The organism is Curtobacterium sp. MCSS17_015, assembly GCF_003234265.2.
Lineage (GTDB): Bacteria > Actinomycetota > Actinomycetes > Actinomycetales > Microbacteriaceae > Curtobacterium.
Genome location: NZ_CP126256.1, coordinates 115,344 through 225,758, shown reverse-complemented (window position 1 = coordinate 225,758; position 110,415 = coordinate 115,344). Strand labels below are relative to the sequence as shown.

Annotated in this window: 109 protein-coding genes, 4 tRNA genes and 1 riboswitch (2 of these 114 running past the window's edge); of the genes, 51 read left to right on the top strand and 62 right to left on the bottom strand. The window is 70.6% G+C overall.

What is annotated here, in order from left to right; translation table 11 throughout:
* Positions 1 to 13: the final stretch of a hypothetical protein gene (locus DEJ18_RS01045; protein ID WP_146241625.1), read on the top strand. The gene continues 710 nt to the left of window position 1, outside the view; 13 of the gene's 723 nt are visible here — the last part of the coding sequence; the start codon falls outside the window, past its left edge; its stop codon occupies positions 11 to 13.
* Between the two features lie 75 nt (positions 14 to 88).
* Here the strand turns inward: DEJ18_RS01045 and DEJ18_RS01040 are convergent, their stop codons facing one another.
* Positions 89 to 871, bottom strand: a complete 783-nt coding sequence (locus DEJ18_RS01040; RefSeq protein WP_111211378.1) for an endonuclease/exonuclease/phosphatase family protein — start codon at positions 869 to 871, stop codon at positions 89 to 91.
* Positions 872 to 931: 60 nt separating this feature from the next.
* Positions 932 to 2,440, bottom strand: coding sequence for an LCP family protein (locus DEJ18_RS01035; protein ID WP_258377003.1), 1,509 nt, complete (start codon positions 2,438 to 2,440; stop codon positions 932 to 934).
* A 124-nt stretch (positions 2,441 to 2,564) separates the two neighbouring features.
* Here DEJ18_RS01035 and DEJ18_RS01030 point away from each other — a divergent pair, with 124 nt between their 5' ends.
* Positions 2,565 to 3,425, top strand: coding sequence for a YdcF family protein (locus tag DEJ18_RS01030; protein WP_181434266.1), 861 nt, complete (start codon positions 2,565 to 2,567; stop codon positions 3,423 to 3,425).
* 16 nt (positions 3,426 to 3,441) lie between these two features.
* On the opposite strand, the gene DEJ18_RS01025 is transcribed toward DEJ18_RS01030, so the two are convergent.
* Both DEJ18_RS01025 and DEJ18_RS01020 read right to left on the bottom strand, forming a co-directional pair.
* Positions 3,442 to 4,092, bottom strand: a complete 651-nt coding sequence (locus tag DEJ18_RS01025) for a GntR family transcriptional regulator (protein WP_111082248.1) — start codon at positions 4,090 to 4,092, stop codon at positions 3,442 to 3,444.
* A 12-nt stretch (positions 4,093 to 4,104) separates the two neighbouring features.
* Positions 4,105 to 6,240 (bottom strand): MMPL family transporter, encoded by a 2,136-nt coding sequence (locus DEJ18_RS01020; RefSeq protein ID WP_111211375.1) that lies wholly within the window; start codon positions 6,238 to 6,240, stop codon positions 4,105 to 4,107.
* Positions 6,241 to 6,323: 83 nt separating this feature from the next.
* On the opposite strand from DEJ18_RS01020, the gene DEJ18_RS01015 reads away from it, so the two are divergent.
* Entirely contained in the window at positions 6,324 to 6,743 is a 420-nt protein-coding gene (locus DEJ18_RS01015; RefSeq protein WP_111211374.1) for a MarR family winged helix-turn-helix transcriptional regulator, read from the top strand.
* 162 nt (positions 6,744 to 6,905) lie between these two features.
* On the top strand, positions 6,906 to 7,871 hold the full coding sequence (locus DEJ18_RS01010) for an LCP family protein (protein ID WP_284178038.1): 966 nt from the start codon (positions 6,906 to 6,908) through the stop codon (positions 7,869 to 7,871).
* An 87-nt stretch (positions 7,872 to 7,958) separates the two neighbouring features.
* Here the strand turns inward: DEJ18_RS01010 and DEJ18_RS01005 are convergent, their stop codons facing one another.
* The 4 genes from DEJ18_RS01005 to DEJ18_RS00990 form a co-directional block, all read right to left on the bottom strand.
* Positions 7,959 to 8,642: a LysM peptidoglycan-binding domain-containing protein gene (locus DEJ18_RS01005; RefSeq protein ID WP_111211372.1), complete on the bottom strand. Its 684-nt coding sequence runs from the start codon at positions 8,640 to 8,642 to the stop codon at positions 7,959 to 7,961.
* A 337-nt stretch (positions 8,643 to 8,979) separates the two neighbouring features.
* The gene (gene rlmC, locus DEJ18_RS01000) at positions 8,980 to 10,131 is read right to left on the bottom strand and encodes a 23S rRNA (uracil(747)-C(5))-methyltransferase RlmC (RefSeq protein ID WP_111082243.1); all 1,152 of its coding nucleotides are present in this window, start codon (positions 10,129 to 10,131) and stop codon (positions 8,980 to 8,982) included.
* Between the two features lie 17 nt (positions 10,132 to 10,148).
* Positions 10,149 to 11,057: an SMP-30/gluconolactonase/LRE family protein gene (locus tag DEJ18_RS00995; protein ID WP_111211371.1), complete on the bottom strand. Its 909-nt coding sequence runs from the start codon at positions 11,055 to 11,057 to the stop codon at positions 10,149 to 10,151.
* 120 nt (positions 11,058 to 11,177) lie between these two features.
* Complete coding sequence (locus tag DEJ18_RS00990; protein WP_146241624.1) at positions 11,178 to 11,798, bottom strand: DedA family protein; 621 nt, start codon at positions 11,796 to 11,798, stop codon at positions 11,178 to 11,180.
* A gap of 204 nt (positions 11,799 to 12,002) precedes the next feature.
* On the opposite strand from DEJ18_RS00990, the gene DEJ18_RS00985 reads away from it, so the two are divergent.
* From DEJ18_RS00985 to mnhG, 6 genes are read left to right on the top strand one after another with little or no spacing between them, the layout of a single operon-like run.
* Positions 12,003 to 14,900, top strand: coding sequence for a Na+/H+ antiporter subunit A (locus DEJ18_RS00985; protein ID WP_349775052.1), 2,898 nt, complete (start codon positions 12,003 to 12,005; stop codon positions 14,898 to 14,900).
* On the top strand, positions 14,897 to 15,385 hold the full coding sequence (locus tag DEJ18_RS00980; RefSeq protein WP_111082239.1) for a Na(+)/H(+) antiporter subunit C: 489 nt from the start codon (positions 14,897 to 14,899) through the stop codon (positions 15,383 to 15,385). Before DEJ18_RS00985 ends, DEJ18_RS00980 begins: the two co-directional genes overlap by 4 nt.
* The gene (locus DEJ18_RS00975; RefSeq protein ID WP_111082238.1) at positions 15,382 to 17,109 is read left to right on the top strand and encodes a Na+/H+ antiporter subunit D; all 1,728 of its coding nucleotides are present in this window, start codon (positions 15,382 to 15,384) and stop codon (positions 17,107 to 17,109) included. Before DEJ18_RS00980 ends, DEJ18_RS00975 begins: the two co-directional genes overlap by 4 nt.
* Positions 17,106 to 17,687 (top strand): Na+/H+ antiporter subunit E, encoded by a 582-nt coding sequence (locus tag DEJ18_RS00970; protein WP_111211369.1) that lies wholly within the window; start codon positions 17,106 to 17,108, stop codon positions 17,685 to 17,687. Before DEJ18_RS00975 ends, DEJ18_RS00970 begins: the two co-directional genes overlap by 4 nt.
* On the top strand, positions 17,684 to 18,097 hold the full coding sequence (locus tag DEJ18_RS00965; protein WP_181431209.1) for an MrpF/PhaF family protein: 414 nt from the start codon (positions 17,684 to 17,686) through the stop codon (positions 18,095 to 18,097). Before DEJ18_RS00970 ends, DEJ18_RS00965 begins: the two co-directional genes overlap by 4 nt.
* The gene (gene mnhG, locus DEJ18_RS00960; RefSeq protein WP_111211368.1) at positions 18,094 to 18,456 is read left to right on the top strand and encodes a monovalent cation/H(+) antiporter subunit G; all 363 of its coding nucleotides are present in this window, start codon (positions 18,094 to 18,096) and stop codon (positions 18,454 to 18,456) included. Before DEJ18_RS00965 ends, mnhG begins: the two co-directional genes overlap by 4 nt.
* Before the next feature lie 142 nt (positions 18,457 to 18,598).
* On the opposite strand, the gene DEJ18_RS00955 is transcribed toward mnhG, so the two are convergent.
* Together DEJ18_RS00955 and mgrA are read right to left on the bottom strand one after the other, a co-directional pair.
* On the bottom strand, positions 18,599 to 19,822 hold the full coding sequence (locus DEJ18_RS00955) for an MFS transporter (protein WP_111211367.1): 1,224 nt from the start codon (positions 19,820 to 19,822) through the stop codon (positions 18,599 to 18,601).
* A gap of 285 nt (positions 19,823 to 20,107) precedes the next feature.
* On the bottom strand, positions 20,108 to 21,151 hold the full coding sequence (mgrA, locus tag DEJ18_RS00950; protein WP_111082229.1) for an L-glyceraldehyde 3-phosphate reductase: 1,044 nt from the start codon (positions 21,149 to 21,151) through the stop codon (positions 20,108 to 20,110).
* Between the two features lie 54 nt (positions 21,152 to 21,205).
* Here mgrA and DEJ18_RS00945 point away from each other — a divergent pair, with 54 nt between their 5' ends.
* Complete coding sequence (locus DEJ18_RS00945; RefSeq protein ID WP_111211366.1) at positions 21,206 to 21,664, top strand: iron chaperone; 459 nt, start codon at positions 21,206 to 21,208, stop codon at positions 21,662 to 21,664.
* On the opposite strand, the gene DEJ18_RS00940 is transcribed toward DEJ18_RS00945, so the two are convergent.
* From DEJ18_RS00940 to DEJ18_RS00915, 6 genes are all read right to left on the bottom strand, one after another.
* Positions 21,642 to 22,100, bottom strand: a complete 459-nt coding sequence (locus DEJ18_RS00940; RefSeq protein ID WP_111082227.1) for a MarR family winged helix-turn-helix transcriptional regulator — start codon at positions 22,098 to 22,100, stop codon at positions 21,642 to 21,644. The genes DEJ18_RS00945 and DEJ18_RS00940 overlap by 23 nt on opposite strands.
* Positions 22,101 to 22,226: 126 nt before the next feature.
* A complete protein-coding gene (locus DEJ18_RS00935) occupies positions 22,227 to 23,129 on the bottom strand; it encodes an ROK family protein (RefSeq protein WP_258377002.1) in 903 nt (300 codons plus the stop codon).
* Positions 23,130 to 23,161: 32 nt separating this feature from the next.
* Positions 23,162 to 24,871 (bottom strand): dipeptide ABC transporter ATP-binding protein, encoded by a 1,710-nt coding sequence (locus DEJ18_RS00930; protein ID WP_111211365.1) that lies wholly within the window; start codon positions 24,869 to 24,871, stop codon positions 23,162 to 23,164.
* Entirely contained in the window at positions 24,868 to 25,758 is an 891-nt protein-coding gene (locus DEJ18_RS00925) for an ABC transporter permease (protein ID WP_111211364.1), read from the bottom strand. Before DEJ18_RS00925 ends, DEJ18_RS00930 begins: the two co-directional genes overlap by 4 nt.
* Positions 25,755 to 26,714 carry an ABC transporter permease gene (locus DEJ18_RS00920; protein WP_111211363.1) on the bottom strand — a complete coding sequence of 320 codons (960 nt, stop codon included), beginning with the start codon at positions 26,712 to 26,714 and terminating at the stop codon, positions 25,755 to 25,757. Before DEJ18_RS00920 ends, DEJ18_RS00925 begins: the two co-directional genes overlap by 4 nt.
* A 90-nt stretch (positions 26,715 to 26,804) precedes the next feature.
* Positions 26,805 to 28,601 carry a peptide ABC transporter substrate-binding protein gene (locus DEJ18_RS00915; protein ID WP_111211362.1) on the bottom strand — a complete coding sequence of 599 codons (1,797 nt, stop codon included), beginning with the start codon at positions 28,599 to 28,601 and terminating at the stop codon, positions 26,805 to 26,807.
* A gap of 240 nt (positions 28,602 to 28,841) precedes the next feature.
* On the opposite strand from DEJ18_RS00915, the gene DEJ18_RS00910 reads away from it, so the two are divergent.
* The 3 genes from DEJ18_RS00910 to DEJ18_RS00900 are packed head-to-tail and all read left to right on the top strand — an operon-like array spanning position 28,842 to position 32,297.
* On the top strand, positions 28,842 to 30,026 hold the full coding sequence (locus DEJ18_RS00910) for an ROK family transcriptional regulator (protein ID WP_111082222.1): 1,185 nt from the start codon (positions 28,842 to 28,844) through the stop codon (positions 30,024 to 30,026).
* Complete coding sequence (locus DEJ18_RS00905; protein ID WP_111211361.1) at positions 30,019 to 31,560, top strand: M81 family metallopeptidase; 1,542 nt, start codon at positions 30,019 to 30,021, stop codon at positions 31,558 to 31,560. Before DEJ18_RS00910 ends, DEJ18_RS00905 begins: the two co-directional genes overlap by 8 nt.
* Positions 31,557 to 32,297, top strand: a complete 741-nt coding sequence (locus DEJ18_RS00900; RefSeq protein WP_111211360.1) for a copper homeostasis protein CutC — start codon at positions 31,557 to 31,559, stop codon at positions 32,295 to 32,297. Before DEJ18_RS00905 ends, DEJ18_RS00900 begins: the two co-directional genes overlap by 4 nt.
* A 70-nt stretch (positions 32,298 to 32,367) precedes the next feature.
* Here DEJ18_RS00900 and DEJ18_RS00895 read toward each other — a convergent pair whose 3' ends face one another.
* The gene (locus tag DEJ18_RS00895; protein ID WP_146241623.1) at positions 32,368 to 33,360 is read right to left on the bottom strand and encodes an AraC family transcriptional regulator; all 993 of its coding nucleotides are present in this window, start codon (positions 33,358 to 33,360) and stop codon (positions 32,368 to 32,370) included.
* A gap of 137 nt (positions 33,361 to 33,497) precedes the next feature.
* On the opposite strand from DEJ18_RS00895, the gene glgX reads away from it, so the two are divergent.
* From glgX to DEJ18_RS00880, 3 genes are read left to right on the top strand one after another with little or no spacing between them, the layout of a single operon-like run.
* Positions 33,498 to 35,516, top strand: coding sequence for a glycogen debranching protein GlgX (glgX, locus tag DEJ18_RS00890; RefSeq protein ID WP_111082219.1), 2,019 nt, complete (start codon positions 33,498 to 33,500; stop codon positions 35,514 to 35,516).
* A 20-nt stretch (positions 35,517 to 35,536) separates the two neighbouring features.
* Positions 35,537 to 36,424: an SDR family oxidoreductase gene (locus DEJ18_RS00885; protein WP_111211358.1), complete on the top strand. Its 888-nt coding sequence runs from the start codon at positions 35,537 to 35,539 to the stop codon at positions 36,422 to 36,424.
* Positions 36,425 to 36,465: 41 nt separating this feature from the next.
* Positions 36,466 to 36,639: a hypothetical protein gene (locus DEJ18_RS00880; RefSeq protein ID WP_181434281.1), complete on the top strand. Its 174-nt coding sequence runs from the start codon at positions 36,466 to 36,468 to the stop codon at positions 36,637 to 36,639.
* 86 nt (positions 36,640 to 36,725) lie between these two features.
* Here DEJ18_RS00880 and DEJ18_RS00875 read toward each other — a convergent pair whose 3' ends face one another.
* The 4 genes from DEJ18_RS00875 to DEJ18_RS00860 all read right to left on the bottom strand — a co-directional run bounded on the left by DEJ18_RS00875 (position 36,726) and on the right by DEJ18_RS00860 (position 41,607).
* On the bottom strand, positions 36,726 to 38,627 hold the full coding sequence (locus DEJ18_RS00875; RefSeq protein WP_258377000.1) for a BCCT family transporter: 1,902 nt from the start codon (positions 38,625 to 38,627) through the stop codon (positions 36,726 to 36,728).
* Positions 38,628 to 38,705: 78 nt separating this feature from the next.
* Positions 38,706 to 39,155: a DUF4396 domain-containing protein gene (locus tag DEJ18_RS00870; protein WP_111211357.1), complete on the bottom strand. Its 450-nt coding sequence runs from the start codon at positions 39,153 to 39,155 to the stop codon at positions 38,706 to 38,708.
* Positions 39,152 to 41,374 (bottom strand): heavy metal translocating P-type ATPase, encoded by a 2,223-nt coding sequence (locus DEJ18_RS00865; RefSeq protein ID WP_111211356.1) that lies wholly within the window; start codon positions 41,372 to 41,374, stop codon positions 39,152 to 39,154. The genes DEJ18_RS00870 and DEJ18_RS00865 overlap by 4 nt, the downstream gene beginning before the upstream one ends.
* Before the next feature lie 5 nt (positions 41,375 to 41,379).
* Positions 41,380 to 41,607 carry a heavy-metal-associated domain-containing protein gene (locus tag DEJ18_RS00860; protein ID WP_111211355.1) on the bottom strand — a complete coding sequence of 76 codons (228 nt, stop codon included), beginning with the start codon at positions 41,605 to 41,607 and terminating at the stop codon, positions 41,380 to 41,382.
* Positions 41,608 to 41,692: 85 nt separating this feature from the next.
* Here DEJ18_RS00860 and DEJ18_RS00855 point away from each other — a divergent pair, with 85 nt between their 5' ends.
* The gene (locus DEJ18_RS00855; RefSeq protein ID WP_111211354.1) at positions 41,693 to 41,995 is read left to right on the top strand and encodes a metal-sensitive transcriptional regulator; all 303 of its coding nucleotides are present in this window, start codon (positions 41,693 to 41,695) and stop codon (positions 41,993 to 41,995) included.
* 116 nt (positions 41,996 to 42,111) lie between these two features.
* Positions 42,112 to 42,576 carry a DUF4383 domain-containing protein gene (locus DEJ18_RS00850; RefSeq protein WP_111211447.1) on the top strand — a complete coding sequence of 155 codons (465 nt, stop codon included), beginning with the start codon at positions 42,112 to 42,114 and terminating at the stop codon, positions 42,574 to 42,576.
* Positions 42,577 to 42,666: 90 nt separating this feature from the next.
* On the opposite strand, the gene DEJ18_RS00845 is transcribed toward DEJ18_RS00850, so the two are convergent.
* The gene (locus DEJ18_RS00845; RefSeq protein WP_111211353.1) at positions 42,667 to 43,023 is read right to left on the bottom strand and encodes a VOC family protein; all 357 of its coding nucleotides are present in this window, start codon (positions 43,021 to 43,023) and stop codon (positions 42,667 to 42,669) included.
* A 157-nt stretch (positions 43,024 to 43,180) separates the two neighbouring features.
* On the opposite strand from DEJ18_RS00845, the gene DEJ18_RS00840 reads away from it, so the two are divergent.
* Positions 43,181 to 43,480, top strand: coding sequence for a Dabb family protein (locus tag DEJ18_RS00840; RefSeq protein ID WP_111211446.1), 300 nt, complete (start codon positions 43,181 to 43,183; stop codon positions 43,478 to 43,480).
* Between the two features lie 85 nt (positions 43,481 to 43,565).
* Here the strand turns inward: DEJ18_RS00840 and DEJ18_RS00835 are convergent, their stop codons facing one another.
* The 3 genes from DEJ18_RS00835 to DEJ18_RS00825 form a co-directional block, all read right to left on the bottom strand.
* The gene (locus DEJ18_RS00835) at positions 43,566 to 44,297 is read right to left on the bottom strand and encodes an OBAP family protein (protein WP_111211352.1); all 732 of its coding nucleotides are present in this window, start codon (positions 44,295 to 44,297) and stop codon (positions 43,566 to 43,568) included.
* Positions 44,298 to 44,300: 3 nt separating this feature from the next.
* Positions 44,301 to 44,468, bottom strand: a complete 168-nt coding sequence (locus DEJ18_RS00830; RefSeq protein ID WP_181431207.1) for a hypothetical protein — start codon at positions 44,466 to 44,468, stop codon at positions 44,301 to 44,303.
* Between the two features lie 114 nt (positions 44,469 to 44,582).
* Positions 44,583 to 46,310 carry an AMP-binding protein gene (locus DEJ18_RS00825; RefSeq protein WP_111211351.1) on the bottom strand — a complete coding sequence of 576 codons (1,728 nt, stop codon included), beginning with the start codon at positions 46,308 to 46,310 and terminating at the stop codon, positions 44,583 to 44,585.
* Between the two features lie 208 nt (positions 46,311 to 46,518).
* Between DEJ18_RS00825 and DEJ18_RS00820 the strand changes: the two genes are divergently transcribed.
* Positions 46,519 to 47,514: a helix-turn-helix transcriptional regulator gene (locus DEJ18_RS00820; protein WP_111211350.1), complete on the top strand. Its 996-nt coding sequence runs from the start codon at positions 46,519 to 46,521 to the stop codon at positions 47,512 to 47,514.
* A gap of 36 nt (positions 47,515 to 47,550) precedes the next feature.
* On the opposite strand, the gene DEJ18_RS00815 is transcribed toward DEJ18_RS00820, so the two are convergent.
* Positions 47,551 to 47,886, bottom strand: a complete 336-nt coding sequence (locus DEJ18_RS00815) for a hypothetical protein (protein WP_111211349.1) — start codon at positions 47,884 to 47,886, stop codon at positions 47,551 to 47,553.
* 155 nt (positions 47,887 to 48,041) lie between these two features.
* On the opposite strand from DEJ18_RS00815, the gene msrA reads away from it, so the two are divergent.
* The 4 genes from msrA to DEJ18_RS00795 all read left to right on the top strand — a co-directional run bounded on the left by msrA (position 48,042) and on the right by DEJ18_RS00795 (position 52,245).
* Positions 48,042 to 48,563, top strand: coding sequence for a peptide-methionine (S)-S-oxide reductase MsrA (msrA, locus tag DEJ18_RS00810; protein ID WP_111211348.1), 522 nt, complete (start codon positions 48,042 to 48,044; stop codon positions 48,561 to 48,563).
* Positions 48,564 to 48,751: 188 nt separating this feature from the next.
* A complete protein-coding gene (gene mtnN / locus DEJ18_RS00805; RefSeq protein WP_111211347.1) occupies positions 48,752 to 49,465 on the top strand; it encodes a 5'-methylthioadenosine/S-adenosylhomocysteine nucleosidase in 714 nt (237 codons plus the stop codon).
* Between the two features lie 384 nt (positions 49,466 to 49,849).
* A complete protein-coding gene (locus DEJ18_RS00800; RefSeq protein WP_111211346.1) occupies positions 49,850 to 51,760 on the top strand; it encodes an alpha/beta hydrolase in 1,911 nt (636 codons plus the stop codon).
* Positions 51,761 to 51,846: 86 nt separating this feature from the next.
* On the top strand, positions 51,847 to 52,245 hold the full coding sequence (locus DEJ18_RS00795; RefSeq protein ID WP_111082202.1) for a hypothetical protein: 399 nt from the start codon (positions 51,847 to 51,849) through the stop codon (positions 52,243 to 52,245).
* Between the two features lie 504 nt (positions 52,246 to 52,749).
* Here the strand turns inward: DEJ18_RS00795 and DEJ18_RS00790 are convergent.
* Both DEJ18_RS00790 and DEJ18_RS00785 read right to left on the bottom strand, forming a co-directional pair.
* A complete protein-coding gene (locus tag DEJ18_RS00790) occupies positions 52,750 to 52,959 on the bottom strand; it encodes a hypothetical protein (protein WP_111082201.1) in 210 nt (69 codons plus the stop codon).
* A 128-nt stretch (positions 52,960 to 53,087) separates the two neighbouring features.
* Complete coding sequence (locus tag DEJ18_RS00785; RefSeq protein WP_146241622.1) at positions 53,088 to 53,558, bottom strand: hypothetical protein; 471 nt, start codon at positions 53,556 to 53,558, stop codon at positions 53,088 to 53,090.
* A 200-nt stretch (positions 53,559 to 53,758) separates the two neighbouring features.
* A riboswitch (cyclic di-GMP riboswitch) is annotated at positions 53,759 to 53,833 on the bottom strand.
* Positions 53,834 to 53,960: 127 nt separating this feature from the next.
* Here DEJ18_RS00785 and DEJ18_RS00780 point away from each other — a divergent pair.
* Positions 53,961 to 56,141: a bifunctional diguanylate cyclase/phosphodiesterase gene (locus DEJ18_RS00780; RefSeq protein WP_181434264.1), complete on the top strand. Its 2,181-nt coding sequence runs from the start codon at positions 53,961 to 53,963 to the stop codon at positions 56,139 to 56,141.
* Between the two features lie 257 nt (positions 56,142 to 56,398).
* On the opposite strand, the gene DEJ18_RS00775 is transcribed toward DEJ18_RS00780, so the two are convergent.
* A tRNA-Ser gene (locus DEJ18_RS00775) sits at positions 56,399 to 56,488 on the bottom strand.
* Positions 56,489 to 56,629: 141 nt separating this feature from the next.
* Between DEJ18_RS00775 and DEJ18_RS00770 the strand changes: the two genes are divergently transcribed.
* Both DEJ18_RS00770 and radA read left to right on the top strand, forming a co-directional pair.
* A complete protein-coding gene (locus tag DEJ18_RS00770; protein ID WP_181434263.1) occupies positions 56,630 to 57,664 on the top strand; it encodes an SGNH/GDSL hydrolase family protein in 1,035 nt (344 codons plus the stop codon).
* Between the two features lie 9 nt (positions 57,665 to 57,673).
* Positions 57,674 to 59,035, top strand: a complete 1,362-nt coding sequence (gene radA / locus DEJ18_RS00765; protein WP_111082177.1) for a DNA repair protein RadA — start codon at positions 57,674 to 57,676, stop codon at positions 59,033 to 59,035.
* Positions 59,036 to 59,153: 118 nt separating this feature from the next.
* Here the strand turns inward: radA and DEJ18_RS00760 are convergent, their stop codons facing one another.
* Together DEJ18_RS00760 and DEJ18_RS00755 are read right to left on the bottom strand one after the other, a co-directional pair.
* The gene (locus tag DEJ18_RS00760) at positions 59,154 to 59,537 is read right to left on the bottom strand and encodes an SseB family protein (protein WP_111082176.1); all 384 of its coding nucleotides are present in this window, start codon (positions 59,535 to 59,537) and stop codon (positions 59,154 to 59,156) included.
* Positions 59,538 to 59,578: 41 nt separating this feature from the next.
* A complete protein-coding gene (locus DEJ18_RS00755; RefSeq protein ID WP_111082175.1) occupies positions 59,579 to 59,866 on the bottom strand; it encodes a hypothetical protein in 288 nt (95 codons plus the stop codon).
* 194 nt (positions 59,867 to 60,060) lie between these two features.
* Here DEJ18_RS00755 and DEJ18_RS00750 point away from each other — a divergent pair, with 194 nt between their 5' ends.
* Positions 60,061 to 61,167 (top strand): fatty acid desaturase family protein, encoded by a 1,107-nt coding sequence (locus tag DEJ18_RS00750; protein ID WP_284178018.1) that lies wholly within the window; start codon positions 60,061 to 60,063, stop codon positions 61,165 to 61,167.
* A 122-nt stretch (positions 61,168 to 61,289) separates the two neighbouring features.
* Complete coding sequence (gene cspE, locus DEJ18_RS00745) at positions 61,290 to 61,496, top strand: transcription antiterminator/RNA stability regulator CspE (protein ID WP_065963953.1); 207 nt, start codon at positions 61,290 to 61,292, stop codon at positions 61,494 to 61,496.
* A 99-nt stretch (positions 61,497 to 61,595) separates the two neighbouring features.
* Here the strand turns inward: cspE and DEJ18_RS00740 are convergent, their stop codons facing one another.
* Positions 61,596 to 62,270, bottom strand: coding sequence for a hypothetical protein (locus DEJ18_RS00740; RefSeq protein WP_111209745.1), 675 nt, complete (start codon positions 62,268 to 62,270; stop codon positions 61,596 to 61,598).
* Between the two features lie 64 nt (positions 62,271 to 62,334).
* Entirely contained in the window at positions 62,335 to 62,877 is a 543-nt protein-coding gene (locus DEJ18_RS00735; RefSeq protein ID WP_181434127.1) for an amino-acid N-acetyltransferase, read from the bottom strand.
* Positions 62,878 to 63,000: 123 nt separating this feature from the next.
* Between DEJ18_RS00735 and DEJ18_RS00730 the strand changes: the two genes are divergently transcribed.
* Positions 63,001 to 63,453 carry an SRPBCC family protein gene (locus DEJ18_RS00730; protein ID WP_110900856.1) on the top strand — a complete coding sequence of 151 codons (453 nt, stop codon included), beginning with the start codon at positions 63,001 to 63,003 and terminating at the stop codon, positions 63,451 to 63,453.
* Positions 63,454 to 63,587: 134 nt separating this feature from the next.
* Here the strand turns inward: DEJ18_RS00730 and DEJ18_RS00725 are convergent, their stop codons facing one another.
* Positions 63,588 to 66,107: an ATP-dependent Clp protease ATP-binding subunit gene (locus DEJ18_RS00725; RefSeq protein WP_111209746.1), complete on the bottom strand. Its 2,520-nt coding sequence runs from the start codon at positions 66,105 to 66,107 to the stop codon at positions 63,588 to 63,590.
* Positions 66,108 to 66,332: 225 nt separating this feature from the next.
* On the opposite strand from DEJ18_RS00725, the gene DEJ18_RS00720 reads away from it, so the two are divergent.
* Positions 66,333 to 67,265, top strand: a complete 933-nt coding sequence (locus tag DEJ18_RS00720; protein WP_111082641.1) for an NAD(+)/NADH kinase — start codon at positions 66,333 to 66,335, stop codon at positions 67,263 to 67,265.
* A 193-nt stretch (positions 67,266 to 67,458) separates the two neighbouring features.
* On the opposite strand, the gene DEJ18_RS00715 is transcribed toward DEJ18_RS00720, so the two are convergent.
* The 14 genes from DEJ18_RS00715 to tilS form a co-directional block, all read right to left on the bottom strand.
* Positions 67,459 to 68,511: a sigma-70 family RNA polymerase sigma factor gene (locus DEJ18_RS00715; protein ID WP_111082642.1), complete on the bottom strand. Its 1,053-nt coding sequence runs from the start codon at positions 68,509 to 68,511 to the stop codon at positions 67,459 to 67,461.
* 345 nt (positions 68,512 to 68,856) lie between these two features.
* Positions 68,857 to 68,988 carry a hypothetical protein gene (locus tag DEJ18_RS00710; protein ID WP_258371237.1) on the bottom strand — a complete coding sequence of 44 codons (132 nt, stop codon included), beginning with the start codon at positions 68,986 to 68,988 and terminating at the stop codon, positions 68,857 to 68,859.
* Between the two features lie 91 nt (positions 68,989 to 69,079).
* Positions 69,080 to 69,283: a hypothetical protein gene (locus DEJ18_RS00705; RefSeq protein ID WP_111082643.1), complete on the bottom strand. Its 204-nt coding sequence runs from the start codon at positions 69,281 to 69,283 to the stop codon at positions 69,080 to 69,082.
* 76 nt (positions 69,284 to 69,359) lie between these two features.
* Entirely contained in the window at positions 69,360 to 70,904 is a 1,545-nt protein-coding gene (gene lysS, locus DEJ18_RS00700; RefSeq protein WP_181434128.1) for a lysine--tRNA ligase, read from the bottom strand.
* 73 nt (positions 70,905 to 70,977) lie between these two features.
* Positions 70,978 to 71,670 carry a Rossmann-like and DUF2520 domain-containing protein gene (locus DEJ18_RS00695; protein WP_111082669.1) on the bottom strand — a complete coding sequence of 231 codons (693 nt, stop codon included), beginning with the start codon at positions 71,668 to 71,670 and terminating at the stop codon, positions 70,978 to 70,980.
* Positions 71,667 to 73,421 (bottom strand): PH domain-containing protein, encoded by a 1,755-nt coding sequence (locus DEJ18_RS00690; RefSeq protein ID WP_146241484.1) that lies wholly within the window; start codon positions 73,419 to 73,421, stop codon positions 71,667 to 71,669. The genes DEJ18_RS00695 and DEJ18_RS00690 overlap by 4 nt, the downstream gene beginning before the upstream one ends.
* A gap of 31 nt (positions 73,422 to 73,452) precedes the next feature.
* Positions 73,453 to 73,974 carry a PH domain-containing protein gene (locus DEJ18_RS00685; RefSeq protein WP_111082645.1) on the bottom strand — a complete coding sequence of 174 codons (522 nt, stop codon included), beginning with the start codon at positions 73,972 to 73,974 and terminating at the stop codon, positions 73,453 to 73,455.
* 51 nt (positions 73,975 to 74,025) lie between these two features.
* Positions 74,026 to 74,502 (bottom strand): DUF3180 domain-containing protein, encoded by a 477-nt coding sequence (locus tag DEJ18_RS00680; protein WP_111082646.1) that lies wholly within the window; start codon positions 74,500 to 74,502, stop codon positions 74,026 to 74,028.
* A complete protein-coding gene (gene folK, locus DEJ18_RS00675; RefSeq protein ID WP_111209748.1) occupies positions 74,499 to 75,050 on the bottom strand; it encodes a 2-amino-4-hydroxy-6-hydroxymethyldihydropteridine diphosphokinase in 552 nt (183 codons plus the stop codon). The genes DEJ18_RS00680 and folK overlap by 4 nt, the downstream gene beginning before the upstream one ends.
* Positions 75,047 to 75,439 (bottom strand): dihydroneopterin aldolase, encoded by a 393-nt coding sequence (folB, locus tag DEJ18_RS00670; RefSeq protein WP_111082648.1) that lies wholly within the window; start codon positions 75,437 to 75,439, stop codon positions 75,047 to 75,049. Before folB ends, folK begins: the two co-directional genes overlap by 4 nt.
* The gene (gene folP / locus DEJ18_RS00665; protein WP_111209749.1) at positions 75,436 to 76,398 is read right to left on the bottom strand and encodes a dihydropteroate synthase; all 963 of its coding nucleotides are present in this window, start codon (positions 76,396 to 76,398) and stop codon (positions 75,436 to 75,438) included. Before folP ends, folB begins: the two co-directional genes overlap by 4 nt.
* 6 nt (positions 76,399 to 76,404) lie before the next feature.
* Complete coding sequence (gene ftsH / locus DEJ18_RS00660; protein WP_111082650.1) at positions 76,405 to 78,393, bottom strand: ATP-dependent zinc metalloprotease FtsH; 1,989 nt, start codon at positions 78,391 to 78,393, stop codon at positions 76,405 to 76,407.
* A gap of 118 nt (positions 78,394 to 78,511) precedes the next feature.
* Positions 78,512 to 79,063: a hypoxanthine phosphoribosyltransferase gene (gene hpt / locus DEJ18_RS00655; protein WP_110889508.1), complete on the bottom strand. Its 552-nt coding sequence runs from the start codon at positions 79,061 to 79,063 to the stop codon at positions 78,512 to 78,514.
* A 9-nt stretch (positions 79,064 to 79,072) separates the two neighbouring features.
* Positions 79,073 to 80,110, bottom strand: coding sequence for a tRNA lysidine(34) synthetase TilS (tilS, locus tag DEJ18_RS00650; protein WP_111209750.1), 1,038 nt, complete (start codon positions 80,108 to 80,110; stop codon positions 79,073 to 79,075).
* 66 nt (positions 80,111 to 80,176) lie between these two features.
* Here tilS and DEJ18_RS00645 point away from each other — a divergent pair, with 66 nt between their 5' ends.
* Positions 80,177 to 80,668: an inorganic diphosphatase gene (locus DEJ18_RS00645; RefSeq protein ID WP_111209751.1), complete on the top strand. Its 492-nt coding sequence runs from the start codon at positions 80,177 to 80,179 to the stop codon at positions 80,666 to 80,668.
* Between the two features lie 102 nt (positions 80,669 to 80,770).
* Here DEJ18_RS00645 and DEJ18_RS00640 read toward each other — a convergent pair whose 3' ends face one another.
* Together DEJ18_RS00640 and DEJ18_RS00635 are read right to left on the bottom strand one after the other, a co-directional pair.
* Positions 80,771 to 82,258 (bottom strand): C40 family peptidase, encoded by a 1,488-nt coding sequence (locus tag DEJ18_RS00640; protein ID WP_111209752.1) that lies wholly within the window; start codon positions 82,256 to 82,258, stop codon positions 80,771 to 80,773.
* A 30-nt stretch (positions 82,259 to 82,288) separates the two neighbouring features.
* Positions 82,289 to 83,590, bottom strand: coding sequence for a M23 family metallopeptidase (locus DEJ18_RS00635; protein ID WP_111209753.1), 1,302 nt, complete (start codon positions 83,588 to 83,590; stop codon positions 82,289 to 82,291).
* A gap of 306 nt (positions 83,591 to 83,896) precedes the next feature.
* On the opposite strand from DEJ18_RS00635, the gene DEJ18_RS00630 reads away from it, so the two are divergent.
* From DEJ18_RS00630 to DEJ18_RS00615, 4 genes are all read left to right on the top strand, one after another.
* Positions 83,897 to 83,969, top strand: a tRNA-Glu gene (locus tag DEJ18_RS00630).
* Positions 83,970 to 84,032: 63 nt separating this feature from the next.
* Positions 84,033 to 84,109: transfer RNA gene (locus DEJ18_RS00625), tRNA-Asp, on the top strand.
* A gap of 1 nt (position 84,110) precedes the next feature.
* Positions 84,111 to 84,183 (top strand) — tRNA-Phe (locus tag DEJ18_RS00620).
* Between the two features lie 146 nt (positions 84,184 to 84,329).
* The gene (locus tag DEJ18_RS00615) at positions 84,330 to 84,971 is read left to right on the top strand and encodes a metallophosphoesterase (RefSeq protein ID WP_111209754.1); all 642 of its coding nucleotides are present in this window, start codon (positions 84,330 to 84,332) and stop codon (positions 84,969 to 84,971) included.
* A 13-nt stretch (positions 84,972 to 84,984) separates the two neighbouring features.
* Here the strand turns inward: DEJ18_RS00615 and DEJ18_RS00610 are convergent, their stop codons facing one another.
* The 3 genes from DEJ18_RS00610 to DEJ18_RS15940 all read right to left on the bottom strand — a co-directional run bounded on the left by DEJ18_RS00610 (position 84,985) and on the right by DEJ18_RS15940 (position 87,631).
* Complete coding sequence (locus tag DEJ18_RS00610) at positions 84,985 to 86,589, bottom strand: hypothetical protein (protein WP_146241485.1); 1,605 nt, start codon at positions 86,587 to 86,589, stop codon at positions 84,985 to 84,987.
* 68 nt (positions 86,590 to 86,657) lie between these two features.
* The gene (locus tag DEJ18_RS00605) at positions 86,658 to 87,392 is read right to left on the bottom strand and encodes a DUF7662 domain-containing protein (RefSeq protein WP_111209756.1); all 735 of its coding nucleotides are present in this window, start codon (positions 87,390 to 87,392) and stop codon (positions 86,658 to 86,660) included.
* Positions 87,389 to 87,631 (bottom strand): tyrosine-type recombinase/integrase, encoded by a 243-nt coding sequence (locus DEJ18_RS15940; protein ID WP_181434129.1) that lies wholly within the window; start codon positions 87,629 to 87,631, stop codon positions 87,389 to 87,391. Before DEJ18_RS15940 ends, DEJ18_RS00605 begins: the two co-directional genes overlap by 4 nt.
* A gap of 57 nt (positions 87,632 to 87,688) precedes the next feature.
* On the opposite strand from DEJ18_RS15940, the gene DEJ18_RS00600 reads away from it, so the two are divergent.
* Positions 87,689 to 88,881, top strand: a protein-coding gene (locus DEJ18_RS00600) for an IS3 family transposase (RefSeq protein ID WP_111209757.1) whose coding sequence is annotated in 2 segments (ribosomal slippage) — positions 87,689 to 87,973 and positions 87,976 to 88,881 — 1,191 coding nt in all. Because the reading frame shifts where the segments join, the coding sequence is not laid out codon by codon here.
* Between the two features lie 9 nt (positions 88,882 to 88,890).
* On the opposite strand, the gene DEJ18_RS15935 is transcribed toward DEJ18_RS00600, so the two are convergent.
* From DEJ18_RS15935 to DEJ18_RS00585, 4 genes are all read right to left on the bottom strand, one after another.
* Positions 88,891 to 89,352 (bottom strand): replication initiator, encoded by a 462-nt coding sequence (locus DEJ18_RS15935; protein WP_502866250.1) that lies wholly within the window; start codon positions 89,350 to 89,352, stop codon positions 88,891 to 88,893.
* A gap of 43 nt (positions 89,353 to 89,395) precedes the next feature.
* The gene (locus DEJ18_RS00595; RefSeq protein WP_111209758.1) at positions 89,396 to 89,797 is read right to left on the bottom strand and encodes a hypothetical protein; all 402 of its coding nucleotides are present in this window, start codon (positions 89,795 to 89,797) and stop codon (positions 89,396 to 89,398) included.
* Entirely contained in the window at positions 89,794 to 90,627 is an 834-nt protein-coding gene (locus DEJ18_RS00590; protein WP_284178003.1) for an FtsK/SpoIIIE domain-containing protein, read from the bottom strand. Before DEJ18_RS00590 ends, DEJ18_RS00595 begins: the two co-directional genes overlap by 4 nt.
* A 488-nt stretch (positions 90,628 to 91,115) precedes the next feature.
* Positions 91,116 to 91,448, bottom strand: coding sequence for a hypothetical protein (locus DEJ18_RS00585; RefSeq protein ID WP_220034292.1), 333 nt, complete (start codon positions 91,446 to 91,448; stop codon positions 91,116 to 91,118).
* Between the two features lie 295 nt (positions 91,449 to 91,743).
* On the opposite strand from DEJ18_RS00585, the gene DEJ18_RS00580 reads away from it, so the two are divergent.
* From DEJ18_RS00580 to DEJ18_RS00565, 4 genes are all read left to right on the top strand, one after another.
* Positions 91,744 to 92,223, top strand: coding sequence for a hypothetical protein (locus tag DEJ18_RS00580; protein WP_146241487.1), 480 nt, complete (start codon positions 91,744 to 91,746; stop codon positions 92,221 to 92,223).
* Between the two features lie 198 nt (positions 92,224 to 92,421).
* Entirely contained in the window at positions 92,422 to 93,648 is a 1,227-nt protein-coding gene (locus DEJ18_RS15930) for a DNA cytosine methyltransferase (RefSeq protein WP_111209761.1), read from the top strand.
* A gap of 22 nt (positions 93,649 to 93,670) precedes the next feature.
* On the top strand, positions 93,671 to 94,747 hold the full coding sequence (locus DEJ18_RS00570; protein ID WP_220034293.1) for a hypothetical protein: 1,077 nt from the start codon (positions 93,671 to 93,673) through the stop codon (positions 94,745 to 94,747).
* On the top strand, positions 94,744 to 95,682 hold the full coding sequence (locus tag DEJ18_RS00565; RefSeq protein ID WP_146241489.1) for a hypothetical protein: 939 nt from the start codon (positions 94,744 to 94,746) through the stop codon (positions 95,680 to 95,682). The genes DEJ18_RS00570 and DEJ18_RS00565 overlap by 4 nt, the downstream gene beginning before the upstream one ends.
* A gap of 608 nt (positions 95,683 to 96,290) precedes the next feature.
* Here DEJ18_RS00565 and DEJ18_RS00560 read toward each other — a convergent pair.
* Entirely contained in the window at positions 96,291 to 97,301 is a 1,011-nt protein-coding gene (locus tag DEJ18_RS00560) for an aldo/keto reductase family protein (RefSeq protein WP_111209764.1), read from the bottom strand.
* Positions 97,302 to 97,424: 123 nt separating this feature from the next.
* Here DEJ18_RS00560 and DEJ18_RS00555 point away from each other — a divergent pair, with 123 nt between their 5' ends.
* Entirely contained in the window at positions 97,425 to 98,426 is a 1,002-nt protein-coding gene (locus DEJ18_RS00555) for an SDR family oxidoreductase (protein ID WP_111209765.1), read from the top strand.
* Between the two features lie 71 nt (positions 98,427 to 98,497).
* Here the strand turns inward: DEJ18_RS00555 and rocD are convergent, their stop codons facing one another.
* The gene (rocD, locus tag DEJ18_RS00550) at positions 98,498 to 99,733 is read right to left on the bottom strand and encodes an ornithine--oxo-acid transaminase (RefSeq protein ID WP_111209766.1); all 1,236 of its coding nucleotides are present in this window, start codon (positions 99,731 to 99,733) and stop codon (positions 98,498 to 98,500) included.
* Positions 99,733 to 100,623, bottom strand: coding sequence for a dimethylargininase (ddaH, locus tag DEJ18_RS00545; protein WP_220034294.1), 891 nt, complete (start codon positions 100,621 to 100,623; stop codon positions 99,733 to 99,735). The genes rocD and ddaH overlap by 1 nt, the downstream gene beginning before the upstream one ends.
* 206 nt (positions 100,624 to 100,829) lie before the next feature.
* Between ddaH and DEJ18_RS00540 the strand changes: the two genes are divergently transcribed.
* From DEJ18_RS00540 to DEJ18_RS00515, 6 genes are all read left to right on the top strand, one after another.
* The gene (locus DEJ18_RS00540) at positions 100,830 to 101,267 is read left to right on the top strand and encodes an Lrp/AsnC family transcriptional regulator (protein WP_111082657.1); all 438 of its coding nucleotides are present in this window, start codon (positions 100,830 to 100,832) and stop codon (positions 101,265 to 101,267) included.
* A 40-nt stretch (positions 101,268 to 101,307) separates the two neighbouring features.
* Positions 101,308 to 101,676 carry a hypothetical protein gene (locus tag DEJ18_RS00535; RefSeq protein ID WP_146241490.1) on the top strand — a complete coding sequence of 123 codons (369 nt, stop codon included), beginning with the start codon at positions 101,308 to 101,310 and terminating at the stop codon, positions 101,674 to 101,676.
* Positions 101,677 to 101,704: 28 nt separating this feature from the next.
* On the top strand, positions 101,705 to 102,547 hold the full coding sequence (locus tag DEJ18_RS00530; protein ID WP_111209767.1) for a nitroreductase family protein: 843 nt from the start codon (positions 101,705 to 101,707) through the stop codon (positions 102,545 to 102,547).
* Entirely contained in the window at positions 102,544 to 103,344 is an 801-nt protein-coding gene (locus tag DEJ18_RS00525; protein ID WP_258376853.1) for a YqjF family protein, read from the top strand. Before DEJ18_RS00530 ends, DEJ18_RS00525 begins: the two co-directional genes overlap by 4 nt.
* A gap of 120 nt (positions 103,345 to 103,464) precedes the next feature.
* Positions 103,465 to 104,463, top strand: a complete 999-nt coding sequence (locus DEJ18_RS00520; RefSeq protein ID WP_111209768.1) for an SDR family oxidoreductase — start codon at positions 103,465 to 103,467, stop codon at positions 104,461 to 104,463.
* Entirely contained in the window at positions 104,460 to 104,801 is a 342-nt protein-coding gene (locus DEJ18_RS00515; RefSeq protein ID WP_111209769.1) for a hypothetical protein, read from the top strand. The genes DEJ18_RS00520 and DEJ18_RS00515 overlap by 4 nt, the downstream gene beginning before the upstream one ends.
* A 65-nt stretch (positions 104,802 to 104,866) precedes the next feature.
* Here the strand turns inward: DEJ18_RS00515 and DEJ18_RS00510 are convergent, their stop codons facing one another.
* Entirely contained in the window at positions 104,867 to 105,079 is a 213-nt protein-coding gene (locus tag DEJ18_RS00510) for a hypothetical protein (RefSeq protein ID WP_111082662.1), read from the bottom strand.
* A 171-nt stretch (positions 105,080 to 105,250) separates the two neighbouring features.
* The gene (locus DEJ18_RS00505; RefSeq protein ID WP_111209770.1) at positions 105,251 to 108,787 is read right to left on the bottom strand and encodes a proline dehydrogenase family protein; all 3,537 of its coding nucleotides are present in this window, start codon (positions 108,785 to 108,787) and stop codon (positions 105,251 to 105,253) included.
* Positions 108,788 to 108,905: 118 nt separating this feature from the next.
* Between DEJ18_RS00505 and DEJ18_RS00500 the strand changes: the two genes are divergently transcribed.
* Together DEJ18_RS00500 and DEJ18_RS00495 are read left to right on the top strand one after the other, a co-directional pair.
* On the top strand, positions 108,906 to 109,418 hold the full coding sequence (locus tag DEJ18_RS00500; protein ID WP_181434131.1) for a MarR family winged helix-turn-helix transcriptional regulator: 513 nt from the start codon (positions 108,906 to 108,908) through the stop codon (positions 109,416 to 109,418).
* 57 nt (positions 109,419 to 109,475) lie between these two features.
* Positions 109,476 to 110,415, top strand: the 5' portion of a protein-coding gene (locus DEJ18_RS00495; protein ID WP_181434132.1) for a PP2C family protein-serine/threonine phosphatase. It continues 224 nt past the right edge of the window; 940 of the gene's 1,164 nt are visible here — the first part of the coding sequence; the start codon lies at positions 109,476 to 109,478; the stop codon falls past the right edge of the window.

Genomic DNA, 110,415 nt, shown 5'->3' with positions numbered 1-110,415 from the left:
ACGGACCTGCTGAGCGGACCTGCCGAGGGCCGACCCGATCCCGTCCGTCCGGGCCGGGGCGGACCGGTGGGGCTCAGACCGGTGGGGCTCAGACCCGGATCGTCGCCACCACCGGGAAGTGGTCGCTCGCGAACCAGGTCTCGGGCCCGTCGTGGTCGATCACCACGCGGTCGACGCCGGCGACCCCGCGGGTGAGCACCCAGTCGATGCGCTCTCCGCTCGCCACCGGCGGCTGCCACTCGTTGTACGACGCCGTCCGGTCGTCGGGGTCCCCGGCCACGGCCCACGCGTCCGTGTAACCGGCGTCGGTGAAGACCTGCGCGGCAGCACCCGCCCCGAACGGCTCGTTGCAGTCCCCCGCGAAGAGCACCGGCCCGTCGACGACCGACAGCCGCTGCACGATGAGCGCCGCACTGCGCCCGCGGACCTCGTCGCCGTGCGGGCCCCGCTCGTGGTCCATGTGGGTGGTCAGCAGCGTGAAGGTCGGACCCTCCGCGTCGAGGAACTGCACGTGGTTCGCGATGCGGGGGTACAGGCTGCCCCACGTGTTCGAGACCGGCTCGTCGGGGGTGTCCGAGAGCCAGAACGAGCCGGAGTCGGCGGGACGGAAGCGGTCGCGGCGGTAGAAGACGGCGGGGTGCTCGCCCGCGGTGCCGCCCTCGCGCCCCTGGCCGATGTCGGCGTGGTCGGGCAACCCGGCCCGGAGGTCGTCCATCTGGTGGTCGAAGGCCTCCTGCACGCACACCAGGTCGGGGTCGTGCCGAAGGATGAGGTCGAGCACGACGGGCCGACGGGCGGGCCAGTCGTGCGCCGGGTCCGGGTTCTTGATGTTGTAGGTCATGAGGGTGATCGGGCGCGCGGTGCTGGTCACCCCTCGAACCTACCCGCGCGCACCCGGGCACTGCCGCCCGCCGTCCGTCGCACGCGAGCGCTAGTTGATGCAGACGCCTTCCTGGCCGTACTCGTGCACGGCCGTGGACGAGGGGCTCGGCTCCGCTGCCTCCGACGACTGCGGCGCCTCGGCCTCCTCGGATGCCTGCTCGGACGGCTGCGCCGGGGCCTCGGGCTGCGCCGCCGCCGGAGCGGTGGGCGTCTTCCCGTCCGTGCCGAGGACCAGCGTGACGCCCTGCACCGTGGTGCTCTGGACCGGCACCGCGCCGGGGACGACGGCCGCGACGGCCTTGGCCTGGGCCTCCTGGCCGACCGGGTACTGCACCATCGTCGTCGCCGTCGTGTCCGAGGACCCGGGTGTGGCGACCTGGAACCCGCGCGCGGTCAGGACCTCGCTCGCAGCGGCCGCCGCACCGGTGACACCGCTGCCGTTCGACACCGTGACGGACACCGACGCGGGGTCGGCGGCCTTCGCCTCCGTGTACGCCGGCGCCTCGCCGACCAGGCCCTGCACGAACGCGGGCATGCCGACGGTGTCGACCTCGACCACCGACAGCGCGTACCCGTTCGGGTAGACCGTCGGGGTGCCGAGGATCGGGATGGTGGCGGACTTGATGTTCGACGGACGGAGGTTGCTCATCTGCCGCGCGAGCGAGAGCAGGTCGAGGCCCTGGTCGGTCTCGACGGAGTCACCGATCGCGTCGATGATCTTGGTGGTCTTCACCGGGTTGAGGAGCGTGCCGGCCGACAGGATCTTCCGCGCCTCCTGCGACAGGAAGTACTGCTGGCGGACCTGGCGGTCGAGGTCGCCGTTCGGCAGGCCGTGACGCTGGCGGACGAAAGACAGGGCCTGCTTGGCGTCGAGCTCCGACACCCCGGCGGGCAGGTCGACGCCCGAGTACGAGTCCTTCGCGGCCTGGTTGAGGCAGACGTTCACCGGCCCGAGCTGCTTGACGATCTCGTAGAACCCGAGCAGCGACACCCGGACGTAGTGGTCGATCGTCAGACCGCTGAGGTCCTGGATCGTCGCGATGAGCTTCTTCGCGCCGCCGCTGTCACCGCCACCGTCGAGGGTGCCGTAGTGGAACGCGCTGTTGAGCTTGCCCTTGCCGACGCCGGGGATGTCGACGTAGGAGTCCCGCGGGAACGAGATCATCGTCGCGCTGCGGCCGTCGGCGGCGATGTGCAGGACGATCATGGTGTCGGTGTTGGTCGCACCGCCGTCCGACTCGGTGCTCAGTTCGGCGAGCTGTTCGGGGGTGGCGTTGTCCGGTCGGTGGTCGTCCCCGACGAGCAGGATGTTCATCGCCCTGCCGTCGACGTCGTCCTCCGCGGCGGGCGCGCTGCCGATCGCGTCCACCTTCGTGACGCTGCTCGCGAGACGGTTGTACGCGTACGCCGCGTACCCGCCGCTCAGCAGCACGGCCATCGTGAGGACGCCTGCCACCGCGGGGAGCACGATCCCCCAGTGGCGCTTCCGGCGCCCGTGGCGGGGCGGCACGGCGCGGTCGGCACGGCGCGGCCTGGTCTCCTCGGGTGCGTTCGTCACGGGGAGAACCATAACGGTGGGGCACGCGGATGACATGGATTCCGGCTGGACGCAGCTGGACGGACCTGTACGGATCCCTCCGGGAGGCCCGGCCCACCTCCGCCGCAGCGTGGCCCGTCCGCACATGGTCGCCCAGTACGGTCGCATGGTGCTCCTGTCCGTCCTCGCTGTGTGCTGCGCCCTGGTCGCAGCCCTCCTGGTCGGGAACGGTGTCCGCGCCCTGCGCCGCGGCGCCCGCAGCCTCACCCGGCTCCTCGCCCTGGTGGTGGGGGTCGCGCTCCTGGCGCTCGACGCCCTGGTCGTCGTGCTCGCAGGCCTCGGCACCCCGGTCAGTTCCGCGGCCCTCGTGCTCGTCGTGGCGGTCGCCGGGTACGTCGCCGCCGCCTTCCTCGTGTTCCTCGGGGCGGCCGTCGCCTACGGACACGTCCGCGTGACGGAGCAGGCCGAAGCGGTCGTCGTCCTCGGGTGCGGGCTCGTGCACGGGCAGGTGTCGCCGATGCTGCGGTCCCGGCTCGACCGTGCGATCGAGGTGTTCCGCCGGTCGGACGCCGCCGGCCGCACGCCCGTGGTGGTCGTCTCGGGCGGGCAGGGGGACGACGAGGACCGGACCGAGGCGGACGCGATGGCGGAGTACCTCGTCGACCAGGGCCTCCCGTCCGGGCTCGTGCACCGCGAGCCGCGCTCCCGGAACACCCGCGAGAACCTCCGGTTCTCCCGCAGGGTCCTGCACGACGCCGGGATCGGCGGGCGGACGCTCGTCGTGACGAACGACTACCACGTCATGCGCACCGCGATCACGGCTCGGCCCGCGGGGCTCGATGCCCGCGTGCTCGGGGCGCCCACCGCGCGGCAGTCGGTCCCGAGCGCGTTCCTGCGGGAGTTCGCCGCCGTGCTCGTCATGCACGCGTGGTGGCACGCGGGCGCCGTCGCGGCGATCGTCGCGCTGTGGGCCGCCGCACTCGTGACCGGCGCGCTGCCCCGCTAGTCCGGCTGCGGCACGGTCAGTCCCGGCTCGGCAGCAGGTGCGCGGCCTCCATCGCGAGCTCAGCGGCGATCGGGTCCTGGGCGACGACGGCGTCCCGGAGTTCCCGGATGCGGGGCGCGACCACCTCGGGCGGGACGACCTCGGCGATCTCCGGGACGCGCAGCTTGTAGGCGAGGCCGTCGGTGGTCGACCGGCAGAGCTGTTCGAGCGACGCGTTGCCGCAGGCGTCCGCCCACATCGAGTAGATGCCGGCGCCGTCGTGGGCGATCTCGGCCTGCTGCCCCTTGCCGAGTCGGGTGAGCACGTCGTCGAGCGTGCCCACGACCCTGCGGCGCTCGGCGTCGGTGAAGCGCGGCACGGCGAGCCGGACGACACCGCCGTAGATCACACCGAGGGTCTGGTAGGCGTCGAGCAGCTCCGCTGCCGACGGCGATGCGACCCGGGTGTACCGGTTCGGGGCCATCTCGATGAGTCCGGCGCGGGCGAGTTCGGCCAGCGCCTCACGGATGGGGGTGCGGGAGACGCCGAGCCAGGCGATGAGGTCGTCGTCGTTGAGTCGTTCGCCGGGCTCGAGCGTGCCGTCCATGATCGCGGTCCGGATCTTGTCCTGCACGGTGTCGCGGAGGAGCTTGCGCTCGGCGGCGGGCTGGGTCGAGGGGACTGGCATGCGATCAGCGTGTCACATGTCACGGGGTCGGCGCGAGAGGCGCGAGGGCCACCAGGCCCGGCGGTCCAGGTCGAGCACGAGCGCCGGGACCAGCAGCGATCGGACCACGACGGTGTCGAGCAGGACGCCGAACGCGACGACGAAGGCGATCTGGACGAGGAACAGGATCGGGATGACCCCGAGTGCTGCGAAGGTCGCGGCGAGCACCACCCCGGCCGAGGTGATCACCCCGCCGGTCGCCCCGAGTCCGCGGAGCACACCCTCCCGCGGGCCGTGGCGGAGGGTCTCCTCACGCACCCGTGTCATGAGGAAGATGTTGTAGTCCACGCCGAGCGCCACGAGGAAGACGAACGAGTAGAGCGGCACGGCGGGGTCCGCGCCGGGGAACCCGAGCACGTGGTCGAACACGAGCGCCCCCACGCCGAGCGCGGCCGCGAAGGACACGATGACGCTGCCGATGAGCACGAGCGGCGCGACGACGCTCCGGAGCAGCAGCATGAGGATGAGCAGGATCACGGCGAGGACGACGGGGATGATGACGGTCCGGTCGCGGATGCCGGTGTCGTTCGTGTCGATCGCCGTGGCCGTCACGCCACCGACGAGGGCGCCGGGGTCGACGCGCTCCACGGCGGTGCGGAGCTCGCGGACGGTCTGCTCGGCCGCCGTGGAGTCCGCCGGGTCGGCGAGGGTCGCTTCGAGGAGCACCTGACCGCGGGACACGGTCGGCCCTGGAGCGGACACACCGGAGGGGGCGCCGGCCGCGCTGCCGGCCGCGACCGGGACGGAGCCGGACGGCGAGTCCTGCGCAGCAGCGCTCACGCCGTCGACGCCGTCGACGTCGGCGACCGCGTCGGCGAGTTCGTCGATGCGGTCGGCGTCACCGAGGACGAGCGCGGGGCTGCCCGAGCCGCCGGGGAAGTGGTCGGCGAGCACGGTCTGGCCGTCGCGCGCCGGTGACTGCCCGATCACGAGGTCGCTCTGCGGCACCCCGTCGGCGCGCAGGCCGATCAGTCCCGTGCCCATCACGAGGAGTCCGACCGTGCAGACGACCCAGACCGTCCGGGAGCGCCCGCCGACCAGCCGACCCACGCGCGCCCAGAGCCCGCGTGCGTCCGGTCCGGTGAGCACCGGGTGGGCGCTGCCGAACGCGGGACGGAGCGGCCAGAACGCGGCACGGCGGAAGCAGAGCAGCAGCGCGGGCAGGAGGGTCAGGGCGGCGAGCACACTGGACACGATGCCGATCGCCGCCACCGGCCCGAGCGCCTTGTTCGAGTCGAGGTCGGACAGCAGGAGGCACAGCACACCGACGACGACCGTGCCGCCCGAGGCGATGACCGGCTCGAGGGAGACCCGGAGCGCGGCCTTGGTCGCGTCCCACCCCGTGCGGTGGTCACGGAGGGCCTCGCGGTACCGGGACGTGTAGAGGAGCGCGTAGTCGGTCGCGGCACCGATCACGAGGATCGAGAGGATGCCCTGCACCTGCCCGTTCACCGTGACGACACCGGCCTTCGCGAGCGCCCACACGACGAGGATCGACGCGGTGAGGGCGAACACGGCCGTGGCGAGCACGAGGAACGGCAGCAGTGGCGACCGGTAGACGACCACCAGGATGACGAGCACCGCGGCGAGCGCGACACCGAGCAGCAGCCCGTCGATGCCCGCGAACGCCGCGGTCAGGTCGGCGGTGAAGCCCGCCGGTCCGGTGACGTGCCCGCTGAGTCCGTCCGGCAGTGCGGCGTCGAGGTCCGTGCGGATCGCGTCGACCGCGTTCCCCGGCTCGGCGGCGGCGGTGAGCGTCGCGACGATCTCGACCGCGTCGCCGTCCGCGCTCGGGATGGCGGGGCTGACCTGGTCCACGTCGTCGCGCTCCCCGAGTGCGTCGGCGACCCGTTCCGCCGCGGCGCCGTCGCCGGGGCGGAGCCCCCCGTCGCGCTCGAGCACGATGATCGCCGGCGCACCGGTGGCGTCGCGGAAGTCGCTGCTGCGGTCCTGCACCGCGGTCGCGTCGGCCGACGCCGGCAGGAACGAGGTCTGGTCGTTCGTCGAGACCTCGGAGATGCGGCCGGCGAAGGGGCCGCCGATCGCGGCGACGACCAGCCACGCGAGGACGACGAGGGCGGGGATCGCGATGCGGAGGAGGCGGGACACGACGGCGAGCGTACACGAGTAGTCAGCATGCTGAACACTCTGGCGCACCAGGTCGTCCGATGCCCCCACCGTAGACTCGCCGCATGGAGGACGAGCCCGCGCAGTGGCCGATCGGACGACTGCTGGCCGCAGCGGCACGGGCCGTCGAACGCGAGTGGGACGAACGACTCCGGGCCATCGGACTGCCCCATGCGGCGCTCATCGCACTCGACATCGCGCTCCGCAACGGCCCGACGGGCGCCGACGTCATCGCCAGGACGGCCCGCGTGCAGCCGCAGACGATGTCACGGACCCTCGAGCGACTCGAGCGTGACGGGATGATCGAGCGCGGTCCACACCCCGCCGACGGACGGCGGCGCGTCGTGACGGTGACCGAGCACGGCCGCACGATGTGGGACACCGCGAAGCACATCGAGCGCGAGGTCCTGCCGGACGACCCCGACCTCCGGCGGCACCTCAGCGCGATCCTCGCAGGCGCCGGGCCGTCGCGACCGGACGACTGACACCTGGCGCTGGTATCCGATATGTGAGACGCTGGATGGGTCGGCATCAGGGCCGACCTGTCTCCAGGGAGTCCCATGTCCGGTCGCCGGGTCGCGGCGCCGCCCGCTCACCGAACCGCGCCGTCCGCTCGACGCCGACCAGCGTGGCTGACGGCGGTCCTCGTGGCCGCCGGGTCGCTCACCGCCGTCGCGGTGGTCCTCGCCGTGGTCGTGAGCACCTTCATCGGCGGACTCGCGCAGCGGTACGACGCCGGGCACACCGTGCTGGACGACACCTTCCCGACCGGCGACCGACCGGCGGACGCCGACGACGCGGTCGACGTCCTGCTCATCGGGTCGGACTCGCGCGCACACCTCGACCCCGAGCACGACGGGACGATCGGCGGCCGCTCGGACACGCTGATGCTCGCGCACATCGCGGGCGACCGGCGGCACGTCTCCCTCATGTCGATCCTGCGCGACTCGTGGGTCGACGTCCCGGGCCACGGCAGGGCGAAGATCAACGCGGCGTACTCGTGGGGAGGTGTGCCGTTGACCGTACAGACCGTGGAGCAGCTGCTCGACGTCCGGATCGACCACGTGGCCGAGATCGACTTCGCCGGGTTCGCCGGCATGACCGACGCCCTCGGTGGTGTCACCGTCCGGTCCCCGGAGGCCTTCGACGCTCGCGGACACCACTTCGCGGCGGGGCCGAACGAGCTCGACGGAGCGGAAGCGCTCACCTTCGTGCGCGAGCGGTACGCCTTCGCCGACGCCGACCACACGCGGGTCCGGAACCAGCAGGCCTTCATCCGCGGACTCCTCGAGAAGGTGCTCTCGCAGGGCACCCTGACCGACCCGGGGGCCCTGCAGCAGTTCGTGACCTCGACGAGCGAGTACCTCTCCGTCGATCCCGGTCTCACCTTCGGGGCCGTCGTCGACCTCGGTTGGTCGCTCCGCTCCGTCCGACCGCAGGACCTCGAGACGTTCACGCTGCCGACCGCCGGCGGTGGCACCAGCCCCGACGGGCAGGACTACGTCGAGGTGGACCGAGGGGAACTCACCGCGCTGACGATCGCCCTGCGCTCTGATGACGTCGACGGCTGGCTGGCCCACCACCGGACGGGCGCGGTCAGCGCTCGGGGCTGAGCACCGCCGGCGACCGGAGCGCCACGACGAAGCGCCCCACGACCGAGGTCGTGGGGCGCTTCCGATCGGCTGCGCGACGCTCGGGCGTCAGGCCGGGAGCTGCAGGGTCTGCCCCGCGTAGATGAGGTTGGCGTCGTCGATGGTCGACGTGTTCGCCGCCCACAGCTGCTTCCAGCCCCCCTCGATGCCGAGCTTCGTCGCGATGGTGTCGAGCGTGTCGCCGGACACCACCTTGACGGTCTTGCCACTCGTGGCCACGGCGGCCGGCTTGCTCGAGGTCGCCGACGGAGCCGGCGTGCTCGGAGCCGCCTGCTGCGCGGGCGCGGCCTGCTCGGCGGGAGCCGCCTGCTGGGCGGGGGCCGCCGGTGCCGCCGGGGCGGGTGCCGGAGCGGCCGGCTGCTGGACCGGTGCCGGAGCCGCACCGCTGGTGCCGCTCAGGCCCAGCTTCGCGGAGCAGGCCGGCCACGCGCCCCAGCCCTGCGTGGCCAGGACGTTCTCGGCCACCGCGATCTGCGTCTCACGGCTGGCGCCCGCCGGGCTGCCGGTGCCGCCGTTGGCGGCCCAGGTGCTCTGCGTGAACTGCAGGCCACCGTAGTAACCATTGCCGGTGTTCGTGGCCCAGTTGCCGCTGGACTCGCAGGCCGCCAGGGCGTCCCAGGTCGAGCCGTCGGCCGCGCTGGCCGGTGCAGCCGCGAGACCGACGCCCGTCGCGGCGATGCCGGCGAAGGCGAGTCCGCCGACGAGGGCGCGGGTTCGGGTGTGGTTCTTCATGTCGTTGCTCCACCGGGGTCGCGTCGTCGTTCCCGACGCGGCTGCCCACCCCGACCGATCGCGGTCAGTCTGATGGTGTCGCCGGGGGCAGCCTCCGCGCCGGCGTCACGGTCGGCCACCATAGGAAACTCTGGCTCGTTATCAAACTGAGACAAATGGTTCTGCCCGTCAGTGGTATGTACCCCTCGCCTCTCGATGGAGGCCCCGATCGGCACGCCTGCGGCGATCGGCACGTACCCGGGTACACGACCTTCCGAGTTCCCTGGCAATCCGGCTGCGGGCGGTACCGGACCCCGACGGGAGGGCCGTGACCGGCCCGCACCGCGCCTCCCGGCCGTCAGTCCCGCGAGAGCAGCGTGACGGCCTCGAGGTGCCCCGTCTGCGGGAACATGTCGAGGACGCGGGCCCGCCGCAGCCGGAACGACGGCATCGCCGCGAGGTCGCGCGCGAGGGTCACCGGGTTGCAGCTCGAGTAGACGACGTGACGGACGTCCGACGTCTCGAACCACCCCGACAGCTCGGCCCCGATGCCGCGCCGGGGTGGGTTCACCACGACGAGTTCCGGCGTCGAACCGGGCCGCGTGCGCAGGGCGTGCGCCGTCGCGTCGTCGGCGGCGAACCGGACGTCGGACAGACCCGCCTCGCGCGCGGACTGCTTGGCGGACACGATTGCCTCACGGCTCGTCTCGATCCCGGTGACCGCGCGGCCCGGACGAGCGGCGTGCAGGGCGAAGCCACCGACACCGCAGTACAGGTCCCACATCGACACCGGGTCGACCTCGTCGATCCACGACGACGCCTGGGCGTACAGCTGCGTCGCGACGGCGGTGTTCGTCTGGAAGAAGCTCTGCGGGCGCAGGTGCATCGTCACCGGACCCAGGCGCATCGGGAGGGTCTGCTGCTCGGTGAGGACGACCTCCCGGTCCCCCTCGGTGACGGCCTTGTGCTCGGGCAGCAGGTTCGCCGTCACGACGACCGCCTGCGGCAGGACCCGTCGGAGCGCGTCGAGGTGCTCGCGCAGTCGCGGGAGCTGCCCCTCGGAGCGGAGGACGAACCGCACCATGAGCTCGGCGTCCGGCGACTCGGTGACGAGCACGTACTTCAGCTCGCCCCGGCGCTGCCGGACGTCGTAGGGGATGAGCCCTGCCGACGACACGAAGTCGGCGAGCACGGGGAGCGCGCGCTGGATGCCCGGGGTGCAGATGCCGCAGTGCCGCAGGTCGACCCCGCGCTGCCGCTCGTCCAGGATGCCGACCGTCGGGTGCTGCACCGAACCGCCGACGACCATCTTCGCCTTGTTGCGGTAGCCGGACTCGGGGCTCGTGACCGCCGGCAGCCATTCGACCGCCCCGGGGCCGCCGGCCGCCTCGACCGCGTCGTGGAGGAGCTCACGGGTGCGGAGCTCCTTGTCGAGCACCTGGTCGCCGTAGGGCTGGCCCATCAGGGTGCACGACCGGCACACCCCGCGGTCGAAGTAGTCGCACTGCATGGCCGAGCCAGGATACGTCAGCGGCGGGCGGCGTCCCGGGTCGTGGTCCGGATGCGGTGCACCGAGGTCGTCGCGGTGACGAAGAGGGTGCGGCCGTCGTCGCCGCCGAAACAGAGGTTCGCGACGACCTCGGGCACGGGGACCGTGCCGATGCGCGTGCCGTCCGCGGTGTGCACGAACACCCCGACGGCGGAGGACGACCACAGCCGGCCCCCCTCGTCGACGCGGATGCCGTCCGGCACACCCTCACCCGGCGCGAAGCGCACGAGGTCGCGGCCGTTCTTGACCCGGACGCCGGGCAGGCCGGGAGCGGCGTCGCCGTCCGTCACCACGTCGTAGGCCCGGATCACCGGCCGGGCTCGGTCGGAACTGGCGACGTAGAGCACCCGCTCGTCGGGCGAAAAGGCCAGTCCGTTCGGTTCGTCGACGTCGAGCACGACCGGCCGGAGGTCCTCGCCGTCCGGCCCGCAGCGGAACACCCAGTGGTCGCCGTACTCCCGCGCGCCCGGGTGTCCCTCGCGCGGCTGCGTGATGCCGTACGCCGGGTCGGTGAACCAGACGCTGCCGTCCCGCGTGACGACGACGTCGTTCGGGGAGTTGAAGCGGACCGCACCCCAGCTCGTGGTCACCGGCGTGACGGTGCCGTCCCGGTCGCGCTCGACGCGCCGGAGCCCGTGCGAGCACTGCACCACCGAGCCGTCGCGGTCGAGCGTCCGGCCGTTGGTGAACTCGACCCCCGTGGCGTACTCCGTGACGGCGCCGTCCGCCGCCGACCACTGCAGGACACGGTCCCCGGGGATGTCGGACCAGCGGAGCGTGCGGGTGGCGGGGATCCAGCAGGGCCCCTCCGCCCACGTGCTGCCGGTGTCGAGCGTCTCGAGCGCGGTCGGGTCGGGGACGAGGTCGGTGAGGCTCGGCGCGGGCACGGTTCTCCTTCGGACACGGACGGTACGGCCACGCTACGGGCCCGACTCGTCGGCCCCCCGGCGGGATGGGCGGTCCGAGCCGCGCGGGACGGGCGGCTCGATCAGCTCGGTGCGGGCGGCTCAGGCCGCAGCCGCCGCCTCACCGCGTCGGCGCAGGGCCTTCTCGACCGCCGAGATGCCGAGCCCGAGGAGGATCGAGGCCACGACCGCCAGCACGGTCACGAGGAACGGCCGGTCGCGGCTCCACCCGCCGGTGGCCGCCGCGATGCCGACGCAGTAGGCCGCCCAGACGACGTCGGCGAGCAGGCAGCTGAGCAGGAAGCGCCGGACGTCGAGACCGCTGTCGGCGCCGACGAGGTTCGTCGTGAGCCGTCCCATCGGGATGAACCGACCGAGGACGGCGATGCGACCTGGGGCGGCGCGGTACCGCTCGTCGATCGCCTCCCGTGCCTTGCTGACCTTCGGTCGGGTGAACCACGACCTCGAGCCGAGGTCCGCGGATCGCGCCAGGTGGTAGAGCCCGAGGTCCCCGAGCACCATGCCGATCGTCGCCGCGACGACGAGGAACACCACCGGCAGGAGACCGCCGTCCCCGCCGACCAGGAGCGTGCCGATCGCGACGACCATCGCCTGACTGGGGAGGAACACCGCGACGCTGCCCACCGCGAGCACGAGTCCGACGGCGAGGAACGCCCACGGGGTGCCGACGAGCTGCAGCACCATCTGTTCTGCTGCGTCCACCGGTCACCTCCACGGCACGCCGAGCGCGCACCGCTGACGATCATCCCAGGTCCCGGCGCTCGACGGGTCGGCCGACCGCCGACCTGGATGCGGAGCATGCACCCGTGCGGGCGAACCTGACGGACTCCACAGGGTCTGCCCATCCACCTCTCCGTAGGCTGTGAGGAACCAAGAGAGCCGGACTGCAGCCCGACCCCCGAGGAGGTGCCCCGCTTGTCCACCGTCCTCATCGCGTTCGGCGTCATCGCACTCGTCGTCCCCGCACTCACCCCCCTGCTGGGGCGCCGCGTCTTCTTCGTCGCCGCCCTCGCCCCCGTGGCCGCCGCGGTCCTCACCCTGACGCAGACCCGGTCCGCCCTCGAGACCGGCGTCACCGAGCGGGTGCGCTGGATCCCCCAACTCGCCCTCGACCTGGCGTTCCGGGTCGACGCGCTGTCGTGGGTGCTCGCGCTCGTGGTCACCGCGGTCGGAGCCCTCGTGCTCGTCTACTGCGCGTCGTACTTCCCCGACGACGAGCCCGGACTCGGTCGGTTCGCCGGCGTGCTGACCGCCTTCGCCGGGTCGATGTACGGCCTCGTGATCGCCGACGACGTCATCGTGCTGTTCGTCCTGTGGGAGGCCACGACGGTCTTCTCGTACCTGCTCATCGGGCACGACGCCGTCAAGCGTGCCAGTCGCGCTGCGGCCATGCAGGCGCTCGTGGTCACCACGGCCGGCGGGCTCGCGATGCTGGCCGGCCTGGTCGTCGTGTCCGTCGCCGCCGGCACCACCTCGCTGTCGGGGATCATCGCCGCACCGCCGACCGGCACCGCCGTGTCGGTGTCCGTGGTGCTCGTGCTCGTCGGCGCACTGACGAAGTCCGCGATCGTCCCCTTCCACTTCTGGCTGCCCGCAGCGATGGCCGCGCCGACCCCGGTCAGCGCCTACCTGCACGCCGCCGCGATGGTCAAGGCCGGCATCTACCTGGTCGCCCGGCTCGCTCCGGCGTTCGCGCTGCTCGACGGGTGGCGCGAGACGATCACCGTCCTCGGGGTGCTGGGCATGCTCGTCGGCGGGTACCGGGCCCTCCGCCAGACCGACCTCAAGCTCCTGCTCGCCTACGGGACGGTCGCCCAGCTCGGGTTCCTCGTGCTCGCGAGCGGGTGGGGCGTGCCGGAACTCGCCCTCGGCGGGGTCGTGCTCCTCGTCGCCCACGCCACGTTCAAGTCGACCCTGTTCCTGGTCGTCGGCACGGTCGACCACGTCGCCGGCACCCGTGACCTCTGGAAGCTCAGCGGTGTGGGGCGTCGGCTGCCGTGGCTCGCGGCCGTCGCGGTGCTCGCGCTCGCCTCGATGTCGGGCATCCCACCGCTCATCGGTTTCGTCGCGAAGGAGGCCGTGCTCACCGGGTTCGTCGAGGAGCTGCACAGTGCCGACGCCGGGTGGGCCTGGGTCGCACTGGTCGGGGTCACGCTCGGCTCCGTCCTGACGGTGGCGTACTCCTGCCGGTTCTTCTGGGGCACCTTCGCGCGGAAGTCCGGCGTCCCGCAGACCGAGCCGCACGCACTGCACGGCCTGGGCGTCGTCCCGTCGGTGCTCGGCGTCACGGGCCTCGTGCTCGGGCTCGCGACCCCGTTCGTCGCGCACGGCTTCGAGTCCGCCGCGGCCGCAGCACGGCACGGCTCCGGCGAGGTCCCGCACCTGGCGCTCTGGCACGGTCTCGAACCGGCTCTCGGCATCTCGGCGCTGACCCTCGTCGGCGGCGCCGTCCTCTTCCTGCTCCGCACCCGCGTCGAGGCCGTGCAGCACCGCCTGGCGGGCTCCCCGTCGGCGTCCGCGAACTACCGCCGGATGATGCGCGGCCTGGACCGTTTCGCGACCTGGCTCACCGCCGGTCTCCAGCGCGGCTCGCTCCCCTACTACCTCACCGTCATCCTGTCGGTCTTCGTCGCCGGCGCCATCGCGAACCTCGTGGTCGGCGGTCCGTGGTCGTTCCACGTCCGCTTCGCCGACACCTGGGGGCAGATCCCCGTGGTCCTCGTGATGTCGGCCGCCGCGGTCGCCGTCCTCGCCGCGAAGACCCGGTTCGCCGCGGCCGTCCTGGTCGGCGTGACGGGCTACGGCACCGCGATGCTCTTCCTGCTGCACGGCGCCGTCGACCTCGCGCTCACGCAGCTCGTCGTCGAGACCGTGACGCTGATCGCCTTCGTGCTCGTGCTCCGTCGGCTGCCCCCGCGCATCGGAACCGCCAACCCCTCGCGCTTCCGCGTGCTCCGGGCCCTCTTCGCCGCCCTGGCCGGCATCACCCTCGCGATCGTGGTCATCGTCGCCGCCTCCGCCCGTACCGCCGAACCGCTCTGGCCGGACCTGCCCGCGCTGACGAGCTCCTTCGGGCACGGACTCAACGTGGTCAACGTCGCCCTGGTCGACCTGCGTGGCTGGGACACGCTCGGCGAGCTCACCGTCGTGGTCGCCGCGGCGACGGGCGTCGCGAGCCTCATCTTCGTGAACTCCCGCGAGGACACCCTGCCCCGCCTCCGGGACATGCCCTCGTCGGTCGCGAGCGGCGACGACCGGGCCGACGGCGAACCCCGCGCGTGGCTCCCGACGAGCGCCGCGATCCCGACCGGACGCTCCGCGCTGCTCGACATCGTCGTCCGCCTGCTGTTCCACGGGCTCATCGTGCTGTCGCTGTACCTGCTGTTCGCCGGCCACAACTCGGCCGGTGGTGGTTTCGCCGGTGGTCTGGTCGCCGGCATCGCCCTCGCCGCCCGGTACCTGGCGGGCGGTCCGGCCGAACTCGGTGCGGCCGCCCCCATCCGGGCCGGCCGTCTCCTCGGGCTCGGGGTCGCCACCGCGGCCGTCACCGCGATCGTGCCGATGGTCGCCGGCAAGGAGGCGCTCTACTCCGAGTTCTTCGAGGCGACCGTCCCGGTGCTCGGGCACGTCGAGTTCGTCACCGCGACGTTCTTCGACATCGGCGTCTACCTCGTCGTGGTCGGGCTCGTGCTCGACGTCCTCCGCTCGCTCGGGGCCGAGGTCGACCGCCAGCGCATCGCGGACCGTCGCACCACCGGCACCGACACCGCCACCGCTGACACCATGGAGGGAACCAACGCATGACCGTCACCCTCGTCCTCGTCATCGCGATGGCCGTGCTGTTCTCGTGCGGCGTCTACCTGCTCCTCGAACGCTCCCTGACCCGGATGCTGCTCGGCTTCCTCCTGCTCGGCAACGCGCTCAACCTGCTGCTGCTGACCATGTCCGGCGCCGCGGGCGACCCGCCGATCGGGAAGACCGCGGACGGCATCACCGACCCGCTCCCCCAGGCCTTCGCCCTCACCGCGATCGTCATCACCTTCGCCGTCAGCGCGTTCCTCCTCGCGCTCATCCACCGCTCCTGGCGGTTGTCCCGCGCCGACGAGGTCGAGGTGGACGAGGCCGACGTCGCGATCCGCCACGACCGGGACGACCCGGCCGACGACGACCCCGAGCTGGCGGAAGAGGACGACCCGCGTGCACGGCGCGACCCGAAGGCCCCGGAGGACGCGGACGACCCGCACGTCACCACCCCGCACGACACCGACCGAGAGCAGGCCCGCCCGTGACCTCCCTCGTCCCGCTCCTGGTCCTCGTCCCCCTGCTCGGCGCCGCCGTCGCCCTCGGCCTGCTCCGCCACCAGCAGCTGCAGCGTGCGATCACGGTCGCGGTGCTCGTCATCGCGGTCGCCGTGGCCGTGGCCCTCATGGTCCTCGTCGACCGGCACGGCACGATCGTCGTGCAGGTCGGCGGCTGGCAGGCGCCGTACGGCATCTCGCTCGTGGTCGACCGGCTGAGCGCCCTGCTCCTCACCGTGTCGGCGTCGGTGCTGCTCGTCGTCCTGCTGTTCTCGATCGGCCAGGGCCTGGCCGACGACGACGAGGACGCCCCGGTCACGATCTTCTACCCGACGTACCTCGTCCTCGCCGCGGGCGTCCTCGACTCGTTCATCGCGGGCGACCTGTTCAACCTGTACGTCGCGTTCGAGATGCTCCTGGTGGCGAGCTACGTGCTCATCACCGTCGGTGGCAGCGTGCAGCGCGTGCGGGCCGGGACGACGTACATCATCACGAGCCTCATCTCGTCGTCGATCTTCCTCGCCGCCATCGGCCTGGTCTACGGCGCGACCGGCACCGTGAACATCGCGCAGATCAGCGAACGGGTGGCCGACCTGCCCGAGCACGTCCAGCTGCTGCTCCACACGATGTTGCTCATCGGCTTCGGCATCAAGGCGGCGGTGTTCCCGCTGGCGTTCTGGCTGCCGGACTCCTACCCGACCGCCCCCGCACCGGTCACCGCGGTGTTCGCCGGCCTGCTCACGAAGGTCGGCATCTACGCGATCATCCGGCTCGAGACGATCATCTTCCCCCGGCCGCAGCTCAACACGGTCCTGCTCGTGGTCGCGGCGCTGACGATGATCGTCGGGGTGCTCGGCGCGGTGTCGCAGACCGACGTGAAACGGTTGCTGTCCTTCACCCTGATCAGCCACATCGGCTTCATGGTGATGGGCATCGGCCTCGGGTCGGTGGTCGGCACGGCGGCGGCGGTCTTCTACACGGTGCACCACATCGTCGTGCAGACCACGCTGTTCCTGGTCTCCGGGCTCATGGAGCGGGTCGGCGGCACCACCTCCACCCGTTCGCTGGGCGGCCTCCTCACGGCGGCACCCCTGCTCGCGGCCCTGTACCTGGTCCCGGCGTTCAACCTGGGCGGGATCCCGCCGTTCTCCGGCTTCATCGGCAAGCTCGGTCTGTTCCGCGCAGCGGCGGAGGACGGCTCGCCGTTGGCCTACCTGACGATCGGCGCCGGAGTCGTGACGAGCCTCCTGACCCTGTACGCGCTGATGCGCGTCTGGGACGCCGCCTTCTGGCGGCCGAAGCCCGCCGCCGAGGCCGCGGCGCCGCACGCCAGCGTCGCCGAACCGCACGAGCACCTGCGCGCGCCGGAACCCGCCCCCGTCACCGTGCCGGAGGGCGACGACCGGCCGGGAGGCTCCGCCAGCGATGGTGCGCGGGCCGCGGTCGTGCGCGCCCCGGCCGGGGACGGCTCGATCGGTACGCTCGACGACCCGACGAAGTCGGACACGCACGAGCACGGCGAGGCGCCGTCGTCCGAGCACGCCCGGACGAAACTGCCCCCGATGCTCGTCGCCGTGACGACCGTGGCGGTGCTCGGGTCCGTCGCCCTGACGGTCGTCGCCGGACCGCTCTACGGCTACGCGACCCGCGCCGCCGAGTCGCTCGAGTCCCCGGACCGCTACGTGCAGGCCGTGCTCGGGGGTGCGGCACGATGACGGACGTCCGCCGGTTCACGAACGCCCGCCGGATGGCACTGGCGTGGCGCTACGACGTGCCCCTCGTCGCCGGGCTGACCGTGCTCTGGGCACTGCTCTGGGGCAACTGGACACCGCTCACCCTGCTGTGTGGGCTCGTCGTCGCGCTGCTCGTCACGCAGCTGCTGCCGTTGCCGCCGGTGCCGTTGTCCGCTCGGTTCTCCGTGCTCCAGGTGCTGCGGTTCCTCGTCGTCTGGGCCGGGTACGTCGTCGTCGCGTCGTTCCGGATCGCGTGGGTGGCGGTCCGACCCCGGGGCGTCCGGAGGAGCTCGATCGTCCTCGTCCAGCTGCACACCACGTCGGAGATGACCTTCACCCTGTCCACCATCGCGATCTCGCTCGTCCCCGGCTCGTACGTGATCGACCAGGACCTGCGCCGACGACGCCTGCTCCTGCACGTGCTCGACACCGAGCGTGTCGAGCAGGTCGACCACGCCCGCCGCGAGGCGCTGACGATCGAGGCGCTCGTGATCCGCGCGATCGGCTCGAAGCAGGACGTGTCGGAACTGTCCGAGCCGCTGCCGGAGGTGACCCGGTGAGCGCCGCCCTCGCCGTCATGGCCGTCGGGGTCGCCCTCGTGCTGGTGCTCCTCGGAGTCACCCTGGCGCTCGCGGTCGGGCGCATCGTGCGCGGGCCGACGATCCTCGACCGGATGATCGGGTCGGACATGGTGCTCACCACCGTGCTGCTCGTCATCGCCGCCGCGGTGGTGATCCGGCAGGACCTCAGCGCCGTTCCCGTGCTGGTCGTCATCGCCGCGACGAGCGTCTTCGCGACCGTCGCCGTCGCGCGCGCGGTCACCCCGTCGACCGACCCGGAGGACGAGGGCATGGACGCCACCACCCCCGAGCACGCCGTGGAGGCAGCCGACGAGGCCACCGTCGCCGGTCAGGCCGACGACGCCGCAGCCGAGGACGAGCACGGCCACACCGCGGGAGGCCGGCGATGACCGAGATGACGGACATGCTGCAGGCGTTCCTCGACGACGCCGGCATCCGCGCGTGGATCGCCCTCGCACTGCTCCTCGTGGGGGCCTCGCTGTCCCTCGCCGCGGCGATCGGCATCGTGCGCTTCCCGGACCCGCTGGTCCGGCTGCACGCGATGGCGAAGCCCCAGGTGCTCGGGCTGGCCTGCTGCCTGGCGGCGGTCGTCGTCGCCGTCTGGACGTGGACGGTGCTCTGGGTGGTGCTGCCGGCGCTGGTGTTCCAGCTGGCGCTCGTGCCGGTGTCGACGCACATGATCGCCCGCGCCGGGTTGCGTTCGGGCGACTACCGGCACGAGGACCTGCTGGTGGACGACACCGAGTGACATGGGATCGCTGTTCACGCCAGAGCACGGGTACGCGGCCTTCACCGTGCCCGATCTCGACCAGTTCACGCTCCGCGCGGTCCCCGGATCGGTCGTTCCCGAGGTTCGTCGCCGCGCTCGGCCGAGGTGAACGGCCTCGTCGTCAGCGCGCTGCGTCGCGGCGGGACAGCACCAGGTTGCCGACGCCGGCCAGGACGACGACGGCGGCGGCCAGCGCCGGGAACGCCATCGCCGCCGGCGTACCGGCACGCTCCGCGACCTCGCCGACCACGGCCGAGGCGATCGACTGCCCGACGATGACGGCCGAGCCGAGGATCGTCATGGTCGTCGCCGAGCGGCCCACCGGTGAACGGTCAGACCCGAGGCTGTACTGCGTGACGAGGGTCGGACCGATGCCGATGCCCATCACCGCGAGGACGATCCCGACCGCGAGCACGGAGTCCGCGGTGGCGAAGACGATCGCCGAGCCCAGGAGCACGGCGCCGAACACCAGCCACCGCCAGCCGAGCCGGAAGGCCCGCGGGAACGCCGCCGATCCGAGCGCGAGCCCGGCCGAGCCGATGCCCATCAGGCCGTAGAGCAGACCGGCGCGCGACGATCCCCCGTGGTCGGCCATGAACGCCGTCAGCGAAGTCAGGGTCGACCCGAAGAAGAACCCGATGCCGAGGATGCCGACGACCACGACGACCAGGCGGGGCCGGAGGAGCTCCCGGGCCGGCGCCGGCCGGGGGTCGGACGCGTGCCCGAGCGTGAGCCGACCGGTGGGGTGCAGTGCGAACGCCGTCACGAAGACGAAGGTCAGCACGGAGGCCCCGGCCACGGCGACCCAGGGCGCGATCGCACTCGCGAGGACGCCGACCAGGAACGGCCCGACGATGAAGACGGTCTCGTCGGCCGCGGACTCGTACGCCATCGTGCCGCTGAGGACCCGCTCGTGCCGCTTCGGGTCCATCCGGTTCCGGATGATCGCGACCAGCCGGGTGCGGGACATCGGCGCGACCTGCGGCGCGCTCGCGCCGATGAGGAAGGACATCGCAAGGACGGCGAGGTCCGGCGCGGCGCTCTGCACGACGAAGGGGAGCGCGCCGAGCAGCACCGCGTTGGCGAGCCCGACGGGGACGAGCACCGCCCGCTGCCCGTACTTGTCGGCCGCGGCACCGACGAGCGGACCGAACAGCGCCGACCCGATGCCGACGGACGCGGAGTTGATACCGCCGAGGGCGACTGAGTCACGCGCGGCGACGACGAGGGTCAGGACGCCGACGACCATCATCGCGAACGGGAGCCGCGCGATGAAGGCGATGGGGAAGTAGGACCGCCCGGCGAGGGTGATCAGGGACGCGCTGGTGGAACGCGGTTGGAGCATGGTGGGGGTGTGCCTTCTCGGCCCGCCCCTGTCGGACGGACCCATCGGGTGCCGCCGCTGTCCGCCGGGGTGCCGGCGTCCGGTAGATACACGGTTGTTGCTGGATTGCCTGTCCAGGGTACCCGCCGGACGGGAGGCGCGTTCCGAAGCTGGTGCCCAGCCTCCCGTCCGGCGGTCCCTGCGGTCGGCCGCGACGGCCGGCGTCGTTGACACTTGGCCTGGCAAGTGTCGAACTGGAGGTGCGCTGGTGACACTTCGGGGCCGAGCGGGACGGCTCGCGCCGGATCAGGAGACCTCGCCGGCGCGGGCTCCCGCCCACAGGTCGACGTCGGCGATGCCGACGGTGTGCTCGTCGATGGTGCGGAGCTCCTCGTCCGAGAACGTGGTGTTCGCGAGCGCCGCGACGTTGTCCTCGAGCTGCTCGACGCGCGACGCGCCGATCACGAGCGACGTCACCCGCTCGTCACGGAGGGCCCATGCCAGGGCGAGCTGCGCCATCGTCTGTCCGCGGGACTCCGCGACGGCGTTCAGGGCGTTCAGGTGCTCGACGACCTCGGGGGTGATCGTCGACGGGTCGAGGGACTTGCCGGCAGCGGCGCGGGAACCCTCCGGGACGCCGTCGAGGTACTTGCCGGTCAGGAGCCCCTGCGCGAGCGCCGTGAACCCGATCACGCCGAAGCCGAGATCCCCGGCTGCGTCGAGCAGCCCCTCGGTCTCGATCCAACGGTTGAGCATCGAGTACGAGGGCTGGTGGATGAGCAGCGGCGTGCCGAGGTCGCGGAGGATCGCGGCGGCCTGGCGGGTGCGGTCGGCGTCGTAGGACGAGATGCCGACGTAGAGCGCCTTGCCCTGCTGGACGGCCGTGTGCAGGGCGCCCATCGTCTCCTCGAGCGGCGTGGACGCGTCGAGGCGGTGCGAGTAGAAGACGTCGACGTAGTCGAGGCCGGTGCGGCGCAGCGACTGGTCGAGCGAGGCGAGCACGTACTTGCGCGAGCCGCCACCCTGCCCGTACGGGCCGGGCCACATGTCCCAGCCGGCCTTCGTCGAGACGACCATCTCGTCGCGGTACGGAGCGAAGTCCTCACGCATGAGCCGGCCGAAGTTGACCTCGGCGGCGCCGTAGGGCGGGCCGTAGTTGTTCGCGAGGTCGTGGTGGGTGATGCCGAGGTCGAACGCCCGGCGGCTCACCGCGCGCTGGGTCTCGAAGGGCACGTCGTCACCGAAGTTGTGCCAGTAGCCGAGGCTCAGCAGCGGCAGGTCGAGGCCGGAGTGGCCGGTGCGGCGGTACGTCATCGAGTCGTAGCGGTCGTCGGCAGCGATGTAGGTCATGGACCCGAGCCTGCCACGGCGCTACCGTGATGCTCACCGACGAAGGGACCTCCCATGGCAGCACGTGACGAGACCTCCGAGAGCACCTTCACCGAGGAGGAGCGCGCCGCGATGCGCGAGCACGCGGCCGAGGTGAAGGCCAGTCGCAAGCGCGGCACGTCGAAGGCCGAGAAGGCCGCCCTCGATGCGCAGGCCGTGGGCGACAAGATCGCCGCGATGCCCGAGCCGGACCGCGGCCTGGCGGAACGGATCCACCGCATCGCGCTCGAGGTCGCTCCCGACCTCGCGCCGAAGCTCTGGTACGGGATGCCGGCCTACGCGAAGGACGGCTCGGTGGTCTTCTTCTTCCAGGACGCCGCCAAGTTCACGGCGCGCTACGCGACCCTCGGGTTCCAGGACCCCGCGGCGCTCGACGACGGCTCGTTCTGGCCGACCTCGTTCGCGGTGACGCCGGAGTTCTCGGCAGCCGACGAGCAGGCGGTCGCCGAGCTCATCCGCCGCGCGGTGGCCTGAGCCCGTCCTCGATCCGCTGGAGCAGGCCGACGGCGGACGTGACGGCGGCAGCGTCGACACCCCGCACGTCGAGGGCCGCACGCAGGGCCTCCGTCCACCGCGCCCGCAGCAGGCCGATGCTCTCGGCCGCGAGCGCCGTCGGGTACAGCTGCGCGAGTCGGGCGTCGTCGGGGTGCGTCCGACGTTCGACCATGCCCTTCGCGACGAGCGACCCGAGCGCGACGCTGAGGTTGCTCCGACGCAGCGCCGTCGCCTCCGCCGTCGCGCTCGGGGTGGTGCCCGGGTTCGTGTCGACCCAGCGCATCACCAGCACCTCGGTGCCGGTCAACGGGACGACGTCGACGGACCGCGGGCCCGTCGGGTCGAGCTCCCGGGCCACGCGGAGGACGGCGTCCGCCAGTTCGGCGAGTGCGTCGTCCGAGGCCGGTGAGGTCATCCCCGCACCGTAACCCGCGCGGATGGGCAGCCGGTCCGCCGGAGCCCGACGTCAGTCGCCGACCCCGCGCGGGTCAGCGGTGCGTCTGGTCGGCCGCTCCTGCGGAGCAGCTCCCCCAGCCGGGGTTCACCGCCGAGCCACGAGCCGCCGCACCTGCGCCGCCGCCCCGAGCGCCACGGCGTCCGACCCGAGCGTGGACGGCTCCACGCGGATCGTCGCCCCGCTCACCGGGGGTTCGTCCGCCAGGGCCGCGCTGATCACCGGCGCGAGCAGGTCCCACGACCGTGCGACCCCGCCGCCGATCACGACGGTCGTCACGTCGAGGATGCCCGCCGTGAGCAGGACGGCACGGGCGACACCCCACCCGGCGGTCGCGAACACGGCGTGCGCGTCCGGGTCCCCCGCCCGTGCGGCCTCGGCGACCTGGTGCGTGCCGAGCCGTCGCCCGGTGCTCGCGGCGTAGCGGTCCGCCATGCCCCGGGCGCCGGCGACGGTCTCGAGGTGTCCGCGCCCGCCGCAGGTGCAGACGGTGTCACCGAAGCCGGGGACGTGGCCGATCTCCCCGGCCGCTCCGTGCGGGCCGCCGAAGAGCGTGCCGTCGAGGACGAGCGCCCCGCCCACGCCGGTGCCGAGGGTCATCCCGAGCACGTCCCGCTCCCCCGCGACGGCACCGGCGGCGACCTCGCCGAGCAGGAACGCGTTCACGTCGTTGTCGAGCGTCGCCGGCACCCCGAGCCGTGCGGCGACGGCGTCGGTGACGCCGTACCCGGCCCACCCGGTGAACGAGTTCGCGGTGACGAGCACCGTGCCCGTGGTCGGGTCGACGACGCCGGCAGCGCCCACCCCGACACCCGCCAGGGAGGCCCGGTGCCGGTCGAGCAGGGACCGCACCGCCGCCTCGGCCGCGTCCAGGATCGCGTCCCCGCCGTCGTGCGCGGGGGTCGGCAGGTCGACCCGGTCCAGGACCTCGAGGTCGGTGGTGGCGAGGAGGACCTTGGTGTTCGTGCCACCGACGTCGATGCCGGCCACGACCTCGCGCCTGCCCGGGGCACGGCCGTCGATCACCGGGTCACCGCGGCGAGGGAGGCCAGCCGCTCGGTCCGGCGCTGCCGTTGCACCACCGGGTCGGGCACCGGCACCGCGGCGAGCAGCCGCCGGGTGTAGTCGGTGGTGGGGTGCAGGAGGGTCTCGCCGGTCGGCCCCTGCTCCTCGACCGCCCCGGCGCGCATCACGACGACCCGCTCGGCGAACCGCTGCACGACGGCGAGGTCGTGCGAGACGAACACGCACGCGAAGCCCAGGTCGGCCTGCAGGTCGGTGAGGACCTCGAGGACGGCCTCCTGCACGCTGACGTCGAGCGCGCTGGTCGGCTCGTCGGCGACGAGCAGCCGGGGCTCGAGCACGAGCGCCCGGGCGAGGCTCACCCGCTGGCGTTGCCCGCCCGAGAGCTCTCGCGGGGCGCGGGTGGCCAGGGTGCGGGGCAGTCGGACGGCGTCCAGGACCTCGTCGACGCGGCGGCGACGGTCGGTGGCCGAGGTCCGCCGGCGGTGGACGGCGAGCGGTTCTGCTATGCACTCGCCGACGGACATCCGCGGATCGAGCGAGGCCACCGGGTCCTGCAGCACGACGCCGATGCCGGAGCGGAGCGCCAGGCGGTCCCGACCTCGGGTCCGCCGGAGGTCCGCGCCGAACAGCCGGACGCTGCCGGTGGTGGGGCGCACGAGGCCGAGGGCGACGCGAGCCGCGGTGGACTTGCCGGAGCCGGACTCGCCGACCAGGCCGACGGTCTCCCCGGCGTGGACCTCGACGTCGATGCCGCGCAGGGCGTGCACCGCGCGGGCGCCACGACCGAAGGTGACCGTGACGTCCCGCAGGTCGACCACCGGGGGTGTGTCGGGCCTCCCGGCCGGGTCGGCTGCGGCGGGCCGGTCCACGACGACCGGACGCTCGTCCGCGGTACCGTCGACGGCCTCGGCCGTCCGGAGGCGCGGTACCGCGGCGAGCAACCGCCCGGTGTACTCGTGCTGCGGCCGGAGCAGGACGTCCTCGACGCCACCGGTCTCGACGATCGACCCGTGCAGCATCACGGCGACGCGGTCGGCGAAGTCCGCGACCACGCCCATGTTGTGCGTGACGAGCAGGACGCCGGTGCCGGTGTCGGCGGCGAGCGCCCGGAGCAGTTCGAGGATCTCGGCCTGCACGGTGACGTCGAGGGCGGTGGTCGGTTCGTCGGCGATGAGGAGCGCCGGCTCGTTGGCGATCGCCATCGCGATGACGACGCGCTGCCGCTGCCCGCCGGAGAGCTGGAACGGGAAGGCCTTCGCGCGGTCCTCCGGGGACGGGATTCCCACGCGGCGGAGGAGGTCGACGGCCTCGGCGGCGGCGGCCGCGGCGGACACCTGCCGGTGGTTGCGGACGACCTCGGCGATCTGCGCCCCGACCCGGGTGAGCGGGTCGAGGGCGGTGGCGGGCTCCTGGAACACCACCGACACCGTCCGGCCACGCAGGGACCGCAGGGACGGCTCGGACGCGCCGACGACCTGGTGCCCGTCGACCACGGCGCTGCCGGTGACGGTGGCGTTGCCGGAGAGCAGCCCCATCGCGGCGAGCGCCACGGTGGACTTGCCGGAGCCGGACTCCCCGACGAGGGCGAGGGTCTCGCCCGGCGCGACGGTCAGGGACACGCCCTGGACGGCGTGCACGTCGCCGGACTCGGTGCTGAAGTGCACGCCGAGGTCGTCGACGGCGAGGATCGGTTCGGTGGCGGTCATCCGCGGCCCTTCACGTCGAATGCGTCCCGGAGTCCGTCGCCGACCGCGTTGAGTGCGCAGACGACGAGGATCACGGCGAGTCCCGGCGGCACGATCAGCCACCAGCGACCGGAGTAGGCGGCGGTGAGCCCCGCCGAGAGCATGCCGCCCCAGTCCGTCGCCGGCGGTTGCACGCCGAGGCCCAGGTAGGAGACGTAGGCGACGAGGAGGATCGCGTCGGCGACCTGGAACGTCGCGGCGACGACGATCGTCGACACGGAGTTCGGCAGCAGGTGCCGGCCGATCGCGCGGGCGTGCGAGCCACCGATGGCGCGGAGGGTGAGCACGAAGTCGCGGTTCTTCAGCGTCAGGGTCTCGGCGCGGATGAGCCGGGAGGGCACGAGCCAGGACACGAAGCCGAGGATCACGATGAGCCCCCAGACGCCCGGGGTGGTGATCGCCGAGATGACGAGCAGGATGAACAGCGCCGGGATGGCGATGCCGGCGTCGACGACGCGCATCATGGCCGCGTCGACCCAGCCGCCGACGTACCCGGCGACCGAGCCCCACAGCGTGCCGACGACGGTGGCCAGCAGCCCCGCGGCGATGCCGACCATGAGCGACACCCTCCCGCCGTACATCAGACGGCCGAGGACGTCGTGGCCGACGGCGTCGGTGCCGAGCAGGTGCGCGCCGCTCGGGCCCTGGTTCGCCTGCTCGAGCACGGTGTGCGTCTGGTCGGTCGGGTACAGGAACGGTCCGACGAAGCAGAACAGCACGATGACGACGAGCAGGACCAGGCCGATGACGGCGAGTGTGTTGTGCCGGAAGCGGCGGGCGGCCAGCCGGAACCCGGTGGCGGCGACGGGTGCCCCGGGCGTCTCGGGGGCGAGTTGGACGGTGGTCATGCGCGGCCTGCCTTCACTCGCGGGTCGATCACGGACTGTGCCACGTCGGCGAGCAGGGTGCCGATGACGGTGGCAACGGAGATGACGAGCACGCAGCCGAGCAGGGTCGGGTAGTCGGACGTCTGCGCCGCGTTCCAGAACAGCAACCCCATGCCCGGGTAGTTGAACAGCTGCTCGGTGACGAGGGCGCCGCCGAACAGCACCGGGAGGTAGTAGCCGAGCATCGCGACGACGGGCGTCAACGAGTTCCGGAACACGTGCCGGCGGAGGATCGTCGTCGTCGACGAGCCACCCGCGCGGGCGGTGCGCACGTAGTCCTCCTGCAGGTTCTCCAGCGTCGCCGCGCGCATGTACCGGCTGAAGACGGCGATCATCGCGAGGGCGCCGGTGAGCACGGGCAGGACGAGTCCGGCCGGCTGCTGGAACACCTCGGCGAGGGTGGTGCCGCTCGGCGCCTGGGACGGCAGCCACGGCAGCTGCTGGCTGAACACGATGATGAGCACGAGGCCGAGGAAGAACGCGGGCGTCGAGTAGAAGACGAACGCCAGTGCGGTGGCGGCGTAGTCGATCGCTCCGTTGCGTCGGGCCGCCTGCCACATGCCGACCGGGATCGCGACGACCAGTCCGAGCACCGCGGAGAGCCCGGTCAGGACGAGGGTCTTCGGGATGCGCTCCTGGATGAGCTGCGAGACCGGTTCGTTGAGCGTGTACGAGGTGCCGAGGTCGCCGGTGAGCAGCCGTCCGAGGAACCGGAGGTACTGCACGGGCAACGGCTGGTCGAGGCCCTGCGCCTGGTTGAACGTGGCGATCTGCGCGGGGGTCGCGGCGACGCCGAGTACGCCGCGGGCGGGCCCGCCGGGCAGCGCGTGCAGGAGGCAGAACACGACGATCGTGACGATGAGGATCACCGCGAGCGCCTGCAGGACGCGGCGGGTGAGGTAGAGGGCAGTGGTCATGCTGCTTCCGTTGTCGCTGCTGACGGGACTCCCCCGGGAGGCGCGGTGCGGGTCGGACCCGCACCGCGCCTCCCGGAGGGACTCAGTGGGCTACTTGCTCCACTTCCACTGGGCGGGGTGGAAGTTCGCGAGCGAGTCCTGGTCGAACCCGGTCAGGCCGCTCTTCTTGACGGAGATCTGGTAGTCCGGGCTCGGCAGCCAGATCACCGGCAGGTCCTCCGCGACGGCCGCGCTGTAGTCCTGCACGGCGCTCGTGTCGGTCGAGGTGGTCGTCGCGTCGATGAGCGCGTCGACCTCCTTGTTCGAGTAGCTGCCGAAGTTCGCGGAGCCGCCGGTCGAGAAGAGCGACTCACCGGTCGGGTAGGCCGGGAAGTACCAGCTGCCAGCGGTGCCGAAGAACGACAGGTCCCAGTCGCAGCTCGCCTCGTCCGGGGTGCAGGTCGGGGTCTGCGACAGGACGCTCGACACCGGCGCGGTCTTGATCGTGAAGCCGATGCCGGTCTTCGCGAGCGACGACTGAATGGCGCTCATCATGTTGTCGGTCACGGTCGAGCCGGACTGCGAGAGCACCTGCATGGTGAACTCCGTGCCCTCGGCCACGCCCTCGCCGCACTGGTCGTCACCGTTGCCCGCGTCGGTGCAGACCATGGTGCCGCCCTGCTTGGTCCAGCCGTGACCGGTCAGCAGTGCCGTGGCCTTCTTCGTGCTGAACGGGTAGGGGTTGTCCTCTTGCACGTCGGAGACGTAGTCGGACTCCTGCGCCTGCGGGATCGGCCCGTAGGTCGAGGTGGCGGTGCCGTTGAAGACGACCTTCGACAGCGACTCCTGGTCGATCGACATCTGCACGGCCTGGCGGGCGTACAGCTGCTTGAAGACGGCGCCCATGTCCGGGTTGTTGAAGTTGTACGGCATGTACGTGATCGCCCAGCCCGTCCAGGGGTCGACCTCGTAGCCCTTCGCCGTGAAGGAGTCCTCCTGGTCGAGGTCGGTGGCGTTGATGTAGCCGTAGTCGACCGCCCCGGAGCGCAGCGCGTTCGTCTCGGCGTCGGCGGTGGTGAACGGCAGCAGGTTGACCGTCTTGATGGACGCCTTCTCGCCACCGTCGTACTTCCCGTTCGCGGTGAGCTGGACCTTCCCCGCGGTCGTGAACGACGACAGGCCGTACGGGCCGGAGATCGTCTTCCACAGTGGGTCGGAGTCGTAGTCGGCGATCTTGCCGGCGGCGGTGTTGAGGTACTTCCAGACCTGCTTCGCGCCCTCGGGGGTGCGGTCGGCGTCGGTCACCTCGGCCGAGGCGCTCGTCTTGTCCCAGGCGTGCTGCGGGAGCGGGATGATGTAGCTCAGCTGGTTGGCGAGCATCCAGTCCTGGTTGTACGCCTGGTCGAACGCGATCGTGAAGTGCGTGTCGTCGACGGTCGTGAAGGACGTCCAGTTGTCCGGCGCCTTGCCCTCGGAGTAGGAACCCCAGTCCTGCGCGTTCGCCTTGATCAGGTTGAACCAGAACTCGACGTCGCGGCTCGTGATCGGCTCACCGTCGGACCAGTGCCGGTCCCCCAGCGTGATCGTGACGCTCGTGCCGTCGTCGGCGAAGTCGGCAGCGGTCGCGACGGACCCGGCCTTGTTCCACGCGATCTTGCCCGTGGACCCGTCGTAGGCGATGAGGCGCTCGTACAGCGACTGCGCGATCGAGCCGTTGTTCGTGTTGAGGTGCGCCGCGGTGCCGATCGGGAGGATCCAGTTCGGCGTGAAGTTCGCCGGCAGCGCGTAGTCGATCTCGTCGGACGTCGTGCCGGTGGTGGCGGAACCGCCCCCGGAACACCCGGCGAGCAGTGCGCTCACCGCGAGCGCGGCTCCGGTGAGGAGGGCCCAGCGACGGGGCTTGGTCATGCGGTGTCTCCTTGCGCGAGGACGCCATCGTCGGCGTGGTGGAGGGACAGGAGTGCGATCAGGACCAGGCCCCGGTGGCACGACCACAGTCAATGGCCGAAGTCGTTGGAAAAACAAACGTTCTCGTGTAAATAGTCTGTTTCTGCCGAACGGTGGAAAGCGCGGACCACCACTCCTGCCCCGTAGGCTCGGAGCAGTCGGGCGAGCACCGCGCTCGGACGACGCCGATTGGAGAAAGTCGTGCCGGACCTCAGCTCCCGCGTGCTCGAGCTCATCGCGAGCGGGCAGGCGTCGAGCCGCACCGAGATCGCGCAGTTGCTCGGCGCCGCTCCGTCGACCGTGTCGCACGTCGTCGGGCAGCTCCTCGGCCACGGCATCCTGGCGGAGGAGGGCACCGACGTCTCCACGGGTGGTCGGCCCCGGAAGGTCCTCCGGATCGGCGGGACCGACGAGTACGCGGTCGCCGCCGACGTCGGTGGCGGTCACGTCCGGATCGGGATCGTCCTGCCGGGAGGCGCGCTCGAGTCGGTCTCGACCGTCCCGTTCGCGCTCGCCGACGGTCCCACCGCGGGCCTGGCTGCGCTGGCGGCGCTCCTCGACGCCCTGGTGTCCGAACGCGGACGCGACGGGCTGCGCGGGGTCGGGTTGAGCCTCCCGGGTCCGGTCGACGTCGCGGCGGGCGTCGTCGACCTGCCGAGCCGGATGCCGGGCTGGAACGGCTTCCCCGTCGCCGCGTGGCTCACCGAGCACTTCGGGGTGCCGGCCGCGATCGACAACGACGCGAACTGCATGGCCGCGGGCGAGCAGACCGTGCAGCCGTCCACCAGACGGCAGGCGATCACGGTGAAGGCCGGGTCGGCGATCGGCGCGGGGATCGTCATCGACGGGCAGCTCTACCGCGGCTCGACCGGCGCCGCGGGGGACATCACGCACGTGCGGATCGACGCGGCGGGTGACACCCCGTGCTCGTGCGGCAACACCGGCTGCCTCGAGACCGTGGCGTCCGGGGCCGCCCTGGTCCGGATCCTCCGCGAGGCCGGCGTGGACGTCAGCACCACGCAGGACGTGGTCCGCCTGGCGTCCGAGGCGCACCCGGAGACGACCCGCGCCGTCCGCCTGGCCGGGCGCTACCTCGGCGAGGTGCTCGCCGCCAACGTGAACTTCTTCAACCCGGACGCCGTCTCCCTCGGCGGCATCCTGTCCACCCTCGACCCCTTCGTCGCCGCCGTGCGGAGCCAGCTCTACGAGAGCTGCCACCCGCTCGTCACGCAGCACCTCGTCATCGAGCGCGCCTCGCTGGGGGCCGACGCCGGCCTCGTCGGCGCCGGCCAGTTCGCCCTGCAGCGCGGGCTCGCCGCCTCGCTCGAGGAACTGTCGGCACCCATCCCATTGCGGACCACCAGGAACAGGAGCACCCGTGTCTGAGACCGGAACCACCGCCAGCGCCCGTCGTCCGGTCATCGCCATCGCCGGCCTGGCCATCGAGACGTCGACGTTCACGCCGACGCGCACCCCGGCGGCCGCCTTCCACCCGGACCGTGGCGACGAGGTCGTCGCCCGGTACGACTTCCTGGGGCCGTTGTCCGAGCGGGCCGAGTTCCGTGGCGCCCTCATCGGGCACGCGTTGCCCGGCGGGGTCGTGCCGCGCGACGACTTCGAGGAACTCAGCACCGAGATCACCGACCGGCTGTCCGCGATCGCGGCCGACACCACGATCGACGGCCTCTGGTACGACATCCACGGTGCGATGGTGGTCGAGGGGCTCGACGACGCCGAGGCCACCCTGCTCGAACGGATCCGCGCGGTGGTCGGCCCGGACGTGGTCGTCTCCGCGTCGATGGACCTGCACGGCAACGTCTCGCGGGAACTCGCGCACCAGTGCGACCTGATCACCTGCTACCGGATGGCGCCGCACGAGGACGCCATGGAGACCAAGGAGCGCGCGGTCCGCAACCTCGTCGACGTGCTCACCACCCGTCCCGTCGGGGCGCAGCGGCCGGTCAAGGCCTGGATCCCGATCCCGGTCCTGCTGCCCGGTGAGAAGACCTCGACCCGCATCGAGCCCGCCGCGTCCGTGTACGCGCAGGTGTCCGACGTCGAACGAGGCGAGGGCGTGCTCGACGCCGCGATCTGGGTCGGGTACGCCTGGGCGGACCAGCCGCGGAACCGTGCCGTCACCGTCGTCACCGGATGGGACGAGCGCGCGGTCACGGCCGGAGCCGAACGCCTGGCACGGGCCTTCTGGGACGCCCGCGAGGACTTCGCCTTCGTCGCCCCGACCGGGTCGTTCGACGAGTGCCTCGCCGCCGCCCTCGCCCCCGGAGCCGCACGCCCGTACTTCGTGTCCGACTCCGGCGACAACCCGACCGCCGGCGGCTCGGGCGACATGACGTGGGGCCTGACCCAGCTGCTCGCCCGCGACGAGTTCCGGAGTGACGACGGCCCGGTCGTGCTCTACGCCAGCGTCCCCGGTCCGGCCGCGGTCGCCACGTGTGTCGAGGCCGGCGTCGGCGCGACCGTCACCGTCACCGCAGGAGCCGAGGTCGACGACCTGCACGCCGGACCACTGACGATGACCGGGCGGGTGCACGCGGTCAAGCACGGCGACCGGAACGCCCGGACCGAGGTCGTCCTCCAGGTCGGCAGCGTCTTCGCGATCCTCACCGAGCTCCGGAAGCCGTACCACCACGAGCACGACTTCACCGACCTGGACCTCGACCCGCACAGCGCCGACCTGGTCGTCGTGAAGATCGGCTACCTGGAACCGGAGCTGTACGACATGGCGGCCGACTGGATGCTCGCGCTCACCCCGGGCGGCGTCGACCAGGACCTCGAGCGCCTCGGCCACCACCGGATCGAGCGGCCGGTGTTCCCCTTCGACCGGACCTTCCCGGAACCGCCGGACCTGTCCGCCCGGGTCATCCCGGCGTCCGACCGGCGGCTCGGAGCCCACGCGTGAGCGCCCGAGCGCTCGAGATCGCCGTCACCTCCCCCGTCGGTGCCGCGGTGGCCCTCGCCGGCGGTGCCGACCGGGTCGAGCTCTGCAGCGCACTCGAACTCGGCGGGCTGACCCCGTCGCAGGGGCTCGTCGAGGCGGCCGTCGCGGCGGGTCCGCCGGTGCACGTCCTCGTCCGGTGCCGTCCGGGCGGCTTCGTGCACGACACCGACGAGGTCGAGCTCATGGTCCGCGAACTCGTCGCCGTCCTGCGCTCCGGTGCAGCCGGCGTGGTCGTCGGCGCCCTCCGCCGGGACCGAACACTCGACACCGGTGCGCTCGCGCGGTTCGTCGACGCCGCACGCTCCGAGCGCCCCGACGCCGAGGTGACGCTGCACCGGGCGATCGACCACGCTGCCGACCCGGTCACGGCAGCCGCGGGGCTCGGCGCCCTCGGGTTGACCCGCGTCCTGACCTCGGGCGGTGCCGCGACCGCGCTCGTCGGTGCGGACACCATCGCGCGGATGGTCGCCGTGGCCGGGGACGTGCAGGTCATGGCGGGTGCCGGCGTCACCCCGGCCGACGTCCCCGTGCTCCTCGACGCGGGCGCGGCGGCCGTGCACCTCTCCGCCAAGCGGCTCGCCGACGCCGCGCACGGAGGCGTGCCGATGGGCGCCGGCGACGCGGGGACCGGGCACTTCGAGACCGACGCCGAGGTGGTCCGGGCAGCCCGGGCCGCGGTCGACGCGCACCGGCCCTGACCGGCCAGGCCCACCGACGACGGGCCTGCCCGACGAGGGGGCACCTCCGGACCGTCGCCGGACGACCGGGTCAGGCGTCGGCGCTGCCCGCGCCGTCGTCGGAGCCGCTGCTGGCGCTGCCGCCGCCTCGCAGGGTCGCGCTCGGCAGCTCCCCGAACCGTTCCCGGTACGCACCGGAGAACCGGCCCAGGTGCGCGAAGCCCCACTGCCGGGCGACCTCCGCCACGGACGACGAGAGCGGATCGGCGCCCAGGAGCTCCTCGTGCACGGCGTCGAGCCGGACGTTCCGCAGGTGCGACAGCGGGGAGACGCCGACCGAGCGGTTGAAGGACTGCTGCAGCCCGCGCGCGCTCATGCCCGCGGCTGCGGCGATGTCCGCCAGGGTGACGACGGTGTGGGCGTGCTCCTGGATGTAGGTCAGGGCGTCCCGGAGCCGCTCGCTGCTCGTGGTCGCCGGCACGTCCACGGGGAAGGTCCCGACGACGACCCGGGCGACCCGGAGGTTCAGCTCGGCGCGCTGGCGGCCGGTGACGTCCGGGTCGGTGATGGTCCGCCCGAGGGACTGCAGCACCCTCCGGAGGTCGGCCAGTTCGGTCGCGGAGACCGTCCGGCGGAACCGGAGCGGCCCGACGACCTGCGCGCCGTCGGCGGCGAGCGCCGCGCGGAGCAACCGGTCGGACAGGTGGAGCATCGAGACGCGGCTCGTCGCGGCCTCGAAGCCGTACCGGACCGTGGCGGCGAGGAGGAACGGCTGGCCGGGTCGGACCACGGTGCGCGTGCCGTCCTCGTCGACGATGACCGCTGTGCCGTCCCCGATCCAGAACAGGATGTGTGTGGGCCGCGGCTCCATCGTGCCGGTGCGGCGCCCCTCCACCGCGGAACCGCTCAGCGAGAGGTCGGCGTCGCCGGCGCCGGTGTAGCGGAAGGCGGACCGCTCGTCGCCGATCCCGCCCCCGGTGCCGTACGTGTCGTCGAGGACCGCGGGGCGGGTCTCGCTCGTGCCTTCCAGGCGCACGGCACGGAACCCGTCAGGGGTCCCCGGTTCCGGGCGCAGATGGGTCACGATCTGATGTTCCCATGCCTGTCCGCGAAGCGCGAGCACCGCGGCGGGTCGCTCGTCGCGGCACCCCGGGGCGAGCCGAACGGGAACGGGGTACGCCGATCGGCGTCGGGTTCAGTCGCCGACCGGTAGAACGGAGCATGACCTCTTCCACACGGAACCCGCTCGGCGTGACCCTCGTCGAGGGCGGCGCCAACGTCGCCGTCTTCTCCAGCACCGCCGAACGCGTCGAGTTCTGCCGTTTCGACGACGACGGCACCGAGCACCGGACCGAGCTGACCCACCGCACCGGCTACACCTTCCACGACGTCGTACCGGACGTCACCGTCGGCACCCGCTACGGCTTCCGCGTGCACGGCGCCTGGGACCCGGCGAACGGCCTGCGGCACAACCCCGCGAAGCTCCTCCTCGACCCCTACGCCACCGCGATCGACGGCGAGTACCAGTGGGGCCAGGAGCTCTTCGGCCACGACATGAACGAGCCGGACCAGATCGACGAGTCCGACTCCGCCGCTGCCATGCCGCGCTCCGTCGTCGCCGACCGCTCGTTCGACTGGGAGGGCGACACCCGCCTCGAGACCCCCCTGGCCGACACCGTCGTGTACGAGGTCCACGTCAAGGGCTTCACCAAGCAGCACCCCGACGTGCCCGAGGAGATCCGCGGCACCTACGCGGGCCTGGCACACCCGGCCGCGATCAAGCACCTCACCGACCTCGGCGTCACCGCGGTCGAGCTGCTGCCGATCCACCAGTTCGTGCAGGACTCCACGCTCCAGGACAAGGGCCTCCGCAACTACTGGGGATACAACAGCATCGGCTTCTTCGCCCCGCACAACGAGTACGCCGCGTCGGGCACCGCCGGCCAGCAGGTCGCGGAGTTCAAGGAGATGGTGAAGGCCCTGCACGCCGCGGGCCTCGAGGTCATCCTGGACGTCGTCTACAACCACACGGCCGAGGGCAACCACATGGGCCCGACGCTGTCCTTCAAGGGGCTCGACAACCAGTCGTACTACCGGCTGGTCGAGGGCGACGAGGCGAACTACTTCGACACCACCGGCACGGGCAACAGCCTCAACGTGTCGCACCCGACCGCGCTCGGGCTCATCACGGACTCGCTCCGCTACTGGGTCGAGGAGATGCACGTCGACGGCTTCCGCTTCGACCTGGCGACGACGCTGACCCGTCAGGACGGTTCGGCCGAGAAGCACTCCGCGTTCCTCGACATCATCCACCAGGACCCGGTGCTCCGCGACGTCAAGATGATCGCCGAGCCGTGGGACACCGCCGGGTACCAGGTCGGCGGGTTCCCGGCCGACTGGTCGGAGTGGAACGGGAAGTACCGCGACGACCTGCGCAGCTTCTGGCGCGGTGACGAGGGCACGCTCGGCGACGCCGTGCAGCGCGTCCTCGGCAGCCCGGACGTCTACGAGGGCTCGCGCCGGTCGCCGCTCTGCTCGGTGGACTTCGTCACCGCCCACGACGGCTTCACCCTGGCCGACCTCACGATGTACGTCGAGAAGCACAACGAGGCGAACGGCGAGGACAACAACGACGGCGAGAGCAACAACACCTCCTTCAACGGCGGCATCGAGGGCCCGACCGACGACGAGAGCGTCAACGACTACCGCAACCGCCAGCGCCGGAACTTCCTCGGCACCCTGCTGCTCTCGGCCGGCGTGCCGATGATCCTCGGTGGTGACGAGATCGCCCGCTCGCAGGGCGGCAACAACAACGCCTACTGCCAGGACGACGAGATCTCGTGGTTCGACTGGGCTGCCGCCGACCAGGACCTGCTCGCCTTCACGACGGCGGCGATCGCCTTCCGCAAGCAGCACGTCGCGCTCCGCCCGGAGTGGTACCGCACCGCGCCCGGCATCTCGCCGTCCACCGTGCAGGTGCTCCGCGCGGACGCGAACGACTTCGAGGACGGCGACTGGACCGACGGCGGGAACCGCGCCGTGATCCTGGTGCTCGCGCAGGGCGACGACAGCATCGCACTGCTGCTCAACGCCTCCGAGACGACCGTGGAGTTCACGCTCCCCGAGCGTCCGGGCGGCGGCTCCTGGTCCCTCGGCCTGTCGAGCGACCCCGACCAGGCCGTGGACGGCGACGCGACGACCCTGCTCGTCCGCGACGCCTCCTTCACGGCACTGCAGTAGCCCGAGAGGACAGTGGACCGATGAGCCAGTACGAGAAGAAGGACCCGACCACCCTCTACCCGGTGCCGCCGTTCCCGAAGCAGGAGCAGTCGTTGCCCGGGGCCGCGTGGAAGATGGACCCGAAGCCGGACCACGGAGAACAGAGCTACGTCGGCAAGGGCCGTCTGGAGGGCTTCCGTGGCATCGTCACGGGTGCCGACTCCGGCATCGGCCGGGCCGCCGCGATCGCCCTGTCCCGGGAGGGCGCCGACCTGGTGCTCTCCTACCTGCCCGACGAGCAGGAGGACGCGGAGGAGGTCCGCGACCTGCTCGAGGGCGAGGGTCGCAAGGCCGTGCTGTTCCCGGGCGACATCTCGGACGAGCAGTACTGCATCGACCTCGTGCAGAAGGGCGTCGACGAGCTCGGCGGCCTCGACACGCTCGTCATGGTCGCCGGCCGGATGGACAGCAACGACGACATCCTGACCCTCGACACCTCGATGTTCGACTCGACGTTCAAGACGAACATCTACTCGCTGTTCTGGCTGACGAAGGCGGCGGTCCCGCACCTCGAGCCCGGTTCGACGATCGTGACGACCGGCTCGATCCAGGCGTCCACCCCGTCGCCGGACAAGATCGACTACGCCGTGTCGAAGGGCGCGATCAAGCTCTTCACCGAGGCGGTCGCCCAGCAGCTCGCGCCGAAGGGCATCCGGGTCAACTCGGTCGCGCCCGGTCCGGTGTGGACCCCGCTGCAGCCCGGCTCCGACGATGCCGAGACCGTCTCGACGTTCGGGCAGCAGTCGCCCTTCGGTCGACCGGGTCAGCCGGCCGAGCTCGGTGCGGCGTACGTCCACCTCGTCAGTCCAGAATCGAGCTACCAGTCCGGGTCGACGATCACGGTCGCCGGCGGCACCCCCGCCTTCTGACGGACGTGCAGCACCCGGCCAGCACTGCGAAGGAGCACATGATGAGCAACGACAGCACGGCGCACGACCCCGAGGGCACGCCGAAGCCGGAGGGTCTGGGCGACGACGGCACGGTCCCCAACGAGCCCGAGGGCCTCGCCGCCGGGTTCGTCGGCGACGCCTCGCACTTCAACCCCGAAGAGGACAAGCCCGCCGAGGACGACTCCGAGGCCTGAGCGCCGCGGCGCATGCGCCGACCACACGACGGGAGGCCCGGTACCAGCTGGTACCGGGCCTCCCGTCCGTCGTGTCGTCGGCGCCGTCAGCGCTCCGTGCGCGACTCCTCGACCCCGTCTCCGGTCGGCGGCGTGTCCGACCGAGCGTCGAGCCGCGGGTCGAGAACCGGGTCGGGCGAGACGGTCTCGGTGCCCGGCACCGGATCGTCCGACAGCGCGATCCGCTCGGCCGGGGTGGAGCCGAGCACACCGCTCGGCACCGCTTCGACGGCTGCTCGGCGTCCGCGGACCCGCTCCTTCACCGCGCGCCACGGACGGGCGAGCCCGCTGCCGAGCGGGCGCTCGGTGGGTGCGTCGACCTCGAGCCCGTAGTACTCGCCGACCTTCTCGAGCAGCAGTGCCCGCTCGGCCTTGTCGTACGCACGGCGCTCACGGGTGAACGCGATGATCGTCGCCCAACAGGTGAGCAGCAGCACGACGCTGAACGGCAGCGCCGTGGTGATCGCCGCCGTCTTCAGCGCGTTCAACCCGCCGGTCAGGAGCAGGGCCACGGCGAGCAGGGCCGAGACCGTCGCGAAGAAGACGCGGAGCCAGTTCTTCGGCTCGATGTCCCCGCCGGACGCGATCATCGCCATCACGAGCGACCCCGAGTCGGACGAGGTGACGAAGAACACGCCGATGAGCAGGATCGCGCCGAAGGTCAGGACGACCCCGGCCGGCAGGTCCCCGAGCAGCGCGAAGAGCGACCCCTCGACGTCGACCGTGCCGTCGGCACCGATCAGGCCACCGGCACCGTCCGTCTGGCGGTGGATCGCCGCACCACCGAGCACGGCGAACCACAGGAACGTGAGCGCGGTCGGGACGAGCAGGACACCGAAGACGAACTGCCGGACCGTGCGGCCCTTCGAGATGCGGGCGATGAAGATGCCGACGAACGGCGCCCACGACATCCACCAGCCCCAGTAGAACGTGGTCCAGGCGCCCTGCCACTCCTCGCCGGCCGCGCCCTGCTGGGCGGTGACGTTGAACGACAGGCCGACCAGGTTCTGCAGGTAGGCGCCGATCGACTGCACGAAGTCGCGGAGCAGGAACTGGGTCGGCCCGACGATGAGGACGAAGAGCAGCAGCGCCGCGGCGAGCACGAGGTTGAAGTTCGACAGGATCTTCATGCCCTTGGTCACACCGGTGACCAGGGACACGATCGTCACGGCGGTGATCACGGCGATGATCGCGAGCTGACTGACGAGGCTGCTCTCGGCGATGCCCGCGGCTTCCAGTCCGGCACCGATCTGGATGACGCCGAGGCCGAGCGAGGTGGCGACGCCGAACAGGGTGCCGATGAGGGCGATGACGTCGATGAGGTTGCCCCAGCCCCCACGGACCCGGCTGCCGAGGAGCGGTTCGAGTGCCCAGCGGATCGAGACCGGGCGGCCGCGGCGGTGGATCGCGTACGCCAGGGCCAGGCCGAGGACGACGTAGATCGCCCAGGCGTGCAGTCCCCAGTGCAGGAACGTCTGGGTGAGGGCCTGCTGCGCGAGTTCGCTCTCAGACCCGGTGACGCCCGGGCGCGGGGACGCGAAGTGGCTCAGCGGTTCGGAGACGCCGTAGAAGACCAGCCCGATGCCCATGCCCGCCGCGAAGAGCAGCGAGAACCAGGACCCGGTGGAGAACTCGGGTTCGTCGGCGTCCTTCCCGAGCTTGATGTCACCGAACTTGCCGAAGCCCACGAAGAGCGAGAAGCCCACGAAGAACGCGGCGACGAGGACGTAGTACCAGCTGAAGTTGCGGACGATGCCGCCCTGCAGCGCGAGGAACACGGCTTCGGCGGAGGAGGGGGCGATGAGCGTCCAGGCCACGAAGCCGAGCACGATCACGGCAGCGGGCCAGAACACCCACGTCCGGAGGCGCGGGGTGGTGGTCACGGGCTCTCCGAGGGGGCCGCCGTCGGCGGTCACGGCCCCGGAGGCGGGTGGTTTCGTCGTTGCCATGCCGTCCATGGTGCCTTCCGTAGGCTCCGAACGACGATTCGTCGGCGTGGTGGCCCCGGTGGTCGCCCCTTGCCGACGTCAGTGGTGGCCGTGCACCTTCGCGTGCCCGAGGCCCCGGCGCATGAGAGCCCGGTTCACCGGCGTCGTGACCACGAAGGCGATGACGAGCGACAGGGCCAGCGCATCCCAGAACAGCCACTGGTCGAGCTGTGCGTCGAGTGCTCCCGGGATCGCGACGACCACCGTGTTGTCGATGACCTCCATGACGGCGATGGACACCGTGTCCGCGGCGAGCGCCACGCTGAGCGCGGCACGGAACGACAGGCCGGAGCGCAGGACACCGCGCATGGTCAGGGCGTAACCGAACACGAAGGCGAGCACGATCGACAGCACGATCGTCCCCACGTCGTGCAACCCGGTCGCGGTGCCGATCACCATGCCGAGGACCTCGCCGATCGCGCACCCCGTCAGGCAGTGCAGCGTCGCCTGCGCGGCCGTCGACCACGTGGTCGTGCCGTGCCCGCTCACCGTGCGCCCGCGTCGACGGAGCGGAAACGGCGGAGGCGGAGGCTGTTCGTCAGCACGAAGACCGACGACAGCGCCATGGCGGCGCCGGCGATGACCGGGTTCATCAGGCCGGCCATCGCGAGCGGGATCGCCGCCACGTTGTAGGCGAAGGCCCAGAACAGGTTCGTCCTGATGGTGCGGAGGGTGCGGCGGGAGAGTCGGACCGCGTCGACGGCGGCGCGCAGGTCGGCTCGGACGAGGGTGATGTCGGCTGCCTCGACGGCGGCGTCGGTCCCGGTGCCCATGGCGATGCCGAGGTCGGCGGCGGCGAGCGCGGCGGCGTCGTTCACGCCGTCACCGACCATGGCGACCGTCCTGCCGGCGGCCTGCAGCTCGGTGACGATGCGGTACTTGTCCTCCGGTCGGACGCCGGCCGTGACGCGGCTGATGCCCACCTGGGCCGCGACGCTCCGGGCGACCCCGTCAGCGTCCCCGGTGAGGAGCATCGTCTCGAGCCCCAGGTCGTGCAGGTGCCCGACGGCCTCGGCGGCACCGGGTGCGACGGTGTCCGAGACGACGACGAGCCCGCGGACCCGGCCGTCCCAGGCGACGGCGACCGCGGTGCGTCCGGCGTCCTCGGCGTCGGTCACGGCGGTGGCCAGTGCATCCGGTACCGGGACGGCCCAGGCGTCGTGGAGCCAGGCGGGTCGGCCGACGAGCACGAGGACCCCGTCGACCACGGCCTGCACGCCGAGGCCGGCGGTGGACGTGAACGACTCCGGCCGGGGCACGTCCGGGACGGCGGCGACGAGGGCGCGGGCGATGGGGTGCTCGGAGCCGGACTCGGCGGCGGCTCCGGCGCGGAGCACGGCGTCGGCGTCCTCGCCGTCGGCCGGCAGGACCTCGGCGACGCGCATGGTGCCGGTGGTGACGGTGCCGGTCTTGTCGAGCAGCACGGTGTCGATCCGACGGGTGGCCTCGAGGACCTGCGGCCCGCGGATGAGGATCCCGAGCTGGGAACCGCGCCCGGTGCCGACGAGCAGCGCGGTCGGGGTCGCGAGCCCGAGCGCGCACGGGCAGGCGATGACGAGCGTGGCGACGGCTGCGGTGAGGGCGGCCTCGACGTCGCCGGTGAGCAGGAGCCAGCCGCCGAGGGTGAGGGCGGCCAGCACGAGCACGACGGGGACGAACACGCCCGACACCCGGTCGGCGAGCCGCTGCACCTCCGCCTTGCCGGTCTGGGCCTCGGTCACGAGCTTCCCGATGCGGGCGAGCTCGGTGTCGGCGCCGACGCGGAGCGCCTCGACCGTCAGCAGGCCGCCGACGTTCACGGTGGCTCCCGTCACCGCGGCGCCGGGACCGACCTCGACGGGGACGCTCTCCCCCGTCATGACGCTCGTGTCGACGGCGCTGGTGCCCTCGACGACGGTGCCGTCGGTGGCGATGTGCTCCCCGGGCCGGACGACGAAGCGGTCGCCGACGCGGAGCGACGCGACCGGCACCTCGACCTCGCGGCCGTCGCGGAGCACCCGGGCGGTGCTGGCTCCGAGCGCGAGGAGGGCACGGAGGGCCGCGCTCGACCGGGTCTTCGCGCGGCCCTCGGCGTACCGGCCGGCGAGGAGGAACACCGTGACCGCGGCGGCGACCTCGAGGTACGGCTCCGGGTCGGCTCCGCGCGGGGCGGTGAGCGCGAACGCCATGTGCATGTCGGGTCCGCCGGCGCCGCCGAGGACGAGTGCCCAGAGGGACCAGGCGGTGGCCGCGACGACGCCGAGGCTGACGAGGGTGTCCATCGTCGCCGAACCGTGCCGGGCGTTCAGGGCCGCGGCGCGGTGGAACGGCCAGGCGCCCCAGGTCGCCACCGGGGCCGCGAGGACGAGTGCGACCCACTGCCACCAGGGGAACTGGAGCGCGGGCACCATCGACAGGGCGACGACCGGGACCGCGAGCACCGTGGAGACGACCAGGCGGCGACGGAGCGGGGCGAGTGTGTCGACGTCCGGCTGCTCGGGCTCCGGCAGTCGCGCGCCGTACCCCGCCTGCTCGACGGTCGTGATGGCGTCGTCGACCGCGACGCCGTCGGGCAGTGAGACCGTGGCCGTCTCGGTGGCGTAGTTCACCGTGGCCGTGACCCCCGGCATCTTGTTGAGCTTCCGCTCGATGCGGTTCGCGCACGAGGCGCAGGTCATGCCCTCGATCGCGAGCTCGACCGGGGTGGCGGCGGGGGTCGTCGTCGTCATCGTGGTCAGCGCTCCGACAGCGAGTAGCCGGCGTCCTCGACCACGGCGTCGACGGCGGCCGCGTCGAGGGGCGCAGTGCTCGTGACGGTCGCGGTCGACGTGCCGCCGGCGACGAGGTCGACCTGCACGTCGGTCACGCCGGGGAGTCCACGGAGCGCCTCGTCGATGCTCATGACGCAGTGCGCACAGGTCATGCCGTCGATGCCGTGGGTACTGATCTGCTGCTCGGCCATGCGGCCCTCCTCGTTCGGTCGTCGTGCTCCGGGTACCCTAGGGGGGTACCCCTACCGTAACGCCGACGACGAGGATCTGTTCCCGATGGCCGAAGACACCGAACACCACCACGGCTACATCTCCGCGAAGGAGGACTACCTCGGACGCCTGCGCCGGATCGAGGGCCAGGCGCGCGGACTGCAGCGGATGGTCGAGGGCGAGGAGTACTGCATCGACATCCTCACCCAGGTCTCGGCGATGACGAAGGCGTTGCAGGCGGTGTCGATGGGTCTCCTCGAGGACCACCTGCGGCACTGCGTGACGGACGCCGTGGCCCAGGGCGGCCGAGGTGCCGAGGAGAAGATCCAGGAGGCGACCCTGGCCATCAAGCGCCTCGTCCGGTCGTGACGGCCACGAAGCGTGTACTGCTGGGTTCTCCGACCAAACCGACTGCTGGTTCGATCCGAATGTCCTGCGAGGCGCATGGCAACCGACCGCGTCGACTCCTGACGAAGGGTTCCCTCATGACCACCACCGCATCGACCCGCTCCGACCACGGTTACGGCCGGACGCTCACCCAGAAGGGCGCGCTGGTCTTCGGCGTCGTCTTCCTCATCGTCGGCATCGCCGGCTTCATCCCCGGCCTGACCATGGACATGGGCAGCATGATGGCCGCCGGCAACGACTCGGAGGCGCAGCTCCTGGGCCTGTTCCAGGTGTCCGTCCTGCACAACATCGTCCACCTGCTGTTCGGCATCGTCGGCCTGATCGCCGCGCGCTCGTTCGGCTTCTCACGCCAGTACCTGCTCGTCGGCGGCATCATCTACGCCGTGCTCTTCATCTACGGCCTCTTCACCGCCGGCATGTCCAGCGCCGCCAACTTCGTGCCGCTGAACAGCGCCGACAACGTGCTGCACCTGATCCTCGCCGTCGCGATGATCCTCCTCGGCATCGTCCTCCCGCGCGCCGGGGCTCGCACCGCCCGCTGACCCCAGCGACGCAACTGACGGGAGGCCCGTGACCAGCCGGTCACGGGCCTCCCGTCCGTTCTGCGCGAGCGTCGGCTCGCGCTGGTGCGCTCAGCCCTGCGGCGGCGAGTACAGCTGCAGGTCGTTGCCCTCGCTGTCCTTGAAGGGGATGATCTTGCCCCACGGGTGCTCGCTGATCTCGCCCTGGATGTCCGCGCCACGCTCTTTGAGCGAGGCGACCTCGTCCTCGATGCTGCCGTCCGGCTGGAACGAGACGACCGCGCCGCCGTCGCTCGACGGGCTGGCCGACTCGCGCCCGTTCAGGCCGATCATCAGGCCGTTCGCGTCGATCTCGCTCCAGTCCTCCGACTGGTCCTTCACGGTGAGGCCGAGGGTGTCGCGGTAGAACGCGACGGCGCGCTCCATGTCGCTGACCGGGACCCAGACTGCTGCGATTCCGCTTGCCATGGTGTTTCCTCTCGTCGTGGTGTGCCCTCGACGGTAGGCCGCGCCGTGTCGAGGACACCCAGTCCGGCGGCGCTCCGGGGTACGTCCAGGCCCGGCGGCGCAGGCTCGGTCCGGACACCGTCGGACGGCCGGGGGTGCAGTGGAGGAGGGGTCGCCGATGACCGAGATCGTGCACGTCGTGCTGGTGGAGTGGGACACGGAGGACACCGCCGTGCCGGAGCGGGCGACGGCGCTCGCACACGAGCACCTGCCCACGATCGACGGCGTGGTGTCCGTCGAGACCGGCCCGAGCGTCAGTCCCGAGGGGCTGGAGGGTGGCTTCGACTGGATGCTCGTCGTCCGGTTCCGGCACGCCGCGGCGCGGGACGCGTACCTGCCACACCCGGAGCACCGGCCCGTGGCAGACCACATCGGGGCGCACGCCAGGCGGGTCGTGGTGTTCGACGTGGCCGGCTGACGGACGGGAGGCCCGTGGCGGGGTCGCCAGGGGCCTCCCGTCCGGTGCCGGTCCGGTCAGGCGTCTCCGCGGCGTGCGCCCGGGGTCAGGGGCGGCCGTCCTGCGCGTCCACGACGCCCGGGGTCGGGGTCGTCCCGGTGAAGTCGTCGCGCATCGTGCCGACGCCGCGCTGCGGGTGCGCCCGGTCGAGGTGCTTCGCCCGCGACGCCTTCCGCGGCTCGGGGTCGACGTGCATCGCGGTGTTCCGGTCGTCCTGCAACGTCGGCTGCACCTCGCCCTCGCGGTTGAACGACCACATGAGCATCGGGTCGCCGACGGGCAGCGGATCCGCCTCGTGGCCACCCATCGGCGAACTGTGCCACGTGTGCCAGGTCTTGCCGTACGAGTTGACGAGGTGGCCCATCAGCTCGGTCTCGACCGCGATCGGCAGTCCCGGAGCGACGAGCTCGCCGGAGAAGACCTCGTGGTTGTGCGGGTGCCAGGACGGCTTCTCGTCCTCGGGCAGCGAGTCGAACAGCCGCTCGGAGACGATGTACTCCACGCCGATCAGGTTGGCGTCCGCGGTGTTGCCGTCGAAGAGCACGCACTGCAGCATCTCGGCGTTCACCACCTTGCAGTAGTGGTGCGCCTCCATCTGCACGTCGGGCTCGCCCTTGACGCAGTGGAAGCCGACCACGTACACGTCGAATCCCTTGAGGGGGTCCGTCGGCTGCAGCAGGTCGGCGCCGCGGTCGAGCAGGGCGAGGCGGAAGCCCCGGTCCTCGCCCGGCGGGGTGACCCCGGTCGACCGGGCGGGGACCGTGGGGTTCCGCGGCACGCGTCAGCCCTCCTGGGGCTCCGCCGGCTCGCCGCCGGAGTCCACGTCGCTGTCCTGCTGCGGGTCCTCGGTGGCGTTCCCCGAGGCGGAGCCGTCGGGCAGGTCCTCGGTGCGCTGGGCCTCCTGGTCGGAGACGTCGTCCGGGCCGGTTCCGTTCGTCGTGTCACTCATGCACGGCACGGTACGCGGCGTGCGGTTGCCGCCGGTTCAGGCCGGGACCGACCCGACGACCGGACCCGGCGTGCAGACCAGAGCCGACCGACCGGCCACCCCTGACCCGTCGGGTCAGCCGTCGCGACGGCCGGTGCGGAGGCCCGGGAACTGGTCGTCGCGCCACTCCCCCTCGAGCTGCGGGCCGCCGAACGCCTCCTGCTCGCGGGCGCGCAGCTCGACGCGGCGGATCTTGCCCGACACCGTCTTGGGCAGCGGCCCGAACTCGACGCGACGGACGCGCTGCCACGCCGGCATCGCGGTGCGGGCGTGCGCGAGGATGTCCCGCGCGGTCTCGGCCGTGGGCTCCCACCCCGCCGCCAGTGTGACGTAGGCCTTCACGACGGTCAGGCGCTCCTCGTGCGGGGCCGGCACGACCGCCGACTCGGCGACGGCGGGGTGCTGGAGCAGGGCGCTCTCGACCTCGAACGGCGAGACCTTGTAGTCGGAGGACTTGAACACGTCGTCGGTGCGGCCGACGAACGTCAGCGACCCGTCCTCGTGCCGGGTGGCCACGTCCCCCGTGTGGAAGTAGCCGCCGCGCAGGGCGTCGTCGGTCCGCTCCGGGGCGTCGAGGTACCCGGCCATCAGGTTCACCGGCGTCGTCGTGAGGTCGAGGCAGACCTCACCCTCACCCGCGCCGGGCTCCCCGGTCAGCGGGTCGACGAGTTCGATCGCGACCCCGGGCAGCCCGTGCCCCATCGCACCGGGTCGGACGGTGTCGCCGGGGGCGTTGCCGACGATCGCGGTGGTCTCGGTCTGGCCGTACCCGTCGCGGATCGTGCGGCCCCAGGACTCCTCGACGAGCCGGATGACCTCGGGGTTGAGGGGCTCGCCGGCGGAGACGACCTCGCGCAGGGCGGTCGGGCGGCTGCCGAGGTCGGCCTGGATGAGCAGTCGCCACACGGTCGGCGGTGCGCAGAACGACGTCACCTGAGCGCGCTCGAGCTGGTGCAGCAGTGCCGCCGGGTCGAACCGCTCCTGGTTGTGGACGAAGACGGTGGCCTCGGCGATCCACGGTGCGAAGAAGCAGCTCCACGCGTGCTTGCCCCACCCCGGCGAACTGATCGCCAGGTGGACGTCACCGGGCTCGAGCCCGATCCAGTACATCGTCGTCAGGTGGCCCACCGGGTAGGACGTCTGCGTGTGCACGACCATCTTCGGCTTGTCGGTCGTGCCGGAGGTGAAGTAGACCAGGCAGGGGTCGGACGCTGCCGTCACCACCTCGGGCTTCCACTCCCCCGCTGGCGCCGGTTCGCCGAGGTCGCTCGGGTACGTCGTCCATCCGTCCGCGGTTCCACCGACCACGATCCGCGTGAAGTCGCCCGTCAGGTCCGCATACTTCGGCGTCTCGCGCAGCGTCGTCACGACGTGGGCGACACGTCCGCGGTCGATGCGGTCCTGCAGGTCGGCCCCGCCGAGCATCGTCGACGTCGGGAGGATCACGGCGCCGGTCTTCATGACGGCGAGCATCGACTCCCAGAGCTCGAGCTGGTTGTCGAGCATGAGCAGCACGTGGTCGCCCTTCGCGACGCCGAGGTCGTGCAGCCGGGCCGCCAGCCGGTCGGACCGGGCGGACATCTCGGCGTAGGTGGTGCGTGACTCGCGGCCGTCCTCCTCGACGATGACCAGGGCGTCCCGGTCGTTGCCGGCCGCGATGCCGTCGAACCAGTCGATCGCCCAGTTGAACGTCTCGCCCACGTCGGGCCAGCGGAACGCCTCGCGCGCTGCGGCGCTGTCGGTTCTGGCCGCGAGGAGGACGTCCCGGGCGGCACGGAGGGCGGAGGCGGGTTCAGTGCGCATGCACTGACCTTGCCTCATCGAGGTGGACCAGCGCACGGCGACACCGCGCTGTACCGCATCCGGACAGCCGGAGTCAACCCCTCGCGGCCGCGGACTCGTGCTCCGTATCGTCCTGGACGGTGTGCTCTGCCACGGGCACGTGCGCGCCCGGACGACAGCAGGATCGGCCCGGCAGCGCGACTCGACGAGCGAGAGGAGTGACCCGAGGATGACGACAGTCGACGACCGGACCACCGGCCGCACGACGGACACCGCCCTCCGCAGTACCGTCCGCATCGAGGCCCTCGGGGACGCCCCGGACGCAGCCGTCCTCGACCTCAGCGGCTTCTACGCCGGCCGACACTGGGCCGCTCGTGCCACCGACCGCCCCTTCGGGTACCGCTACACCGCGGTCGGGGACGGCGACGTGACGCTCCGTCGGTCGCAGATCAACGGGTTCATCCGGGGCTTGATCCCCGCGTCAGAGGACTACGTCGTCCAATGGCTCACCGCGGGGCACGGCGTGCCGGACGTCCGGCACGACCGCGTGCCGATGTCCGGCGACGTGCCGATGCTCTTCCCGACCGCCCGGGAGTTCGTGTTCGAGTACCAGGACTACGACCAGCGCGTCGTGCACCTGTCGCGCCGACTCGTGCACGAGGTCGCCGACGAGCAGTTCCACACCGGCCAGGTGGCGGACCTCGGTCTCGACCACCTGCGCACCCTCGACCCGGCCGCCGTGACCCAGTGGCGCAACAGCCTGGCCCTGCTCTCCCGCGAACTCCGCACCGGCGGCATCGACACCCTCCTCTGGCACACCCTCACCCGCGGCACCGCCGCAGCGTTCCTCCGGATGTACCCCCCGACCGTCGCGGCCCTGCCGCCCGCCGTGCTCCTGCCCCGGCGCGCCCGCCTCCGCGCCGCCGTCGAGTACGTCCACGAGCACGTTGCCGGACCGATGAGCGTCTCGGACATCGCCGGAGCCGCGGGCCTCAGCGTCCGGGCCACGCAGGAGGCCTTCCAGCGCCACCTCGGACTGACACCGATGCAGTACCTGCTGCACGTCCGACTCGAGCACGTGCGACGCGAACTGATGCAGGCGGACCCCACCGCCTCGGCCGTGCAGGCGATCGCCCGCCGGTGGGGGTTCGCGCACCTGGGCCGGTTCTCCGCCGCCTACCGCACTGCTTACGGCGAGTACCCGAGGAACACGCTCCGTCGCTGACCGTCGCGACAGCCCGACGCCGGCGACGGGTCGCCGTCAGCCGAAGTCGTAGTCGTCGTGGCGCGTGTCCGGGTCCTCGTGCACCGGACGGACGGGTCCCGCCGCCACAGCCAACCGCCGCACGTGCTCCACGAACGCGGTGTCGTCCACGTCGGCGTCCCGGCCGTCGTCGGTCGCCGCGCTCAGCGTGATCTGGCTCGCCGGCCCGATCAGCAGCGTCTCGACGGCGGGTCGGCCGTCCCCGTCGACGACCGGGACGTCGAGCGTGTCGGTCTTCCGGTTCGCACCGAGCACCGCGGCGTAGTGGATGACGGCGTCGGCAGCGCCGTCGCTCGTCCGGATCGCCCGGCCTGCGTACTGGATGTCCTTCATCCGGCCAGTCAACGTCGTGGCGGGTGCGACCGGGCTCAGGTCCTCCAGTGGACGCACCGCCCGGGCCACCGCATCCGTCGGCCGGAACAGACGGAGGCGTCCCCGTGTTGCACCGGGTACTGTCGCAGCCAGCGTCACGAACCACGGAGGTACCGATGACCACCACCGAGACCGCGATCCTCGCCGGCGGATGCTTCTGGGGAGCGCAGCAGCTCCTCCGCCGCCGCCCCGGAGTCCTCAGCACCCGTGTCGGCTACTCCGGCGGCGACGTCCCGAACGCCACCTACCGCAACCACGGCACGCACGCCGAGGCCGTCGAGATCGTCTTCGACCCGTCGGTGATCTCGTACCGCGAACTCCTCGAGTTCTTCTTCCAGATCCACGACCCGTCGACGAAGAACCGCCAGGGCAACGACGTCGGTGTCAGCTACCGGTCAGCGATCTTCTTCACCTCCGACGAGCAGCGCGACGTCGCACTCGACACCATCGCGGACGTCGACGCGTCCGGCATCTGGCCGGGCAAGGTCGTCACCGAGGTCACCGCGGCCGGCCCGTTCTGGGAAGCCGAGGAGGAGCACCAGGACTACCTCGAGAAGATCCCGAACGGGTACACCTGCCACTACGTGCGCCCCAACTGGGTGCTCCCGAAGCGCAGCGAGGCGGCCGCGACGGCCTGAGCGCTCGGCGCGAGCACCTGTCACCACGGGAGGCCCGGTACCGGTCGGTACCGGGCCTCCCGTCCGCGTCGTCAGACCCGATCAGCGGGGAGGCCACCCCCGGCGGCGGACGTGGCGCCGGCTGCAGCGGCACCGGACCGGGCACGCCGCTGTGCGAAGATCGCAGGGTGGATGCCCCTCGACGACCCGTGGCCGTCGTCATCGCCGCCATGAGCGAAGAGGTCGCCGCGTTCACGGACCTGTTCGGCGGCGAGCCCGTCCTGCACGGTCCGACCGGCGGCCACGACGAGCACCACCTCATCGACGTCGAGGGCAGCACGGTCGCCGTCCGCCGCAGCGGGATCGGGTTCACGAACGCGACCGCTGCCGTCGCCCACGCGTTCCACGACTTCGGATCCGGAGTACCGGTCATCAGTGTGGGGACCGCCGGCGGCCTCGCCCGGGACGTCCAGCTCGGGGACGTCCTCATCGGTGACTGGTACGTGAACCTCAACGCCGATGCGACCGCCTTCGGGTACGTGCTCGGCCAGGTGCCGGGCATGCCGCCGGAGTACGCCGCCGACGCCGGCCTCATCCTTCGCGCCCGCAGCGTCACGACCGACGACGTCGTCCGGACGGCGTCGATCGGCTCGAGCGAGGTCTTCGTCACCGACAGCCGGGCCCGGGACCTCCGACGCACCTTTCCGACCGTCGCAGCCGTGGACATGGAGTCGGCTGCGATCGCGCAGTTCGCCTCCGTGCACGCCATGCCGTTCGTATCGATCCGTGGCATCAGCGACCTGTGCGCCCCGGACGGCGACGAGTTCCGGGAGCACCTCGATGACGCGGCTGCGCGGGCGGCGCGGGTTGCGCACGGGGTCGTCGTGGGGCTGGCGCGGGGTGCGGTGCTGCCGAGGGGCTGAGTCCGTTGGCGATCGCGTTCTTCCTCACCGACCCGCCAGCGCCCAGGGCGCGCCCGCGATGGTCGACTTCAGCGCCGCATCCGCCGGCGCCGTGCTCAGCGCCGAGCGGCGGGAATCCACAGGGGCTGAGCAGCACCGCGACACCACTCATGAACTCGACGGCGCTCCGTCCGCGCAGTTGTGGCGGCGCTCGAGGAGACCGTCAGCGGCCTCCTCGGTCGCGGCGAGGGCGTCGACGACGACGCGCGGTCCGGCTTCGTGCGGCCGCCGAGGCCTTCGGGGCCGTGACGGTGGCAGCTCGCTGCTCCGTCATCGGTTTGCGGGCGGGACGCCTGCGGAGCAGGATGTCCCCGACGGGTCGCGGGGGCGGCCGGAGGGGGGACCATGGCCAGGGTGGAGTTCGACGACGGCGCGGCTGCACGTCTCTCGACGGCGCTCACCTTCGCGGCGGACGCGTTGCGAGCGCAGGCAGGAACTCGGCGCTCCGCGGTCGAGCACGCCGTCGACGAGTTCGAGGGCACTTACTCGGACCGCTTCCTGGAGGCGGCGCGGATCGAGGCATCCGACCGACCGAAGCTCGAGGGAGTCCTCGTGGGACTCGCAGACGTCGTGGCTGTCGTGGCCGACGAGGCAGATCGTGAACGTCAGCGGCAGGAAGACCTCGCCGCGTGGCAGATGCGAGAAGCGCACCGGCAGCGGGAGGCCGCGACCGACCCGATCGGCTCGGTGAAGGCCTGGGGAGAGGGGGTCTTCGACCCGAGACCGTCCGACGTGCCCATCCGACCGACGCCGATCGCGGCGTCTTTCTCGGCCCGGGCTCGGTACCGGTCGGGTGGCGGCACGGGCGGTGGACGGAGTTCAGCGAAACCCGCGAACCTCCGCTCGTTCGCGAGGTCGACGCGCGCGACCGACCGCGCCACCCAAGCGAAGCTCGCCTCCTTGCGCTCCGCGTGGAACGGCTTCGTCTCGTCGTGCCCGTGGGCTCGGATCGAGAGCGCGACCTTCCTGATCGGTTTCGACGACCTCCTCGCCGAGAACGCAGCCGACGCCGCGTGGATGGACGAAGTCGCAGACGCCTTCGACCGCGCTGGTAGCGGGCGCTCGCTCGCGAATGCGGCACTCGACATCGCGGTCGCCGGGCGACTCCCCGCAGCGCTCAGGAAGGCGCTCCGTCCGGGCCTCGACCCCTCGGAGATCGCCGAGCTCTGGCAGGAACTGCCGTGGGCCGCGCGGAACAAGACCGACGAGGCCGACCTGGCGGCGCTGCCCCTCCCCGTCCTCGCGCAGATCGGCAACCTTGAGGGTGCACCCTACTGGGCGCGGAGCATCGCCAACGTCGCGGTGCTCAACGACCGGATCTCGGAAGCCAAGCGGACGTCGAGCGGCAACCTGGGCGCGCTCGACGAGATCAAGTGGTCCTTGAAAGGCAGTGAGGACGCTCCTCGATTCCTCGTCTCGCTCAGTGCGGACGAGCCGCCGCTCGCCGCCGTCTCCATCGGCGACCTCGACACCGCTCCGAACGTCACGTGGGCGGTCCCCGGCATGGGGTCGAGCACGAAGGAGATGACGGATTGGACGAACGCGGCGCAGAACCTCTACGACGCACAGGGTGACGTCACGGGCGACCGTCCTCGCGCGGTGATCGCATGGCAGGGCTACAAGTCGCCGCCGATCCCCGTGCAGCAGGCTCTGGACCTCGGCGTTCTCCGGACCGAGGCGGCGCAGCCAGGAGGTGATCTGCTCGCGGCCTCCGTCCTCGGCCTCACGGCCGCGCGCGCTGGCGACATGCCGATGACGAACGTCGCCGCACATTCGTACGGCACGACCACCGCTGCCTTCGGGCTCACGCATGACGGTGTACACGTCAACACCTTCACGACGTTCGCCTCGGCGGGCATACCGGACTCGATCCCGGATGCGAACGCGCTTCACGCAGGACATGTGTACGCCGGTCAGGCGCGGAACGTATGGCCGATCGAGAAGGGGGCGGGTGACCAGTACGCGGCGCTCGGGCGGGACAAGAGTCATGACCACCAACAGGACCCGACCGACTCGTCCTTCGGCGCCACGGCGTTCGGAGCGGATGGGGACGACGGGGAGCTACCGGTGACCGACCACGGCGTGCACGTCGACGAGGAGGGATCTGGTTACCTGGACCCCGGCACGGAGTCGCTCCACAACATCGCACTCACCACGACCGGCCAGGGTGGCTCCGTCACGCCGTACATCCCGAAGGGGCGGACACCATACGAGCAAGCCGTCCTTGACAGTCTGCATTCATCGGGGGCTCGATGAGAACACTCACCAGCCGAGCGGTTGCGACCATCGCACTGCTCGTCGCCGTCCCGTTCCTACTCACCAGCTGCCAGCGAGGGCCGACCGTGCAACCGAACGAAGCGAAGAAGGACATCGTCGACGTCGTCGACCGAACGACGGAAGCGCTCGGCGGCAAATGGACGGTCCGACGAGGACCGGCACTCGGCAAGTGCCCGGCGACCGCGGAGACGGACGGGGTCACCTGGACCTACATCCTCGACCGCGACGAGGTCGGCGACCAGACGGCGGACCGGGCGGCGGTCAAGGACCTCTGGGACTCCTCTGGGATCACAACCTCGGACTACGAGAGCGGCGGGGCGGATCCACTCCGGAGCGTCGTCGGTCACGGTGGACCGACCTGGTCGATCGAGTTCCTCACACGCTCCGACGGCTACACGGTCCATGGGGTGTCCCAGTGCGCTGACGGGGACTACAAGGAGATGCTGCGACGCGGCGAGGATTGACCTTCGGTTTGCTAGCCGAGCGGCAGCCGTTCGGTGACCCGGCGACGGCTCCGAGCCGGCCCAGGGTTTCGTGCTCGTATGCGAATGGGCATCGGGATGGGGGCAGGTACCAGACGGCGCAGCGATTCCTGCAGGGTGCCGGCTGGCGGCAGCGTTTGCGCGGACAGGACGAGCAGGGTCACGCAGTCGGAAAGTTTCACGATCGACGCACGGAGCGTAGAACTCCCTAGGCCGACGGGAACGACGCTCACGTTTGAAGCATCGAAGCTTCTCGAGGTCGATCACGCAGAACCATTTGAAAAAGAGAAAACCCCCGCCGAAGCGGGGGTTTTCTGCGGCGGGTCATTTGCACGTCTCGGCCGTCCGCATCGGGGTGCCGTGTCGTGCAACCCGGTCCGGTCGACTCGCTGCCCGACCTCGGGTCGGCACGAGCGGGCACCCGCACCGGTGTCCGAGGGGCAGGTGGGGGGCGGCGCGGTGACCAGCTGCTGCCGGTCGGGGGGGTCAGTCCGCGCGCGGGACACCGTCGCCCTGGGCGTCCGCCGCTCGGTGTCCCCGTCGGAGCTCCCGGATGAGTCGACCGAGCCGGAGGAAGGCGGGGTCACGTGGGGCGGGCGGCTCCTCGACCACGAAGCCGTCGTCCGTCGGGGCGGCGAAGCGCGCGCAGACGCACATGTTGCAGATCCAGAGCCACTCGTGGACGGCCAGGCTCACTCCGAAGTACGGGTTGCGGGCCAGCTGGAGGGGCCGGGAGCACCGGGGGCAGGGCGGAGCCGACGGGACGGAGGGCGCCGACCGGTCCCCGCCCTCGGCTGCACGGGACGTGACGGACCGTGCCCGCGTCACCAGCCGACTCCCGTCCGTGTCGTCGAGCCGGGTGCACCGGATCGACGGGAGCGGTACGTCGCAGGGTGCACGCGCGCACACGCACCGGCGCCGCGGACCAGTCCGACGTCGGCGATGCGGTCGCTGAGGTCGAGCAGGTCCGCCGCTGCGCGTTCGAGCCCGTCGAGGACCGTCTCGAGCGCGCACCGCCACGACGGGTCGGCTGTCGTCTCGACCACCCCGAGCAGGTCGGTGTCTGCGGGCAGGGCCCGATCCCGGGCCAGGGCGAAGACCTCGAGGTCGCGGTCCAGCATCCGTCGCCGGAGTCGGTTCGAGTCGGCGACAGCACGCTGGAGCGCCTCCGGTCGCCCGGTTCCGTCGGGAGCGGCAACCAGGCCGGTGAGCAGCGCGCGCTGGGTCACGAGCAAGGTGATGAGGGCATCGCGTTCCTCCAGGAGGAGCAACGCGAGCGTTGTCGGGGTACGCACGGTCGTCGGTGAGCCGTGGTCACGGGGCTTCGTACCAGCAGCACGGTTCACCTGCGGGGACGAGCGTTCGCTCCCGTCGTCCGTTCAAGCAGACGGGAGGCCCTTGACCGTTCGACGTGTCAGTGGCGGTCCGTCATGGCGGCGAGGGACGGGAGGGTCGACCGGCTTCGGTGGCGGACGGACATGGGGTTCCTTCTCGGTTCGGTAGCCCGGCTGACCGCGTGGGTCCCGTGGCTTTGCGTCCCCGGCTCGCGCCGGGTTTGCCGTTGTCGTCGAGAGCGAACAGTGCGTTCACCCTGCGTTGTGGAGGCGACGATAGACACCAACGGACCGCGAGAGCAAATGCGCCCGTCACCGGACGAAACTCCTCGCCGCGACGTCGTCCGGTGTCACACTCGTGGGATGGAGAGTGTGGATCGTCGAGCCCCCGTACCCGACGGGGTCCTCGCACGTGCCCTCGCGGCCTTCCCCGAGGCGTCGCTCGTCACGGACGCCGACCAGGCCATCGTCTTCGCCAACCAGGCCTTCTTGACGATGACCGGGTACGAACTCGACGAACTGCTCGGCCGGAACTGCCGCCTCCTGCAGGGGCCGGACACCGATCAGGACGTCGTCGATGCCGTTCGCGATGCGCTGGCGGCGGGGCGGCCGTGGCAGGGGCACCTGCTCAACCACCGGAAGGACGGCACGCCGTTCTGGAACGCGCTCGCCGTCACACCGCTCCACGACGAACACGGGCGGATCTCGCACTTCTGCAGCGAACAACGCGACGTGACGGAGGACGTCGAGACGCAACGCAGGACGAAGGACCTCCTCGGGCAGGTGACGGAGCAGCGGGAAACGGCGCGGATGCTGCTCGGACTCTCGGAGGCGGTGGGCCGGCGATCCGGGACGGAAGAGATCGCACACACCATCGCGGCAGCCATCCCTCGGATCTGCGAGGCGGACCGGTCGGCGATCGCGCTCTGGTACCTCGAGGAACGGCGATTGACCATCGTCGGGCACAGCGGGTGGCCCACGTCGCTCGCCGGGCAGGTGTCCGAGTTCGAGACGTCACCCGAGGACGCCCCCGAACTCGCCGAGATCCTCGAATCCGGCGTTCCCGTGCTCGTCGACCACCGTTCCTCCGAGTGGGCGCGGCGGGTGCTCGATGCCTTCGCGATCCGCGCGTTCATCGCGACGCCCTTCTACCTCGGCCAGAGCTTCGCCGGACTCGTCCTCGCGCACTGGGTGGGTCCGCAGGCACCGGACTCCGTCGACACCGTCCTCGAGGAGCGGATGTCCGGCCTCGCCGGGCTGACCGCTGTCGCGTTCGACAACGCTCGACTCCTCGAGGAAGCTCGCTGGCGGGCCTCCCACGATCCCCTCACGGAACTGCCCAACCGCGAGCGGCTCGAGATCGTCCTCGAGGAGGCGCTCCGTGCGACGCGTGACCACGGCCAGGGAGTCGGTGTGCTCTACTGCGACGTCGACCGGTTCAAGCGCACGAACGACGACCTCGGCCATCGGAACGGCGATGCCGTGCTCGTCGAGGTCGGACGACGGCTGTCGCGGGCCGTCCGCGACACCGACACGGTCGCCAGGGCAGGCGGAGACGAGTTCGTCGTCGTGCTCCCCGCGATCCACGGAAGCGACGAGGCCGAGGCGGTCGCCGCTCGCATCCGCGGAGCGATGACGGACCCGGCCGTCGTCGGAGACCAGCTCGTCCCGGTCCGACTCTCGGTCGGAGTGGCCGTTTCCGACGGCAGCGCCGACGACGTCCACGAGGAAGCCGACCGGCTGCTCCGGGCCGCCGACCTGGCGATGTACCGCGAGAAGTCCGCTGCACCCGGCCTCGACACGCCCCCGCTCGCCGACGACCTCCGTGAAGCACTGGCCGCTGGGACGATCGACGTCGCGTACCAACCGCAGGTCGACCTCGCCACCGGCAGCGTGGTGTCCGTCGAGGCCCTCGCTCGCTGGCAGCACCCGAGTCGCGGTCCGCTGCCCCCGGCCGTGTTCATCCCCGTCGCCGAGGCTGCAGGTCTGGTGCACACCGTCGGGATGCAGGTGCTCGACCGCGCGTGTTCGGTGCTGGCAGAGCTGCGCACCAGCCGACCCGACTTCGAGCTCGCGGTCAACGTCGCACCCTCGCAGCTGCACGAACCCACGTTCGTGCCCGATGTCGCGTCCACTGTCGCACGGTACGGCGTCCCACCCGGGGCGATCACCCTGGAGATCACCGAATCGACTCCGCTCGGGAACCTCTCGAACGTGTCGGCAACGCTCCTCGAGCTGCGTCAGCGCGGCTTCCGGATCGCGATGGACGACTTCGGGACGGGATTCGCCTCACTCACGCAACTGCACGACCTCCCCATCACGGATCTCAAGATCGACCGGACGTTCGTGCAGGACGGCCCGCGTGGTGAGGTCCTCGTGGGAGCCATCAGTGACATGGCTCGAGCACTCGGCGCACGAGTGGTCGCAGAGGGCATCGAGAGCGAACAGGACCTCCGGATGGTCCGTGCCCGCGGTTGCGACCGTGCGCAGGGGTACTTCCTCGGTCGCGCGACCTCGGCGGACGCACTCCACGAGGGCATCTGATCCCGGCAGCGACCCTCCGGGTGCCGGGGCTGCTCCGGCTGCGGTGCGGCTCGGTGCGAGTCCCGTGCAGAGTCGCGCTGACTCCTCCTCGTCGAGGAGCTCCGTGCCGGACCCGCCTCTCGCAGTCCGAGGCCAACACCTGCCGTGGGCGATGCGTCCGCTGGACCGGGAGGCGCCGTGTCGACAGGGCGGAACAAGAGCGCACCACGGCGGCCCCGCAGAAGCAGAGAACCCCCGGGGTGACCGGGGGTTCTCCGTGGCGGTACCGGTGGGATTTGAACCCACGGTGGAGTTGCCCCCACACATGTTTTCGAGACATGCTCCTTAGGCCGCTCGGACACGGTACCGGGGAAGAGTTTACACGATCCGAGAGGCCCGACACGCCATCGAGCGAGCCGCTCCTTCGCAAGCGGCCGGCTTCCACACCTCGTCCCCAGAGCACCACGACGGTGACCGTGGCCCGAGGGTCCGCGCGTACCGTCTCCGCCATGAGAACGCGCGCCCTCGTCGCCCTGGTGTCCTCCGTCGTCGGCGCCGCCGTCGTCAGCGGAGCTGCCGGTTTCGGCGCATGGGCGGGCATCCGCGGGCAACGGGCAGCATCCCAGCGGGTGGTCGACATGCTCCCCGTCCACGCCGACTGGTGGCGCGAACGCCTGCACCACGAAGGGCAACTGACCTATCTCGCGATCGGCGACTCAGCGGCGCAGGGCGTCGGTGCGACAGCGCCGGGCCGCGGGTACGTCGGGCTGCTCGCACGTCGCATCCGACACCGCTCGCGGATGACGCTGCGGGTCGTGAACCTCAGCGTGTCCGGCGCCACGACGTGGGGCGCGAGGCAGCACCAGCTACCGAAGCTCCGTCAGTTCACGCCGGACATCTGCACGGTGTCCATCGGGGCGAACGACATCTCCGACTTCCACCCCGACAAGTTCGAGCGGAACATCCGGGCGATCTACGGTGCGGTGCCGTCCCACGCGATCGTGGCGGAGTTGCCGTGCATGTTCGTACCGGACCGGGAGCGCAAGGTGGCGGTGGCCAACGAGATCGTGCACCGGGTCGCCGGCGAGCTCGGGCTGACCGTGGCGCCGCTGCACGCCATCACCAAGCGTGTCGGGATCCGACGCACGTTCTTCAACACGTACGGCGACCTGTTCCACCCGAACGACCGTGGGTACGAGATCTGGGCGAGTGCCTTCGAGCCGGCGGTCGACGCCCGTGTGGACACGGTGGCCGCGATCCGCCGGTACCTCTCCGCACGTGAAGCCGAGGACCTCGGGAGCCAGGCCGGCGACGTCGCGCATGCTCGGGCCGAGCAGGACACCGACGGTGCGGCGGCGCTCGACACGGCGAACCGGCCGAACTCGCTCGACCGCCTGCGCCAGCGCGTCACCGGTTCGGTCCCGCTCCCGGGCCGGCACGGCTCGAACAACGACAACGGCACCAGCACCGGCACCGGCACCGGCGCCCAGACCGACACCGACACCGCCGCCGCCGAGCCGTCCGATGTCGGCGGAGCAGCCTAACCTCGTCCCATGGCCCGCCCCCAGTCCACGTACCGCTGCACCGAGTGCGGCTGGACCAGCATCAAGTGGGTCGGCCGCTGCGGAGAGTGCCAGTCGTGGGGAACGGTGGAGGACGCCTCGGCCGCGACGGCCAGCACCCGCGGTACCGCGTCGATCGCCGTCACGGGCAACCGCATCGCGCGTCCGATCACCGAAGCCCGCGGTGGCTCCTTCCAACGCTGGCAGACCGGCATCGGCGAGTTCGACCGTGTCCTCGGCGGCGGGATCGTCCCCGGCGCAGCCGTCCTGCTGAGTGGTGAGCCCGGCGTCGGCAAGTCGACCCTGCTGCTCGAGGTCGCCTCGCGCGCGGCGGCGATGGGCAAGCGCGTCCTCTACGTCAGCGCCGAGGAATCCGTCGACCAGGTCCGTCTCCGTGCCGAACGCACCGGGGCGATGCACGACGACCTGTTCCTGGCGAGCGAGGTCGACCTCGGCGTGATCCTCGGCCAGATCGAACAAGTGCAGCCCGACCTGCTCATCGCCGACTCGGTGCAGACGATCTCCTCCGCCTCGGTGGACGGCATCGCCGGCGGGACCTCGCAGGTCCGCGAGGTCGCCTCCACGCTCATCCGCGTCGCGAAGCAGGCTGCCCTGCCGGTCCTCATCGTGGGCCACGTCACGAAGGACGGCACGATCGCGGGCCCGCGGCTGCTCGAGCACCTGGTCGACGTCGTGTGCCACTTCGAGGGCGACCGACAGACGGCACTCCGGTTCGTCCGGGCCCTGAAGAACCGCTTCGGTCCCACCGACGAGGTCGGCTGCTTCGACATGGCGGGCGACGGCATCCACGAAGTACCCGATCCGAGCGGCCTGTTCATGTCCCGCAACGGCGCTCCGGTGTCCGGCACCTGCATCACCGTCGCGATGGAGGGCCGTCGGGCACTCCCGGTCGAGATCCAGGCACTCGTCGTCCCGAGTTCGGCACCGCAGCCGCGTCGGGTGGTGAACGGCGTCGACTCGTCACGAGTCGCGATGCTCCTCGCCGTCCTGGAACGCCGTGCCGGCATCAAGCTGTCGGACGCCGACGTCTACGTCTCGACGGTGGGCGGCATGAAGCTCACCGAGCCCGGTGCGGACCTGGCCATCGTGCTCGCCCTGGCGAGCGCGGCCCGGGACCGCCCGTACCCGCACACCCTCGCCGCCATCGGGGAGATCAGCCTGGCCGGAGAGATCCGTCAGGCCACCGGAGCCAAGCAGCGCGCGAGCGAAGCCCGGCGCCTCGGCTTCACGACCGTCCTCGGTGCCGATGCCGAGCACCTGCGCGAAGCACTCCGGGTGGCGTTCTCGATGACGAAGTCGGTGCGCGAACGCGAGCTCGACGCAGCGTTCTGAATCGGTCCTTCCGCATCCGAGTGTCTAGCATTCTAGACACTCGTCCGGGGCAAGAGCGCTCGTGCCCGATCCCTCGCGATCCGCCGACGGACGCGTGCCGCGCCTCCAGACCGCACCGTCAGGCGCGCAGCGCCGCCAACAGGTCCGCCGGCTCCGCCTGCATCGTGTGCGGACCCGCGATGTCGAAGAACACGCCCTCGAGCGAGTCGAGGTGCGCGGCGAGGAACTCCTCGAGCCGCTCGGCGTCGTACACCATGACCTGCCGGAGCTTCTCCCCCGGCACCATCGCGGTGTAGGCGTCTGCCGACGAGAAGAGCAGCAGGATGCGCTTGTCCGAGCCCTCGCGGCCGAACACCCGGACCTGCATGTCCTTCTTCCCGGTGACGAGCCGCGGGACGATCACGATGTCGTGTCGCAGGGCGTACGCCACCGCGGCGACGTCCTGCTTCGCGAGGGCTTCCTCGAGTTGTTCGCTCCGGAAGCGCTGTTCCTTCTGTGCCATCGCCCCTAGTCAAGCAGTCGTCGAGTGCGAGCGGGTTCCGCTCAGTGGGCGCGCCCGGCCTGCACTGCGTGCGTGCGGAGGCGGAGGTCGGCCGCGAACTGCGTCGTCTCCGGCCCGAGTTCGTCGTCCGGGGCCGACTGCACCAACACGCCGATGGCCGGGGCGAGGACGAAACTCGACGTCGCCGCCATGCCGTAGTCGTCGACCGAGGGCACGTCCACCCGGTCCGCCAGTCCGGACTGCGCCAGCGCGGTGGCGTAGTCGAGCACGGCGTAGGCCGCTTCGTCGCTCGTCATGACCGAGGCGACCCCGTAGATGAGGTACTTCATGGCCCAGCCCTTCGTCGATGGGCGTGACGCTACGCCGCGGGCCCCGAGCGGGAGCCCGCCACCGTCCTGTAGACGCACTCAGGTCGGCACTCGTGGCGAGAACTCAGACAACGCCACTAGCGTCGAAGCAATCGCAATCGCGGGAACTCTCGTTGTACGGCCGAAGGGCTGTTCCTGATGGGGAAGCAGCTTCCATGCCGGCACCATCGCCCACCCTCTACCGACCGACCGCTCCCCGGACCCCCGGAGCCCCGACCCCCACGTCGACGTACAAGGACCTGCTCGAGCGTGTCCGCGTCGAAGGCCTCCTCGAACGCCGCGTCGGCTTCTACTGGGCCGTCTTCAGTGTCCTGACTGTCCTCACCGCCGCGACCTTCGTCGTCTCCGCCATGCTCGGTGCCTCGTGGTTCCAGCTCATCCCGGCCGCCGTGCTCGGTGTCCTGTTCACGCAGTTCGCGTTCCTCTCGCACGAGGCCGCGCACCGCCAGATCTTCGCCTCGCGCAAGTGGAACGACCACGCCGGTCGGTGGCTCGGCGTGTTCGTCGTCGGCCTGTCGTACTCGTGGTGGATGAACAAGCACAACCGTCACCACGGCAACCCGAACACGATCGGCAAGGACCCGGACATCGCCCCCGACGGCGTCGTGTTCATCGAGGAGGACGCCGTGCAGCGCCGCGGGTTCCTCCGCAAGCTCGCGATGGTCCAGGGCTGGGCGTTCTTCCCGCTCCTGACGCTCGAGGGCGCCAACCTGCACTGGCTCTCGATCCGCGCGGTCGTCACCGGGAAGGCCGCCAAGGGCACCGTCCAGGAGCGCCGTCTCGAGGCCGTGCTGCTCCTCGCGCGCTTCGGTCTGCTGGCCTGGTTCGTCTTCGCCGTGATGCCGCTCGGCATCGGTTTCGCCTTCCTCGGCGTCCAGATGGCGGTCTTCGGCGTGATGATGGGTGGGTCGTTCGCGCCCAACCACAAGGGCATGCCGGTCATCGCTGAGGGGGCCAAGATCGATTTCTTCTCGCGCCAGGTCCGGACTTCCCGTAACATCACTGGTGGCGTGTGGGTGGACCACCTGCTCGGTGGCCTCAACCACCAGGCAGAACACCACCTGTTCCCGAGCATGGCGCGGCCCAACCTGCGTCGTGCGAAGGCCCTCGTGCGTGAGCACTGCGAACAGCACGGGGTCCCGTACACGGAGACCACGATCTTCCGCTCCTACGGGATCGTCGTCCGGTACCTCAACCGGGTCGGTCTCGCAGCGCGCGACCCGTTCACCTGCCCGATGGTCAGTGCGTACCGATTGCACTGAACCTCTGATCTCCGTCGCCCCGCTCGATGCCGGGTGCCGCACACAACTCGATGGCAACGTCGTCGAAACCCGCGGTGGTGGAATTCTCTCGCCGCGCACGTAAGAAAGTAAGGAACGCCGAAATGGCAACTGGAACTGTCAAGTGGTTCAACAACGAAAAGGGCTTCGGCTTCATTGCGCCGGACGACGGCAGCGCTGACGTCTTCGCCCACTTCTCCGCGATCGGTGGCAACGGCTACAAGTCGCTCGAGGAGAACCAGAAGGTCGAATTCGAGATCACCGAGGGCCGCAAGGGCCCGCAGGCGGAGAACATCACCGTCATCGGCTGACACCGGTCTTCGTGAGCGCCGGGTCGGAGGAACCATCCTCCGGCCCGGCGCTTCGTCGTTCCCGGAGCCGACACGCCGGCACGGCGGAGTCGTCCGAGGTCAGTCGAGGACGAACTGCACCGACTCCGCCGACTCGATCGACCCGACGCCGACCTGCAGGTGGTAGCTGGCCCCACCCGCCGTGACCGCGGGCCGAGCGGCGTCGCACGTCGTGGTCGACGAGCGGGTCCGGTCCCAGGCGATCGCCGGCGTGGTGAGCTCCTGGCCCGCCTTCAGCGTGACGTCCTGGTCGACACCGCCCGTCTGGCAGTCCTTCGACGACCAGTACTGCTCCTCGCCCGAGGTGATGGTGAGCACCTGCTGCGACGAGCCGAGGTTCAGGTGGCACGAGTTCGACCCGGTGTTCTCGATCGTCATCGCGATCTGCGGGTCCTCGGTGGCGCTGTACACGCGCTTGTCGACGACCGGCGTGAGCACGACCTGGTCCTCGTCGCACGCCGCGCCGTCCTTCCTCGCCGGGGCGGACGGGGTCGCCGAGGCGGTCGGAGCGGCTGACGAGGTGGACCCGGCAGGCGCGCTCCCGGCAGCCGACCCGGCGGAGGGACGAGCGGTGGGAGCGTCCGTCTGTCCGGCGGCGGGGGCGCCGTTGCCGCGTCCGACGACGATGAGGACGACGACGACCGCGACGAGCAGGACCACCCCGAGCACCAGGGCTCGGCGGCGCCAGTACACACCGGGGCGTTCGGGTCCGACGGGGTGGCGCAACGACGACATGCGCACAGGGTAGGCACCCGCGCGGGCCCGTCCGGGGAACCCCGCCGAGGGGCAGGGGAAGCCGTCAGAGGATCTTCAGCATGCGGGTGTTGCCGAGGGTGTTCGGCTTGACCCGGGCGAGGTCGAGGAACTCCGCGACCCCTTCGTCCGACGACCGCACGAGTTCCGCGTAGACCTCCGGCGGGACGACGGTCTCGCCGATCTCGAGGTAGCCGTGCTTCGTGAAGAAGTCGACTTCGAAGGTGAGGCAGAAGATCCGCGCGACCCCGAGCTCGCGGGCGTCGTGCTCGAGCGCCTCGAGCATGCGATGGCCGACGCGCTTGTGGATCCAGTCCTGGTCGAGCGCGAGGGTGCGGACCTCGGCGATGTCGTCCCAGAACACCGCGAGGGCGCCGCAGCCGATGGGCACGCCGTCGGGTCCCTCGGCGATCCGGAACTGCTGGATCGAGCCGTACAGGACGACGTTCTCCTTGCCAAGCAGGATCCGCCGGTCCACGTACGGCGCGATCAGACGTTGGATGTGGGGGACGTCGGACGCGAGGGCGGGGCGCACCAGGATCCCGTGGTCGTCCCGTTCGGAGAACGCATGCCGTCCGTGCTCAGTCATCCGCCCAAGCCTACGACCCCGGTGGACGTCACACCGCGTCACGGGGGACACGCATCGGGGCACCGCTCAGGCACATCGGCCTACCGTCCGACCTACACCAGTACGACGAGCAGGAGGAGCACCATGCCCCAGATCATCGAGACCGTCGACGTCAACGTCCCCGTGCGTGCGGCCTACGACCAGTGGACCCGCTTCGAGGAGTTCCCCACGTTCCTGGACGAGGTCGAGAAGATCGTCCAGGTCGACGACACCACCACCGACTGGACCGTGAAGGTCGCCGGCCAGGAGCGTTCGTTCCGCGCCGTCATCTCCGAGCAGCACCCGGACGAGCGTGTCGCCTGGACCGTCAAGGACGGCGAGACCGAGCACGCCGGTGTCGTCACCTTCCACAAGCTCTCGGACGCCGAGACCCGGGTCACCGTGCAGATCGACTGGGAGCCCTCCGGCATCCTCGAGAAGCTCGGCTCCGCGGTCGGCGTCGGCGGCCACGCCGTCAAGAAGGACCTGCAGAACTACAAGGAGCGCGTCGAGGCGGCCCCCACGGCCGACGGCTGGCGCGGTGACGTCCAGGCGTAGGACGCACTCGCAGCGCTGACCGGAGGCGCGGTACCGCTCGGTACCGCGCCTCCTGTCACGCCGGGGGCCGGCACAGACGGGAGGCCCGGTACCAGCTGGTACCGGGCCTCCCGTCTGTCGTGTGCCTGGGCTGACTAGCCCTCGATCTCGCCCGTCGGCGCCTCGGGCGCCTTCTCGAGCGAGGGAGCGCCGGCGAGGACCTCTTCGCGGCCCGGCTGACGCCCGGTCTCGAACTGGAACGCACCGTCCGCGAAGTCGACCTTCACGTGGTCGCCGGCGTTGAGCTCACCCTGCAGGATGTGCTCGGACAGCTGGTCCTCGACCTCGTGCTGCATCGCGCGACGCAGCGGTCGTGCACCGAGGGCGGGGTCGAACCCGACCTTGATGAGCTGCTCCTTGGCCGGCAGCGTGAGCTCGACGGTCATGTCGCGGTCGAGCAGACGGTCCGACAGGCGCTTCACGAACAGGTCCACGATCTGCAGCAGCTCGGACTGCGACAGCTGCGGGAACACGATCGTGTCGTCGACGCGGTTGAGGAACTCGGGCTTGAAGTGCTTCTTGAGCTCCTCGTTCACCTTCGAGCGCATGCGGTCGTAGCCGACGGCCGAGTCACCCTCGACCTGGAAGCCCACCGGGCCACCGGCGATGCCCTGCGAACCGAGGTTCGTGGTCATGATGATGACGGTGTTCTTGAAGTCGACCACGCGGCCCTGACCATCGGTCAGACGACCCTCTTCGAGGACCTGCAGCAGCGAGTTGAAGATGTCCGGGTGGGCCTTCTCGATCTCGTCGAACAGGACCACGGAGAACGGCTTGCGGCGCACCTTCTCGGTGAGCTGGCCGCCCTCCTCGAACCCGACGAACCCGGGAGGGGCACCGAACAGGCGCGAGACGGTGTGCTTCTCGCCGAACTCCGACATGTCGAGGGAGATCAGTGCACCCTCGTCGTCGAACAGGAACTCCGCGAGCGCCTTGGCGAGCTCGGTCTTCCCGACACCCGTGGGGCCGGCGAAGATGAACGAGCCCGAGGGGCGGTTCGGGTCCTTGAGGCCGGCACGGGTGCGGCGGATGGTCTTGGAGAGGGCCGAGATGGCCTCCTCCTGACCGATGACGCGCTGGTGCAGTGCCTTCTCCATGAAGACGAGACGCGAGGTCTCCTCTTCGGTGAGCTTGAACACCGGGATGCCCGTGGCCTGCGCCAGGACCTCGGCGATGATGCCCTCGTCGACGGTGCCGGACGCGGCGACGTCACCGGCACGCCACTGCTTCTCGAGGCGGAGACGCTCGCCGAGGAGCTTCTTCTCCTCGTCCCGCAGGCTCGCGGCCTTCTCGAAGTCCTGCTCCTCGATGGCGGCTTCCTTCTGGCCGCGGACCGTCGAGATCTTCTCGTCGAACTCGCGGAGCTCCGGCGGCGCCGACAGGATCGACAGACGCAGGCGGGCGCCGGCCTCGTCGATCAGGTCGATGGCCTTGTCGGGCAGGAAGCGGTCCTGCACGTAGCGGTCCGCCAGGTTCGCCGCGGAGACGATCGCCCCGTCGGTGATGGACACCTTGTGGAACGCCTCGTACTTGTCGCGGAGGCCCTTGAGGATGTTGATCGTGTGCGGCAGCGACGGCTCGTTGACCTGCACCGACTGGAAGCGGCGCTCGAGGGCTGCGTCCTTCTCGAAGTGCTTGCGGTACTCGTCGAGCGTGGTGGCACCGATGGTCTGGAGCTCACCGCGGGCGAGCAGCGGCTTGAGGATCGACGCGGCGTCGATCGCACCTTCGGCGGCACCGGCACCCACGAGGGTGTGGATCTCGTCGATGAACACGATGATGTCGCCGCGGGTGCGGATCTCCTTCGTGACCTTCTTGAGGCGCTCCTCGAAGTCACCGCGGTAGCGGGACCCGGCGATGAGCGACCCGAGGTCGAGCGAGTAGAGCTGCTTGTCCTTCAGCGTCTCGGGCACGTCGCCCTTGACGATCGCCTGGGCGAGGCCCTCGACGACGGCGGTCTTGCCGACGCCGGGCTCACCGATCAGGACGGGGTTGTTCTTGGAGCGACGGGAGAGGATCTGCATGACCCGCTCCATCTCCTTCTCGCGCCCGATGACGGGGTCCAGCTTGCCGTCGCGCGCCGCCTGGGTGAGGTTCCGACCGAACTGGTCGAGGACCTGCGAACCCTGCTGCGCGTTCTGCTGCTGCTCGCCGCCGACGGCGACCGCTTCCTTGCCCTGGTAGCCGGACAGGAGCTGGATGACCTGCTGGCGGACCCGGTTGAGGTCGGCGCCGAGCTTCACGAGGACCTGGGCTGCGACACCCTCGCCTTCGCGGATCAGGCCGAGCAGGATGTGCTCGGTGCCGATGTAGTTGTGGCCGAGCTGCAGCGCTTCGCGCAGGGACAGCTCGAGGACCTTCTTGGCGCGCGGCGTGAACGGGATGTGCCCGGTCGGCTGCTGCTGGCCCTGCCCGATGATGTCCTGCACCTGCTCGCGGACGGCATCGAGGGAGATACCGAGCGACTCCAGCGCCTTGGCGGCGACGCCCTCGCCCTCGTGGATGAGGCCGAGGAGGATGTGCTCCGTACCGATGTAGTTGTGGTTGAGCATCTTCGCTTCTTCTTGAGCGAGGACGACAACACGACGGGCCCGGTCGGTGAATCTCTCGAACATGTGCTCTCCCTTGGCCCCGTTGGATCGGGGGCCGACAGCCGGACTCGTGTGAGTCCGGTCACGTACATCGAGACTAACCAGCGCTCACCGTCAGGGCTGCCCCTGTTCGCCGTGGGCGTGACCTCGGTGCGCGGCGCGCACCGAGCCTGCCGGGAGGCCCGCCCCGGCCACCGCGGGCACGTCCCGTCCGCCGGTTCCCGAGAGCCGGCAGGTACGATCCGGGACATGGAGCAGCCCGTCGTCGGCCTCGTCGTCCACCCGTCGAAGAACGTCCAGGAGTCCGTCGACATCCTGGACCGCTGGAACTCGTCCGGCGCCGGCCGCCTCATGGCGCGGAGCATCGACGCCGCCCGGCTCCGGAGCGACATCGACGTCGTGGACGACGACGAGTTCACGGACCGGGTCGACCTCGTGGTCGCACTCGGCGGCGACGGCACGATGCTCGGCGCGATGCGGCTCGTCGCCCGACGACCCGTGCCGGTGCTCGGTGTGAACTACGGCAACGTCGGGTTCCTGGTGGAGATCGAACCGCCCGAGCTCGAGGCCGCGCTCGAACGGCTCTCGGCCGGGCAGTACCAGCTCGAACCGCACCACGCCCTCGAGGCCCGGCTCTCGTGGGGTGGTGCCCGGACCGACTACCTGGCGTTCAACGACATCACCATCGTCCGTCGCCCCGGTGCCGGCCAGGTCTCCGCGGACCTCAGCGTCGGCGGGCTCATGTACGGCTACTACCGCGCGGACGCCATCGTCGCGGCGACGCCCGCCGGGTCCACCGCGTACAACTACGCGGCGGGTGGCCCGGTCCTCTCCCCCGCACTCTCGGGCTCGGTCGTCACGCCGGTGGCCCCGATGGCGGGCATCGACCGCTCGGTGGTGCTCGCCGCCCGTGAGCGTTACCGGTTCGACATCGCCGAGGGCACCCGCAGCGCAGCGCTCGAGGTCGACGGGTTGGTCGTCGGAGAGGTCGCCACCGGTGCGCAGCTGGAGGTCCGGCTCCGCAAGGACGCCGGCAGCGTCGTGCGGCTCGACGCCGAGCGTCACGGCCGGACCGGGCGCCTCAAGCTCGGCCTCCTGGACCTGCCGCTCCGGCCGGACCAGCTCATCGAGCTCATCCCGCACGACCTGCGGCAGAAGCTGCGACGCGAGACCGAGGACTGACGCAGGCCGAGCCTCCCGGCCCGGCCCGGCCCGACACGACGCGCCGGAGCGGACGGGAGGCCCGTGGAACGACGGAAGGCCCGTCCGGTTCGCACCGGACGGGCCTCATCCCATCACCCCACGGGTCGTCTTCCCACGGATCGACCCGGATCCCCGCACCAGCTCCGCCAGGAGCCGGCCGAAGTCTGCTGACCTACTCGGTCAGGTACAGCTGCATGTCCTGCGAGACCGCCTTGGCGAACAGGCGCAGCTTCGCACGCGACTCGACGCGGCTGACCGCCTGACGAGTGGTGTGCACGATCTTCGAGATCTCGTCGAGCGTCATCGGCTTGTCGTCGTCCAGGCCGTAGCGCATGCGGATGACGTTGGCCTCGTCGCTCGGCAGCTCGGCGACGATGGAGCGGATGTCGCGGTGCAGGAGCGTCGTCTCGGTGAGCTCGTTCGGGCTCGCGGCGTCCTCGTCCTCGATGAAGTCACCGAGTTCGCTGTCGTCGGAGTCGCCGACGACGGTGTGGATCGAGACCGGCTCGTGCGATCGGCCCTTGAGGTCGACGAGCTCCTCGACGCTCATGCTCAGCTCGGCGGCCACTTCCTCCGGCATCGGCGCACGGCCGAGGTCGACGGTGAGGTCACGCTCGGTGCGCGAGATCTTGTTGATCAGCTCGACGGTGTGCACCGGGATGCGGATCGTGCGCGCCTTGTCGGCGAGACCACGCGAGATCGCCTGGCGGATCCACCAGGTGGCGTACGTCGAGAACTTGTAGCCCTGGGTGAAGTCGAACTTCTCGACCGCACGGACCAGGCCGAGGTTGCCCTCCTGGATGACGTCCATGAACGGCAGCCCGCGCTGCGAGTAGCGCTTGGCGATGCTGACGACCAGGCGGAGGTTCGACGTGATCATGCGCTCCTTGGCGCGCTCACCGTCGCGGACGAGCCAACGCAGTTCGCGCTCGAGGGACTTCTCGAGGCCCTGCTCGTTGTGGAGCTTCTCCTCTGCGAAGAGGCCGACCTCGATGCGGCGGGCGATGTCCGCCTCTTCCTCGGCGGTGAGGAGCGCGAGCCGGCCGATGTGGCGGAGGTAGTCGCCGACCTGGTCGACGGATGCGCCGCGGACGCCGGCGAGCTGCTCGTCCGCCTCGACCTCGGCGACGGTGTCGAGCGTGGTGGCCTCGGCGGAGGTGGTCTTGGTCGCTGCCTTCTTGGTGCGGCGCGAGGTGGTGCTGGGTGCGGCCGTTGCGATCGCCATGGTGACTCTCCCTGCCTGTGACGGTGATGGTCCTTCGTGGGCTGAGACCGAGTTTGGCGGGCCGGAGGTGTACCCCACAAACCGGAGCGATCGATTCTCAGGCTTCTCCGTGCTTCACCCTCGGGGGACACTGCGTCGGGGTACACCTCGTCGCCGCCGGATCACGCTTCGATCCGCGCCAGCGAGCCGATCGGCCAGGAATGACAAGCGTGTGACTCCGGCTGTGCCCCGAGGGGGACTGCTGTACCCCGGGGTGCAACGTGTTCCGGACAACGGAAAAGGGGTACGTCGCGCTGGATCGTGTGATCCGGCAGACGTACCCCGAAGAGGATGCGGTGGGAGGCCTCACCAGGAGGGTTCGAGCCACCCGTCCCTGGCCTTGGAGACCTCGAGGTCGGCGTCGCGGTCGAACTCGTCGTACTCGCTCTCGATGTCACCGACGAGGCTGCGTGATGCGGAGGGATGCAGGATGGACATGCCGACGATGCTCACACCGCGGGACGACGACGGCGTGAACGACGGGTGACCGTCAGGACACCGGACGGTGCCGCGGCACGACCGTCGTCGGCTACTCGGCGCTCGTCGATGCCGAGGTGGTGATGCCGCGCTCACGCTCGAAGCGGGCGCGCTCCTCGGCCTCGATCTTGGCGTAGGCGGTGCGCTCGGTCCGGTCGGCACGGATGATCGCGCGCATCACGAACCAGAAGATCAGCCCGAGCAGGACGGTCGGGGTCAGGGCGAAGACGATCCCACTCACGAGTCCATTCGGCACGCGTTCATGGTACCCCGCCCGGTCGGGAGGCCATGGCTGGTCCGACGCGCACCGGGCCGCACGGACGGGGCCCGGCCTACTTCACCAGCGGGAAGAGGATGGTCTCGCGGATGCCGAGGCCGGTGATCGCCATGAGCAGTCGGTCGACGCCCATGCCCATGCCACCCGACGGCGGCATCGCGTGCTCGAGCGCCCGGAGGAACTCCTCGTCGACGCGCATCGCCTCGGGGTCGCCGCCGGCGGCCAGGCGCGCCTGCTCGACGAACCGCTCGCGCTGCACGACGGGGTCGACGAGCTCGGAGTACGCCGTCGCCAGCTCGAACCCGCGCACGTAGAGGTCCCACTTCTCGACGACGCCCGGACGGGTGCGGTGCTGCCGGGTCAGGGGCGAGGTGTCGACCGGGAAGTTCATCACGAAGGTCGGCGCGTACAGCTCGTCCGAGTTGAAGTGCTCCCAGAGCTCCTCGACGTACTTGCCGTGCGTGGCGTGCGCGACCTCGACGCCCTCGGCCTCGGCGAGCGCCTGCAGCTCGGACACCGGCGTCTCCGGCGTGATCTCCCGCCCGGCGGCCTCGGACAGCGACCCGTACATGTCCATGCGGGCCCACTCCCCGCCGAGGTCGTAGTCCGAGCCGTCCGGCAGCGTCACGACGAGGGGACCGCCGGTGACCGCGCGGGCGGCGTTCTGCACGAGCTCCTGCGTCAGGTCGGCCATCTGCTCGTAGTCGCCGTACGCCTGGTACGCCTCGACCATGGCGAACTCGGGCGAGTGCGACGAGTCGGCGCCCTCGTTCCGGAAGTTCCGGTTGATCTCGAACACCCGGTCGATGCCGCCGACGACGGCCCGCTTGAGGAACAGCTCCGGTGCGATGCGGAGGAACAGCTCGGTGTCGAAGGCGTTCGAGTGCGTGACGAAGGGTCGGGCGGAGGCGCCACCGTGCTGGGTCTGCAGCATCGGGGTCTCGACCTCGAGGTACTCGTGCGACGTGAACGTCTGCCGGAGCGACGACATCACGGCAGCACGGGCACGGACGGTCTTCCGGGCGTCCTCGCGCACGATGAGGTCGAGGTAGCGCTGTCGGACCCGGGTCTCCTCGCCCAGCTCGTTGTGCAGGTTCGGCAGCGGCAGGATCGCCTTCGCCGCGATCGCCCACTCGTCGACCATGATGCTCAACTCGCCACGACGCGAGGAGACGACCCGGCCGTGCACGAACACGTGGTCCCCGAGGTCGACGAACTCCTTCCAGCGGGCCAGCGACTCGTCGCCGACCTCGGCCAGGGAGACCATCGCCTGGATGCGGGCGCCGTCACCGGACTGCAGCGTGGCGAAGCAGAGCTTGCCGGTGTTGCGCGAGAACACGACCCGGCCGGCGAGGCCCACGACGTCCTCGGTCTCCTGCCCGGTCTCGAGGTGCCCGTACTGCGCACGCACGGCGGGGATCGTCGTCGTGATCGGCAGCTCGGCCGGGTAGGCGTCGACACCGGACTCGAGGAGCCGCGCACGCTTGTCCAACCGGACCTGACGCTGCTCGCTCGTCTCCTGCTCGGCCAGTGCGGCGGCGTCGGCGACGGCGGTCTCGGCCGCGGTGTCGGTCGTGGCGGGGGCGGTCTCGTCGGTCATGCGGGTGCGGCTCCGGAGGTCGTGGGGGATCGCGTCGATGCTACCCGCCCGGCCGCCCTCCCCCGGTCGTCCCTCAGAGCGCCGACTGCCCGTCCGCCGCGGTCAACGCGTTGTCGACGGCCGACCGGACGAGCGCGCCGAGCACCCGCCCGGGGTGCTCCACGCCGATGCCGGCCAGCGCGCCCACGGACTGGTCGATGATCGCCGTCGAGAAGCTCACCGCCGCGCGCACCCCGTCCGCGTACGCCGGCCGGTCCTGCTCGGCGACGACGAACGGCTCGGCGCCCATCTCCACGACGAGGGCCTGCGCGATGGGGAGGACCGGCGCCGGCGCGGTGACGGCGCAGTACGCGTCCCGCAGCCGGGCGAGGTCGACGCTCGTGCCGGTGAACGCCATCGCCGGGTGGATCGCGAGCGGGATCGCCCCGGCCCGCATCGCCGGCGCCAGGACGTCGACGCCGTGGTCGGGACTGGTGTGCACGACGAGCTGACCCGGCTGCCAGATCCCCGCGTCGGCCAACCCCTGCACGAGCGAGGGCAACTGGTCGTCCGGCACGGCGAGGAGCACGAGTTCGCTCCGCTCGACGAGCTCCGGGGTGCCGAGGACCGGCGCGCCGGGGAGCATCGCCTCGGCGCGGTCGCGGCCGGCTTCGGAGACGGCGGTGATGCCGACGACGGCGTGCTCGGCGTTCGCCAGGGCCGCACCGAGCACGGGGCCGACCCGTCCGGCGCCGATGATGCCGACGCCGAGCCGTCCGGCCCTCATCGCACCGCTCCCGGCCCGGGCACGTCTGTCCAGCCGGAGCCCGCGTCGCCGGTCCCGGCGAGCGGCGCGCCCTGCGTCAGCCACGACGGTGCGGCGGGCGCCCCGCCGGGCCCGGGGACCTGCGCGTGGTGACCTGACACACCGGTGGTGGGTCGGGCCTCCTGGCCGTCGCGCCAGCGGTGCGAGGTGTCGGCGGCGGCCTCGACGGCGCGCTCGGTGGTGCCCGACCAGAGGCGCTGCGCGTCGCCGGCGTCGAGCGCCCCGACACGGGCGGACACCGGACCGGACACCGTGTGCACGTGCACCGACGCCAGGCGCAGCGCGCGCTCGAGCGGCCCCTGCGTCACCTTGACGCTCTGCACCCGCGGCAGCGGCACGACCACGAGGGAGCGCCACACCGCACCGAGGCGGAGCAGCACCGCACCTGGCACGAAGCGGTACCCGTTGCGCGACGCCGAGAACGGGCGCAACCACCGGCCGCGTCCCGGCGAGTGGACGAACCCGCCCTCGTCCCCACTGGTGGTGAGGCTGTCGTCGACGACGCCCACGGCCTCGGCCGAGCCCTCACGCATCCGCTCCATCGACGCAGCCGGGCCGACGACGGCCGACCCGACCAGCTCCGGCAGGATGATCTCGAGCACCTGACGGACGTCCGCCGCGGTGCCGACGGGCAGCACGATCGACGACACCTGCTGGTTCGTGGACGCACCGTTGCCGGCGTTCGTCGCCCGGTTGATGCGGATGTCCCACCAGCCGAACGGACGCCAGAGCAGCGGCTGCGCGACGCTCACGGCGTGGATGCGGCCGGGCGGCAGGGTCTCGTTCGAGGTCGAGAACAGACCGAAGCCGATCCGGATGCCGTCACGTGTCTCGGCGATCGTGTACCGCAGCGACTTCGAGAACTTCCGGACGTAGTAGCCGCCGGCGCCGATCACGGCCGGGAACAGCGACACGAGCAGGAAGTACCGCCCGGTCAGGCTGATGCTCACGATGATCGCGACGACGAGCAGCAGGATGACGACGGTCGTGCCGGAGAGCAGCATCGACGCGATGAGCCGACCGGGGTGCACGCGCACGACCCGGGTGGCGTGCACGGCCTCGGGGTCGAGCTCCGGGGCCAGGAACTCGCCGACCCGCCCGTGCCGGACGCCACCGGCGGCGGCCGCGGCCTCCGGTGACCGACCGGGGTCCTTCGCGCCGGAGGCGAGCACGAGGATGCGCTGACGGAGGTCGTCCGCCGCCTTCGCCCCGAGGTACGCGAGCTGCACGTTGGCGTCGTTGCCGGCCTGCGCGACCTCGAGCTTGGCGGTGCCGAACAGCCGCGGGATGAGCGGCCGCGAGATGTTGATGCCCTGGATCCGGTCGAGCCGGGCCTTGCGGTGCGTGCGGAACACGACACCGGACCGGACCTCGACGATCTCGCCCGTCACCCGGAACTCGTGCATCCGCCACGACAGGTAGAACAGCCCGATGAGCACGAGCAGCAGTACCGCGATGCCGAGCAGCACCCAGCCGACCACACCGTGCTCGTACACGTAGCGGACCGGGTCACCGTCCTCCTGCGGGCCGCCGGAACCGGGGATGAACACCTCGACGATCTGGTCGCGCAGGTTGTTGAGGACGTACCCGAGGATCACGACCAGGAAGATGCCGCCCTTGAGCAGCGGCGTCAGCGGGTGCAGGCGGTGCCACTCGCCGTCGGTGAGGGGCGCGGCGGCGGCCGCGTTGCCCTTGTGGGGCGGTGCGGACATCGGGACGTCGGGTCGGAACGACACGGCGGGCCTACAGCCCCGCGCGACGGGACTCGGCGAGCTCGACGAGCCGGTCGCGGAGTTCGTCGGCCTGCCCGGCGGGGATGCCCGGGATGCGGATGTTCGACGAGGCCGCCGCGGTGACGAACTTCAGCTCGCTCATGCCGAGCGCCCGGTCCAGCGGACCCCGGTTGACGTCGACGAGCTGCAGGCGCCCGTACGGCACGGCCGTGAACCGCTGCCACATCAGGCCGCGGCGGAGCACGAGGTCGTCGTCGCGCAGCGCGTACCCGATCGACCGGATGCGTCGCGGGGTGAGGACGACGGTGACGAGCGTGACGATGCCGACGACGGCACCGAGGACGAACCAGACGAGGCCCGCCGTGCCGCCGGTACCACCGCTCGCGACCCCGAGCAGCACGAGGCCCGCGGTGACGATGCCGCCCACCAGGACCGTGCCGACCAGGTCGGTCCAGACGAGCTTGGTGGACACCCGGGTCCAGGTGACGTCGTGCAGTCCCAGGCCGGTCTCGTCGAGTCGTTCGCGCGGCATCGGGGGTCTCCTGGTCTGCGGTGATCGGTCCTCGTCGACCGGCAGCACCGGTCAGGCCGTGGTGGTGCCCCGCCCGTCGGTGTCGTCCTCGTCCGGGGGCGGCGCGATGCACATCCGCTCGGCGACGAGGGCGCACACGGTCAGCACGATCCCGCCGCCGAACGCCACCGCGTTCGGCAGGGTCGAGCCTAGCGAAGGCAGGACGGACCGGGTCAGGAGGTACACGAGCAACCCGAGGGCGAACGCACCGAACAGGGCGCCGCAGATGCTCGACGCCTTCGCGAGGAACACCACGCGGGTCGCGTACATCGGGTCGACCCGGCGTTCGGCCCGGCCCCGGGTCTGCCGACGGATCGGCGCGGCCATGAACAACAGCGCGATGCCGATGAACGCGAGCGTCAGGCCGAGGGGCACCGACATGAGGAGGGTCGGGGACTGCCGTGCGGTCAGCGCGGTGTCGAGTGCGAACCCGGCGACGGCGGCGACGATCGCGACGCTGATCAGCGTGGAGGCCCTGGTCGGCTTCACGAGGCCGCCCCCGCCCGGTCGGCGGTCGGCGCTGCTGCCTGCTGGTCGAACAGGCGCGGTTCGTCGACCCGCTCGGTGTCGTCGCCGAGGTCCGCCAGGAGCGCCGCCACGGGCCCGTGCCCCGGCAGGACCGCGGCGGGGTCGGCGTCCGCCCACGGCGCGAGCACGAAGGCCCGCTCGTGCGCGTGGGGGTGCGGCACGGTGAGGGTCACGGTGTCGATGCGCCGGTCGTCGAGTGCGATGACGTCGAGGTCGAGCGTGCGGTCGCCCCACCGGGTCGCCCGGGTGCGGCCGTGCTCGTCCTCGATGCCGTGCAGGGCGTCGAGGAGCTCGTCCGGCTCGAGGTCGGTGTCGACGACCACGACGGCGTTCCGGTAGCGGGGCTTCGTCGGGTCCGGGCCGTCGAGGGTCACGGCGACGGACTCGACCTCGTGGCTCGACGCGATCGGACCGACGCCGGGCAGCGCGACGATGGCGGTCGCGGCGGCACGGAGGGTGCTGCCCCGGTCGCCGAGGTTGGCGCCGAGGGCGATGACCGCCCGGGTCACTCTTCCTCCTCGGTCCCGGCGGCGGCGCCTGTGCGCTCCCGCCGGATCGTGATCGACACGTCCGTGAACGGCACGGTGATCGGCGCCTGCGGCTTGTGCACGGTGACCTCGGTCGCCAGTGCCGCCCGGTGGCTGAGGACGGCGGCGGCGATCCGCTCGGCCAGGGTCTCGATGAGGTCGACCGGGTCGCGCTCGATCTCGGCGACGACCTGCTCCGCGAGCACCCCGTAGTGCACGGTCTCGGCGAGGTCGTCCGAGTCGGCGGCCGCGGTGGCGTCGACCTCGACCGCGACGTCGACGACGAAGTCCTGACCGTCGGCGCGTTCGGAGTCGAAGACCCCGTGGTGCCCGCGTGCACGGACCCCGACGAGGCGGATGGTGTCCCTCATGATCGAGCTGCCCTCCAGGCGTCCCAGACGTCGAGTACGGCGCGGGTCGGCGCCGGGTCGTGCACGCGGACGCCCCACGCGCCACGTTCGGCCGCGAGCAGGCTGATCGCCGCCGTGGCCAGGTCCCGCTCGGCCGGTGGTGCCCCGGCCGGACTGCCGACACCGTCGAGGAACCGCTTCCGCGATGCGGCGACGAGGACCGGGAGCCCGATCGACGCGAACCGGTCGTAGCCGGCCAGGATCTCCCAGTTGTGCCGCCCCTGTTTGGCGAAGCCGAGACCCGGGTCGATGACGACCTGCTCCTGACGCACCCCGAGGACGATGAGTTCCGCGACGCGCATCTCCACCTCGCGCCGCACCTCCTCGACCGCGTGCGTGTACTCGGCGTTCCGGTGCATCCGGTCGCTGTGTCCACGCCAGTGCATGACGACGTACCCGACGCCGGAGTCGGCGACGACGTGGACCATGTCCGGGTCGGCGAGTCCACCGGAGACGTCGTTCACGATGACGGCACCGAGGTCGACCGCCCGTTCGGCGGTGCTCGCGTTCATGGTGTCGACGCTCACCGCGACGCCCTCGGCGACGAGCTGCTGCACGACGGGCAGCACGCGCTGCTGCTCGACCTCGGCGGGGACGCGCTCGGCACCGGGCCGGGTGGACTCCCCACCGACGTCGACGATGTCCGCGCCGGTCTCGACGAGGTGCCTGGCGTGCTCGAGCGCGGCGTCGACGGCCAGGTGCAGTCCGCCGTCGCTGAACGAGTCGGGCGTCACGTTGAGGATGCCCATCACGCGGGTGGCGTCCCCGGTGGAGCGGTCACGGCGACGGCCGGTCACGACCTCCGGCACCGGGGAGGGTGCTCTGAGGTCGATCGCGACCGTCGCCGGTCCTGCTGCTGCTTCGCGCGCTCGGCTCACCTCGGCGAGCCGACGCGACCGTCTCGTCGGCAGGTCCGTCATGCCGGCCTACGCGGGGGCGATACCGGGGTTGCCGAACGGGCGGTGACGACGCGGCTTCGAGGCGTCGATGCCGACGGGCTCCTCGGCCGTCGCGGCGGCCTTGCCCGGGACCTCGATGGCGGGCAGGTCGCTCACCGGACGCTTGTCGCTCGAGAGCCACTGCGGACGCTCGGGCAGCTTGCGGACGTCCTTGAAGATTTCCACGAGCTCCGGGGCGTCCAGCGTCTCCTTCTCGAGGAGTTCGCCGGCCAGGCGGTCGAGGATGTCCCGGTTGGCGTTGAGGACCTGGTAGGCCTCGTCGTGTGCGGCCTCGAGCAGGGCGCGGGTCTCGGCGTCGACCGTCTCGGCGATGTTCTCCGAGTAGTCGCGGCCGGTGCCGCCGCTCATGTCACGGCCGACGAACGGCTCGCTCGAGCCGGCGCCGAGCTTGACGGACCCGACCGCACGGCTCATGCCGTACTCGGTGACCATCTTGCGCGCGGTGCCCGTGGCCTTCTCGATGTCGTTCGACGCACCCGTGGTCGGGTCGTGGAAGACGATCTCCTCGGCGACACGGCCACCCATGGCGTAGGTGAGCTGGTCGAGCAGTTCGTTGCGCGTGACGGAGTACTTGTCCTCCAGCGGCAGGACCATCGTGTAGCCCAGGGCACGGCCGCGCGGCAGGATCGTGATCTTCGTGACCGGGTCGGTGTGCCGCATGGCCGCCGCCGCGAGGGCGTGTCCACCCTCGTGGTACGCCGTGATGAGGCGCTCCTGGTCGGACATGATGCGCGTGCGGCGCTGCGGTCCGGCCATGACGCGGTCGACGGCTTCGTCGAGGGCGCGGTTGTCGATGAGCTGCGCGTTCGACCGGGCGGTGAGCAGCGCGGCCTCGTTGAGGACGTTCGCCAGGTCGGCACCGGTGAAGCCCGGCGTCTTGCGGGCGAGGAGCTCGAGGTCGACGCTCGCGGCGAGCGGCTTGCCCTTCGCGTGCACCTCGAGGATCTGCTTGCGGCCCTGCAGGCTCGGCGCGTCCACGCCGATCTGCCGGTCGAAGCGGCCCGGGCGCAGGAGTGCCGGGTCGAGCACGTCGGGGCGGTTCGTCGCCGCGATGAGGATGACGTTCGTCTTGCCGTCGAAGCCGTCCATCTCGACCAGCAGCTGGTTCAGCGTCTGCTCGCGCTCGTCGTTGCCGCCACCGATGCCGGCGCCGCGGTGACGACCGACGGCGTCGATCTCGTCGATGAAGACGATGGCGGGCGAGTTCTGCTTCGCCTGCTCGAACAGGTCGCGCACACGGCTGGCACCGACGCCGACGAACATCTCGACGAAGTCCGAACCCGAGATCGAGTAGAACGGCACACCGGCTTCACCGGCGACGGCGCGGGCGAGCAGGGTCTTGCCGGTTCCGGGAGGGCCGTAGAGCAGGACGCCCTTGGGGATGCGGGCGCCGACGGCCTGGAACTTGGCCGGCTCCTTGAGGAACTCCTTGATCTCGTGCAGTTCCTCGATGGCCTCGTCCGAGCCGGCGACGTCGGAGAACGTGACCTGCGGGTTCTCCTTGTTGTTCATCTTCGCCTTGGACTTGCCGAACTGCATGACCTTCGAGCCGCCGCCCTGGGCGCTCGAGAGCAGGAACCAGAACAGCGCACCGATGAGCAGGAAGGGCAGCAGCGTCAGCAGGAGCGACACGAGGACGTTCGACTGCTGGACGTGGTCGTTGTAGCCCTTCGGCAGGTCGGCCTGCGAGACCGCTTCGACGACCTCGGGCCCACGGGGGGTCGAGTAGTAGAACTGCTCGGTGCCGCCGTCGCCGCGGAGGGTCAGGTCGACGCGCTGCTCCGTGGAGTTGATGACGGCCGACGAGACCTTGCCGTCGGAGAGCTGCTCGAGGCCCTTCTGCGTGGAGATCTCCTGGGTGCCGGACTGGGCGATGAACGTCCATCCGATGAAGATCCCCACGAGCGCGACCAGTATCCAGATGTACGGCCCGCGGAGGATGCGCTTGAAGTCCATGTGATCCGGGCCCGACGGCCCGACACCTTTCTCTGCCTGAAGTGCGTGCGAGTCAGCATACGGCGGTCACTCTGTGGCGAGAATGGGTGTCCTCTGCGGGCGAACTCCCGCTTCGCCGTCAGGAGTAGACGTGCGGCGCGAGGACGCCGATGCCGCGCAGGTTGCGGTAGCGCTCGTCGTAGTCGAGGCCGAACCCGACGACGAAGGCGTCCGGGATCTCGAAGCCGGCGTACTTCACGTCGACCTCGACCTTGGCGGCCTCGGGCTTGCGCAGCAGTGCGACGATCTCGACGCTCGCGGCCCCACGCGACTCGAGGTTCTGCTTGAGCCACGACAGCGTCAGACCGGAGTCGATGATGTCCTCGACGATGATGACGTCGCGGTCGTGCAGGTCGGTGTCGAGGTCCTTGAGGATCCGCACCACGCCGGACGACTTCGTGCCGGAGCCGTACGACGACACCGCCATCCAGTCCATCCGGGCCTGCATCTTGAGGTGGCGGGAGAAGTCGGCCATGACCATGACCGCGCCCTTCAGCACGCCGACGAGCAGCGGGTCGCGCCCGGCGTAGTCCCGGTCCACCGCAGCGGCGAGTTCGGCGATCTTGTCGTCGATCTGCTCGGGGGTGAAGAGCACTTCGGAGAGGTCGGCCTGCACGTCGGAGAGTTCCACCAGACCACCCTATCCGCCCGCGTGCGGCTCCCTGGCGGCGAAGGACACCCGTTCGCCCGAGCGCGTGGCCCGGACCCCCGGCAGGTCGATCGGGCCCTGACCGCGCCAGTCGGTCACGAGCCGGCAGACCTCGAGCGTCTGCAGCCGGGACAACGTCACCCCGAACTCGCTCTCGACCGCCAGTCGCACGAGTCGCTGACGGAGCGCCGGCGGGTTGGCGGCGAGTTCCGGCACGGACAGCGAGATCCCGGCCTCGGAGTGCTCGGCGAGGTCCTCCGCCATCTCCTCGGCGAAGTGGTCGAGCGCCGCGGAGTCCTCGCGCAACTGGTCGGCGGTCCGGGCCAGGGCCTCCGGGACGCCGGCGCCGAGCTCGCGCTCGAGCACGGGCATGAGGGCGTGCCGCACCCGGACCCGGGCGTACGCCGGGTCGGTGTTCTGCGGGTCGTCCCACGGCACGAGGCCGGACGCGGTGCACGCCTGCCGGGTCACGTGCCGCCGGACCCCGAGGAGCGGGCGCCCGTACGCCAGCCCGGACCCGCGGGCGGTCAGCGGCTCCATCCCGGACAGGCTGTCCGGTCCGCTGCCGCGGAGCAGGCCGAGCAGCACCGTCTCGGCCTGGTCGTCGAGTGTGTGGCCGAGGAGCACGAGGGGCGACCCGGTGGCGGTCGCGACGTCGGCGACGGCCGCGTGACGGGCCTCCCGGGCGGCGCCCTCGGGACCACCCGTGGGACCGACGGCGACCCGGCGGACGGTCACCGGGTCGAGTCCCAGCTCGGCGGCCTGCCGGGAGGCCCGGCTCGCGACCGCCTCGGACTCCGCCTGCAGCGCGTGGTCGACGACGACCGCACCGACGCGGAGTCCCTGCTTCGGTGCCTCGAACGCAGTGGCGGCCGCGAGGGCCAGCGAGTCCGGGCCGCCGCTCAGCGCGACGAGGACGAGACCACCGGGGCCGATCGCTCCCTGCCTGAGCGCGCGTTCGAGCACTGAGCGGACGGCTCGCCGGATCTCGGCGACCGCGGGGTCCAGCCGAGGGCGCGGAGTGTTCACCCGGTAACGTTAGCCGGGCCGTCCCGACGGCCGACAGACCACCACCGGAAGAACCAAGGAGTGCACATGGCCGCGTACGACGTCGTCGTCGAGATCCCCAAGGGCAGCAGCAACAAGTACGAGGTCGACCACGAGACCGGTCGCGTGTACCTGGACCGCGTGCTCTTCACCTCGTTCGTCTACCCGACGGACTACGGCTTCTTCGAGAAGACCCTGGCCGACGACGGCGACCCCGTCGACGCGCTGCTCCTGCTCGAGTTCCCGACCTTCCCGGGCGTGGGCGTCAAGGTCCGTCCGGTCGGCGTCTTCAAGATGAGCGACGAGGCCGGCAAGGACGAGAAGGTCCTGGTCGTCCCGGCGAAGGACCCGCGCTGGGCGCACATCCAGGACATCGCGGACGTGCCGGAGCAGACGAAGGCCGAGATCGCGCACTTCTTCGAGCGCTACAAGGACCTCGAGCCGAACAAGTGGGTCAAGGCCGAGGGCTGGGGCGACGCCGCCGAGGCCGAGGCCATCGTGCAGGCCGGCCAGGCCGCGTACGTGCCCGCCGGTCACTGACGCACCGCTGAGGGCTTCGCGCCCCGCAACGCACGACGCGCCCCGTTCCGACGGGGCGCGTCGTGCGTTGCGGGGCGCGTCGTCTGTGCGCCGTGCGGTGCGCTACAGGGAGCCGGTGGGGCGTGCCACGTACGGCAGGAGCTGGCTCGGGGTCCACACCGCTCGCTCGACCACGCCGACGCCGGGGCGCGCGGCCTCGACCATCCGGCCGTTGCCGGTGTAGATCGAGTCGTGGTACCCACCCGACGCGGTTCCGTTGCTCGAGTAGAAGAGGATGTCACCCGGCTGGCGCTGCGAGAGCGGCACGAGTCGACCGATCGAGGCGAAGTGGTTGTACTGCCAGACCACGTTGTGCCCGCCGGTCGAGACGCCCTGTGAGTTGTAGGCCATCATCACGAGACCCGAGCAGTCCCAGGTGTTCGGGCCGGCTCCACCGAGGACGTACGCCTCGCCGAGCTGTGCGCGTGCGTACGCGATCGCGCCGGCGGCCTTGGACGGGCTGCTGACGACCGGCTTCGGCGCGGGAGCGGGAGCGGGCTTCGGCGCCGCGGGCTTCGGCGCTGCCGGCTTCGGGGCCGCGGGCTTCGGCGCGGCCGGTTGCGGTGCCGGGGCTGCCGGCTGCGGCGCGGCCGGCTTCGGGGCGGACGGCTTCGTCGCTGACGGCTTCGTCGCCGACGGCTTCGCGGCCGACGGCTTGGCGGCCGACGGAGCGGGCTCGTTCCCGGACGTGTCCGCGCTGCCGCTGTCGGCACCGCTGTCCGCGGCGGGACGTGCAGCCCCGGAACCGGACGGACGGGCAGCTTCCCGCTTCGCCTGGGCCGCGAGCTGGATCTCGGCCTCCTCCGCCTGCTTCGCCGTCCAGTAGGCCTGCTCGGTCGCGACCGAGGTGCCCTTGAGGAACGCGAGCTGCTCGAGCACCTCGTCCTGCTCCTGCTGGCCGGCCTGCAGCGCCGACTGGGCATCGGCGGCCACGGCGTCGGCGGTCTCGAGGGCGTCCTTCGTGGCTGCCGTCGCCTTCGCCAGCGCGGTGGTCGCCTGGCGCTGCTGCGCGGCGAGTGACTCGACGGTCCGCTGGTCCGCCTGCGCCCGCTCGAGCACGGTGGCCGAACGCTCGGACAGGTGCGACATCGTGCCGACCTGGTAGAGCAGGTCCTTCGCGTCACGGGAGTCCACGAGCATCGACGTCGACAGGTCCCCGCCGCCGGAGCGGGACAGCTCCACGACGAGCGCGGCGACCTGGCCGGCCGACTCCTCTGCAGCGGCCCGGGCACGTTCCGACTGCCCGGTGAGGCCGTCGAGGGTGTCCTTCGCCTCCTGCTGCTCGGACGCGGCGAGGGCGTAGGTCTGCCCGGCCTGCTGCACGGTGGCACCGGTGCGGTCGACCTCGGCCTGTAGCGACGACATCCGAGCGCTCAGCGCGTCGACGGTGCGCTGCTTCTCGGCCTGGTCGTCCTTCGCGGCCTGCACGTCCTCCCACGACGGAGCGGACGGTGCGGCCTGTGCCGGGACGGCCACCGCGAGGGACAGCCCGAGGCTGAGCATCGAGACGGTGGCGATCCCGCAGACCAGGGAACGTGCAGGCTTCTTCATGGGGTCAGTGCCTCCTGGCAGTGCTCGTGCTCATACCGAGATCCCCCGCGCTGCCATGAAGGGGACGGGATCGACGGCGGCGCCACCGACCCGGGTCTCGAAGTGCAGGTGGCAGCCGGTCGACCAACCGGTCGAGCCGACCTGCGCGATCTGCTGCCCGGCCTCGACGTGCTGTCCGGAGGAGACCATGATCCCGCCGTCGACGATGTGCCCGTAGGCCGTCGAGATGCCGCCACCGTTGTCGAGGATGACCTCGTTGCCGTACCCGCCGCCGTTCCCCGCGAAGGTCACCGTGCCGGATGCCGCGGCGTAGATCGGCGAGTAGCAGGCCGGGGCGAGGTCGACGCCGGCGTGCAGTGTGTAGACGTGCGTGTACGGGTCGACGCGCAGGCCGTACGGGCTCGACTGGTAGCCGGCAGCCGGACGGACCCAGCCGGACGAGGCAGCGGGGACGTTCCCGGTGGACGGTGCCGGCACACCGGGGGTCGCGGCCGAGGGCAGGGCGTCCGCTGCTGCGGCCGCTGCTGCGGCGCGGGCGGCTGCGAGACGGGCCTGCCGGGCCTTCTCGGCACGGACGCCCTTCTCGTACTCGGCCTGCGTCGTCTCGGTCTTCGACGTCAGCGCGGCGAGCTGGGCCTCCAGGCGGTCCTGGTTCGCCTGCTGGGCGGCGACCGCGGACTGCGCCTGGTCGGCCGCGTCCTGGGCGGCGCGCATCTTCGCCTGGGCCTTCTCGGCGAGCGCACCGAGGGCGTCCTCGGCGACCTTCGACTTGTCGGCCAAGGCCTGCGCGGTGCCGCGGTCCTGGCTCGCCTCGGAGTAGATGCCGTCGGCCTGCTCGGTGAGCTTCGACATGGCACCGAGTTCGTACAGAAGGTCACCGGACGCCGAGGGCTTGGTCAGGAGGTCCGTGGTGACGTCCTCGGCGTTCGAGCGGCCGAGCTGCGCGGCGAGCTGCCCCGCCTGCGCCTCGGAGGCGGAAGCGGTCTCGTCCGCCTCGTCTGCCTGCTCCTGGAGCTTCCGCTGCTCGAGCGCCTTGCGGTCGTAGTCCGTCTGGGCGTCCTGGTAGGCGGTGCCGGCGGCAGCAGCGGCCTTCTCCTTCGCGGCGGACTCCGACTCGAGCTGGGCGATGAGGCCCCGGATCTCGGAGACCTTCTCGGACTGTGCGGCCTGCGACTGCTCGGCGGCCTGCACGTCGTCCCAGCTGGGGTAGCCCGCTGCCGAGGCCGTACCGCCCGGCACGAGCGCCACGAGGGCACCGGCCGCGAGGACGACGGACACCCCGGCGGCGACGAAGCGGCGGCGGGGGCGAGCGGGCGTTGAGGATGTCGTCATTGTCTCGATCTCGTAACAGTGCGGTGCGGCGCGCGTCACACTGTCAACAAACGCAACAGTAACAACACGACCGAGCCCGGGAACACCCCTGTGGAGGGGTCAGCGGCCGCTGACGATGCTTCCACCGGCGCGCACGTCACCGTGGGAGTCCACTCGACTCGCTTGCTGAAGGTCCATGGAGGTGCAGCTCCTCCGTGGCACGGGAGCACCCGCGACACGCCGAAGGACGGCGTCGGACGGGCTCGATTTGGCAAGAGGGCCGACCGTCCGTATGCTTGTCCATCGGTAGCGCGATGCACTGCTTGCGGCCCCATCGTTTAGTGGCCTAGGACACCGCCCTTTCACGGCGGCAGCACGGGTTCGAATCCCGTTGGGGTCACTCCTCATCGGGGGACAGCAAGCAGAACAGAACGACACCGAAGCAAGACAAGCAATTCCACATGGCCCTGTAGCGCAGTTGGTTAGCGTGCCGCCCTGTCACGGCGGAGGTCGCGGGTTCAAGTCCCGTCAGGGTCGCCACGGCTGGGTAGCTCAGTTGGTAGAGCGTTCGACTGAAAATCGAAAGGTCCGCGGATCGACGCCGCGTCCAGCCACAGCAGGAAGCCCCCGGTGAAGCCGGGGGTTTTCTTGTTTTTGGGGCCGGGTTGGCTGCCGCTCCGTTGACGACGTGCCGGTTCTGTGCCGGTTGGGTTTTGTCGAACCGCTCCGCCGGGGCTCCCGATCGAGCTAGCGTCGGAGCATGGAAGCTGCACGACGAGCACCCGATGCTGGAACTCCGACGTTCGACTTCGATGCGGTCGACTTCGTCACCGCAGACCATCACTTCGGACATGCGCGGATCATCGAGCACGCGAGGCGACCGTTCGGCAACGTCGAGGAGATGGATTCCTACCTCGTCGAGCGATGGAACTCGATAGTCCCGCCGGATGCCGTCGTGCTACACCTCGGCGATCTCCTCATGGCCTCGATGAACGACGTTGCTGATGCTCTTGCCCTCACCCGTCAGCTGCACGGCCGCCGGCTGCTCGTCCCGGGCAACCACGACTGGATCTCGAGAGCGACGCAGACGAGAACTCGCATCGAATCGATGAAGCCACTGTACGAATCGGCCGGCTGGACCGTGCTTCCGGAGGTCCTGAGCGGTTCGCGGAATGGTCATCCACTCCGGGCATCGCACTATCCGTACGACACGGCCGCCGACGACCGATTCAGCAAGTACCGCCCAACCCAGGACGGGATCCCACTGATACACGGACACACGCGCTCGCCCGCCGTGGCCGCGATACCTTTTTGCTTTCATGTAGGGGTCGACGCCTGGGAATATTCCCCTGCACCGATGACTGATATCGACGACTGGCTCGACTCCTTTGCCAGTATCTGATCGAGACAGCTCTTTATTTGTAGAGCTTATTGCCCACATGGTTGACGATTATCCTGCGACCCTTATCGTCTTGAGCAAAGTGGATTCGGGCAACATCTGACCAAGCTTTCGCATCTGTCACTTTTACATGCGGAACATTGTCCCAAGACTCGTCCTCGAAAAAGAACGTTGCTGCCGCTTTCTTGTGAGTCTCAATTTGCTTGTCATGGAACGATACTTTGATGCCGAAATTACTCTCGAACCAATCATCCGCTCGCCCGTCCAATTGCGGACGGTCCGCCGGATCGCGGTAAAGCTCGACTGCAAGACGCGTGAGTTGCACCAACGCATGCGTCATTTCGTCGTAATTCTTTAGCGCGCACTTCTCCCATGACTTCGCCGCGTTCGGCGTGAAGGCGATCAAACCCTCCGACGCCTGCTCAAGATAGCGGAATGTCTCCTGGGCTGACTTTCTCTGCAAGACGGGCGCGGCGGCGAGGTCCATCACCGCCGCAGACTCTTCCCCCGCACTCGAGATTGACAGCTGATACGAGAGGGCATTGTTCTTAGCAACCAAGTCCAGGACCTTTTGCTGCTCTTCCGCAAGCTGAACCCTGACGCGGTCCGCGTCGTTGGAGAACGACTGACTCAGTTCCTCGGACTCCTCAAGCTGGGTCTCAAGAGAGTGGACCTGCGCTCGTAGGGCCTTGAGCTGGCCAGGGTCATCCCCACTCGTCGTCGCTGCGGATACTTCCTGAGCCGCGCGAGCCGTGATCTCGGCGAGCTTCAGTCGCCTGAGTTCGGCCCACGCCACATCAGTGCCTCTGGACCTGACGGAGAGGTCCGCCAGCACCTCCATGAGGCTCGTCCTCAATCCCTCCTGGCCTAGTGCAACCAGCTCACTTTGCAAGTAGGTTCTGGGATCCGCGCCCCCACCTGACCAAACGAGCACCGCTCCACCAAATGGCAGTTGCAATCCGGGAACTTCGTTGGCAATCACACGCATGTAACGGTAGCCAGCGATGACCACCCGGACGAGGCCAATCAAACGCCTCGCTGCCGTCTTGGCTGATTCCCATTGCCCCTGATCCTGAGGGTGCATGAGCAGGATTGGAAGGCGCGTGGGAGAACGCAAGGCTTCGCCCACTGCCTTCGCCTCGTCATCGCTCTGGATCAATAAGTAACGGCCATCCTGTACAGCACCCTCCGCCGTCAACGAGAGGCGCGGATCGGACGCGATCGTCAAAACCAGAGTCGGCTGCCGAATCGCTGGAGCGGGAGCCGGCGAGAGCCCGGGGGCGACTGCCTCTTGGGCCAGAGAGACGCGGACGGACGTCTTGCCAAGGAGGTCCGCGATAGTTAGGCGCGTCTCAAATACGACACCTGCCCGCTCACGCTCCCGCACGACTATTCGAAGGACTCGATCGCCCCCAACGGCAGCTGCATCCCACTTCACGACTCCGCCGTTCCAGCGAGTATGAGTCTGGTGGGTGGAGAAATCAACGACCCCTGGCTCGTTCGGTGTTTTCTCGACTATCCATTTCGCGGCGTTCTCAAGAAGGATGTCGTACGGCCGTTCATCCGTCTCGGAATCGCTTCGCGACGTTGCATCGAATCGAACCACATATAAGATTTCCACGATCCACCAGACCTCGTTGTTGAGGCATGCTAACGTCTCGGCCTGCGCGAAGCCACAGTCCAGCGAAACTATTCAGCGCTGCCACGATCGGAGCGGGGGACGGACAGAGTCCAGTTCGAGAGCTTCGCAGCAACTCCAGCCACCGCAAGAGCTTCGTCAGCAGAGGGGGCAGCAAAGGAATCCGTCCAGAACTCAGTGACTCCGGTCGTCTGGGCGAGCCAGAGAGGTGGCTCCACCCGGAAGTCATCCGCCAGACGCAGGAAGGCTCCTTCGAGAACCGTGGCGCTCCACCGGTTGGCCAACCGATTGACCTGCAGCACAGTGCCACCAGGGCCGCTGAGAATTGTTGCTCGGTTCGAGTCCCCGTGGGTCAGTCCGACCCTGATCACCTCTGCTTCGGGGAAGTGGATGACGTACACGATGTGCGGCTCCCACCACCCACAGTCAACGGCTTCCGGCGTCGGCGGCACGAGTAGGGCGCTCGTTGCGTATTCATCCATCATCGATCTCGATCGCCTCTGCCGTTCCAACGAATGCCCCGCCAGGTGATCCGTTCGACGGAAGACGACACCGGCGTCAGAGGCGAACGGGTGCCGACCCGCTGCAAGCCAGCTTCGAGCTCGCTGTTTGAGGGGGATGACGGTCCACCACTCCGGCCGCTGCCGGGCCGCGGTCGGGAGACGCAGGTGCACGATTGCCTCGACGTCGTCGTACGTGATGTCGATGTCTGCTTCGTCGGGACGTTGCGCGAGGTACTCGTACAGCGGCCGCCAAGGACCCATGCGAATCTCGGTGGACGTCATGACTGTGATTCTCCGCCGATCATCCGGTCGAGAGCGCCGCTGGCTCGAACCGCTGCGTCGGAACGAGCCCGGCTGTACCGTTCGGTGACCTGCATCGAGGAGTGACCCAAGATCGCCTGTACGTCGTTGGCTGCAGTGCCAGCGTCGAACAGGAGGGTTGCGAGCGTGTGCCGGAGGTCGTGGATGCGGAAGTCAGGCCGGTCCAGAAGCAGGCGGAGTCGCGGCCGGGTCTGCTGCACGGATAGGTGACATCTGATCTGGCTTGCCCGGTGGGGTTGGCCTGGAAGGATGCACTCGTGCCCAAGCCTTACCCGCAGGAGTTCCGCGATGACGTTGTCCGTGTCGCTCGGAATCGTGAGCCGGGAGTGACGATCGAGCAGATCGCCGCCGACTTCGGTGTCCACCCGATGACGTTGACGAAGTGGATGCGTCGCGCTGCGGTGGACGACGGGGAACGTCCCGGAACCACGCGTGCAGAGTCCGACGAGGTCCGCGAGCTCCGGCGGCGGAACCGGCTCCTGGAGCAGGAAGTCGAGGTGCTCCGACGGGCGGCGGCGTACCTGTCTCAGGCCAACCTGCCGGGAAAAGGCTCTACCCGCTCGTGAGCGAGCTGGCCGCGGATGGGATTCCCGTCGCGGTGACGTGCCGGGTGTTGCAGCTTGCTCGTCAGCCGTACTACCGGTGGTTGGCGGCCCCCGTCTCGCCAAGCGAACTGGTGCGGGCGTATCGGGCGAATGCGCTGTTCGATGCGCACCGGGACGATCCCGAGTTCGGGTACCGGCTCCTCGTCGACGAGGCCCGCGATGCCGGCGAACCGATGGCGGACCGGACCGCGTGGACGATCGTGTCGGACAACGGCTGGTGGAGCGTGTTCGGGAAAAAGCGTGGCAGAACCGGGAAGAAGCCCGGCCCCGCGGTCCACGACGACTTGTGCACGGTGACCGCTGAGCATGGTCGCGTACGGCACGTGTTCACCGCGGCGGCGCCGAACCGGCTGTGGTTGACCGACATCACCGAGCACACCACCGGTGAGGGAAAGCTCTACCTTTGCGCGGTCAAGGACGCCTACTCGGGGCGGATCGTGGGGTACTCGATCGAGTCCCGGATGAAGTCGAAGCTGGCCGTGACTGCGTTGGAGAACGCGGTCCGGATGCGCGGCGACGTGTCCAGGTGCATCCTGCATTCCGATAGAGGATCGCAATTTCGGAGCCGGAAGCTGCGGCGGGCACTCACCCGCCACGGCATGGTCGGGTCGATGGGCAGAGTTGCGTCCTGTGGCGATAACGCGGCGATGGAGAGCTTCTTCGCGCTCCTGCAGAAGAACGTCCTCAACCGACGCTCCTGGGCGACGCGTGAACAACTGCGAATCGCGATCGTGACCTGGATCGAGCGGACCTACCACCGGCGTCGCCGGCAGGCCCGCCTCGGTCGATTGACGCCCATCGAGTTCGAAACCATCATGAACACCAGCGTCGCCCTCGCGGCGTGACTACAACTGTCACCTATCCGTGCAGCAGACCCCCTCGTAGTCGTAGCAGTCTGAGCAGATCGCATCGCCGAGCTCGGGTCTGCCTCCTCCGTGTCCGGTCCCGCATTCCGGTCGACGACCGTGTCTGCAGGGTTTGGCCCGGGCGCAGGCCGCGCCGTGTACGGCTCCGAACGAAGGAGCGGTCAGTGTGAGGAAGACCATTGGGTGGGCCGCGACTGAGTTGGGAACGCCCTTCATACCGCCGGCTGCGCCAGCCATGATCATGTGCCAGGTGTCGCCCTTGTACTCGTGGCTGCACGAGGCGCAGCGTTGCGCGCGGCGGTTGCCGCAGCGGGTGAAGAGGACGTGATCCGGCTGGTCGGCCGACGAGAACCGGGCACGCTCCTCCCCCGTCTCAGATCCGAAGGTCGTAGATGCTCCGACAAGCCGAACCGGATTCGTGCAGAAGCCCACCCGGGCGGCACCACGCATCCAACGATCGAACTCCGGACTACGGAGACGGCGCGCGACTGACTCAGCGAGGCCCATCAGACACCACCAGTTCGGGGACCGCGCATCCGATTGGGTACACGTACCCAGTCACCTCGTCTGTACGCAACACTGGACGGCAGACGTCGACCGCGGCGTGCTCCTTGCGTCGTTGATTGATCCAGTCGGTGAGCTGCGCGTCAGTGCACGACTGGTTGGCGATGTGCCCGTACCGCTGGACGAGTGAACGGTCTGCAGGATCCGGCGCGAGGTAGATCGCGTGCTCTGCACCGTTCGTCGTGTCCCACGAGATGCGCAGGTTGCACATCGACGGTTTCGCCTCGGCCGGAGCGTGTTCCGCTGCGGCGAGGTGGCGGAGGATCGCACCGCCGGCGACAAGCACCCCAGCGAGGACGATGACCAATGCTGATCGTGCGATGTTCTTCATGAATCCTCCTTCGATTGAGCAGCGCTCCGCGTCCGACGTCGCGGACGGGCGGGCTCACGCGTACTTTGTGTCTCAGGTACGACCACCGGCTTGAAGCGCGGCGCTGCGAAGGCTCGTGCCGTGTGCGTGATCAGGGCATCGTCCGCGTATCCAGCCCGCACCCGCTGCGGTGTCGCGAGCTCGTCGGACAGGACGTAGGCGGTGCCGGGCGCGCCGATCGGGATCTCGTGGCAGAGCGCGCCGGCAGCGACAGAGCCGTCACCGAGCACCATCGACGTTTCGGTCCGGTCGCGGAGACGAAGCCCGATCGTCTGGGTGAAGAGCCCCCGCGCGGGCAGCGTCTCCTTGCGTGGGTCTTGTAGGCACGCGATCACCACGAAGCCGACAGCACGCCCTTGTGACGCCAGCGTTGCGATGCTGGCGTTCGCCCGGCGCTGCAGATCCCGGTCTGATTCGTACGCCGTCAGAGCAGCGAGTTCGTCGATCAGGACGATCACGAGGGGAGCCTCAGTAGAAGCTTCGTGCTGTCGAGTCGTCCCAGCGAGTTCGCGAGCCCGTGCCTGCATCTGAGCGACGGCCTCCTCGAGCATGGTCACCGCGTGCACCGAGTCGTTCGCGAAGCGAGTAAGGAGCGGCTTACCCATCCCGAGCTCCATGCCGCCCTTGAGGTCGACGCCCCACACTTCGACCATCCCGGATCGAACTGCGCCGGCGAGCCCCAAGAGGAGCGCCCAGACGATCGACGCTTTGCCGCTTCCCGAGGCACCAGCAACCAGCGTGTGCGGGCCGAGACGGAGCCTCCAATCGTCGCCCTCTTCAGTCCGGCCCATCGTGACCGCTCGTCCGTCCCACTCATCGCTTGGAGCAAGTACGAACGGCTCGGCAAGAGGGTCGGCGTAGTACAGGCGAAGTTCGAGCTGATCGATCCGCGTCCCGGACAAGGTGGCGCGACGCGACCCGAATGCTGCTGCGATCCGGTCCAGGTGAGCTCCGACGTCCCCAGAAGTGAGACCGCTCGGGAGGTACAGCGGTACAAGGCATACGTCTGCGTCCCAGCTCGGTGATCCGACACCGGCCGCGATGCGCGATCCACTCGGACCATGCGCCTCGAGCCGGAGCGTCTGCGCAAGAGATGGCCAGGCAGCCGCGATGTGCCGGGAGATCGAGCGCTGCTGCGCTCGGTGGAGGGCTTCGTCGATGTTGCCCAACGCCCGCAGACGGCGAAGCACGAAGATCAGTGCCACGAAGCCGTTGAGCCACCACACAAGTGGCAACCAGGTGGTCAAGAGATCCACGAGAGTGAGGACCAAAAGTCCGATCAGCACCCACCGGAAGCGTCGGGCGAAACCCTCGAACTCGTCAGCCCAGTAGCGGGCCTCCTTACGAACGGACCAACCCATCGCTCACCACCCCGTGGCTTCGCGGCGGCCTTCATTTCGCGAGCCCGGAGCGAGTACGCGACGCGTGGTCGGCCGCCGTTCTCCTTCACGTACGGCGTGACCGACAGGCCATCGAAGACGACCGGACGGAACGGCAGGCCTTGAATCTCCGGCGGGGCGACCGGCTCGCTGATACTGATGATCTTGACCGTGACCTCGTTCTGACCCTTGCGCGCGTCAGGGTCGGCGTCGATGACGCGTACCTGCCACATCGGCTGACCGGAGTTCTTGTCGAGGTCCTACCCTTGACGCTGGCCATCATCGGACCACTTCACGACCGGCTCGACCTCGCCCACCATGAACGCGCCCTTCGGGAAGTACGCGTCGAAGCTCACCGGGATTGCTGACTGGATCGCCATGTCTGGCTCCTCTCGATCGTTGCTGTTGGCCAATCTGCACACGTCTGCTAATTCTGTCAACCAATGTTTGTACCCAGCGCAGAAGTTGTCCTTGCTCGCTCCTCGGAGCACGCGACCACGGGCGGTAGCCTGAGAGCTGGAGGCAAGCATGGAATCAGCGATCGAGTGGGGCACCGTCCCACCAGTGCTTCTTGCTGCCATCACCACGCTCGCGAAGAAGGCGAAGAAGGACGCGGAGCACCTTGGCCGGATCCGCTGGCCCGAAGGCCCTGCCGATGTCCAGGACGAGCTCCGGGCCGCCGTCTCGGACGCTCACAAGATCTCGAAGGCCGGAACTGAGCTTCGGGCAGTGCTCTCCGCGTACGCGCACCGTGTCCACGAGCCGCGCCCCGTGATCTCCGACCTGGCACGCGCTCAGGACACCGGGTCGCAGGGCTTCATCCGCCGGTACTCCGACGCCACCCTGGCCGCAGTGCAGCAGCTCGTGTCGGACTCTCCGGACATCGAGACAGTCAGGGCGGGTATCCCGTCGCTCTCCCTCTACGATCTGCGTGACCTCGGCGGGCCCGTCGGTGACGCAGCCCAACGGCTCATTTCAGCGGATGAGGGCGCGCGGGCTGGCCTGTGAGAACTTTCTCTACTCGTTCAAGACCGGCCTCCGGCCGGGCGGGGGTGGTGGCGGCGCGGAGTGCGGTGCGTGCGGTCCTCCCCGCGCCGCCACCTCCCCGCCTCCGCCAAGCAGTTGGTCGAGGTCGAGGTCGAGGTGCATCAAACTTGACAAGATGGACCTGACTTGTTGAGCTCAACACTGAAGAACGGAGGCCCCATGCCGCTAACTACCTTGTCCTGCTTCAGCGGTATCGGAGGCCTAGATCTGGGCTTGGAGGCCGCTGGCTTTGAGCATGTAGGAGCCCTCGAGATTGATGCCGACGCGGTGTCCGCGATGCGCAAGAACCGCCCCGCTTGGAAACAGCTTGAGCCCGGCGACGTCGTCGCCGCAGGTAATGTGCTCGATCCGGCGTCCGTCGGCCTCGAACTCGGTGAGCTGGCCCTCATCGCGGGCGGCCCACCATGCCAGCCGTTTAGCAAGGCCGCGCAATGGTCGGCTCCAAAACGCGGCGTGACCGATGCACGTGGGCAAACTGTTACTGGAATGATGAATCTTGTAGAGCGATTCCTTCCGCGCGCTGTGCTCATGGAAAACGTCTCCGGCTTCCTCGCAGGCCGCAATAATGCAGCACCTATAATCCAGGATCGCTTTGCCGAGATCAATAAGCGGCACGGCACCTCCTATGCTCTCCATTCATGGACGGTCGATGCAGCCGACTACGGCGTCCCTCAACACCGTCAACGAGCGATCGTGATCGCGCTGCGCGATCCTGTCACTCTTCCGATGGAGCTACCGAAGTCCCACGCCTCAGATCATCGCACCGCCTGGGATGCGCTGGGGGACAGCCATCCAGACGATCTCCCCCTCCTGAGCGGCAAGTACGCCGAACTCTTGCCAAGCATTCCGGAGGGTAGCAACTACCAGTATCTGACCGCCCGAGGGGGCGGTGCGGGTGTCGAACTCTTCGGGTACCGAACCAGATACTGGTCCTTTCTACTGAAACTCGCAAAAGATCGGCCAGCGTGGACCCTACCGGCTAGCCCGGGGCCATCAACCGGCCCGTTTCACTGGGACAACAGACATCTCGCTCCCTCCGAACGCCTGCTGCTACAGGGGTTCCCACCGCATTGGCGGCTCACTGAGAATAGTCGAACGAACGTCAGACTGGCAGGTAACGCGACGCCACCACCACTTGCGGAAGCCATGGGTAGATTGATTCGCTCACTGCTCGAAAACCCGCAAAGACCGTTGTCTGAAATTGAAATCACTCCGAGCCTTGCAACGAGAAAGCGGAGTTCCGCGCCACCACCAGTCGCGGCAGTGGCTCCTCTGCCCCCTAAGTGGGTCAACCAGGTCCGATCTAGAGAGGCGCATCCCGGAGCGGGAGCAGGGCCTCGCGGCCATGCGCCAATCGAAGGAGTAACAGCAAGTGCATCGACTTAGCGAGCTAGTACCCGTCCAGAATTTGGACCTCGATCCTCAAAATCCGCGCCTTCCCGAAGATGTACAAGGCAGCACCCAAGCCGAAATCCTCGAATACCTCTGGGAAAATGACGTCCTCGAAGAACTGATCGAATCATATCTATCCAACGGGTATTTCGAGAGTGAACCTCTCATCACGCTCCCGCCGGAAGGATCTCGACGAGTAGTCGTCGAAGGCAACCGTCGCCTTGCCGCACTCATAATTCTGCACCAACTACCCCCAGCTGTGGACGCCGGTATCGAATTCGCGGCAGACGTTCCTGCATCAGCGGCAGAACTTGCTGAGTTGGGCCTGACCGCTCTCCCCGTGGTGGAAGCGGACGGCATTGAGGATGTCGCGTCATTCCTTGGCTTCAGACACATCAGCGGAATGAAGAAGTGGAATGCCGAGGCGAAGGCACGTTGGCTTTTCCAACAAGTCGAGCGGCGCTCGGCTGATCAGTCGAGCCGTGGAGTCTTCTACGACGTCGGCCGACAGGTAGGCAGCAATGCACGTGGGGTGCGCTCCTCATACTTGGCGTATGGTCTTCTACGGTTTGCAAGAGACGAGCTTGGACTTGACGAACGGATCGTTCAGTACGTCTCGCAAGAGCGGTTTGGCGTCTGGCTCCGTCTGCTCGGCACAGCGAACGTCTTGACATACATTGGCCTGTCCGGCCGCGCGACCCTGAACTACGAAGAAGTCCGTGAGCAGATCGACTCCGCCGACGGGGCAAAGCTGCTTGAGGTCCTAACCGACCTAACGCCCACGAAAGAGGCGGGCCGACCGATCCTCGCTGACTCCCGCGATGTCACCGACTACTCCGATGTCCTCGCACATGAGCCTGCTAGATCCGCCCTGCGGGAGTTTGGCTCCTTATCTCTTGCGGTCGACGTCGCACGTCAAGGAGAACTTGGCCCGCGCCTGCAGCAAATGACGCGCACAATTGAGCTTCTGACTCTCGACGTGAAGCGCTACGAGGTTGGGCTCGAAGAGGTACGCTCCGCTGAGGAACTGTCCGCATCTACGCGCGCTCTTGTCGGAGCTATCAAGGCGGCTTTGCCCGAGGAGGACGAGTGACAGGGGGAGCCCTATCAAACCCGGTTCTGATCGAGCCAGATATCGATCGCTACGGCCAAGATGCTCGTGTCAGCGCTTTAGCGGACTTTCTCGAACTTGCTGCCCTCGCTGGTTATAGAATCACTACCGCCGCATTGCAGGACGTTATAGTCGATAACGAATGGGTGCGGCGACCTCTTCGGCGCTACCTTCTTCCAGAAGACGTGGAGGACGACCCAGAGTCTTGGGCAGATGCAGTGTTTTCCATGATCGGCGAGCGAGGTGCGCAACTCGGCGAACTCTATCCTTTTGAGGTTAGACGACGAAGCGTCGCCGTGAAAGACCCCACGTTCACTCGCGAAGACTCTCCATATTTGTCCCTGCTCGCGATCACGACGGTCCATGCCTGCGGGATCGACGCGCCTGTCTCTGCGGAGGCAACCCTCGAGGAAGTCGTGGCGAACACGCTTGCCCACCTTGGGATTTCTGCAGTGAACATCGGCGCGACCGATCGCGGAACCGGATTCGTGAAGGCGCTCCACGATGGAGCAAGAGCTCTCGATCTGTGGGCTATGCAAGATCCGCGCCCAAGGAGCGCTCGCGCGAAGGACGTCGGCGTGGACACTCTTGGCGGGTTTGTCTGGAGGGATCACCGGCAGGCAGGGCACTGGCTGATCATCGGACAAGTGACGGCCGCGCAGAGCCAGCACTGGGCAATGAAGCTCGCGCAGCCGCAACCTGCTAGGTGGGCCACCTACTTACAAGAACTATTGCACCCTCAGGTCTTTTTGGCCGTCCCTCACCACGTGCAGGATGATCATCTCCGGGACCTGATGGAGAGCCGGAGGGGAGTCGTCATCGACCGCCTCAGGATAGTAGCGAACAAGCCAGACAACACAATTGCGGAGCGCTCACTGATTCGAGCAATGCTCGACACTCGTGTAGAGAAACCCTAACCCTGCATCACGCTCGCCCTAACGCCATTCGTGCAATCCTTGCAGCTATGGCACGCATCCGGAGCATCTTCGACGGTAAGCAAACGAGTCGCCCTCACCCCTCAGAGGTCGATGTGGCTGTTCAGGTCGTGTCGCTGAGCGATGGCACTACCCTACTTCAGCTGAGTTCCTTTGGGTCGGACGCACGCGCATCCGGCGCGAAGGTGAGCCAGACGCTGCAGTTCGATCGGGACACGGCGCTTGCCCTAGCGCAGCGCATCCATGGCTGTTTTGGCACCGTCCCGCAGGAACCGAGCGGGCCGGTACAGGGCCGGTAACGTGGGTGTAACCACCGGTCACTAGCCTCCATCAACCAGCACTAGATCCTTGGAATCACGCGGTAAACGAGCACTCGTGAGCATCAACTGTTTCAAGGATTACAACTGAAAATCGAAAGGTCCGCGGATCGACGCCGCGTCCAGCCACGGTGAAGAGCCCCTCACGGAAGTGAGGGGCTCTTCACGTTGCTGGGCGCTGATCGGCGCGGCCGCGGGCGCGTGCAGGCGGTTCGAGCCACTTCCTGCTGTGCGAGCCCGGCCGGGAGGCTCCTCCCGGCCGGGCAGCGCGGCCTACGCCTCGCGGGTCTTCGGGCTGCTGTCGTTCGTCTTCGCCGGGTCACGCTCGACGACACCACCGAGGGCGTCGTCGATGCGGCTCATCAGCTCGGCCGGGATCTGCACCCCGGCAGCGCCGGCGTTGTCGTGCACCTGCTCCGGCCGCGAGGCGCCGATGATCGCCGACGCCACGTTCTCGTTCTGCAGGACCCACGCCACGGCGAGCTGCGCCATCGAGAGGCTCAGTTCGTCGGCGATCGGCTTGAGCTCCTGCACGGCCGACAGGACCTCGTCGTTCATGAAGCGCTCGATCATCTTCGCGCCGCCCTTGTCGTCCGTGGCACGCGAGCCCTCGGGCAGCGGCTGACCGGGCTGGTACTTGCCGGTGAGCACGCCCTGGGCGATCGGCGACCAGACGATCTGCGAGATGCCGAGTTCCTTCGAGGTGGGGACGACCTCCTCCTCGATGACCCGCCAGAGCGCGGAGTACTGCGGCTGGTTCGAGATGAGCTGGAACCCGAGGTCCTTCGCCAGGGCGGCCCCGGCGCGGAGCTGGTCGGCCGTCCACTCGGAGACACCGACGTACAGGACCTTGCCCTGACGGACGATGTCGGCGAACGCCTGCATCGTCTCCTCGAGCGGGGTCTCGTGGTCGTAGCGGTGCGCCTGGTACAGGTCGACGTAGTCGGTCTGCAGGCGGCCGAGGGAGCCGTCGATCGATTCGAGGATGTGCTTGCGCGACAGCCCGGTGTCGTTGTGCCCCTTGGGACCGGTCGGCCCGAAGACCTTCGTGGCGATCTCGAGCGACTGGCGGCGCTCGCCCTTCAGCGCTTCACCGAGGACGGTCTCGGCGCCGGTGTTCGCGTAGACGTCCGCGGTGTCGAACGTCGAGATGCCGACCTCGAGGGCGGCCTTGACGCAGGCGATCGCCGCGTCGTTCTCGACCTGGGAGGCGTGGGTGAGCCAGTTGCCGTACGTGATCTCGGAGACCTTGAGGCCCGAGTTGCCGAGGTAGCGGTACTCCATGTGCTGTCACTCCTGTCGTGGCCGCGTCGGTGCGGCACCGCCCGTGACGGTACGCGGCGTCGACGGTGCAGGATCGCAAGGGACGCGGTGTGCGGATGCACCGCCGGGAGCAAGGGAGCATCCATGTCCGGACCGAGTGTGCTGTTCATCGGCGGGAGCGGCGTCATCAGCGCCGCCTGCGTCCGCGAGGCGGTGGACCAGGGCTTCGACGTCAGCGTGCTCAACCGGGGTACGACGGAGAAGCGGGCGCTGCCGGACGCGGTGACGCGCCTCCAGGCCGACGTGTCGGACCGCGACGCCGTCGCGGCGGCGCTCGGCGATCGCACCTTCGACGTGGTCGCGGACTTCGTGGCGTTCACGCCCGACCAGGTGCAGGCCGACATCGACCTGTTCGCCGGGAAGACCCGGCAGTACGTGTTCATCAGCTCGGCCTCGGCGTACCAGACCCCGCCGACGCACCTGCCGGTGACGGAGTCGACGCCGCTGAAGAACCCGTACTGGCAGTACTCGCGGGACAAGATCGCGTGCGAGGACCTGCTCGTCGCGGCCTACCGGCAGGACGACTTCCCGATGACGATCATCCGGCCGTCGCACACCTACGACGAGACGTTGCTGCCGTTCGACGGCGGGTGGACGGTCGTCGACCGCATGCGTCGGGGCAAGCCGGTCATCGTGCCGGGCGACGGGACCTCGCTGTGGACGTTGACGCACGTGCGGGACTTCGCGGTCGCGTTCGTCGGGGTGCTCGACCGGGCCGAGGCGATCGGCGAGGCGTTCCACATCACCGGCCAGGAGTCGCCGACGTGGGACCGCATCCACCAGGAGGTCGCGGCCGCGGCGGGAGCGCCCGAGCCGACGATCGTGCACGTCCCCTCGGACGCGATCATGGCCGCCGACGCCGAGTGGGGCGCCGGGGTCGTCGGCGACAAGGCGAACAGCATGGTCTTCGACAACAGCAAGGTGCGGACGCTCGTGCCGGGCTGGGCGGCGCGGACGACGTTCCGTGAGGGTGCCCGCGAACTGGTCGCCTGGTACGACGCCCACCCGGAGGCGCAGGTCGTCTACGAGGAGAAGGACGCACTCATGGACCGGCTGGCCGAGGCGTACGCGCCAGGTCGCGTCTAGCGAGCGCCGACGACCGGGAGGCGCGGGGCGGGGCCGGTCCTGCACCTCCCGGCGCTGCCGGGCGCCGCGGGTCAGGCGCCGCGCGAAGGGCGGGCGCGGAGGACCGCGCCGAGGGCCTGCATCGCGGTGGCGATCTCGTCGTCGGTGACGACGAGCGGCGGGGCGAAGCGGATCGTCGACCCGTGCGTGTCCTTCACGAGGACACCGCGGGCCGCGAGGTCCTTCGCGACCTCCTTGCCGGTGCCGAGCGCGGGATCGATGTCGATCCCGGCCCAGAGTCCGGCGACGCGGTGCGCGACGACACCCTCGTCCATGAGCTCGTCGAGGAACCCGCGGAGGACGGGTTCCCCGTCGAGCGCCCGCTGCTGGAACGTGCCCTCGGCGAGCATCGCGACGACCTCGGTGCCGACGGCCGCCGCGAGCGGGTTGCCGCCGAAGGTCGAGCCGTGCTCGCCAGGGCGCAGGACCCCGAGCACGTCGGCGCGACCGACCACGGCGGACACGGGCACGATCCCGCCGCCGAGCGCCTTGCCGAGCGTGACGAGGTCCGGTGTCACGCCGACCCGCTGCACGGCGAGGGTGTGGCCGGTTCGTCCGAGGCCGGACTGGATCTCGTCGGCGATGAACAGCGCACCGAACTCGTCGCAGACCTGCCGGACCGCGGGCAGGTAGTCCGCGGGCGGGATGACCACGCCACCCTCGCCCTGGATCGGCTCGAGCAGCACGGCGACGACGGTCTCGTCCATCGCCTCCCGCAGCGCCTCGGCGTCGCCGTACCGGACGGTCCGGAACCCGGGCGTGTACGGACCGAAGTCGTCCCGCGCCGAGGGGTCGTCGGAGAACGAGATGATCGTCGTCGTGCGGCCGTGGAAGTTCCCGCTCGCGACGATGACCGTGGCCCGCCCCTGCGGGACGCCCTTGACGCGGTGACCCCAGGCTCCGGCCACCTTGATCGCGGACTCGACCGCCTCGGCGCCGGTGTTCATCGGCAGCATCATCTCCGTGCCGGTGAGCGCGGTGAGCCCCTCGGCGAACGGCCCGAGCCGGTCGGTGACGAACGCCCGGCTGGTCAGGGTCACCCGGTCGAGCTGGTCGCGGGCAGCGGTGAGGAGGCGCGGGTTGCCGTGGCCGAAGTTCACCGCCGAGTAGGCGGCGAGTCCGTCCAGGTAGGTACGGCCGTCGACGTCGGTGACGGTCGCACCCTGCCCGGACGCGATGACGACCGGCAGCGGGCTGTAGTTGTGGGCGAGGGTGCGGTCCTCCACGGCGAGCGCGGCGGACGTGTTCGCCCCGAGCGCGCCGGCCATCAGGACCGCGCCACCGAGGTGCCGGTGCCGATCGGGTGCAGGTCGAGCGTGCAGCACTTCACGCCGCCGCCGCCGAGGAGGAGCTCCGACAGGTCGACGCCGATCGGGTTGTAGCCCTTCTCGCGGAGCTGCGACGCGAACGTGGTGGCACGGGAGGCGATCACGACGTTGTACCCGTCGGAGTACGAGTTGAGGCCGAGGATCGCGGCGTCCTCCTCCGTCGCGATGATGGCGTCGGGGAAGCGCTCGCGCAGGATCGCGAGGGACGGCTCGTCGAAGGCGCTCTCGAGGTAGGCGATGTTCGACCTGCCCTCGGCGTCGGGCACCGGGTCGAGCGCCGCGATGGCGGTGTCGAGGTGGTAGAAGCTCGGGTTGATGAGCGTGAGGGTGACGACCTCGCGGCCGTACACCCGGGCGAGCTCCTCGTGCGAGGTGCTGTCCGAGCGGAACCCGGTTCCGGCGTAGATGGTGTCGCCGATGAGCAGGAAGTCGCCCTCGCCCTCGTTCGTCTCCTCCGGCTCGGCCACGGTCAGGCCGGCCTGGCGGAACCAGTCCATGTACGCCGGACCCTCGGGCTGACGCTCCGGGTACTGGAACTTCGCGCCGTACGCGATGCCGTCGAGCACGAAGCCGCCGTTGGCCGCGTAGACCATGTCCGGCAGGCCCTCGAGCGGGTCGATCTGGTGGATCTCGAAGCCGAGCTGCTCGTAGACGTCGACCAGGGACTGCCACTGCTCGACGGCCTTCGAGGTGTCGGTCGGCTCCTCCGGGTGCATCCAGGGGTTGATCCGGTAGCTGACCGTGTAGTGGGTCGGCTTGCACATCAGGACGGTGCGGTGCGTGGCCGTGCGCTGCAGCGGGGCGGTGGGCTGGGGTGCGGTGTTCGACACGAGGTCCTCCAGGACCGGGGCCCGAGCCTGCCAGGAACCACCACGGTGAGAGCTCCGACGAGACGCAGGCTCACTCGCCGGAGGCGGACCAGGTCGACGCCTGCTCTGAGTCTGGCACAGGAGGCCTCCAGCGCGACACCGCTCGGGCGCACGTTTCGTGCGTCCGAGCACATCTGCTCGCAAGGAGCCCGCGTAGGATCGGCACAATGGATTCGCTCGACCACCGCATCCTCGACCAGCTCCGGGAGAACGCCCGCGCCGGCTACGGCGACATCGGCTCGGTCGTCGGGCTCTCCGCCTCCGCCGTCAAGCGCCGCGTCGACCGGCTCGTCGCCGACGGCGTCATCCAGGGCTTCACCATCAAGGTCGACCCCGCGGTCGACGACCGCGGCACCGAGGCCTGGGTCGAGCTGTACTGCCGCGGCACGGTCTCCCCCGACGAGCTCCGCACGCTGCTCGACGCCGTCCCCGAGGTGGTCGACGCCGGCACCGTCACGGGCAGCGCCGACGCCGTCGTGCACATGCGCTCGCGGGACCTGCCGGCGCTCGAGGAGGCCCTCGACCGCGTCCGCCTCGCGCCCCAGGTCGACCACACCCGCTCGGCGATCGTGCTCTCGAAGCTCGTCAGCCGCAGCTCCGACTGACCGCCCCCTCGCGTTCCGCGGGGAGGGTAGGTTCGCGTCCATGGAACGGAAGACGGCAGCCGGGAGGTGCGGCGGGCCTGTCGGGTCGGCCACCGCCCGGCGGATGGTCACCGCCGCGACCGTCGCCTACGTCGTCAACTGCCTGTGGGGCACGGCCGTCGCCGTGCGCGTGATCCGAACGCGCAAGCTGCGGGTCGTCCACCACGGCCTGTTCGTCACCACCGCCGTCCTCACCGGTGCCGCCGCGACCACCCCGCTGTGGACGCGCTCACGGTCGGCCCTGTTCCTGCTGCCGGCCCTCGTCCCCCTGGCGCTCGCTCCACGCACGAACCCCCGCGGCGGAGCACACTGGAGAGTCGCGGTCGCCGCGGCACCGTCCTACCTGGGGGCGGTCCTCGCGCGGCGCTGACCGCTGCCGTCGACGCGGAAGGACACCAGTGGAACTCATCGAGGCGATCCGGAGACGGCGCACCACGAACGGCGCCTTCCTGCCGGACCCGGTGTCCGAGGAGCACCAGCGGCTGCTGGTCGAGCTTGCGGGCCGGGCGCCGTCGCAGCTCAACAGCCAGCCGTGGCGGTTCGTCCTGGTCGAGGAGCGCGAGACGATCGACCGGATCGCGGACATCAGCGGCAGCACCATGACGACGACGATGTCCGAGGGCACGTTCTTCGAGCGCTACAAGCCGTACTTCCGGTTCTCGCAGGCCGAGATGGACGAGCGCCGCTCCGGGATGCTGTTCGACAAGCTGCCCGCGCCGCTGCGCCCGTTCACGAACCAGGTGTTCACCAAGCGCGGCCAGTTCCTCATGAACGCGCTGCGGGTGCCGCAGACGCTCGGTGAGGAGAACCGGAAGCTCGTCGCAGGCTCCCCCCTGCTGCTCGGCGTGATGCTCGACCGGGACGAGTACCGGAAGGAGGCCCGCAACGCCTTCTACTCGGTGTTCAGCATGGGAGCCGCCATGGAGAACATCTGGCTCGCCACCACCGAGCTCGGCCTCGGCATCCAGTTCGTGTCGTTCCCGATGGAGATCGAGGAGTCGTGGAACGAGGTCGAACGGCTGCTCGAGGTGCCGCCGGAACTCGAGCTGATGGCCGTGTACCGGATCGGGTACACCCCGCCGGAGCGCCGACGCCCCGCGATCGACTGGGTGTCGAACGAGCGGAAGCGGCCCTCGCAGTACGTCTTCCGTGGCACGTGCGCGACGCCGCAGCAGGGCTGGGACGACGTCTCGGCGGTCGGGCACATCGAACCCGGGGCGACGGACGGGACCGCCCGGTGACGGCGACCGTGCCAGCGGGTGGCGATCCGGTCCTCCCGGGTCCGCCGCTCGACCAGGTCTCGTCGACCGCGCCCGCGCTGCCGGGGCGGCCCTGGATCGAGCAGGCCTGGCGGGACGTCGTCTTCGTGCACTGGCGGGTCGACGTGTCCGCCGTCGCGCCGCTGCTCCCCGCCGGGACCCGACCGGACACCATGGCTCCCGACGGCTCCGACGACGGGGTGACCACGTGGGTGGGGCTCATCGCGTTCAGCTTCGAGGACACCCGCTTCCCGCCGTTCGGGCCCCTCGGCCGGACCGGCGGTGTCGGGGACTTCCTCGAGGTGAACGTGCGGGTCTACACGCGTGACGACACGGGGCGCCGAGGGGTGGTCTTCCTGTCACTGGACGCCGGCAAGGCCCTGCCCGCCGTGGCGGCCCGGGTCGTCACGGGGACGCCGTACCACTGGGCGCGGGTGGCCCGACGGCGGGACGGCGACCGACTGGCCTACGCGGTCCGTCGGCACGGGACCCACCTGCGTTCGGTGCTGGCGGTCGAGGTCGGCGCACCGATCGCCGAGCCGACGCCGGTCGAGTCGTTCCTCACCGCACGGTGGGGCATGCACGTCGGGCGGGCGGGCCGGACCTCGTGGTGGCCGAACGAGCACGACGCCTGGGTGGTGCACCGGGCGTCGCTCACCCGGCTGCGCGACGACCTCGTCGGCGCCGCGGGCCTCCCCCTCGGGCTGACCGAGCTCGAGCCGGACTCGGTGCTGTACGCCCCCGGCGTGGTGACGCGCTTCGCCGGTCCGCGCGCCTGACCCGCTGACGCGGTGGGGGCCGTCGCCGGCGCCGCGTGCCGAGGCGCGGGCCGGCTGTCGCCGCGCTGTGCGGGGGGCAGCGGCTGACCGCGCGCTCGGAGGGCCGGGTAGAAGGGAGGCATGACACGAGTGGCTGTGGTGACCGGTGGATCGGCTGGACTGGGACGGGCCACGGTCCGGGAGCTCGCGGCGCGCGGCTGGGACGTCGCCGTCCTCGCCCGCGGCGCGGAGGGCGTGCACGCCGCCGTCGCCGAGGTCGAAGCGGCCGGACGCCGCGGCCTCGCCCTCGTCGCCGACGTGTCGGACCGCCAGGCCGTCGAGGACGCCGCGGACCGCGTCGAGGCCGAGCTCGGCCCGATCGACCTGTGGGTGAACGGCGTGATGGTCGGGGTGTTCGGGAAGTTCCTCGACACCGCACCGGAGGACTTCGAGCGTGCCCTGGACGTCACCTACCTCGGCTTCGTGAACGGCACCCGTGCCGCCCTGCGGCGGATGGTCCCCCGCGACCGCGGCCACGTCATCCAGGTCGGCTCGGCCCTCGGATCGCGGGGCATCCCGCTGCAGGCTGCGTACTGCGGCGCGAAGCACGCGATCGTCGGGTTCACCGAGTCCGTCGTCTCCGAGCTCATCGAGCAGGGCAGCCGGGTGCAGGTCAGCCGGGTCGACATGCCCGCCCTCAACACCATCCAGTTCGGCTGGGTGAAGTCGACGCTCCCCCACCACGCGCAGCCGGTCGCCCCGATCTACCAGCCGGAGGTCGGCGCCCGCGCCATCGCCGTCACCGCCGAACACCCTCGTCGTCGCACCTGGGTGGGCGAGTCGACGGTCTACACGATCCTCGCCAACCGGATCAGCGGCCGCTTCGCGGACTGGTACGCGGCGAAGACGCTCGTCAGCGGGCAACAGGTCCCGGACAAGGACGGCGAGGAGATCGGGATGAACCTGTACGAGCCGGTCCCCGGCGACCACGGCGCGCACGGTGTGTTCGACGAACAGTCCCACGAGTGGTCACCACAGACGTGGTGGGTCGAGAACCGCCGACTCGGCAACGGGATCCTCGGCGCAGCGCTCGGCGTCGCCGGGCTGGCCGTCGCTGCCGCGGCCGGACGTCGCCGATGAGCGGCGCACGGCAGGACCGGGTCCGGGTCGTCGAGCTGCTCCGTGTCGGCATCGGCGTCGTGCACCTGCTCGGGTCCCGTCGCGCCCTCGGCCGCCCGGCGGTCCTCGGTCGCGTCCTCGGGGTCCGGCAGCTCACGCAGGCCGGCCTCCTGCTCCGGGCGGGGTCACCCGACGCGCACACCGTCAGCGCACTGGTCGACGCCACGCACGGCGCGACGATGGTGCCGCTGGCACTCCTCGACCGGCAGTCCCGCCGCTTCGCCGTCCGCCAGCTCTGGATCGCGGCACTGCTCACCGTGCTCGAGATCGCGCTCGTGGGCCGCGGCCGGGAACGCTGAGCCCCACGCACACGAGGACGCCCCCGCGGATCTGACGGTCGGCGGGGGCGTCCGGCAGCGTGCCGCTACTCGACCTCGGATGCGGGGTCATCGGCCTCGACACCGGTCTCGTCGAGACGGTCGCGGAGGTGGTCGGCCATGACACCGGCACCCTCGTCACCGTGGTCGTGCTGGACCTGCTCCACGAGTCCGTGCAGCTTGTCCTCGTTCGTCGCGTCGGTCGCACCGTCCATGATCGGCTCGGTCTGGACCCCGTTGTCACGCTCTCCTGCAGTCATGGTCCGAACGTTACGCCGGGTGCGCGTCCGCCTCACGGGCACGGCCCAGGTCTGCGCTGACCGGACGGGGCGCGACGGGAGGCGTGCCGGGGCGTGCGGACGGGAGGCCCGGGGCACGCAGGCCGCACACCGGACGCGGGCAGGGCCTCCTGACCGGTGCACCACGTGCACTCAGAGACGCAGCCGCGTGAACTCCGGGTCGAGGTCGCCGTGCCGGTGCGCCGTGACGGAGACCGTCTGCTCGCGGAGGAAGTGCGCCATCTCGACGACGCCGGCCTCGACCACCGGCGCGTCGTGGATCGCCGTGTCGATGCCGGCACCGAGCGCCTCCTCGAGCGCGAGGGGGTCCCCGCCCAGCAACCGGATCCGCGAGCCCGGGCCGGCGAACGCGGTGTGCGGCCGCGGCTCGAAGCCCTGCGACAGCACGATGTCGATGGCGTCCTGCGGTTCGTCCGAGCCGCCCGACCAGTCCTCGCGGAGGAGGGCGCCGGACGCTGCCCGGGCCAGGAACTCCTCGTCCGTCTCGACCAGGTGGTCGACCACGTCGAGGGGTGCGCGACGCCCGGCGAGCAGCTGGGTGAGCGGGCCCGGGAGCGCGCGGGCCGTGCTGAGCAGGACGTGCGCCCGGGCGGCGGTCGCAGCGGCCAGCACCCGGACCAGGTCCCCGGTGCCGACGTCCTCCGACTGCCGGACGACCACGGACTGCGGCCGGTACCGGAGCACGTTCCGTTCGACGCGGAGGTCGGCGGTGTCGCGGGACCTGCCGAACCGGGTCTCGCGTGCCGCGGCGTCGCTCGTGGCACCGGCGCGGACCTGGTCGAACTCCTCGAAGGACAGACCGCTCCGGGACGCCTCGATGAGGGCGGTCACGCGCGGCGGCAGCCCCTGCAGCTGGATGCTCTTGTGGACCGTGCGGGGCACGGGCGCCCAGTGGCCGAGCACGGCGACGGACTCCGGGCCACCGCGCTTCGCGCCGGCACCGACCGCGGCCCGTCCCCGGCCGCCGGAGGGCTGACGTCCGACGACCAGGTCCGTCGTCGGACGGTTCACGACGAGGGTGCCGGCGGTGACGCGGTCGGTCCACGCGGCGACCTCGTCGACGTCGAGCGTGTGCAGGGCCTCCACCAGGCCGTGCTCGCCGCCGTTCTGGATCGCGATCGCCTGGTCGAGCGTCTCGACGTGCACGACCCCGAGCACGGGGACGGCCGCGGCGGTCTGCGCGAAGGCGCTGCCGGGGCGGACCCCGACGCGGACGCCGGGCGACCAGAGCCGACCGGACTCGTCGAGGACGGTCGGCTCGACCAGCCAGGACTCCCCCGGGGCGAGCTCGGTCAGCGCGGCCCGGGCGATGCCGGTCGGTTCGACGACGAGCGGACCGACCTGCGCGGCGGGGTCCGTCGGCCAGGCGACCCGGAGGGCACGGGTGGCGTCGGCGAGCTGGCGGCGGAAGCGGTCGTCCTCGCCGACGGAACCGACCAGCACGACGAGCGAGACCGCCTCGCTCGCCTGCCCGGACCGGGTGAACGCCGAGGTGACGACGTCACGGACCGCCTGGTCGAGGTCGGCGGCCGGGGTCACCACCGCCGCGTTGACGGCACCGGTGTCGGCGATGAGCGGCAGACCCGCCCGCCACCACCGGAAGGACCGTGCGGTGTCCGGGGACCCGGTGAGCAGCACCCGGTCCACCGCGGGGTGGGCGACGAGGTCGCGACCGAGCTCGCTGACGTCGAGGTCGACGAGCTGCAGGAGCGAGTGCGGGACCCCGGCGTCCCAGAGCACGTCGGCGAGCACCGCACCGGACCGTCTGGCCAGGGGGGACGGCTTCAGCACGACCCCGCTGCCCGCGGCGAGCGCCGAGAGCACGCCGTCGGCCGGGGTCGCGACCGGGGAGTTCCACGGCGACACGACCACGGTCAGGCGTGGCGGCACGAAGACGGCGCCGGGGACGTCGGTGAGGTGCCGGGCACGGTCGGCAGCGTGGTGGGCCGCGTCGATCGCACCGCTGACCTGCCGGTCGGCCTCGGTGAGGGTCATCGCGGTCTCGGCGACCACCACCTCGACGAGGTCGGCGCGTCGGACCTCGAGTTCGTGGGCGACGAGGTCGAGCAGTTCGGCGCGGTCCTGCGGGTCCTGCCGGCCCCAGTTGACGCCCGCCTGGGCCGTGCGGGCGATGGTGCGCTCGAGTCGCGGGCGGTCGGTGACCCGAGCGCCGCGGATGGTCGCGGTGCCGAGCTGCGACCGCGGCACCCGGCGGAGCAGGTCCGCCGCCCACTCCCGGTTCGCGGAGACGGTGGGGTCGGTGTCCGCGGCCGGTGGGTGCACCGCGGTGATCGCGGGGGCGCCGAGGGGCACCCGGCGGTCCTGCGTGCGGAGGGTCGACGGCGCCGGGTCGTCGAGCGCGGCGACGGCGGCGACGGCGCGCTCGCGCTCCCGTTCGGCCACGGCGTCGTCGGTGCCGATCGAGAACGCCGTCGAGGTCGCGCTCTCGCGCAGCCGTCGGGCGAGGTACGGGATCGCGGCGTCGAACGCGTCGGGCTGCACGACCGGGGTGGCGAGGGTGAGCGTCCCGACGTCGGCGCGGACCGCGTCGGCGGCGGTGCCGGTCATCCCGAGGAGCATCTCGACCTCGAGCGCGTCGGTCACGCCGCGACGCTCGGCGAGCACGCGGGCGACGGCGATCGCGAAGAGGTCCTGGCCGGCGAGCGCGACCCGGACCGCGTCCGTGTGCTCGGGCGCCAGCGCGGCGTCGAGCAGCCGGAGGAGCGCGGTGTCGGTCGCCTGGCGGGTGGCGTACGTCGCCAGGGGGCGGTCGTGCACGAGCGCGTCGGCGAGCTCGGTGGCACCGTGCGCTCCCTTGACGAGCCGGACCCGGATCGGTGCGCCACCGCGGAAGCGTCGCGCCGTCGCCCACTCGGTCAGCGAGGCGAGCGCCCCGACGCTGTCCGGGAGCGCGGCCGGCAGGGTGATCCCGGCGGTGAGGTGCGCGAACTCGTCGAGGTCGAGCAGGGTCCGGAAGACGGCTGCGGTCAGGTCGAGCTCGCGCGGGTCGCCGGTCTGCAGCGTGATCGTGCTGCCCCCGGCGACGGCGGCGCGGAACACCGGGACGAGCCGCTCGACCGCCTGCTCGGTCGCAGCCCCGAGCGCCCACGGCGAGGACGGCGGCAGGACCTCGGACACCGCGAAGGACACGGCTGGGACGTCCGGCCGGCCGAGCAGGTCGGTGATCCACCGGAGCCGCCGGGCGCTCTCGTCCGGACCGAGCACGGCGGGACCGAGGGGGACGACGTCGAGCCGGGTGCCACGACCGGCGACCTTGGCGAGCGCCGGTCCGAGCCGGGCGGCAGGGGCGTCGACGACGAGGTGTCCGGCGAGCCGTCGCAGCACCCGGCGTGCGGACGGGATGACGGCCCACGGCGCCATGGTCGCGAACCCGCCGCCGACCGTCACCGCGCCGCGCAGGTACCAGGCGAGGAAGTCCGGCACGTCGCGACTGGCCTTCTCGAGGTTGCGCGCCGCGACGCGGGGGTCGTCGGGGCGGATCACCTTGTCGACGAAGCCGCGCGCGAAGTCGAGTCCGCGCTCGTCGCGCAGGACCTCGGCCAGCCGGACGGCGCCGGGGTCGGGCTTCACGCCGCGGGACGCGTCCAGCCACCGCCGGACGAGGGCGAGCGCGTCGTCGGAGCAGTCCTGGAGGCGGGCGCGCGGCATGACCCGATCGTATGCCGCTCCCCCGACGTCACCTCGGAGGCCGCCGTGTGCCGTCCAGGAGTCCGCCGGACGGATGATCCTCGGCCCGATGGGTCTCCGCCGTGGATACGCTGGCGGGATGGTGGAGCACGGCGCTGACGGCCACGACTGGGCCACGTGGGACGCGTTCCACGACGTCTGGCGCCGGCTCGACCGGGCGCTGGACCTGGCCGTCCAGCGCGGTGCCGGGATCTCGATCCCCGAGTTCGAGATCCTCATCGGCCTGCACCGCGACCCGGACCACCGGCTCCGCGTCCGGGACGTCGCCGCGGGCATCGGTTGGGAGAAGTCCCGCGTCAGCCACCAGGTCACGCGCATGGTGTCCAGGGGCCTCGTCGCCCGGGCCGACTGCCCGAGCGACGGGCGCGGCAGCTGGGTCGTCATGACACCGGACGGCCGCCGCGCCGTCCTCGCCGGCATCCGCGCGCACACCGCCGCGCTCGAGGAACTGTTCTGGAGGCCCGTGGCGGGCGACGCCGCGACGCTGCGGACGGTCTCGCGCCGCGTCCTCGACGCGCTCGGCCCGGTCGACACCGACACCGACGTCGCGGCCGGTGCCCGCAGCACGGACGGCGGTCACCGGAACGGCTGAGCGCGCCCAGGCGGGCGTGGCAGGATGCGTGGGATCGACTGCGCGGGGGGGAGGCAGATGGACACCGACGGTCCACGGTCCGCACAGGCGGCACTGGTGGCGGCGCTCGACATCGTCGACGCGGCCCCGTCCGAACGCCTCGAGCGCATCGTCCGCATCGCGCGGGACCTCTTCGACGTGCCGTTCTCGTACGTCAACCTGCTCGACGACACGCTCTTGCGCACGCTGACGCCGAACGTGCCGGGCGAGACGCTCTCCGGGCCGCTCGAGTGGTCGTTCTGCCAGCTCACCGTGCAGCGACCGGGACCGACGGTCGTGCCGGACACCGCCGCCGACCCGCGTACCGCCGACCTGCCCGGGGTCACGAGCCGCGGCATCCGGTTCTACGCCGGGGTCCCGCTGACGATGCCGGGTGACCTCGCCGTCGGCACCCTGTGCCTGATGGACGTCGTGCCGCGGGAGTTCAGCCCCCAGGACGAAGCGGCCCTGATCGACCTCGGCCGCTGGACCGAACAGGCCCTGGCCAGGGGGCTCCAGCACGACCGGCTGCTCGAGGTCGTCGAGGCCCTCGCCCCGGCACCCCTGCACGTCCCGGGTTACCGCCTCGCCGCGACGAGCGTGCCGTACGGCGACCTCAGCGGTGACGTGCACGACTGGACCGCAGGTGACGACGCCGTCACCTTCACGCTCGCCGACATCATGGGCAAGGAGCAGCCCGCCGCGCTCCTCGCCGCCGGGCTCCGGGCCGCGCTCCGGCAGCACGAGGACCTGCTGCCGGTCGCGGCCGTCGGCGCCGTCGAGCCGCGGATCAGCGAGGACCTCAGCCGTGCCTCGGCCTTCGCGACGCTGTTCCACTCCCGCCTCACCCCGAGCACCGGCCGGGTGGACTTCGTCGACGCCGGACACGGGCTCGTGCTGCACCTGCGCGCCGACGGCACCTCGGAGATCCGTCGGTCGCGGGACCTGCCGCTCGGGCTGCACCCCGAGGGTGTGCCGT

Excerpts from the sequence above, each read along its gene's own strand:
- DEJ18_RS01030 (WP_181434266.1), top strand. The coding sequence starts at position 2,565 with ATGGTCGCCCAGTACGGTCGCATGGTGCTCCTGTCCGTCCTCGCTGTG.
- DEJ18_RS01025 (WP_111082248.1), bottom strand. The coding sequence starts at position 4,092 with ATGCCAGTCCCCTCGACCCAGCCCGCCGCCGAGCGCAAGCTCCTCCGC.
- DEJ18_RS01015 (WP_111211374.1), top strand. The coding sequence starts at position 6,324 with ATGGAGGACGAGCCCGCGCAGTGGCCGATCGGACGACTGCTGGCCGCA.
- DEJ18_RS01005 (WP_111211372.1), bottom strand. The coding sequence starts at position 8,642 with ATGAAGAACCACACCCGAACCCGCGCCCTCGTCGGCGGACTCGCCTTC.
- rlmC (WP_111082243.1), bottom strand. The coding sequence starts at position 10,131 with ATGCAGTGCGACTACTTCGACCGCGGGGTGTGCCGGTCGTGCACCCTG.
- DEJ18_RS00980 (WP_111082239.1), top strand. The coding sequence starts at position 14,897 with ATGACCGTCACCCTCGTCCTCGTCATCGCGATGGCCGTGCTGTTCTCG.
- DEJ18_RS00970 (WP_111211369.1), top strand. The coding sequence starts at position 17,106 with ATGACGGACGTCCGCCGGTTCACGAACGCCCGCCGGATGGCACTGGCG.
- mnhG (WP_111211368.1), top strand. The coding sequence starts at position 18,094 with ATGACCGAGATGACGGACATGCTGCAGGCGTTCCTCGACGACGCCGGC.
- DEJ18_RS00955 (WP_111211367.1), bottom strand. The coding sequence starts at position 19,822 with ATGCTCCAACCGCGTTCCACCAGCGCGTCCCTGATCACCCTCGCCGGG.
- mgrA (WP_111082229.1), bottom strand. The coding sequence starts at position 21,151 with ATGACCTACATCGCTGCCGACGACCGCTACGACTCGATGACGTACCGC.
- DEJ18_RS00945 (WP_111211366.1), top strand. The coding sequence starts at position 21,206 with ATGGCAGCACGTGACGAGACCTCCGAGAGCACCTTCACCGAGGAGGAG.
- DEJ18_RS00940 (WP_111082227.1), bottom strand. The coding sequence starts at position 22,100 with ATGACCTCACCGGCCTCGGACGACGCACTCGCCGAACTGGCGGACGCC.
- DEJ18_RS00930 (WP_111211365.1), bottom strand. The coding sequence starts at position 24,871 with ATGACCGCCACCGAACCGATCCTCGCCGTCGACGACCTCGGCGTGCAC.
- DEJ18_RS00925 (WP_111211364.1), bottom strand. The coding sequence starts at position 25,758 with ATGACCACCGTCCAACTCGCCCCCGAGACGCCCGGGGCACCCGTCGCC.
- DEJ18_RS00920 (WP_111211363.1), bottom strand. The coding sequence starts at position 26,714 with ATGACCACTGCCCTCTACCTCACCCGCCGCGTCCTGCAGGCGCTCGCG.
- DEJ18_RS00915 (WP_111211362.1), bottom strand. The coding sequence starts at position 28,601 with ATGACCAAGCCCCGTCGCTGGGCCCTCCTCACCGGAGCCGCGCTCGCG.
- glgX (WP_111082219.1), top strand. The coding sequence starts at position 33,498 with ATGACCTCTTCCACACGGAACCCGCTCGGCGTGACCCTCGTCGAGGGC.
- DEJ18_RS00885 (WP_111211358.1), top strand. The coding sequence starts at position 35,537 with ATGAGCCAGTACGAGAAGAAGGACCCGACCACCCTCTACCCGGTGCCG.
- DEJ18_RS00880 (WP_181434281.1), top strand. The coding sequence starts at position 36,466 with ATGAGCAACGACAGCACGGCGCACGACCCCGAGGGCACGCCGAAGCCG.
- DEJ18_RS00875 (WP_258377000.1), bottom strand. The coding sequence starts at position 38,627 with ATGGCAACGACGAAACCACCCGCCTCCGGGGCCGTGACCGCCGACGGC.
- DEJ18_RS00865 (WP_111211356.1), bottom strand. The coding sequence starts at position 41,374 with ATGACGACGACGACCCCCGCCGCCACCCCGGTCGAGCTCGCGATCGAG.
- DEJ18_RS00860 (WP_111211355.1), bottom strand. The coding sequence starts at position 41,607 with ATGGCCGAGCAGCAGATCAGTACCCACGGCATCGACGGCATGACCTGT.
- DEJ18_RS00855 (WP_111211354.1), top strand. The coding sequence starts at position 41,693 with ATGGCCGAAGACACCGAACACCACCACGGCTACATCTCCGCGAAGGAG.
- DEJ18_RS00850 (WP_111211447.1), top strand. The coding sequence starts at position 42,112 with ATGACCACCACCGCATCGACCCGCTCCGACCACGGTTACGGCCGGACG.
- DEJ18_RS00845 (WP_111211353.1), bottom strand. The coding sequence starts at position 43,023 with ATGGCAAGCGGAATCGCAGCAGTCTGGGTCCCGGTCAGCGACATGGAG.
- DEJ18_RS00840 (WP_111211446.1), top strand. The coding sequence starts at position 43,181 with ATGACCGAGATCGTGCACGTCGTGCTGGTGGAGTGGGACACGGAGGAC.
- DEJ18_RS00830 (WP_181431207.1), bottom strand. The coding sequence starts at position 44,468 with ATGAGTGACACGACGAACGGAACCGGCCCGGACGACGTCTCCGACCAG.
- DEJ18_RS00825 (WP_111211351.1), bottom strand. The coding sequence starts at position 46,310 with ATGCGCACTGAACCCGCCTCCGCCCTCCGTGCCGCCCGGGACGTCCTC.
- DEJ18_RS00820 (WP_111211350.1), top strand. The coding sequence starts at position 46,519 with ATGACGACAGTCGACGACCGGACCACCGGCCGCACGACGGACACCGCC.
- DEJ18_RS00815 (WP_111211349.1), bottom strand. The coding sequence starts at position 47,886 with ATGAAGGACATCCAGTACGCAGGCCGGGCGATCCGGACGAGCGACGGC.
- msrA (WP_111211348.1), top strand. The coding sequence starts at position 48,042 with ATGACCACCACCGAGACCGCGATCCTCGCCGGCGGATGCTTCTGGGGA.
- DEJ18_RS00800 (WP_111211346.1), top strand. The coding sequence starts at position 49,850 with ATGGCCAGGGTGGAGTTCGACGACGGCGCGGCTGCACGTCTCTCGACG.
- DEJ18_RS00780 (WP_181434264.1), top strand. The coding sequence starts at position 53,961 with ATGGAGAGTGTGGATCGTCGAGCCCCCGTACCCGACGGGGTCCTCGCA.
- DEJ18_RS00770 (WP_181434263.1), top strand. The coding sequence starts at position 56,630 with ATGAGAACGCGCGCCCTCGTCGCCCTGGTGTCCTCCGTCGTCGGCGCC.
- radA (WP_111082177.1), top strand. The coding sequence starts at position 57,674 with ATGGCCCGCCCCCAGTCCACGTACCGCTGCACCGAGTGCGGCTGGACC.
- DEJ18_RS00760 (WP_111082176.1), bottom strand. The coding sequence starts at position 59,537 with ATGGCACAGAAGGAACAGCGCTTCCGGAGCGAACAACTCGAGGAAGCC.
- DEJ18_RS00755 (WP_111082175.1), bottom strand. The coding sequence starts at position 59,866 with ATGAAGTACCTCATCTACGGGGTCGCCTCGGTCATGACGAGCGACGAA.
- DEJ18_RS00750 (WP_284178018.1), top strand. The coding sequence starts at position 60,061 with ATGCCGGCACCATCGCCCACCCTCTACCGACCGACCGCTCCCCGGACC.
- cspE (WP_065963953.1), top strand. The coding sequence starts at position 61,290 with ATGGCAACTGGAACTGTCAAGTGGTTCAACAACGAAAAGGGCTTCGGC.
- DEJ18_RS00740 (WP_111209745.1), bottom strand. The coding sequence starts at position 62,270 with ATGTCGTCGTTGCGCCACCCCGTCGGACCCGAACGCCCCGGTGTGTAC.
- DEJ18_RS00735 (WP_181434127.1), bottom strand. The coding sequence starts at position 62,877 with ATGACTGAGCACGGACGGCATGCGTTCTCCGAACGGGACGACCACGGG.
- DEJ18_RS00730 (WP_110900856.1), top strand. The coding sequence starts at position 63,001 with ATGCCCCAGATCATCGAGACCGTCGACGTCAACGTCCCCGTGCGTGCG.
- DEJ18_RS00725 (WP_111209746.1), bottom strand. The coding sequence starts at position 66,107 with ATGTTCGAGAGATTCACCGACCGGGCCCGTCGTGTTGTCGTCCTCGCT.
- DEJ18_RS00720 (WP_111082641.1), top strand. The coding sequence starts at position 66,333 with ATGGAGCAGCCCGTCGTCGGCCTCGTCGTCCACCCGTCGAAGAACGTC.
- DEJ18_RS00715 (WP_111082642.1), bottom strand. The coding sequence starts at position 68,511 with ATGGCGATCGCAACGGCCGCACCCAGCACCACCTCGCGCCGCACCAAG.
- DEJ18_RS00710 (WP_258371237.1), bottom strand. The coding sequence starts at position 68,988 with ATGTCCATCCTGCATCCCTCCGCATCACGCAGCCTCGTCGGTGACATC.
- lysS (WP_181434128.1), bottom strand. The coding sequence starts at position 70,904 with ATGACCGACGAGACCGCCCCCGCCACGACCGACACCGCGGCCGAGACC.
- DEJ18_RS00695 (WP_111082669.1), bottom strand. The coding sequence starts at position 71,670 with ATGAGGGCCGGACGGCTCGGCGTCGGCATCATCGGCGCCGGACGGGTC.
- DEJ18_RS00690 (WP_146241484.1), bottom strand. The coding sequence starts at position 73,421 with ATGTCCGCACCGCCCCACAAGGGCAACGCGGCCGCCGCCGCGCCCCTC.
- DEJ18_RS00685 (WP_111082645.1), bottom strand. The coding sequence starts at position 73,974 with ATGCCGCGCGAACGACTCGACGAGACCGGCCTGGGACTGCACGACGTC.
- folB (WP_111082648.1), bottom strand. The coding sequence starts at position 75,439 with ATGAGGGACACCATCCGCCTCGTCGGGGTCCGTGCACGCGGGCACCAC.
- folP (WP_111209749.1), bottom strand. The coding sequence starts at position 76,398 with ATGACGGACCTGCCGACGAGACGGTCGCGTCGGCTCGCCGAGGTGAGC.
- ftsH (WP_111082650.1), bottom strand. The coding sequence starts at position 78,393 with ATGGACTTCAAGCGCATCCTCCGCGGGCCGTACATCTGGATACTGGTC.
- DEJ18_RS00645 (WP_111209751.1), top strand. The coding sequence starts at position 80,177 with ATGGCCGCGTACGACGTCGTCGTCGAGATCCCCAAGGGCAGCAGCAAC.
- DEJ18_RS00640 (WP_111209752.1), bottom strand. The coding sequence starts at position 82,258 with ATGAAGAAGCCTGCACGTTCCCTGGTCTGCGGGATCGCCACCGTCTCG.
- DEJ18_RS00635 (WP_111209753.1), bottom strand. The coding sequence starts at position 83,590 with ATGACGACATCCTCAACGCCCGCTCGCCCCCGCCGCCGCTTCGTCGCC.
- DEJ18_RS00615 (WP_111209754.1), top strand. The coding sequence starts at position 84,330 with ATGGAAGCTGCACGACGAGCACCCGATGCTGGAACTCCGACGTTCGAC.
- DEJ18_RS00605 (WP_111209756.1), bottom strand. The coding sequence starts at position 87,392 with ATGACGTCCACCGAGATTCGCATGGGTCCTTGGCGGCCGCTGTACGAG.
- DEJ18_RS15935 (WP_502866250.1), bottom strand. The coding sequence starts at position 89,352 with ATGCGTGGTGCCGCCCGGGTGGGCTTCTGCACGAATCCGGTTCGGCTT.
- DEJ18_RS00595 (WP_111209758.1), bottom strand. The coding sequence starts at position 89,797 with ATGAAGAACATCGCACGATCAGCATTGGTCATCGTCCTCGCTGGGGTG.
- DEJ18_RS00590 (WP_284178003.1), bottom strand. The coding sequence starts at position 90,627 with ATGGGCCGGACTGAAGAGGGCGACGATTGGAGGCTCCGTCTCGGCCCG.
- DEJ18_RS00585 (WP_220034292.1), bottom strand. The coding sequence starts at position 91,448 with ATGTGGCAGGTACGCGTCATCGACGCCGACCCTGACGCGCGCAAGGGT.
- DEJ18_RS00580 (WP_146241487.1), top strand. The coding sequence starts at position 91,744 with ATGGAATCAGCGATCGAGTGGGGCACCGTCCCACCAGTGCTTCTTGCT.
- DEJ18_RS15930 (WP_111209761.1), top strand. The coding sequence starts at position 92,422 with ATGCCGCTAACTACCTTGTCCTGCTTCAGCGGTATCGGAGGCCTAGAT.
- DEJ18_RS00560 (WP_111209764.1), bottom strand. The coding sequence starts at position 97,301 with ATGGAGTACCGCTACCTCGGCAACTCGGGCCTCAAGGTCTCCGAGATC.
- DEJ18_RS00555 (WP_111209765.1), top strand. The coding sequence starts at position 97,425 with ATGTCCGGACCGAGTGTGCTGTTCATCGGCGGGAGCGGCGTCATCAGC.
- rocD (WP_111209766.1), bottom strand. The coding sequence starts at position 99,733 with ATGGCCGGCGCGCTCGGGGCGAACACGTCCGCCGCGCTCGCCGTGGAG.
- DEJ18_RS00540 (WP_111082657.1), top strand. The coding sequence starts at position 100,830 with ATGGATTCGCTCGACCACCGCATCCTCGACCAGCTCCGGGAGAACGCC.
- DEJ18_RS00535 (WP_146241490.1), top strand. The coding sequence starts at position 101,308 with ATGGAACGGAAGACGGCAGCCGGGAGGTGCGGCGGGCCTGTCGGGTCG.
- DEJ18_RS00520 (WP_111209768.1), top strand. The coding sequence starts at position 103,465 with ATGACACGAGTGGCTGTGGTGACCGGTGGATCGGCTGGACTGGGACGG.
- DEJ18_RS00515 (WP_111209769.1), top strand. The coding sequence starts at position 104,460 with ATGAGCGGCGCACGGCAGGACCGGGTCCGGGTCGTCGAGCTGCTCCGT.
- DEJ18_RS00510 (WP_111082662.1), bottom strand. The coding sequence starts at position 105,079 with ATGACTGCAGGAGAGCGTGACAACGGGGTCCAGACCGAGCCGATCATG.
- DEJ18_RS00505 (WP_111209770.1), bottom strand. The coding sequence starts at position 108,787 with ATGCCGCGCGCCCGCCTCCAGGACTGCTCCGACGACGCGCTCGCCCTC.
- DEJ18_RS00500 (WP_181434131.1), top strand. The coding sequence starts at position 108,906 with ATGGTGGAGCACGGCGCTGACGGCCACGACTGGGCCACGTGGGACGCG.